This window comes from Actinoplanes rectilineatus (genome assembly GCF_000962825.1).
In the GTDB taxonomy this organism is placed as follows: domain Bacteria; phylum Actinomycetota; class Actinomycetes; order Mycobacteriales; family Micromonosporaceae; genus Actinoplanes; species Actinoplanes rectilineatus.
Genome location: NZ_JZKF01000031.1, coordinates 1 through 100,182, shown reverse-complemented (window position 1 = coordinate 100,182; position 100,182 = coordinate 1). Strand labels below are relative to the sequence as shown.

At 70.3% G+C, this 100,182-nt stretch carries 87 protein-coding genes, 1 tRNA gene and 1 pseudogene; 51 read left to right on the top strand and 38 right to left on the bottom strand.

Going from position 1 to position 100,182, the window contains the following annotated elements:
- Window positions 1-1,001: 1,001 nt before the first annotated feature.
- The 7 genes from WH85_RS23510 to WH85_RS23480 all read left to right on the top strand — a co-directional run bounded on the left by WH85_RS23510 (window position 1,002) and on the right by WH85_RS23480 (window position 8,312).
- Window positions 1,002-1,301 carry a YbaB/EbfC family nucleoid-associated protein gene (locus WH85_RS23510; RefSeq protein WP_045744141.1) on the top strand — a complete coding sequence of 100 codons (300 nt, stop codon included), beginning with the start codon at window positions 1,002-1,004 and terminating at the stop codon, window positions 1,299-1,301.
- A 4-nt stretch (window positions 1,302-1,305) separates the two neighbouring features.
- Window positions 1,306-1,899 carry a recombination mediator RecR gene (recR, locus tag WH85_RS23505; RefSeq protein WP_045744118.1) on the top strand — a complete coding sequence of 198 codons (594 nt, stop codon included), beginning with the start codon at window positions 1,306-1,308 and terminating at the stop codon, window positions 1,897-1,899.
- Between the two features lie 401 nt (window positions 1,900-2,300).
- A complete protein-coding gene (locus WH85_RS23500) occupies window positions 2,301-3,296 on the top strand; it encodes an ABC transporter permease (protein ID WP_083449212.1) in 996 nt (331 codons plus the stop codon).
- A 75-nt stretch (window positions 3,297-3,371) separates the two neighbouring features.
- Window positions 3,372-5,126, top strand: coding sequence for an ABC transporter substrate-binding protein (locus WH85_RS23495; RefSeq protein ID WP_045744117.1), 1,755 nt, complete (start codon window positions 3,372-3,374; stop codon window positions 5,124-5,126).
- Window positions 5,127-5,221: 95 nt separating this feature from the next.
- The gene (locus WH85_RS23490) at window positions 5,222-6,235 is read left to right on the top strand and encodes an ABC transporter permease (protein ID WP_045744116.1); all 1,014 of its coding nucleotides are present in this window, start codon (window positions 5,222-5,224) and stop codon (window positions 6,233-6,235) included.
- On the top strand, window positions 6,235-7,275 hold the full coding sequence (locus WH85_RS23485) for an ABC transporter ATP-binding protein (protein WP_045744115.1): 1,041 nt from the start codon (window positions 6,235-6,237) through the stop codon (window positions 7,273-7,275). The genes WH85_RS23490 and WH85_RS23485 overlap by 1 nt, the downstream gene beginning before the upstream one ends.
- Complete coding sequence (locus WH85_RS23480; RefSeq protein ID WP_045744114.1) at window positions 7,272-8,312, top strand: ABC transporter ATP-binding protein; 1,041 nt, start codon at window positions 7,272-7,274, stop codon at window positions 8,310-8,312. Before WH85_RS23485 ends, WH85_RS23480 begins: the two co-directional genes overlap by 4 nt.
- A 192-nt stretch (window positions 8,313-8,504) precedes the next feature.
- Here WH85_RS23480 and WH85_RS47330 read toward each other — a convergent pair whose 3' ends face one another.
- The 13 genes and pseudogenes from WH85_RS47330 to WH85_RS23415 form a co-directional block, all read right to left on the bottom strand.
- The gene (locus WH85_RS47330) at window positions 8,505-9,269 is read right to left on the bottom strand and encodes a calcium-binding protein (RefSeq protein ID WP_052720739.1); all 765 of its coding nucleotides are present in this window, start codon (window positions 9,267-9,269) and stop codon (window positions 8,505-8,507) included.
- 84 nt (window positions 9,270-9,353) lie between these two features.
- Complete coding sequence (locus WH85_RS23470) at window positions 9,354-10,904, bottom strand: beta-N-acetylhexosaminidase (protein ID WP_045744138.1); 1,551 nt, start codon at window positions 10,902-10,904, stop codon at window positions 9,354-9,356.
- 23 nt (window positions 10,905-10,927) lie between these two features.
- Entirely contained in the window at window positions 10,928-11,995 is a 1,068-nt protein-coding gene (locus WH85_RS47325) for a calcium-binding protein (RefSeq protein ID WP_052720738.1), read from the bottom strand.
- Between the two features lie 32 nt (window positions 11,996-12,027).
- A complete protein-coding gene (locus WH85_RS23460; protein WP_052720736.1) occupies window positions 12,028-13,062 on the bottom strand; it encodes a calcium-binding protein in 1,035 nt (344 codons plus the stop codon).
- A 148-nt stretch (window positions 13,063-13,210) separates the two neighbouring features.
- Window positions 13,211-14,251: a calcium-binding protein gene (locus WH85_RS47320; RefSeq protein ID WP_052720735.1), complete on the bottom strand. Its 1,041-nt coding sequence runs from the start codon at window positions 14,249-14,251 to the stop codon at window positions 13,211-13,213.
- Window positions 14,252-14,271: 20 nt separating this feature from the next.
- The gene (locus tag WH85_RS47315; RefSeq protein WP_052720733.1) at window positions 14,272-15,315 is read right to left on the bottom strand and encodes a calcium-binding protein; all 1,044 of its coding nucleotides are present in this window, start codon (window positions 15,313-15,315) and stop codon (window positions 14,272-14,274) included.
- Window positions 15,316-15,322: 7 nt separating this feature from the next.
- Window positions 15,323-16,120, bottom strand: coding sequence for a calcium-binding protein (locus WH85_RS23445; protein ID WP_052720731.1), 798 nt, complete (start codon window positions 16,118-16,120; stop codon window positions 15,323-15,325).
- Entirely contained in the window at window positions 16,120-17,250 is a 1,131-nt protein-coding gene (locus WH85_RS47310) for a calcium-binding protein (RefSeq protein ID WP_052720728.1), read from the bottom strand. The genes WH85_RS23445 and WH85_RS47310 overlap by 1 nt, the downstream gene beginning before the upstream one ends.
- A 162-nt stretch (window positions 17,251-17,412) precedes the next feature.
- Window positions 17,413-18,090 (bottom strand): calcium-binding protein, encoded by a 678-nt coding sequence (locus WH85_RS47305; RefSeq protein WP_052720726.1) that lies wholly within the window; start codon window positions 18,088-18,090, stop codon window positions 17,413-17,415.
- Between the two features lie 70 nt (window positions 18,091-18,160).
- Window positions 18,161-18,460 (bottom strand): annotated as a pseudogene (locus tag WH85_RS23430) (hypothetical protein); the annotation flags it as partial.
- 43 nt (window positions 18,461-18,503) lie between these two features.
- Window positions 18,504-19,157, bottom strand: a complete 654-nt coding sequence (locus WH85_RS23425; protein WP_045744112.1) for an HNH endonuclease family protein — start codon at window positions 19,155-19,157, stop codon at window positions 18,504-18,506.
- Window positions 19,158-19,218: 61 nt separating this feature from the next.
- Window positions 19,219-20,949, bottom strand: a complete 1,731-nt coding sequence (leuA, locus tag WH85_RS23420; RefSeq protein ID WP_045744111.1) for a 2-isopropylmalate synthase — start codon at window positions 20,947-20,949, stop codon at window positions 19,219-19,221.
- Window positions 20,950-21,129: 180 nt separating this feature from the next.
- Window positions 21,130-21,891, bottom strand: a complete 762-nt coding sequence (locus tag WH85_RS23415) for a hypothetical protein (RefSeq protein WP_157411186.1) — start codon at window positions 21,889-21,891, stop codon at window positions 21,130-21,132.
- A gap of 195 nt (window positions 21,892-22,086) precedes the next feature.
- Between WH85_RS23415 and WH85_RS23410 the strand changes: the two genes are divergently transcribed.
- The 3 genes from WH85_RS23410 to cutA are packed head-to-tail and all read left to right on the top strand — an operon-like array spanning window position 22,087 to window position 24,745.
- Window positions 22,087-23,352 (top strand): aspartate kinase, encoded by a 1,266-nt coding sequence (locus WH85_RS23410; RefSeq protein WP_045744109.1) that lies wholly within the window; start codon window positions 22,087-22,089, stop codon window positions 23,350-23,352.
- Between the two features lie 8 nt (window positions 23,353-23,360).
- On the top strand, window positions 23,361-24,416 hold the full coding sequence (locus WH85_RS23405) for an aspartate-semialdehyde dehydrogenase (protein ID WP_045744108.1): 1,056 nt from the start codon (window positions 23,361-23,363) through the stop codon (window positions 24,414-24,416).
- A complete protein-coding gene (cutA, locus tag WH85_RS23400) occupies window positions 24,413-24,745 on the top strand; it encodes a divalent-cation tolerance protein CutA (protein ID WP_045744107.1) in 333 nt (110 codons plus the stop codon). Before WH85_RS23405 ends, cutA begins: the two co-directional genes overlap by 4 nt.
- A gap of 334 nt (window positions 24,746-25,079) precedes the next feature.
- Here cutA and pyrE read toward each other — a convergent pair whose 3' ends face one another.
- Window positions 25,080-25,610, bottom strand: coding sequence for an orotate phosphoribosyltransferase (pyrE, locus tag WH85_RS23395; protein ID WP_045744106.1), 531 nt, complete (start codon window positions 25,608-25,610; stop codon window positions 25,080-25,082).
- A 150-nt stretch (window positions 25,611-25,760) separates the two neighbouring features.
- Between pyrE and WH85_RS23390 the strand changes: the two genes are divergently transcribed.
- Window positions 25,761-26,057: a hypothetical protein gene (locus WH85_RS23390; protein ID WP_045744105.1), complete on the top strand. Its 297-nt coding sequence runs from the start codon at window positions 25,761-25,763 to the stop codon at window positions 26,055-26,057.
- Between the two features lie 483 nt (window positions 26,058-26,540).
- On the opposite strand, the gene WH85_RS23385 is transcribed toward WH85_RS23390, so the two are convergent.
- Together WH85_RS23385 and WH85_RS23380 are read right to left on the bottom strand one after the other, a co-directional pair.
- Window positions 26,541-26,617 (bottom strand) — tRNA-Pro (locus WH85_RS23385).
- Between the two features lie 73 nt (window positions 26,618-26,690).
- A complete protein-coding gene (locus tag WH85_RS23380) occupies window positions 26,691-27,584 on the bottom strand; it encodes a metallophosphoesterase (protein WP_045744104.1) in 894 nt (297 codons plus the stop codon).
- Between the two features lie 25 nt (window positions 27,585-27,609).
- Between WH85_RS23380 and WH85_RS23375 the strand changes: the two genes are divergently transcribed.
- The gene (locus WH85_RS23375; RefSeq protein WP_045744103.1) at window positions 27,610-28,062 is read left to right on the top strand and encodes a GatB/YqeY domain-containing protein; all 453 of its coding nucleotides are present in this window, start codon (window positions 27,610-27,612) and stop codon (window positions 28,060-28,062) included.
- A 102-nt stretch (window positions 28,063-28,164) separates the two neighbouring features.
- On the opposite strand, the gene WH85_RS23370 is transcribed toward WH85_RS23375, so the two are convergent.
- Complete coding sequence (locus WH85_RS23370; RefSeq protein WP_045744102.1) at window positions 28,165-30,588, bottom strand: transglycosylase domain-containing protein; 2,424 nt, start codon at window positions 30,586-30,588, stop codon at window positions 28,165-28,167.
- Window positions 30,589-30,903: 315 nt separating this feature from the next.
- Here WH85_RS23370 and WH85_RS23365 point away from each other — a divergent pair, with 315 nt between their 5' ends.
- The gene (locus WH85_RS23365; RefSeq protein ID WP_041832981.1) at window positions 30,904-31,206 is read left to right on the top strand and encodes a WhiB family transcriptional regulator; all 303 of its coding nucleotides are present in this window, start codon (window positions 30,904-30,906) and stop codon (window positions 31,204-31,206) included.
- Window positions 31,207-31,224: 18 nt separating this feature from the next.
- On the opposite strand, the gene bagB is transcribed toward WH85_RS23365, so the two are convergent.
- The 3 genes from bagB to WH85_RS23350 are packed head-to-tail and all read right to left on the bottom strand — an operon-like array spanning window position 31,225 to window position 34,155.
- Window positions 31,225-32,370 carry an ArsA family ATPase gene (gene bagB, locus WH85_RS23360; RefSeq protein WP_045744101.1) on the bottom strand — a complete coding sequence of 382 codons (1,146 nt, stop codon included), beginning with the start codon at window positions 32,368-32,370 and terminating at the stop codon, window positions 31,225-31,227.
- Window positions 32,371-32,414: 44 nt separating this feature from the next.
- On the bottom strand, window positions 32,415-33,365 hold the full coding sequence (bagA, locus tag WH85_RS23355; RefSeq protein ID WP_045744100.1) for an ATPase BagA: 951 nt from the start codon (window positions 33,363-33,365) through the stop codon (window positions 32,415-32,417).
- A 22-nt stretch (window positions 33,366-33,387) separates the two neighbouring features.
- Window positions 33,388-34,155, bottom strand: coding sequence for an Rv0361 family membrane protein (locus WH85_RS23350; RefSeq protein WP_157411185.1), 768 nt, complete (start codon window positions 34,153-34,155; stop codon window positions 33,388-33,390).
- Window positions 34,156-34,274: 119 nt separating this feature from the next.
- Between WH85_RS23350 and sp36 the strand changes: the two genes are divergently transcribed.
- The 5 genes from sp36 to WH85_RS23330 all read left to right on the top strand — a co-directional run bounded on the left by sp36 (window position 34,275) and on the right by WH85_RS23330 (window position 40,452).
- Window positions 34,275-34,430: a Sp36 family protein gene (sp36, locus tag WH85_RS50675; RefSeq protein ID WP_157411184.1), complete on the top strand. Its 156-nt coding sequence runs from the start codon at window positions 34,275-34,277 to the stop codon at window positions 34,428-34,430.
- Window positions 34,427-34,918, top strand: coding sequence for a RidA family protein (locus WH85_RS23345; protein WP_245674060.1), 492 nt, complete (start codon window positions 34,427-34,429; stop codon window positions 34,916-34,918). The genes sp36 and WH85_RS23345 overlap by 4 nt, the downstream gene beginning before the upstream one ends.
- 95 nt (window positions 34,919-35,013) lie before the next feature.
- The gene (locus tag WH85_RS23340) at window positions 35,014-35,817 is read left to right on the top strand and encodes an MBL fold metallo-hydrolase (RefSeq protein WP_045744099.1); all 804 of its coding nucleotides are present in this window, start codon (window positions 35,014-35,016) and stop codon (window positions 35,815-35,817) included.
- Window positions 35,814-39,428, top strand: coding sequence for an adenylate/guanylate cyclase domain-containing protein (locus WH85_RS23335; RefSeq protein ID WP_045744098.1), 3,615 nt, complete (start codon window positions 35,814-35,816; stop codon window positions 39,426-39,428). Before WH85_RS23340 ends, WH85_RS23335 begins: the two co-directional genes overlap by 4 nt.
- Window positions 39,429-39,459: 31 nt before the next feature.
- Window positions 39,460-40,452: a protein kinase domain-containing protein gene (locus tag WH85_RS23330; protein WP_045744097.1), complete on the top strand. Its 993-nt coding sequence runs from the start codon at window positions 39,460-39,462 to the stop codon at window positions 40,450-40,452.
- Between the two features lie 135 nt (window positions 40,453-40,587).
- On the opposite strand, the gene WH85_RS23325 is transcribed toward WH85_RS23330, so the two are convergent.
- The 3 genes from WH85_RS23325 to WH85_RS23315 all read right to left on the bottom strand — a co-directional run bounded on the left by WH85_RS23325 (window position 40,588) and on the right by WH85_RS23315 (window position 44,875).
- The gene (locus tag WH85_RS23325) at window positions 40,588-42,591 is read right to left on the bottom strand and encodes an ATP-binding protein (protein ID WP_045744096.1); all 2,004 of its coding nucleotides are present in this window, start codon (window positions 42,589-42,591) and stop codon (window positions 40,588-40,590) included.
- A gap of 11 nt (window positions 42,592-42,602) precedes the next feature.
- Window positions 42,603-43,982, bottom strand: a complete 1,380-nt coding sequence (locus tag WH85_RS23320) for a carboxyl transferase domain-containing protein (protein WP_045744095.1) — start codon at window positions 43,980-43,982, stop codon at window positions 42,603-42,605.
- 215 nt (window positions 43,983-44,197) lie between these two features.
- On the bottom strand, window positions 44,198-44,875 hold the full coding sequence (locus WH85_RS23315; RefSeq protein WP_045744094.1) for a Crp/Fnr family transcriptional regulator: 678 nt from the start codon (window positions 44,873-44,875) through the stop codon (window positions 44,198-44,200).
- A 205-nt stretch (window positions 44,876-45,080) separates the two neighbouring features.
- On the opposite strand from WH85_RS23315, the gene WH85_RS23310 reads away from it, so the two are divergent.
- The 5 genes from WH85_RS23310 to WH85_RS23290 all read left to right on the top strand — a co-directional run bounded on the left by WH85_RS23310 (window position 45,081) and on the right by WH85_RS23290 (window position 49,559).
- Window positions 45,081-46,253 (top strand): CapA family protein, encoded by a 1,173-nt coding sequence (locus WH85_RS23310; protein WP_045744093.1) that lies wholly within the window; start codon window positions 45,081-45,083, stop codon window positions 46,251-46,253.
- 110 nt (window positions 46,254-46,363) lie between these two features.
- Window positions 46,364-47,092 (top strand): endonuclease III, encoded by a 729-nt coding sequence (nth, locus tag WH85_RS23305; protein ID WP_245674061.1) that lies wholly within the window; start codon window positions 46,364-46,366, stop codon window positions 47,090-47,092.
- Window positions 47,089-47,628 (top strand): TlpA family protein disulfide reductase, encoded by a 540-nt coding sequence (locus WH85_RS23300; protein ID WP_052720720.1) that lies wholly within the window; start codon window positions 47,089-47,091, stop codon window positions 47,626-47,628. The genes nth and WH85_RS23300 overlap by 4 nt, the downstream gene beginning before the upstream one ends.
- A complete protein-coding gene (locus WH85_RS23295; protein WP_045744092.1) occupies window positions 47,625-48,353 on the top strand; it encodes an NUDIX hydrolase in 729 nt (242 codons plus the stop codon). The genes WH85_RS23300 and WH85_RS23295 overlap by 4 nt, the downstream gene beginning before the upstream one ends.
- 27 nt (window positions 48,354-48,380) lie before the next feature.
- Window positions 48,381-49,559, top strand: a complete 1,179-nt coding sequence (locus WH85_RS23290; RefSeq protein WP_083449207.1) for a MarP family serine protease — start codon at window positions 48,381-48,383, stop codon at window positions 49,557-49,559.
- A 19-nt stretch (window positions 49,560-49,578) separates the two neighbouring features.
- On the opposite strand, the gene mycP is transcribed toward WH85_RS23290, so the two are convergent.
- Both mycP and WH85_RS23280 read right to left on the bottom strand, forming a co-directional pair.
- Window positions 49,579-50,856: a type VII secretion-associated serine protease mycosin gene (gene mycP, locus WH85_RS23285; RefSeq protein ID WP_045744091.1), complete on the bottom strand. Its 1,278-nt coding sequence runs from the start codon at window positions 50,854-50,856 to the stop codon at window positions 49,579-49,581.
- Between the two features lie 140 nt (window positions 50,857-50,996).
- Window positions 50,997-54,842, bottom strand: coding sequence for a type VII secretion protein EccC (locus WH85_RS23280; protein ID WP_045744090.1), 3,846 nt, complete (start codon window positions 54,840-54,842; stop codon window positions 50,997-50,999).
- 59 nt (window positions 54,843-54,901) lie between these two features.
- Between WH85_RS23280 and eccD the strand changes: the two genes are divergently transcribed.
- On the top strand, window positions 54,902-56,356 hold the full coding sequence (gene eccD / locus WH85_RS23275) for a type VII secretion integral membrane protein EccD (protein WP_045744089.1): 1,455 nt from the start codon (window positions 54,902-54,904) through the stop codon (window positions 56,354-56,356).
- 227 nt (window positions 56,357-56,583) lie between these two features.
- Here the strand turns inward: eccD and WH85_RS23270 are convergent, their stop codons facing one another.
- Window positions 56,584-57,084 carry an inorganic diphosphatase gene (locus tag WH85_RS23270; protein ID WP_045744088.1) on the bottom strand — a complete coding sequence of 167 codons (501 nt, stop codon included), beginning with the start codon at window positions 57,082-57,084 and terminating at the stop codon, window positions 56,584-56,586.
- A gap of 2,916 nt (window positions 57,085-60,000) precedes the next feature.
- On the opposite strand from WH85_RS23270, the gene dacB reads away from it, so the two are divergent.
- The 6 genes from dacB to folE all read left to right on the top strand — a co-directional run bounded on the left by dacB (window position 60,001) and on the right by folE (window position 67,139).
- Window positions 60,001-61,446 carry a D-alanyl-D-alanine carboxypeptidase/D-alanyl-D-alanine endopeptidase gene (dacB, locus tag WH85_RS53100; protein WP_052720718.1) on the top strand — a complete coding sequence of 482 codons (1,446 nt, stop codon included), beginning with the start codon at window positions 60,001-60,003 and terminating at the stop codon, window positions 61,444-61,446.
- Between the two features lie 59 nt (window positions 61,447-61,505).
- The gene (locus tag WH85_RS23260; RefSeq protein WP_045744126.1) at window positions 61,506-62,564 is read left to right on the top strand and encodes a zinc-dependent metalloprotease; all 1,059 of its coding nucleotides are present in this window, start codon (window positions 61,506-61,508) and stop codon (window positions 62,562-62,564) included.
- Window positions 62,565-62,566: 2 nt separating this feature from the next.
- Entirely contained in the window at window positions 62,567-63,541 is a 975-nt protein-coding gene (gene tilS, locus WH85_RS23255) for a tRNA lysidine(34) synthetase TilS (protein WP_045744086.1), read from the top strand.
- A gap of 64 nt (window positions 63,542-63,605) precedes the next feature.
- Complete coding sequence (gene hpt / locus WH85_RS23250; RefSeq protein ID WP_045744125.1) at window positions 63,606-64,181, top strand: hypoxanthine phosphoribosyltransferase; 576 nt, start codon at window positions 63,606-63,608, stop codon at window positions 64,179-64,181.
- A 298-nt stretch (window positions 64,182-64,479) separates the two neighbouring features.
- Window positions 64,480-66,495, top strand: a complete 2,016-nt coding sequence (ftsH, locus tag WH85_RS23245) for an ATP-dependent zinc metalloprotease FtsH (protein WP_045744085.1) — start codon at window positions 64,480-64,482, stop codon at window positions 66,493-66,495.
- Window positions 66,492-67,139 carry a GTP cyclohydrolase I FolE gene (folE, locus tag WH85_RS23240; RefSeq protein WP_045744084.1) on the top strand — a complete coding sequence of 216 codons (648 nt, stop codon included), beginning with the start codon at window positions 66,492-66,494 and terminating at the stop codon, window positions 67,137-67,139. The genes ftsH and folE overlap by 4 nt, the downstream gene beginning before the upstream one ends.
- 7 nt (window positions 67,140-67,146) lie before the next feature.
- Here the strand turns inward: folE and WH85_RS23235 are convergent, their stop codons facing one another.
- The 3 genes from WH85_RS23235 to WH85_RS23225 are packed head-to-tail and all read right to left on the bottom strand — an operon-like array spanning window position 67,147 to window position 70,752.
- Window positions 67,147-67,407, bottom strand: a complete 261-nt coding sequence (locus WH85_RS23235) for a hypothetical protein (RefSeq protein ID WP_045744083.1) — start codon at window positions 67,405-67,407, stop codon at window positions 67,147-67,149.
- An 11-nt stretch (window positions 67,408-67,418) separates the two neighbouring features.
- Window positions 67,419-68,114, bottom strand: a complete 696-nt coding sequence (locus WH85_RS23230) for a hypothetical protein (RefSeq protein WP_045744082.1) — start codon at window positions 68,112-68,114, stop codon at window positions 67,419-67,421.
- Window positions 68,115-68,151: 37 nt separating this feature from the next.
- Complete coding sequence (locus WH85_RS23225) at window positions 68,152-70,752, bottom strand: FtsK/SpoIIIE domain-containing protein (RefSeq protein WP_045744124.1); 2,601 nt, start codon at window positions 70,750-70,752, stop codon at window positions 68,152-68,154.
- Window positions 70,753-71,074: 322 nt separating this feature from the next.
- Here WH85_RS23225 and WH85_RS23220 point away from each other — a divergent pair, with 322 nt between their 5' ends.
- From WH85_RS23220 to WH85_RS48955, 3 genes are all read left to right on the top strand, one after another.
- Window positions 71,075-72,070, top strand: a complete 996-nt coding sequence (locus WH85_RS23220; RefSeq protein ID WP_045744081.1) for a WXG100-like domain-containing protein — start codon at window positions 71,075-71,077, stop codon at window positions 72,068-72,070.
- A 269-nt stretch (window positions 72,071-72,339) separates the two neighbouring features.
- A complete protein-coding gene (locus tag WH85_RS23215; RefSeq protein WP_045744080.1) occupies window positions 72,340-72,621 on the top strand; it encodes a hypothetical protein in 282 nt (93 codons plus the stop codon).
- A 51-nt stretch (window positions 72,622-72,672) separates the two neighbouring features.
- On the top strand, window positions 72,673-73,182 hold the full coding sequence (locus WH85_RS48955) for a hypothetical protein (protein WP_245674058.1): 510 nt from the start codon (window positions 72,673-72,675) through the stop codon (window positions 73,180-73,182).
- Between the two features lie 2 nt (window positions 73,183-73,184).
- On the opposite strand, the gene WH85_RS23210 is transcribed toward WH85_RS48955, so the two are convergent.
- From WH85_RS23210 to WH85_RS23180, 7 genes are all read right to left on the bottom strand, one after another.
- On the bottom strand, window positions 73,185-73,787 hold the full coding sequence (locus WH85_RS23210; RefSeq protein WP_045744123.1) for a hypothetical protein: 603 nt from the start codon (window positions 73,785-73,787) through the stop codon (window positions 73,185-73,187).
- Complete coding sequence (locus WH85_RS23205) at window positions 73,787-74,902, bottom strand: M23 family metallopeptidase (protein WP_083449205.1); 1,116 nt, start codon at window positions 74,900-74,902, stop codon at window positions 73,787-73,789. The genes WH85_RS23210 and WH85_RS23205 overlap by 1 nt, the downstream gene beginning before the upstream one ends.
- Window positions 74,899-75,441: a hypothetical protein gene (locus tag WH85_RS23200; protein ID WP_045744121.1), complete on the bottom strand. Its 543-nt coding sequence runs from the start codon at window positions 75,439-75,441 to the stop codon at window positions 74,899-74,901. Before WH85_RS23200 ends, WH85_RS23205 begins: the two co-directional genes overlap by 4 nt.
- A gap of 5 nt (window positions 75,442-75,446) precedes the next feature.
- Complete coding sequence (locus WH85_RS23195) at window positions 75,447-77,381, bottom strand: DMT family transporter (RefSeq protein WP_045744079.1); 1,935 nt, start codon at window positions 77,379-77,381, stop codon at window positions 75,447-75,449.
- Window position 77,382: 1 nt separating this feature from the next.
- Window positions 77,383-80,283, bottom strand: a complete 2,901-nt coding sequence (locus WH85_RS23190) for an ATP-binding protein (protein ID WP_425394661.1) — start codon at window positions 80,281-80,283, stop codon at window positions 77,383-77,385.
- A 367-nt stretch (window positions 80,284-80,650) separates the two neighbouring features.
- Entirely contained in the window at window positions 80,651-81,013 is a 363-nt protein-coding gene (locus WH85_RS23185) for a hypothetical protein (RefSeq protein WP_045744077.1), read from the bottom strand.
- Window position 81,014: 1 nt separating this feature from the next.
- Window positions 81,015-81,287, bottom strand: coding sequence for a hypothetical protein (locus tag WH85_RS23180; RefSeq protein ID WP_045744076.1), 273 nt, complete (start codon window positions 81,285-81,287; stop codon window positions 81,015-81,017).
- Window positions 81,288-81,650: 363 nt separating this feature from the next.
- Here WH85_RS23180 and folP point away from each other — a divergent pair, with 363 nt between their 5' ends.
- From folP to WH85_RS53770, 8 genes are all read left to right on the top strand, one after another.
- Window positions 81,651-82,463 carry a dihydropteroate synthase gene (gene folP / locus WH85_RS23175; RefSeq protein ID WP_063775537.1) on the top strand — a complete coding sequence of 271 codons (813 nt, stop codon included), beginning with the start codon at window positions 81,651-81,653 and terminating at the stop codon, window positions 82,461-82,463.
- Window positions 82,464-82,572: 109 nt separating this feature from the next.
- Window positions 82,573-82,935: a dihydroneopterin aldolase gene (gene folB / locus WH85_RS23170; protein ID WP_045744074.1), complete on the top strand. Its 363-nt coding sequence runs from the start codon at window positions 82,573-82,575 to the stop codon at window positions 82,933-82,935.
- A complete protein-coding gene (gene folK / locus WH85_RS23165) occupies window positions 82,932-83,459 on the top strand; it encodes a 2-amino-4-hydroxy-6-hydroxymethyldihydropteridine diphosphokinase (protein ID WP_045744073.1) in 528 nt (175 codons plus the stop codon). Before folB ends, folK begins: the two co-directional genes overlap by 4 nt.
- On the top strand, window positions 83,456-83,977 hold the full coding sequence (locus WH85_RS23160) for a DUF3180 domain-containing protein (RefSeq protein WP_045744072.1): 522 nt from the start codon (window positions 83,456-83,458) through the stop codon (window positions 83,975-83,977). The genes folK and WH85_RS23160 overlap by 4 nt, the downstream gene beginning before the upstream one ends.
- Before the next feature lie 126 nt (window positions 83,978-84,103).
- On the top strand, window positions 84,104-85,336 hold the full coding sequence (locus tag WH85_RS23155) for a hypothetical protein (RefSeq protein WP_052720716.1): 1,233 nt from the start codon (window positions 84,104-84,106) through the stop codon (window positions 85,334-85,336).
- A gap of 4 nt (window positions 85,337-85,340) precedes the next feature.
- A complete protein-coding gene (locus WH85_RS23150) occupies window positions 85,341-85,637 on the top strand; it encodes a hypothetical protein (protein ID WP_045744071.1) in 297 nt (98 codons plus the stop codon).
- 69 nt (window positions 85,638-85,706) lie between these two features.
- A complete protein-coding gene (locus tag WH85_RS23145) occupies window positions 85,707-86,198 on the top strand; it encodes a hypothetical protein (protein WP_045744070.1) in 492 nt (163 codons plus the stop codon).
- 421 nt (window positions 86,199-86,619) lie between these two features.
- Entirely contained in the window at window positions 86,620-88,470 is a 1,851-nt protein-coding gene (locus WH85_RS53770; RefSeq protein ID WP_045744069.1) for a hypothetical protein, read from the top strand.
- A 19-nt stretch (window positions 88,471-88,489) separates the two neighbouring features.
- On the opposite strand, the gene WH85_RS23135 is transcribed toward WH85_RS53770, so the two are convergent.
- Together WH85_RS23135 and WH85_RS23130 are read right to left on the bottom strand one after the other, a co-directional pair.
- On the bottom strand, window positions 88,490-89,614 hold the full coding sequence (locus tag WH85_RS23135) for an NADH-quinone oxidoreductase subunit D (RefSeq protein ID WP_045744119.1): 1,125 nt from the start codon (window positions 89,612-89,614) through the stop codon (window positions 88,490-88,492).
- Window positions 89,615-89,631: 17 nt separating this feature from the next.
- The gene (locus tag WH85_RS23130) at window positions 89,632-90,627 is read right to left on the bottom strand and encodes an SAM-dependent methyltransferase (RefSeq protein ID WP_045744068.1); all 996 of its coding nucleotides are present in this window, start codon (window positions 90,625-90,627) and stop codon (window positions 89,632-89,634) included.
- Window positions 90,628-90,735: 108 nt separating this feature from the next.
- On the opposite strand from WH85_RS23130, the gene WH85_RS23125 reads away from it, so the two are divergent.
- From WH85_RS23125 to WH85_RS23080, 10 genes are all read left to right on the top strand, one after another.
- Window positions 90,736-91,593 (top strand): Rossmann-like and DUF2520 domain-containing protein, encoded by an 858-nt coding sequence (locus tag WH85_RS23125; protein WP_045744067.1) that lies wholly within the window; start codon window positions 90,736-90,738, stop codon window positions 91,591-91,593.
- Entirely contained in the window at window positions 91,590-92,423 is an 834-nt protein-coding gene (panC, locus tag WH85_RS23120; protein ID WP_045744066.1) for a pantoate--beta-alanine ligase, read from the top strand. The genes WH85_RS23125 and panC overlap by 4 nt, the downstream gene beginning before the upstream one ends.
- A complete protein-coding gene (gene panD / locus WH85_RS23115) occupies window positions 92,423-92,851 on the top strand; it encodes an aspartate 1-decarboxylase (RefSeq protein ID WP_045744065.1) in 429 nt (142 codons plus the stop codon). The genes panC and panD overlap by 1 nt, the downstream gene beginning before the upstream one ends.
- Before the next feature lie 207 nt (window positions 92,852-93,058).
- Window positions 93,059-93,982 carry a septum formation family protein gene (locus tag WH85_RS23110; RefSeq protein ID WP_045744064.1) on the top strand — a complete coding sequence of 308 codons (924 nt, stop codon included), beginning with the start codon at window positions 93,059-93,061 and terminating at the stop codon, window positions 93,980-93,982.
- A gap of 62 nt (window positions 93,983-94,044) precedes the next feature.
- Window positions 94,045-95,724, top strand: a complete 1,680-nt coding sequence (locus WH85_RS23105) for an L-aspartate oxidase (protein ID WP_045744063.1) — start codon at window positions 94,045-94,047, stop codon at window positions 95,722-95,724.
- Entirely contained in the window at window positions 95,721-96,578 is an 858-nt protein-coding gene (gene nadC / locus WH85_RS23100) for a carboxylating nicotinate-nucleotide diphosphorylase (RefSeq protein ID WP_045744062.1), read from the top strand. The genes WH85_RS23105 and nadC overlap by 4 nt, the downstream gene beginning before the upstream one ends.
- Window positions 96,579-96,672: 94 nt before the next feature.
- Window positions 96,673-97,431 (top strand): type III pantothenate kinase, encoded by a 759-nt coding sequence (locus tag WH85_RS23095; protein WP_045744061.1) that lies wholly within the window; start codon window positions 96,673-96,675, stop codon window positions 97,429-97,431.
- A gap of 55 nt (window positions 97,432-97,486) precedes the next feature.
- Window positions 97,487-98,995, top strand: a complete 1,509-nt coding sequence (gene lysS / locus WH85_RS23090; RefSeq protein WP_045744060.1) for a lysine--tRNA ligase — start codon at window positions 97,487-97,489, stop codon at window positions 98,993-98,995.
- 104 nt (window positions 98,996-99,099) lie between these two features.
- The gene (locus WH85_RS23085) at window positions 99,100-99,456 is read left to right on the top strand and encodes a histone-like nucleoid-structuring protein Lsr2 (RefSeq protein ID WP_045744059.1); all 357 of its coding nucleotides are present in this window, start codon (window positions 99,100-99,102) and stop codon (window positions 99,454-99,456) included.
- A gap of 453 nt (window positions 99,457-99,909) precedes the next feature.
- Window positions 99,910-100,182 (top strand): Clp protease N-terminal domain-containing protein (locus tag WH85_RS23080; RefSeq protein WP_281179075.1); only part of this gene is annotated, 273 nt, incomplete at its 3' end.

Genomic DNA, 100,182 nt, shown 5'->3' with positions numbered 1-100,182 from the left:
TCCCGTCCCGTGCGGTTCGGTTCGGTGCGCCGATCTTGGTGCGTCGACCGCCGCCCGCGATGGTTGGCGCACCAAGGTCCACGTGACGTGGCGTGGCGGCCCTCGCCGACTGAGCGGACTTCGTCAGGGTGGGCCCGTCCCATCCCATCTCGTCCCGTCCCGTACCGTTCGGTTCGGTTCGGTTCGGTTCGGTTCGGTTCGCCGATCTTGGTGCGCCGACCGCTGCCCCTTGGAGTCAAGAGGCGGTTGCATCACTGCTCTTCAGGAGCTCATCGAGTTTCTCGGCGGGTGTGCAGGGTCTGTCGGGGGCGGACGGCTGCTCCGGCCGCGGGACGCCGACGGCGGTCGGCGCGGCCGGTGCGTAGTGCCACCTGACGGGACACGCGTAGTGCCACCTGACGGGACACGCGTAATGCCACCTGACGGGACAGTAGTGATGCGACCAGGTATCGACTTCACCCACCGGGAGTTGGCGCACCAGGAGCTGCCGCTGCCGCTAGACACGTTCGTGGTCAGGGTGCGAGGCCCGTCCGCGTGGTGATTTCGGGCGCGCTGGACGCCCCTGTTCACCACACCCCGGGTGGCGTGGTGAATAGGCGCGCTGGACGCCCGAGATCACCACGCAGAACCTGACTGCGAAAGGTGTCGAGGTGAGAGGGAGCCGGACGTCAGCGCGCGGAGTGGGGGCTCGGCGTCTCCGCTTGTGCGGGTAGGGACTACCGCAAAGAAGGGAGAGCGGTCGAATCCTATGAACCAGGTGGTGACTCCGGGTCTCGTACAACAGGAAGAAGAGTGCGCGGAACGCTCAGGTCTCCCCGGGCCGCGTAGCGGGTAAGACGGGTGAGAGGGAACGGCGCTGGCGGGTCGTGGCAGTGGGCGGCGGCTACGCTGGCGGCGGTCGGGGATGGACGGCGATTGACGCCGGTCGTGTCCGGCCGTGTGACGTTGACGAGATGACGAGTTTGAGGAGCGGTGCCATGCGCCCCGGTGCACAGCCGAACATGCAGCAGATCATGAAGCAGGCGCAGAAGATGCAGCAGCAGGTCGCTCAGGCGCAGGCCGAGCTGGCCGAGGAGGAGCTGACCGGCACGGCCGGCGGTGGCCTGGTGACCGTCGTGATCACCGGGCTGGGTGAGTACAAGTCGGTGAAGATCGACCCGAAGGTGGTCGACGCGGACGACGTCGAGACGCTTGAGGATCTGGTGCTGGCGGCGATCCACAACGCCGCTGAGGCGCAGCGTGAGCTCGCCGACCGCAAGATGGGCCCGGCGACCGGCGGCTTCAACCTGCCGGGGTTCTGATCCCGTGTATGAAGGCGCCATTCAGGATCTGATCGACGAGCTGGGCCGGCTTCCGGGTGTGGGCCCGAAGTCGGCTCAGCGGATCGCGTTCCACGTCCTGTCCGCCGACCCGGTGGATGTGAAGAGGCTGGCCGACGCGCTGCGCAAGGTCAAGGAACTGGTCCGTTTCTGCACCACCTGTTTCAACGTGGCGGAGTCGGAGTTGTGCCGGGTCTGCCGGGATCCGCGCCGCACCAACGAGGTGTTGTGTGTGGTCGAGGAGGCGAAGGACGTCGTCGCGATCGAGCGGACCGGTGAGTTCCGTGGTCGCTACCACGTGCTCGGTGGGGCGATCAATCCGCTGGAGGGTGTCGGGCCGGACAACCTGCGGGTCCGTGAGTTGCTGATGCGTCTCGGGACCGGTGAGGTGAAGGAGCTGATCCTGGCCACCGATCCGAACACGGAGGGTGAGGCTACCGCCACCTATCTCGGTCTGCTGGTGAAGCCGATGGGGATCGCGGTGACCCGGCTGGCGAGTGGGCTGCCGGTCGGCGGGGATCTGGAATACGCGGACGAGATCACTCTCGGTCGGGCATTCGAGGGACGACGGGCTATATGAATTTACAAGCTGTAACACATAGGTAACACAGTGCGAGTGTTTTGGGCCCAATTGATGCCTTCTGGGCCCCCTATGTCGTGTTTTCCCTTTACGTAGTGCGTAGGTCACGGTCACATCACGGGCGAGACACGGAAGTATCCGTGTACGGTCCGCAAGCTTGACCCGGAGCACGAGCTAGGTGAATGTTCCTCTCGATGACGGCACACCCGTCGTCGCGTGCCCTCGCAGAGTGACCTGATCTCGGTCCCGATGCGAGGGCCGGCACTCGAGGCATAGCGACAACCGATCGGTTGCCGTTCGCTGCGGGGGCCATCGCCATTGCTCGGGGACTCCGGTGTGACCCCTGCGCGCTGGTTGTGGACTCTCGGAGCGCGGCGGCCCGGGAGAGGGACGGCAACTCCATGGTCGTTGGACCCGGCACGGTCTCGGACCAGGTTCCGGTGGCACCGGACCCAGCAGCGGGGCCTGTTCCCGGCAAGGCGATCGAGGGTCGCTCCCTGGGGCGCATCGCGTGGACCCGTCTGAAACGGGATCGCGTGGCGATGACCGGTGGCTACGTCGTCATCTTCCTGATCCTGGTCGCGATCTTCGCGCCCCTGATCGTGAAGCTCTTCGGCTCGCCGCCGAACGACTTCCACCAGGATCTGATCGACGTCAACACGCTGGCCCCCAAGGGCGGCACCGGCATCAGTGGCGACCACCTGTTCGGCGTCGAGCCGCAGAACGGTCGTGACATCTTCAGCCGGATCGTCTACGGCGCCCGGATCTCGCTGCTGATCGCCTTCCTGGCGACGCTGCTGTCCGTCGTGATCGGGGCGACGCTCGGCGTGGTCGCCGGCTACTTCGGTGGCTGGGTCGACTCGCTGATCAGCCGCGCCATGGACGTCTTCCTGGCGTTCCCGCTGCTCGTCTTCTCGATCGCGCTGGCCGGCGTCATCCCGGACTCGGCCTTCGGCCTCTCCGGCGACGCGCTGCGGATCGCACTGCTGATCTTCATCATCGGCTTCTTCTCCTGGCCGTACATCGGCCGTATCGTGCGGGGCCAGACCCTGTCGCTGCGGGAGCGGGAATTCATCGACGCGGCGCGCAGCCTCGGCGCCCGCGGGCCGTACGTGATCTTCAAGGAGATGCTGCCGAACCTGGTGGCCCCGATCCTGGTCTACGCGACGCTGCTGATCCCGACGAACATCCTCTTCGAGGCGGCCCTCTCCTTCCTCGGCGTCGGCATCCGCCCGCCGACGGCGAGCTGGGGCGGCATGCTCTCCGAGGCCGCCCGCTTCTACACGATCTGGCACTTCATGTTCTTCCCGGGCATGGCCATCTTCATCACCGTGCTCGCTTTCAACCTCTTCGGCGACGGCCTGCGTGACGCGCTCGATCCCAAGGGGCGGCGCTGACGTGACGCCGAAAGCTTTTCCGTCCAGCCGTGCGGTTCGTAGTGAACCGTTCCACCAGGGAGGTTGCTTCAAGTGATGCGCAAGACGAGGGCGCTGGTGGCCGGTACGGCCGCACTCGCGCTCACGCTCTCCGCCGCCGCGTGCGGTGGGAGCGATTCTGATTCGAGCAGCGGCTCGGGCGCCAAGGCCGAGTTCAACGCCGCTCTGACCAAGGTGTTCAACGCCTCGGAGAAGAAGGGCGGCACCATCAAGCTGGCGAACGCCGGCGACTGGGACAGCCTCGACCCGGGCGAGACCTACTACGGCTACTCGTGGAACTTCCTCCGCCTGTACGCCCGTGGCCTGCTCACCTTCAACCCGGTTCCGGGTCCCGAGGGCAACGAGCTGACCCCCGACCTGGCCGAGGGCATGGGTACGCCGAGCGACGGCGGCAAGACCTGGACGTACAAGATCCGCAAGGGCGTCAAGTTCGAGGACGGCACCGAGGTCACGTCGAAGGACGTGAAGTACGCGGTGCTCCGCTCCACGGACAAGGAGACGTTCCCGAGCGGACCGGCGTACTTCGAGGGCTTCCTCAACCTGCCGGAGGGCTACAAGGGCCCGTACAAGTCCAAGGGCGTCAACACCGATTCGGCGATCACCACGCCGGACGACCAGACGATCGTCTTCCACCTGAAGTCGGCGTTCGGTGGTTTCGACTACATCGCGGCGCTCCCGCAGACGGCCCCGGTTCCGGAGGCCAAGGACACCGGCGCGAAGTACAAGGAGCACGTGATCTCCACGGGCCCCTACAAGTTCGAGACGAACAACCTCGGCAAGGACTTCAAGCTGGTCCGTAACGACCAGTGGGACCAGGCGACCGACCCGTTCCGCAAGGCGCTGCCGGACGCGTACGAGGTCCAGCTGAACGTCAACGCCGACGACATCGACAACCGGCTGCTCTCGGGCGACCTGGACATCGACATCACCGGTACCGGTGTGCAGCCGGCCGCCCTCGGCCGCGTGGTCGGCGACCCGGCCCTGAAGGCTCAGACGGACAACCCGACGCTGGCCCGCCTCTGGTACACGTCGATCAACCCGACCGTGGCGCCGTTCGACAACATCGACTGCCGCAAGGCCGTCGAGTACGCCGCGGACCGCGTCGGCTACCAGACCGCTTACGGCGGCCCGCTGGCCGGCGGCGAGATCGCCACCTCGGTTCTGCCCCCGCAGATCCCGGGTGCCGCGAAGGTCGACCTGTACTCGGCCGGCGCCGACAACACCGGTGACGCGGCCAAGGCCAAGGAGGCGCTGACCGCCTGTGGCCAGCCGAACGGCTTCGCCACCAACATCTCCTACCGGGCCGAGCGCCCGAAGGAGAAGGCGGCCGCCGAGTCGCTGCAGCAGTCGCTGGGCAAGGTCGGCATCCAGCTCACGCTGAAGCCGTTCCCGCAGGGTGACTACTTCTCCCAGTACGCCGGCAACCCGGGCTACGTGAAGAGCAACAACCTCGGCCTGGTCGTCAACGGCTGGGGCGCGGACTGGAACGACGGTTTCGGCTTCCTCTCGCAGATCGTGGACAGCCGGGTCATCCGGGAGACCGGTGGCTCGTCCAACACCAGCGTGCGGATCCCCGAGGTCGACACCATGCTCGACGCCGCGATCGCCGAGACCGACGCCGCCAAGCGTGAGGCCGCCTGGGCCGCGATCGACAAGCGGGTCATGGAGGAAGCGGTGATCTTCCCGGGCATCGTGGCGAAGAGCCTGATCATCCGCCCGAAGCGCCTCTCCAACGTGTTCGTCAGCGAGGCGTTCAGCATGTACGACTACCTCTCGCTCGGTGTCGCGTAGTTTTTCCACCCTTTCACGACCACCTTCGATAGGTAGGTGAAGGCAGCAGGCGGCCGGTCCGGGGCGACCCGGGCCGGCCGTCCCAGCCGGACTCTGTGATCACGTACATCATCAGGCGTCTTTTTGCGGCAGTCGTGCTGCTCTTCATCATCAGCGCCGCTACATTCTCGATCTTCTACATGGTTCCGCGCCTGTTGGGCGGTACACCGGAGACCCTGGCGACCCGCTACGTGGGCCGTGCCGCCACGCCGGAGACGGTCCACCTCATCGCCGAGAAGCTGGGTTTCTACGACCCGATCTGGGTGCAGTACGGCAGCTGGGTCAAGGCGATCTTCGTGGGCGCCGACTACGACCTGGGCGCCTCCGTCGAGCACTGCGCCGCGCCGTGCTTCGGATACTCGTTCATCACACACAACGCCGTCTGGCCCGAGCTGATCGACCGGCTGCCGGTGACCCTGTCGCTGGCGATCGGCGCCGCCATCCTCTGGATGCTGCTCGGCCTCTCCATCGGCACGCTGTCCGCGCTGCGCCGGGGCTCGTTCCTGGACCGCGCCGCGATGACCTTCTCGCTGGCCGGCGTCTCGCTGCCGATCTTCTTCACCGGCATGATCGGCCTGCTGCTGTTCAGCTACACGCTCGGCTGGACCGCCCCCGGCGGCACGTACACGCCGTTCCTGGAGAATCCCGGCGAGTGGTTCTACGCCCTGCTGCTGCCGTGGATCGTGCTCGCCCTGCAGTTCTCCGCCCAGTACGCGCGACTGACCCGTGCCGGCATGCTGGAGACGATGGGTGAGGACTACATCCGTACCGCCCGGGCCAAGGGCCTGCGGGAGAGGGACGTCACCGTCAAGCACGGTCTGCGCGCCGCACTCACGCCGATCCTGACCATCTTCGGTCTGGACTTCGGTCTGCTGCTCGGCGGCGCGGTCCTCACCGAGCAGGTGTTCTCGCTGCCCGGCCTCGGCAAGTACGCGGTCGACGCGATCACCAACAACGACCTGCCGAAAGTGCTCGGCGTGACCCTGATGGCGGCGTTCTTCGTCGTCGTCGCCAACCTGATCGTGGACCTGTTCTACGCGGTCGTCGACCCGAGAGTGAGGCTGGGCTGATGCCGGAAGGGCAGGCTTTCCTCGAGGTCAAGGACCTCAAGATTCACTTCCCGACCGACGACGGCGTGGTGCGCAGCGTCGACGGGCTGAACTTCAAGCTCGAGCGCGGCAAGACCCTCGGCATCGTCGGCGAGTCCGGCTCCGGCAAGTCGGTGACCAGCCTCGGCATCATGGGCATCTACAACCACCGGAACTCGCAGATCTCCGGCGAGATCTGGCTGGACGGCGACGAGATCGTCTCGGCCGACCGGGAGACGGTCCGGAAGCTGCGCGGCAACAAGCTGGCGATGATCTTCCAGGACCCGCTCTCCGCGATGCACCCGTACTACACGGTCGGTGCCCAGATCGTCGAGGCGTACCGGGTGCACCACAACGTCTCGAAGAAGGTCGCCCGCAAGCACGCGGTCGACATGTTGGGACGCGTCGGCATCCCGCAGCCGGATCGCCGGGTCGACGACTACCCGCACCAGTTCTCCGGCGGCATGCGGCAGCGCGCCATGATCGCGATGGCTCTGGTCAACGACCCGCAGCTGCTGATCGCGGACGAACCGACCACCGCACTGGACGTCACCGTGCAGGCCCAGATCATGGACCTGATGCACGACCTGCAGGCCGAGTTCAACTCCGCGCTGATCGTGATCACCCACGACCTCGGTGTGGTGGCGGAACTCGCCGACGAGGTGCTGGTCATGTACGGCGGGCGGTGCATCGAGTACGCGTCCGCCACCACGATCTTCGATCAGCCGGAGCACCCGTACACCTGGGGTCTGCTCGGATCGATGCCCCGGATGGACCGCGCCACCCAGGAGCGGCTCGTGCCGATCCCCGGCTCCCCGCCCTCGCTGATCAACCTGCCGCAGGGCTGCTCGTTCAGCCCGCGCTGCGCCTTCGAGGACCGCACCGGCGGCCTCGGCGCCACCGTCGTGCCCGAGCTGGCCCGCGCCGGCGGCAGTAACCACCTGGTCCGATGCCACCTGCCCACCGAGGAGCGGCAGCGCATCTGGGCGGAAGAGGTCAAACCGAAGTTGGAGGCCCCATGAGTAAGGAAGCGTTGCTCTCCGTCAAAGGTCTGGAGAAGCACTTCCCGATCACCAAGGGCCTGCTGCGCCGCAAGGTCGGAGCGGTGCGCGCGGTCGACGGCGTCGACTTCAGCGTCTACAAGGGGGAGACCCTCGGCCTGGTCGGCGAGTCCGGTTGTGGCAAGTCCACCACCGGCCGTCTGCTGACCCGTCTGCTGGAACCGACCGGCGGGTCGATCGAGTTCGAGGGTCGCGACATCGCGCACCTGAGCCAGGGGAAGCTGCGCCCGCTCCGCCGGGACATGCAGATGATCTTCCAGGACCCGTTCTCGTCGCTGAACCCGCGGCACACCGTCGGCACGATCGTCGGTGCGCCGCTCCGGATCCAGAACGTCAAGACTGAGCACGGCATCAAGCGGGCCGTCCAGGACCTGCTGAAGCTGGTGGGCCTGAACCCGGAGCACTACAACCGGTACCCGCACGAGTTCTCCGGCGGTCAGCGTCAGCGCATCGGCATCGCGCGGACCCTCGCCCTGCGCCCGAAGATGATCGTCGCCGACGAGCCGGTCTCGGCCCTCGACGTGTCGATCCAGGCGCAGGTCGTCAACCTGCTGGAAGACCTGCAGAACGAGTTCGACCTGACGTACGTGTTCATCGCGCACGACCTGTCGGTGGTCAAGCACATCTCCGACCGGGTCGCCGTGATGTACCTGGGCAAGGTCGTGGAGATCGCCGACCGGGACGACCTGTACAACAACCCGCGGCACCCGTACACCGTCGCCCTGATGTCGGCGGTGCCGGTGCCCGACCCGCGCCGGCGGGACAAGGCGCAGCGGGAGCGGGTGCTGCTCACCGGCGACGTGCCGAGCCCGATCAACCCGCCGTCCGGTTGCCGGTTCCGGACCCGCTGCTGGAAGGCGCAGGACATCTGCGCGACCGAGGAGCCGCCGCTGACGCAGCGCCTTGACGACCCGTCCTCGCACCTGACCGCCTGCCACTTCCCGGTGGTCGACGACGAGGCGGTGGCCGGCCGGCGGCCGGTGGCAACGAAGGCATGACGAAACGGGGGCCGCATCAGCGGCCCCCGTTTTCCATTACTGATCAGCGCTCGCAGTTCCGCTCGACGTCGTTGCGGACATTTCCTCTGCCCCGTGGGAATTGATTTCCGTGGTTCCGGGTCCGCATGGGAGGACGCGGGGTGAATTTCGCGTCAGCTCGCTGTTCCCGGTCGGATTGTTCCCTGTCGGATCTCAGCTCTCGCAGCTGCGCTTGACGTCCTTGGCGTCGGCGTGACACCAGTCGCTGCCGGCGTCACCGGCGAGCAGGTCCCTGGTCTTGGCGCCCTTCCAGTCCTCACCGGTCAGGTAGTCGTTGCCGGCGCCGCCGTAGAGCTTGTCCTTGCCCTGGTCGCCGCTCAGCGCGTCGGTGCCGGCGCCGCCGTGGAGCGTGTCGCTGCCCGTGTCGCCGTACAGTTCGTCGTTGCCGGCGTCACCGTAGAGCTTGTCGTCACCGGAGTCGCCGACCACGTAGTCGGCGCCGCCCCGGCCGTGGATCGTGTCCTTGCCGGCCCCGCCGTACAGGGAGTCCGCGCTGCTCCCGCCGGTGATCGTGTCGTTTCCGGCGCCGCCGTGGGCGACCAGCGCCAGGCGGGTGTTGTTGGTGATCCTGTCGTTGCGGTCGTAGGTGTGGACCTGGACCTTCTGGAGGTACTCGCCGGCGCCGCACGTGACCTTGGTCTTGTCGCCCTTGACCGCCGTGCAGCCCTTGCCCGCCTTGATCGGGTGCTTGTCGTCGACGACGATGTTCCGGCCGCTCAAGCTGATCACGACGGTGTTGGCCTTGCCCTTGGCGGCCTTGTACTGGACGACCGCGACGTCCTGAACGTTCGGGTCCCAGCCGATCTGGACGACTCCGGCCGACGCGGCCTGGGCCGGAACCGCGAACATCCCGAGCGCCGCGGTGGCGAGAACGGTCAGGCCGATGCGGGACGTCCAGCGCGCACTTGTCTCAGACATTTCTTGTTTCCCCCGTGTTCGATTCCCCGTGGTCGTTCGTCCAAATTAGAACGCGATCCGTGAAGTCGGTGTGAAGCCGAATCGTCACGACCAATGAAGCTGGGGAGATTCGTAGAAGCGCACGTTCTGCTGTTTCCAGCGCGGTCCGTAGGCGCCGAGACGGGCCCGGAACGACTCCCAGTCGTGCGTCGCCCGCGGTGACCAACCCAGCTCGGCGATCGCCGGCAGCCGCGGGAACGCCTGGAACTCGATGTCGGCCAGATCGGTCAGGGTCTCCGACCACAGCGGGGCCTCAACCCCCAAGACCCGGTCCTCGGGTACGCCGTGAAGCAGTCCCGCCGGATCCCAGTCGTACGCCTCGTCGACCTCGATCGTGCCGGCCCAGTGCAGTCCACCCGGGGTGAGCAGGTCGTACTGCATGTCGAGGTAGGTCTTGTCGGCGGGGGAGAGCACCACCTGCGCCCCGGACGCGACGGTCGGCCCGGGATCACCCTCGTGGTTCCAGTACTGGACGACCGCGTCACGTGCCGCCGGGGTCTGGGCGATCTCCTGCCAGCCGAACGGGATCTTGCCGTACTCGGCGACCAGCGGCAGCAGCCACTCCTCGAAGGCCAGGTAGTCGGCGTGCGCGGTGGAGTGTGCCTCGTCGCCGCCGATGTGCAGGTAGGGCCCCGGTGTCATCGCGGCCAGTTCGCGGACCACGTCGGTGACGAACCGGCGGGTGGCGTCGGTGCCGATGCAGAGTGAGCTGTAGCCGACCCGGATGTCGGTGCGGGGGCGGGGCGCCACCCCGTCGCAGGTCAGTTCGGGGTACGCCACCTGCGCCGCGTTGACGTGCCCCGGCATGTCGATCTCCGGGACGATGGTCACGTGGCGGTCGGCGGCGTACGCGACCAGGGTCCGGTAGTCGTCCTTGGTCAGGTAGCCGCCGCCGATCCCGCGGACGCCGGTACCCGGTGCGCCGCCGACCGCCGTGAGCCGGGGCCGGCTGTCGATCTGAATCCGCCAGCCCTGGTCGTCGGCCAGGTGCAGGTGCAGGTGGTTGACCTTGAAGTGGCTGATCTGGTCGATGTACCGGCGGATCTCGTCCGGCGTGTGGAAGTGCCGGGCCAGGTCGAGCATCGCGCCCCGATACGCGAACCGCGGGGCGTCGACGATGTGGCCGCCCGGGATCACCCAGTCCCGGTCCTGGGGCGTCGCCGCGTCGATCTCCGGCGGGAGCAGTTGCCGCAGTGTCTGGACCCCGTAGAACAGCCCGGCTGCTCGATCGGCGCTCAGCTCGACACCGTCGTCACCGATGTCCAGCCGGTAGCCCTCGGCGCTGTCACCCCCGGTGAGCCGCACCGTGATCGCTCCCGGCTGAGCGTCCGGGACCACCGGCAGGGCGAACCCGGTGGCCGGGCGGAACGCCGTGGCGAGCTGCCCGGCCACCGTGGCGGCCGGACCGGACGCGACGATCACGGTGTCGGGTACCAGCGGGAACGCCTCCCGTGGATCCGGCAGCGCCAGAGCCGGAGCGGGAAGCACCGTGGTCACCGAGATCGGCAGCGGGTCCGGCCCCGGGCCCGCGGACGCGGTGGTGACGCCCAGCGGGACGGTCAGGACGGCGGCTACGGCCAGACGGGTCAGACGCACCCGGCCGACCGTAGCCACCGGCATCAACGCTCGCAGTTCCCCTGGGTGTCCTCGGGCCGGACGACGCAGGTGTCCTGGCCGGCGCCACCGTCCAGGGTGTCCGGAACATCCGCGCCGTGGACCGTGGTGCCGTCGAGCTGGTCGTCGCCGGCGTCGCCGTAGATCCGGTCCCGGCCGTTCTCGCCCAGCAGGACGTCGTTGCCGCCACCGCCGCGGATCACGTCGTCGCCGTACCAGCCCTGGATGCGGTTGTTCGCGGCGTTGCCGGTGAGACGGTCCGCGCCGCTGCCGCCGAGGATGTCCTCCACGTCGGCGCCGACAGTGTCCTTCTCGCCGGCCTCGCCGTCGTCCCCGGTCTGCCCGTCCAGGTCGACGGTGACCGGCTTGGTGCGTCCCAGGTAGTTCACCGTGTCCCGGCCGGCACCACCGTTGATCAGGTCGGCTCCGGTGTCCCCGTCCAGGTTGTCGTCACCGGCACCGCCCCACAGCCTGTCCTTGCCGGTGCCACCCTGGACCGAGTCGTTGCCGGCCTCGCCGTACAGCCTGTCCGCGCCGGAGTCGCCGTCCAGGGAGTCGTTGCCGGCACCCCCGTGGATCTCGTCGTCGCCGGTGTTCCCGGCAAGGTTGTCGGAGCCGCCGCGGCCGTCGAGGTAGTCGCGGCCGGAGTCGCCGAGGAACCAGTCGGCGTTCGAGCCGCCGATCAGCCGGTCCTTGCCGGTGCCGCCGAGGGCGGTCATCGGGATGGCGGTGTCGTTGACCACCGAGTCGTCGCGGTCCCCGAGCTTGACCATCAGACGGTTGAACTCGGACACCTTGATCTTGCACTTGACCTTGGTGCTATCGCCCTTGACCGCCTTGCAGTCCTTGCCCGGCTTGATCTTCACGCGGTCGTCGATGGTGACCGTGCTGCCGGACCGCGTGATGACCACCTTGTTGGCCTTACCGGCACCGGCGGTGAAAGAGACGGTGACGCCGTTGCTCTTGGCCGTGCCGGTCGACGCCGCCTGTGCGGGTGCGACCGACAGGGCGCCGACCGACGCGGTGGCGAGCAGGGTGATTCCGGTCCGTGCGAACCAGGGTGACAACGACATGGTTCTCCTCTCCCCGATGAGAAATGACCTGATCAGTACTCGTACAGCCACTCGCAGTCCACCAGGGTGTCGAGCTTGGGCTGGTACAGGCAGTTGTCGTTGTCGGCGCCGCCGTTCAGCAGGTCCGGCTCACCCTCGACCGTCGAGTCGGTGGCGAGCAGTTCGTCGATGCCGGCATCGCCGTACATCTTGTCCTCGCCGCCCCCGCCGAACAGGTGGTCGTTGCCGGCGCCGCCACGGAGGACGTCGTCGCCGCCGTTGCCGTCGAGATAGTCGTTCCCGGGACCGCCGGTCAGCCGGTCGGGGCCCGCTCCGCCGATGATGCGCTCGACATCGGTGAAGATGGTGTCGTGCTCGCCGGCCTCGCCGTCGTCACGCTTCCGGCCGTCGTTGTCGGCGTAGACCGCCTTGGTCCGCTCGCTGTAGGAGACGCCGTCGTAGGTGCCGGTCCCGCCGTGGAACTCGTCCGCGCCTGGCCCACCGTTCATCGTGTCCCAGCTGCCGCCGCCCCACAGCTGGTCGTTGCCGGTGCCGCCGTGCAGGAAGTCGGTGTGTCCCCCGCCGTACAGCAGGTCGTTGCCCGACCCGCCGTACAGCTGGTCCTCGTCGCCCCGGCCGTAGAGCTGGTCCGCGCCGGAGTCGCCGTACAGCTTGTCCTCGTTGGTGCCGCCGTACAGCTTGTCCTTGCCGGTGCCGCCGTGGGCGGTCATCTCGGTGTGGGTCTTGTTGTTCACGGAGTCGTTGCCGTCGCCGAGGTCGACGACGAGGGACGCCTCGTCCGCGTACCCGGTGATCTTGCATTTGACCTTGGTGCTGTCGCCCTTGACGGCCTTGCACCCCTTGCCGGCCTTGATCTTCACCCGGTCGTCGATGGTGAAGGTCTTGCCGGAGAGGGTGATGACCACCTTGTCGGTCTTGCCCTTGCCGGCCGTGAAGGTGACGACCGTGCCGTTGGACTTCGCGGACCCGGTGGAGGCGGCCTCGGCGGGCGTGGCCAGCAGCACCCCGGCCGCAGCCGTGGTGAGCAGGACCGCCCCGGTCCGCCGGAACCATGGTGAGAGTGTCATATTTCCTATCCGATTCGTGCGGACTGCTCGACCAGCTCGCAGTTCACCGCGCTGTCGTCGCCCACCGCATAGCAGGTGTCGCCAGCTCCGCCGCGGACCACATCATCGCCCCCGTTACCTGCGATGATGTTGTCCGCGGCGTTGCCGGTCAGTAGTGATACTCGATCTCGCAGCTCACCACGGTGTCCACGGTGGGCTTGAAGTAGCAGTCGTCGCGCCCGGTGCCGCCGTCGACCAGGTCGGGCTTCCCCTTGAGGTCGCCGTCCGCGGCGTAGAGACTGTCGTCACCGGCCTCGCCGTACATCCGGTCCTCGCCGTCACCGCCGTTGATGTAGTCGTCGCCCGCCCCGGCGTGGATGACGTCGTCACCGGCCCCGGACTGGATGTGGTTGTTCCCGCTGTCGCCGGTGATCCGGTCGTCGCCGTCACCGCCGACGACGTTCTCGACGTCGCGGTGCACGGTGTCGTGCTCGCCGGCCTGGCCGTCGTCACGCTTCCTGCCGTCGAGGGAGACGGAGACCGCGGCCGTCCGGCCCCAGTACCGGACGGTGTCGGCACCGGTACCGCCGTGGATCTCGTCCGCGCCGGTCCCGCCGTCCAACATGTCCTTGTGGCCGTCGCCCCACAACGTGTCGTTGCCCGGCCCGGCCATCAGGATGTCCTCCATGCTGCCGCCATGCAGTTCGTCGTTGCCGGTGCCGCCGTACAGCCAGTCGTCGCCGCTCTTGCCGAACAGCCGGTCCGCGCCGCCCTGCCCGTGCAGCCGGTCGGTGGTGGACCCGCCGGTCAGCTTGTCCTTGCCGGAACCGCCGTACGCGGTCATGGAGATGTCGGTCTTGTTGACCAGGGTGTCGCTGCGGTCGCCCAGGTGGACGATCAGGTCCGGGTCGCGGCCCGACTTGGTGATCTTGCACTTGGCCTTCGTGCTGTCGCCCTTGACCGCCGTGCAGCCCTTACCGGCCTTGACCTTCACCCGGTCGTCGACGGTGAAGGTCGTGCCGGAGCGGGTGATGGTGACCTTGTTGGTCTTGCCCTTGCCCGCGGTGAAGGTGACGACGTTGCCGACGGACTTCACGGACCCGGTGGAGGCGGCCTCCGCGGGCGTGCCGGTCAGCAGCCCGGCCGCGGTCGTGGCCAGCAGGATCGCTCCGGCCCGGACGAGCCAGGAGGTGCGTACGCGCGGTGTCATGTGTCGTTCTTTCCGAATGCTCAGTGGGGATCTGCGTATTCGCAGTTCACGACCGTGTCGACCGTCTCCTGGAACGCGCAGTAGTCGCCCCCGACGCCTCCGTCCAGCAGGTCCGGATCCCTCGAGCTCCCGGCATCGAAGCCCAGGAGCTGGTCGTTGCCGGCCTCGCCGTAGATCCTGTCCCGGCCGGGGCCACCGATCAGGCCGTCGTCGTTGTCACCACCGCGGATGATGTCGTCGCCGTCCCCGCCGTAAAGGTGGTCGGACGCGGTGCCGCCGGTCAGCCGGTCGTCGCCCGTGCCGCCGCGGATGTCCTCCACGTCGGTGTGGACGGTGTCGTGCTCGCCCTTCGCGCCGTCGTCGCCCTTACGGCCACCGATCGAGACGATGACGGGTACGGTCCGGTCGTCGTAGCGGACCGTGTCGAAGCGGCCGGATTCGCCGTGGAACTCGTCCGCGCCGGTGCCGCCGAACATCTGGTCGTCGTCGCGGCCACCCCACAGCACGTCGTCGCCGGACTCGCCGTACAGCAGGTCCATGTGCGTACCACCGTGCAGCTGGTCGGCGCCGGTGCCGCCGTGCAGCTCGTCGGCGGCGCCCTGGCCGTACAGCACGTCGTTGCCGGACTCGCCGTACAGCCAGTCCCGGGAGGAACCGCCGGTCAGCTTGTCCCGGCCGGTCCCGCCGTACGCCCTCAGGTACTGGCCGGACTTGTTGACCAGCGTGTCGTTGCCGTCGCCGAGCTTCACCACGTGCGGCTCGCCGAGGTTCAGCGCGTTGACCTTGCACTTGACCCTGGTGCTGTCGCCCTTGACCGCCTTGCAGCCCTTACCGGCCTTGACCTTCACCCGGTCGTCGATGGTGAAGGTCGTGCCGGAGCGGGTGATGGTGACCTTGTTGGTCTTGCCCTTGCCCGCGGTGAAGGTGACGACGTTGCCGTCGGTCTTCGCGGACCCGGTGGAGGCGGCCTCGGCGGGCGTGCCGGTCAGCAGCCCGGCCGCGGCGGTGGTCAGCAGGACCGCTCCGGCCCGGACGAGCCAGGACGTGTGTACGCGTGGTGTCATGTCCCCGTTACTTCTCACGTGTGATCTGTTCGCAGCCGGTCGTGCGGTCCTTCGCCTCGACGAAGCAGGAGTCCCGTCCGGCGCCGCCGCGGACGACGTCGATCGCGGTACCGGCGTGGATCGTGTCGTCACCGGCGTCGCCCCACAGCTCGTCCCGGCCGGAGCGGCCGTAGAGCACGTCGGCGCCCGCGCCGCCGTGCAGCCGGTCCCGGTCGCCGGTGCCGCGCAGCAGGTCGTTGCCGGCGCCACCCCAGGCGGTGTCGTTGCCGTGGCCGCCGTCGATGAAGTCGTCACCGGCCCGCCCGTAGATCAGGTCGTCGCCGTTGCCGCCGTACAGCCGGTCGGCACCGCCGCCACCGTCGATCCGGTCCGCGCCGGTGTCGCCGTTGAGGTAGTCGTCGCCGGGCCCGCCGGTCAGCCGATCCCGGCCCGCCCCGCCGATCCCGTCGATGCCGATGTCGGTCTTGTTGACCAGCGTGTCGTCCCGGTCACGCAGCAGCGCGGTCAGCGCCGCACCGGTCAGCGTGGGAAGCGTGCACCGGACCTTGGTGCTGTCGCCCTTGACCGCCGTGCAGCCGGCGCCCGGCGTGATCCGCACCCGGTCGTCGATGGTGACGGTCCGGCCGGAACGGGTGAAGGTGACCTTGTTGGTCTGGCCCTGTGCCGCGATGAACCGGACGACAGCGCCGTCGACCCGGGCCTTCCCGGCCGACGCCGCCTGGGCGGGCGTGGCGGCCAGGAGACCGGCCGAGGAGGCGGCCAGCAGGACCGCTCCGGCCCGGACGAGCAGAGTTGAACGTGCCATCAGCCTTGGACCACCTGTTCGCAGTCGGCCTGCCGGTCGTTGTCCTGCAGGTGGCAGTAATCGGTGTCGGCGCCGCCGTCCAGCAGGTCCGGCTGGCCCCAGGCCTCGCCGTCGGTGCCGGCGAGCCGGTCGTCGCCGGCCTGGCCGTAGAGCAGGTCCGCGCCCACGTCACCGTCGATGTCGTCGTTGCCGGCGCCGCCGCGGATGACGTCGTCGCCCCACCAGCCGACGATCCGGTTGGCCCGGCCGTCGCCGGTGAGGTGGTCGTCGCCCTCACCGCCGTAGATGTTCTCCACATCGGTGGCGACGGTGTCGCCCTCGCCCTTGGCGCCGTCGTTCTTCCTGCCGTCCAGGTTGACGGTCACCGGCTTCGTGTGGCCGCTGTAGGAGACCATGTCGGTGCCCGAGCCGCCGCGGATGACGTCCGCACCGGTGCCCGGGCTCAGGTAGTCGTTGCCGGAGTCGCCCCGGAGAGTGTCCGCGCCGGAGCCGCCGGACATGTCGTCGTTCCCGATGTCGCCGTGCATCCTGTCGTCGCCGGTGGACCCGGCCATCTGGTCGTCGTCGGCGCCGCCCCACAGGGTGTCGTCGCCGCTGCCGCCCCACAGGATGTCCCAGCCGCCGTCGCCGTACAGCACGTCGTTGCCGGTGCCGCCGTCCAGGTAGTCGTGCTCGCCGTCGCCGTGGATCCGGTCCGCGCCGGACTCGCCGTAGAGCTCGTCACCGCCGGTGCCGCCGGTCAGGGTGTCCTTGCCGGAGCCGCCGTACGCGAACATGCCGGCACCGGACTTGTTGATGACCGTGTCGTCCCGGTCGCCGAGGTGGACCCGGATCGGCTGGTAGGCGGTGCTCAGGAGCGTACAGGTGACTCGGGTTTTGTCGCCCTTGACTTGTTTGCAGCCTTTTCCGGCTTTGAGGGCGACGCGGTCATCGATGGTGACCGTCTTTCCGGAGATGCTGAGGGTGACCTTGTTGACCTTGCCGGAGGCGGCCTTGAAGGTGACACCCGTGCTGGTCGACGTCGCAGTGCCGGTGGAAGCGGCCTGCGCCGGGGCGGCCGTCAGAACACCGGCCGATGCGGTGACGAGCAGGGTGATCCCGGCTCGCCCGAGCCATGGTGACCGTGCCATTGATTCCCCCGAAGGCGGATAGCCGGACACCGATGCCCGACCTCGATGGGCCGGACGCTATGCGTACGGGTGTCAAATCAGTGTTAGGGATCTGAACTTCACGCGAATGATGAGGCTGCCGACCGGACGAACCGGTCGGCGGCCCTGGTGGCTCTCGATGAATCAGGCCTCGCAGAGGGCGGCGGTGTCCGCCTTGGACGGTGCGCAGTCGTCCTTGCCCTCGCCGCCGTCCAGGCTGTCCCGCCCGGCGTTGCCACGGATCTTGTCGTTGCCGCCGTCACCGTGGATCTGGTCGTCGCCCGCCCCGCCGTTGAGGACGTCGTTGCCGGGCTTGCCGCCCCGGTTCTCGCCGGCGTTGAAGCCGTCGCCGTAGATCGTGTCGTTCCCGCCGCCGGCGTAGACGGTGTCCGAACCGTGCCCGGCCCAGACGGCGTCGTCGCCCCCGCCCAGGGTGATGTGGTCGTTGCCGTTGCCGGCGTCGATCCGGCTGCCGACGTCGGTCTTGTTGACCAGCTTGTCGTTCTTGTCGCGCAGGTGCACCCGGATCTTCGTGGGCTCACCCTTGGACTTGCACTTGACCTTGGTCTTGTCGCCCTTGACCGCGACGCAGCCCTTACCGGCCCGGATCTTCACCACGTCGTCGATGATGATCGTGTTGCCGGACCGGGTGACGACGACGTTGTTCTTCTGGCCCCAGGCGGCGATGTAGTTGACCCAGCCGTCCTGAGGCATGTGGGCCTTACCGGTGGTGGCGGCCTGTGCGGGCGCCGCGAACGCCGCGAGGGCGAGCGTGCCGGCGGCAGCCGCTCCGAGCGCGGGCAGCCAGTTGATGCGCTTCATGGTGGTCCTCCCCGTGAATGCCGCGTGTCCGCGGCAGGGGGATCCTATGGACGCCGGTGTAAAGGGAGGGTTAGCCTTCCGGCCGGTTCAGCAGGCCGACCGCCAGTCCGTGCACGGCGTCCAGATCGGCCGGGTCGGACAGGGTGGCCTTGCCGCCGGTCACGACGTACCACTCCTCGGCCTCCTTGTACTGCACCCGCAGGGTGTAGTCGGCGCCGGCGAGCTCACTGCGCAACGTCAACTCGCCGGTCACCACGCCGACCTCGTCCGTCATCACCCCACCCGGTCCGGGGACGATGTCGGTGGTCCGGCTCTGCGTGTCCTCGGTCATCGGACTCCTTAGTGACGGTAGGCCTCCGCCGATGGTGGACCCCATCGGCGGTTACCCCGAGGACAACGAGGAAAATCCCCGCTCAGTCGCAGTTTTCCAGCATGTCGGTGAGAGTGGCCTTCTCCGCCGTCGTGACCGTCAGCTCCCAGTGGGACTTCACGGTGATCCAGTCCTTGGCGTAGACGCACCACGACGACTCCGCCGGCGGCTTCCACGTCGACGGGTCCTGGTCACCCTTGGACCGGTTGGAAGTGGCCGACACCGCGAACAACTGCGGCCGCTCCAGGTCGTTGGCGAAGTCGCCGCGCTTGTCGTTGTCCCACTTGTCGGCGCCGGAGCGCCAGGCGTTGGCCAGCGGCACCATGTGGTCGATGTCGGCCTTGAGCGGCTCGTCGAGCACCTTGTCGTCGTAGAAGCTCTTCCACGTGCCGCCGACGACGTTGCAACCGTCGAGCTTGACGTTCTCACCGTCGCGTTCCAGCACGGTGTCACGGACGTCGCAGTTCTTGCCGGCGCTCCGCCAGTGCGGGAACTTCTCCCGGCTGTAGCCCTTCATCGAGCCGGCCGCGGCCACGGTCAGCTTCTCCAACTGGGCGGCGGACTCGGAGGCGGAGACGGAGCCGGTGGAACCGGAACCGGGCGAGGCGGCCGGGTCGTCGGCGACGACCACGTCGCAGCCGGTCAGCAGAACGGCGGTGGTGGCGAACAGGAACCAGGGAGTTGCGCGAGGGGACACGTACCCCAGAGTAAGTGCGACCCTCGCGCGCCGCAGATCGCGGCACGCGAGGGGGTGAAGCTCAGCTCGCGCGGTTGACCGCGCTGGTCACCGCTTTGATGGACGCACTGACGATGTTGGAGTCGATGCCGACACCCCAGACGGTGCGGTCGCCGACCTCCACCTCGACGTACGCCGCGGCCTGCGCGTCGCCGCCCGAGGTCATCGCGTGCTCGTTGTAGTCGAGCACCCGCGCCTTGATCCCCAGCGGCTCGACGGCCTGCACGAACGCGGCGATCGGACCGTTGCCGACACCGACCAGCGGACGGCGTACCCCGCGATGGAACACCTCGACGTCGATCTCGACCTTGCCGTCCACCGTGGCCGTGCTGTAGTTCTCGACGGTGAAGGCGGTCCGGGTCTGGTGCTCGACCAGGTATTCGCCGGCGAAGATGTCCCACATCTGCTGCGGGCCGACCTCGCCGCCCTCCTCGTCGGTGTGGTGCTGCACGACGCCGGAGAACTCGATCTGCAGCCGGCGCGGCATCTCCAGCTTGTGCTCCTCCTTCATGATGTACGCCACGCCGCCCTTGCCGGACTGCGAGTTGACCCGGATGACCGCCTCGTAGGTGCGGCCCACGTCCTTGGGGTCGATCGGCAGGTAAGGCACGCCCCAGGTGAACGCCTCGATCGGGGTGCCGGCGGCGTCCGCGTCGGCCTGCAGCGCCGCGAAACCCTTCTTGATCGCGTCCTGGTGCGAGCCGGAGAACGCGGTGTAGACCAGGTCACCGGCGTACGGGTGCCGCTCGTGCACCGGCAGCTGGTTGCAGTACTCCACGGTGCGCTTGATCTCGTCGATGTCGGAGAAGTCCACCTGCGGGTCGATGCCCTGGGAGAACAGGTTGAGGCCCAGGGTCACCAGGTCGACGTTGCCGGTGCGCTCGCCGTTGCCGAACAGGCAGCCCTCGATGCGGTCGGCGCCGGCCAGCAGACCCAGCTCGGCGGCGGCCACCGCGGTGCCGCGGTCGTTGTGCGGGTGCAGGCTGAGGATGACGCTGTCCCGGCGCGGCAGGTGGCGGTGCATCCACTCGATGGAGTCGGCGTAGACGTTCGGCGTGGCCATCTCGACCGTGGCCGGCAGGTTGATGATCAGCGGACGGGCCGGGGTCGGGTCGATCACGTCGATGACCGCGGAGCAGATCTCCAGCGCGTACTCCAGCTCGGTGCCGGTGTACGACTCGGGCGAGTACTCGTAGAAGATCTCGGTGTCCGGGGTGTGGATCTCGGCGTACTTCTGGCAGAGCCGGGCGCCGGTGGTGGCGATGTCGGTGATGCCGTCCTTGTCCAGGCCGAACACCACGCGCCGCTGCAGCGTCGAGGTCGAGTTGTAGAAGTGCACGATCGCGCGCTTGGCCCCGCGGATCGACTCGAACGTCCGGTCGATCAGGTGCTCGCGGCACTGCACCAGGACCTGGATGGTGACGTCGTCCGGGATCAGGTCCTGCTCGATGAGCTGGCGGACGAAGTCGTAGTCGGTCTGGCTGGCGGCCGGGAACCCGACCTCGATCTCCTTGTAACCCATCTTCACCAGCAGCATGAACATGCGCCGCTTGCGTTCCGGGGACATCGGGTCGATCAGCGCCTGGTTGCCGTCACGCAGGTCGACCGCACACCAGCGGGGGGCCGTCTCGACGACCTTCGCCGGCCACTGCCGGTCGGTCAGCGGCACCGCGAACTGCTTGTTGTACGCCTCGTAGCGCTGGAACGGCATGGCGCTGGCGCGCTGAGTCGCGAAGGGGTTGTCGGTGGACATGTGACTGCTCCTGTCGAAGAAAAGACGAGCAGGCGGCGTGCATCAACTCCGCGACGAGGTGCCGGCCTGGGATGAGGCCTCGTCGCGGCAGCGAAGGAGAAGGAACGCGCGCCACATGTCGCCCCACACGTTACGTGATCCACTTCCGGGTGGCGAACCATTCGCCCGGATCGTGGGAAGTCAGGCCGGCGGCGCCAGACTGTACGACGGCTGCGGCGCCGGCGACGGGCTGGTCGTGCCCAGCGGCTCACCGCTCACCTCCACACCCGGCAGCTGCACCGTGGCCGGCCCGGCGACCTGACTGACCAGAGTGAGCACTCCGTACTCCACCCGGGCCGCGGTGAGCAGCCCGTCCGCCGAGTAGCAGTAGACGCCGACGTCGACCGGCGCGTCCAGCGACGCCGAGACCGAGTCGACCGAGAAGCAGGAGCCCTGGGCGCCCTCCAGCGGCTGCACCGCGGTGACGGCGAGTGCGGACTGCCGGTCGGTGAAGACGGTCAGCCACTGGCGGAACAGGCGCTGCACCTTCGGGTCGTACCGGCGGGGCACCTTCTCGCCCTTCTCGGCGACCCGGACACAGCTGGAGGTCACCGGGTTGGTCACCGACGGCAGCGAACACACGTAGACGCCGGCGGCGGTGCGGACCACCGACACGTCCGCGGTGCCGGCCTGCGCGCCCCGCGGGATGTCGACCCGCCAGCTGCCGTCGGTCGCCACGGTCGCGACCACGTCACGCGGGGCGCCGTCGCCGACGTCGAGGCGGTAGAGGGCGGCGTACCGGCGGTCCAGGCCCAGGGCGGCCAGCCCGGCCAGCGCGCTGCGGGCGTCGGAACTCGGTGGCGCGGTGGAGGTGGCCGGGATGGCCGAGGCAGGCGCGGCCTCCGGCGCGTCCCCGCCGCACCCGGCCGGGCCCAGGGCGAGGAACGTGACGACGGTCAACACGGACAAACCGCGTCGGGTCTCGGAAGCAAGGCGCATCGCGACATTCTCGTCCCGCGGCCCGGGAAGCCGCGCGGCACCACTCCGTCGGACCCGGCGTGTCGCGCGTGGCAGGCCGGATTCTGGGATCGCATGTCGAGGCGGCGCGGATGCGCGGCTAGGGTGGTGGCGACGTGTAGCCGGAGGATTGGTTTCGCCGTGGCTCTTGTGGTGCAGAAATACGGTGGCTCGTCGGTGGCTACCGCCGAGCGCATCAAGCGCGTCGCGGAGCGCATCGTGGCCGCCCGTAAGGCCGGTGACGACGTGGTCGTCGTGGTCTCGGCGATGGGTGACACCACCGACGAGTTGATGGACCTGGCCAACCAGGTCAGCCCGCTGCCGCCCGGCCGCGAGCTGGACATGCTGCTCACCTCGGGCGAGCGGATCTCGATGGCGCTGCTCGCCATGGCGATCCACAACCTGGGTTACGAGGCGCGGTCCTACACCGGGTCGCAGGCCGGCGTGCTGACCACCTCGGCGCACGGCAAGGCCCGGATCATCGACGTGACGCCCGGCCGCCTGCGCACCGCGCTGGACGAGGGCGCGATCGCGATCGTCGCCGGGTTCCAGGGCGTCTCCCAGGACACCAAGGACATCACCACGCTGGGCCGCGGAGGTTCGGACACCACGGCTGTCGCGCTGGCGGCGGCCCTGCACGCCGACGTCTGCGAGATCTACACCGACGTGGACGGCGTGTTCACCGCCGACCCGCGGATCGTCCCCAACGCCAAGCACATCAAGCAGATCACCTACGAGGAGATGCTCGAGCTGGCGGCCGGTGGGGCGAAGGTGCTGATGTTGCGATGCGTGGAGTACGCGCGGCGCTTCAAGGTGCCGATCCACGTACGCTCGTCGTACTCGAACAAAGAAGGCACGCTCGTCACCGGCTCGATGGAGGACCTCGACGTGGAGCAAGCACTGATCACCGGGGTCGCCCACGACCGCAGCGAAGCGAAGATCACGATCGTCGGTGTGCCCGACGAGCCCGGCTCGGCCGGCCGGATCTTCGAGACGGTCGCCCAGGCCGAGATCAACATCGACATGATCGTGCAGAACATCTCGACCGAGGGCACCGGCCGCACCGACATCTCGTTCACGCTGCCCAAGGCCGACGGGCCGAACGCGATGGCCGCGCTGGACAAGATCAAGGACCAGATCAAGTTCAAGAGCCTGCTCTTCGACGACCACGTCGGCAAGGTCTCGCTGATCGGCGCCGGCATGCGGTCGCACCCGGGGGTCGCCGCGGGCTTCTTCGCCTGCATCGGCGCGGCCGGCGTCAACATCGAGATGATCTCCACCTCGGAGATCCGGGTCTCGGTGGTCTGCCGCGACACCGACCTCGACACCGCGGTCCGAGCCGTGCACGACCACTTCGAGCTCGGCAGCGACGAGGAGGCCGTGGTCTACGGCGGCACCGGCCGGTAAAGCGGCCGATGGCGAAGCCCACGCTCGCCGTCGTCGGAGCCAGCGGCTCCGTCGGTTCCGTCATGCTGGAATTGCTCTCGTCCCGGCGCAACGTCTGGGGCGAGATCCGGCTCCTCGCATCCGCCCGCTCGGCCGGCCGGATGCTGACCTGTCGCAGCGAGCAGCTGACCGTGGGCGAGCTGACCCCGGAGGCCTTCGACGGCGTCGACGTGGCGATGTTCGACCTGCCCGACGAGGTGTCCGCCCGGTGGGCGCCGATCGCCGTCGAGCGGGGCGTCGTCGTGGTGGACAACTCCGCCGCCTTCCGGATGGAACCGGACGTGCCCCTGGTGGTGCCCGAGGCCAACCGTGAGGTGGCCCGGCACCGCCCGCGCGGCATCGTGTCCAGCGCCAACTGCACCACCGCCACGATGATCATGGCGGTGGCCCCGCTGCACTACGAGTACGGTCTGCGCGAACTCGTCCTGGCCTCCTACCAGTCCGCCTCCGGCGCCGGCCAGGTCGGCGTGGACACCCTGCACGACCAGCTCACCAAGGTCGCCGGCGACCGGATGCTCGGCTCCCGCCCCGGCAACGTCCGGCAGGCCGTCGGCGACGACCTCGGGCCGTTCCCGGCGCCGCTCGCCCTCAACGTGGTCCCCTGGTCCGGGCAGCTGTCCGCCCTCGGCTGGTCCTCCGAGGAGCTGAAACTCCGCAACGAATCCCGCAAGATCCTCGGCCTGCCCGCGTTGAAGGTATCCGCCACCTGCGTCCGGGTCCCCGTGGTGACCGGCCACTCCATCGCCGTGCACGCCGTCTTCGCCGCCGAGGTGACCGCCGACGGCGCCCGTCAGGTGCTGCGCAACGCCCCCGGCGTGATCGTCGTCGACGACCCGGAGTCCGACGAGTTCCCGATGCCGATCGACGCGGTCGGCACCGACCCGTCGTGGGTGGGCCGCATCCGCCGGGCGATGGACGATCCGCGCGCCCTGTCCTTCTTCGTCACCGGTGACAACATGCGCAAGGGCGCGGCCCTGAACACGGTCCAGGTGGCCGAGTTGATCGCCGCCGAGTTCGGGAAATGAGCGAGATGCCGGACGTCTGCGAGGTGGTGATCACGGCCGCCGACCCGGAGTGGCTGGCCGCCTTCACCCGTTCCCTGGTCACCGACCGCCTGGCCGCCTGCGGGCAGCAGATCACGGCGATCCGTTCCCTCTACCGCTGGGACGGCGCCGTCCAGGACGATCCGGAGTCCCGGGTCGCCCTGCACACCCGCCTCGACCTGGTCCCGGCGATCGTGGCCCGTGCCGAGGCCGAACACCCCTACGACGTGCCCTGCGTCTTCGCCCTGCCCATCCTGGCCGGCAATCCGGCGTACCTGGATTGGGTCCGTGCGGAGACCCGCGATTCCTGAGCTCAGCTTCTTTCTCTTGCACTTCTTCTTGTACGCGCCGAACCGCCCGAACCGAACCACACCTCTCGTGGCTGCGGCGTGGCGCGGCCGTCTGCCCGCTCCAGGCCGTGGCGCGCCCGTCGGCTCCCCGCCGGGGTACAGCCTCGACTGATTCCCGCTCGTCGCGGTGACCGCCGTTCGGACAGCGCTCGTTCTCGGACAAGGCCCGTTCTTCAGGTGATGCTCGCTCTCCGGGCGCCGGTCACCGTCACCGTCGCCTGGAAGCCGCCTGGAAAGCGTCGAGCGCCGACCGCAGAATGCCCGGCCGGCGCTCGCCATCGTTTGCGGCGGTCGGTTACTCCGCGGCCGCGTCCAGGTCGGCGCGGGTCAGCAGCGGGCGCAGGGTGATGCCCTCGGCGGCCAGCGCCTGCGCACCACCCTCCTGGCGGTCGATCACGCAGACCGCGTGGTCCACGTGTGCACCAAGCTTGCGCAGGTCGTTGGTGGACAGGACGACCTGGCCACCGGAGGTCACCACGTCCTCGACGACCAGCACGCGGCGGCCGGCCACCTCGGCACCCTCGGCCAGGCGGGCCGTGCCGTACTGCTTCGCCTGCTTGCGGACGAAGGCGGTGGGAAGCTTGGCGTGCCGGGCGAGAGCGGTGACGACCGCGATGCCGCCCATCTCGAGTCCGGCGAGGACCTCGGTGCCCTCGGGGATGAGGATGGCGAGTCGCTCTGCCAGTTCGTCGAGGAGGACCGGGTCGGCCTCGAACTGGTACTTGTCGAAGTATTCGGTGGCGGTCCGGCCGGAGCGGAGGGTGAACTCGCCGGTCAGACGGCTCACGCTGCGGACCCGGCGGGCGAGGTCGATGGAGTCAGTCACAAGGTTCAAGCTTGTCAGGCCGTCCGTGACGGGAACACGCCGCCCCTCGTCGTCACCCGTTGGCGTACTTGATCTCTCCGATACCGCATCCTATGTCTGTTTGGGGTAGTTTTCGCCTAATTAGTGGCTCGCGCCCGGAAGGACAGACCAGTGACACCCTTCGCGATGCTCTTCCTACTCGCCCTGGCCGGCTCCTCGTGTTTTGCTCTTGGTCGCGCTCTCGGCCGCGGCGAGCGGTACGAGCGTGGATACCGGGAAGGTTTCCGCGACGGCGAGACGGGCTCACTCGCCCGTGCCACACGCCTGATGCAGGTGGGTGACCGCCCGCCGGTGGCTCCCGCCGTCGAGTCGATGCTGGGCCCTTACGCGGTCCCTCAGCAGGCCGCACCCCGCACCGTGGGCCCGGTGGTGGCCGGCGTACCGGCCCGGGCGCAGCTCGCGCTCTGATCGCCGCTCGGAACGGTCCGCCGTGTGGCGCGGTTCGCGCTCCGATCGCCGTACGGGCGGTGGCACGGCATCCCTTCGCCGCCGGACGCGCGACAGCGACCGTGCCGGTGAAAGACCGGCAGTGACCGTGTCGGTGGAAAGACCGACAGCGACCGTGTCGGCGGAAAGACCGACAGCGACCGTGCCGGTGAACGACCGACAGTGACCGTCCAGCGTCAAATCGGCCTGGTGAACGGCCGTGTCGACGGGAACCGCCCACAAGGCGCAAACCGCCGGTTTACACGATAAGCCTGACAAGTAGGTATTTACTGGCCGCCGCTTCGACACGAAGCGGCGGCTTTCCTTTGCTCGCCCGTTCGAGTTCGTCCGCCTATCAGGAGACGGCCGACTCGGGCGGAAGCAAGGTCAGGGCCGATCAACCCCGGAAACAAGTCAGGGCCGGTTCTCCGTTTCCGGAGACCGGCCCTCACCTGCACTGCAACCTGGTCGGGGTGGCGGGATTTGAACCCACGGCCTCTTCGTCCCGAACGAAGCGCGCTACCAAGCTGCGCCACACCCCGAGCTGCGAGGTAAATACTAGCCGACCTTCCCGCCCCCATGGAAATCGGTACCCCAAAAACGCAAAACTCCAGGTCAGCGAGGTATCAGAGTCAGGAGTGAGGCCTCCGGCCGGCAGGCGAAGCGGATGGGTGCGGTGGGATGTGTGCCCAATCCCGCAGAGACGTGGAGCCACGAGTCGGTGCCGGGCCACCGGTGCAGGCCTTTGGCCATCGCCTGGGGCAGGTCGCAGTTGGTGGTGAGGGCGCCGTAGCCGGGCACGCACACCTGACCGCCGTGGGTGTGACCGGCGAGGAGGAGGGCGAAGCCGTCGGCCGCCATCGCGTCCAGGACCCGGGAGGCGGGCGTGTGGGTGACGCCGAGGTGCAGGTCGGCGCCGTCGCTGATCGGGCCGGCCACGGTGGCGTAGTCGTCGCGTTCGATGTGCGGGTCGTCGACGCCGGCCAGTTCGATGGAGCGGCCGCCGGCTTTGAGGATGGTCCGGGCGTTGTTGAGGTCGGCCCAGCCGGCCTGGACGAACGCGTCGCGGAGTTCCTCGGCGGGCAGTTCGGCGCCCTGCACGTACTCCCGGTCGGGCAGCAGGTACTGCAGGGGGTTCTTCCAGACCGGCCCGCGGTAGTCGTTGGAGCCGAAGACGAACGCGCCGGGCAGGCCGAGCAGCGGGTCGAGGGCCCGCAACACGCCCGGGACCGCCCAGGGTGAGGCCATGTTGTCGCCGGTCACCACGACCAGGTCCGGGTCGGCGCCGCTGAGCGCGGCCACCCAGTCCTGCTTGCGGCGCTGCTCGGGCATCATGTGCAGGTCCGAGATGTGCAGGATGCGCAACGGTTCGGCGTCCGGTTCGAGCACCGGGACGTCGAAGCGCCGGAGCGTGAACATGTTGCGCTCGATCAATGAGGCGTAGGCGAAGGTCGCGCCGCCGATGGCGGTCAGAGCGGCAGCGGCGGAAATAAGGGAGCGCTTGCGCATGCCCGCAAGGGTAGTTTCTCCGTCCATGGGAACGTTGAAAGACCGCCTGAACGACGAGCTGCACACCGCGATGAAGGCCCGTGACGAGCTGACCACCTCGACGCTGCGGATGGCGCTGTCCGCCGTGCGGACGGCCGAGGTCGCCGGGGACGAGGCCCGGGAGCTCTCCGACGACGAGGTGCTGGCCGTGCTGACCAAGGAGGCGAAGAAGCGCCGGGAGGCGGCGACGGCGTTCGCCGACGCGGGCCGGGCGGAGCAGGCGGCGAAGGAGACGGCCGAGCGCGAGATCCTCGACCGTTATCTGCCGAAGCAGCTCACCGACGACGAGATCGGCGAGATCGTCGCGGAGGCGCTCGCGGCCGGCGGGTTCACCGCCAAGGCGCAGATGGGCCCGGCGATGAAGGCGGCTCAGGCCGCGGTGGCGGGGCGTGCGGAGGGCGGCCGGGTGGCTGCCGAGGTGCGCCGCCGTCTGGCTTGAGAAACCCCGGATCAAGACCTTCCCGGGGTACGCGGTGCCGGCCGCGACGAGAAACGGGCGGGAGATCAGCTCTCCCGCCCGTTCCCGGTGTCCTGGCTGGTGCTACCGGCCGCCCGGCTGTTCGCCGCCGCCCTGCTGATCGTTGTCGTCGGGCTTGTCGGCCTTCTTCGGCTTGCCGCTGCTGACCTCGATCACCACGGCGCCGTTCTTGATCGTCCGGCCGGACGGGTTGGTGCCCGCCGCGGTGCCGGCCGGGCAGTCCGACTCGACCTCGGAACCGGTGGAGACGTCGAAGCCGGCGTCCTTCAGGCGGTTCTTGGCCGAGGAGATCGAGTCGCAGGTGACGTCCGGGATGGACTTCTGCTCACCGTTCGCGATCTTCGAGCTGGGCTTCTTGAACTGCTGCTTGTCCTTGCCCTTCATGTAGTTCGCGACGGTGTACTGCACGGTCGGGTTGATGATCGGGTGGGACATGTGGTCCTTGTGGTCCGGGTAGTCCGGGTTGACCATGTAGCCCGCCACGACGATCTTGGTGGTGCCGACGATCAGCGACGCGGTCTTGTCCCCGTCGGTGGTGCCGGACTTGCCGAACACCGGGTGCCCCACGATGCCGCGGGTCGGGCCGGCCGTCGCGCCGTTGCAGGAGCCGAGCTGGGCCGAGTCGCCGACCGGGCAGCGGGCGGCGTCCAGGGCGGCGCGGGCGACGTCCTTGGTGGTGGCCCGGATGCAGTGCGGCTTGCCGACGGCGAGCTTCTCGTTGTCCTTCGTGGTGATCTGCTCGACCGGGGTGGGCTCGCAGTACATGCCGTCACCGGCGAGGGTCGCGTACGCGTTCGCCATGTCGAGCGGGGTGGACGCCATGACGCCCAGCGAGAACGCGCCCCACTGCTTGACGCCGCCCTCCTCGGTGGCGCGGTACGCGTCCTTCTCCTCACGGAACTGCACGCCGAAGCGCTTGGCGACCGCGACGACCTTGTCGGTGCCGACCCGTTCCTGGAGCGGGATGAAGTACGTGTTGATCGACTTCGCGAACGCGGACCACATGGTGTAGACGCCCGCACCGCCGCCGCCGGAGTTCTGCGGGCAGTAGAAGTGCGTTCCCGGGCAGGCGGCCTTCGAGCCCTGCTGAATGATGTAGCCGGACTTGTAGGTCTTCTGCGCGTTGATCGTGTAGCCGAGTGGCAGACCCGCCTCCAGGCCCGCGATGATCGGGAAGATCTTGAACACCGATCCGGCCTGGTAACCGGTGATGTCGCCGCCACCGCTCAGCAGCGGGTTCGTGGTGTTCGGGTAGGTGCCCCGGACGCCCTTCGCCGCCTTCTTCGGGTCTGACGAGATCTTGTTCTGCGGGTCGTCCGCGTCGTCGAGCTTGTATTTGCGGTTGGTGGCGAGCATCCGGACCTTGCCGCTGCCCGGCTCGACACCGGCGATCAGCAGCGCGTTCTTCTCGGTGTCCTTCTGCCGCTCGGTGATCTCCTTGCGCGCCCCGGCCTGGCCCTTCAGGTCGAGCGTGGTGACCACCTTGTAGCCGCCGCTCTTCAGCCGGCGCTCCCGGTCGTACGACGTCGCGCCGAAGGCGTCCTGGCTGAGCCACCAGCGGTAGAAGTAGTCGCAGAAGAAGCCCCAGTGGTTCTTGGCGACCCAGGCGCAGCCGTTGCCCAAACTCTTCGCCTTGGTCGGGACCTTCTCCTTCTTGGCCTCGTCGGCCTGCGCCTGCGTGATCGCGCCCATGGTGACCATGCCGGGGATGATGTAGTTGTCCCGGCGGGCGGTGATCTGCTCGTGGCCCGACGGAACGGTCGGGTTGAAGCTGCTCGGAGCCTTCACCATGCCGGCGAGCATGGCGGCCTCGGCGATGCTCAGGTCCTTCGGCTTCTTGTTGAAGTAGACCTGGCTGGCGGCGTAGACGCCGTACGCCTGGTTGCCGAAGGGCGCGATGTTCAGGTAACGCTCGAGGATCTGCTCCTTGGAGAGCTGCTTCTCGACCTGGAGGGCGTACTTCATCTCGGTGATCTTGCGCTTCGGGCTGTCCTTCGTCGCCTCGATCACCTCGCGCGGGTTGGTCGCCGAGTAGGCCAGCGACATCCGCACGTACTGCATGGTCAGGGTGGAGGCGCCCTGCTGGGCGCCGCCCTGGTTGTTGCTCACGAAGGCACGGGCGACGCCTTTGAGGTCGACGCCGTTGTGCTCGGAGAACTTGCGGTCCTCGGCCGCGATGATCGCGTTCTGCATGTTCACCGAGATGTCCTTCAGCGGGACATCGCTGCGGAACTCGTCGTAGAACAGCGAGATCTGGGTGCGACCGTCGGACGCGTAGATCCGCGTGATCTGCGGTGAGCTGAAGTCTTTCAGCTCACTGGGCAGGTTGGCGAAGGTCTGTCCACCGGCCTTGGCCGCCAGGCCGGTCATCGCCGCGGCGGGGAAGGCCGCGGCGGCCACGACGACGCCGGCCAGCAGGCCACACACTAATAGCGAGGTCGCGTTCGTGAAGATGTTGTGATCGCGTCTGCGAAGCCAGGAGGTCACCCGAGCAGGGTACGCGAACGAGGCACGCGACCGCCCGGCGAGAAGGTCGTCGTTGCCCGATCCGAGTGTGCCCTGTCACCCCAAGCGGCGGAGGGTTTTCCCCCATCTGCACCAAAGGTACCCCCGTTCAGTCAGACCCGGCCGTCCGCTATGCCCGGAACTACCGGGCCATACGTATTTGAGGGACAACGTTGCGTAATCGCCCAACTACGGAGCATGATGGTCCGGCGAGACATCGCACAGGCGTCAGCGCGGCATGGGGGACACGGAGGCCGCGGGACGTTCGGGGGTGAAAGCTAGGGGGGACGTTTACCAATGGGGATGATCAGCGACTGGCCCAGCATGGCGGCGTGTCAGAGTGGCGACCCTGACGCGTTGTTCGTGCAGGGAGCCGAGCAGAACGTGGCGAAGAGGATCTGCCGCAGTTGCCCGGTCCGCTACGAATGCCTCGCCGACGCCCTGGACAACCGCATCGAGTTCGGCGTCTGGGGAGGCATGACGGAACGGGAACGGCGGGCTCTGCTGCGCCGGCACCCGCACGTGGCGAGCTGGCGGAAGATGTTCGAGGCCGCGCTGCGGGAGAAGGGCGCCGACAAGGTGCTCGTCTCCACCCGCTGAGCGGGCGCCGAGAGCTGATCACGCCAGAAGAGCTCCGATCGTCCGCAGCCCGTCGACGTCGTGCACGTCGGCGGGCTGCGCCGCGACCGAGGTGGCCGGCACCGTGGGGAACGCCTCGGTGAAGCCGGCCGCCACCCGGGTCTCCCGCTGGGCCTGCCGGACCAGCGAGGCATGGATCCGCAGCACGTCGACCGCGGTCTCGTGGCCGCCCTCGGCGGTCAGCCGCTCGATCGCCTCCTCGGCCTCGGCCACCGAGAACCCGTCGAGAGCTGTCTCGTGCATCCGGTTGACCACCAGGCCGGCCAGCGGCATCCGCTCCGACACCAGGCGCTCGGCGAAGTAGGCCGCCTCCCGGACCGCGTCCCGTTCCGGGGCGGCGATCAGCAGGAACGCGGTCTGCGGGTCCTGCAGGATCCGGTACGTCTGATCGGCGCGCTGCCGGAACCCGCCGAACATCGAGTCCAGCGCCGCGACGAAGCCCGACAGGTCGGTCAGCAACTGGGCGCCCAGGATCTTCTGCACGGCTCGGGAGAACAGCCCGAACGACGCGGTGACCAGGCTGAACATGCTCCGCCCGCCGGACCGGGCCGGGGCCAGCAGCATCCGCAGCATGCGCCCGTCGAGGAACCGCGACAGCCGGGCCGGCGCGTCCAGGAAGTCGAGCGCGGACCGCGACGGCGGGGTGTCGACCACGATCAGGTCCCACTCGTCACCGGCCCGCAGCTGGCCCAGCTTCTCCATCGCCATGTACTCCTGCGTGCCGGCGAAGGTCGAGCTCATGGCCTGGTAGAACGGGTTCGCGAAGATCTCCTGCGCGCGTTTCGGGGTGGTGTGCTGCTCGACCACCTCGTCGAAGGTGCGCTTCATGTCGAGCATCATGGCGTGCAGCTCACCGCCGGTCTGCCCGGCGTCGATGCCCTTGACCTGGCGCGGGGTGTTGTCCAGCTCGGTGAGCCCCATCGACTGCGCCAGCCGGCGGGCCGGGTCGATGGTGAGCACCACGGTCCGGCGGCCGTGCACCTCGGCCGCGCGCAGGCCGAGCGCCGCGGCGGTGGTGGTCTTGCCGACCCCGCCGGCCCCGCAGCAGACCACGATGCGGATCGCCGGATCGGCGAGGAGCCCGTCGACGTTCAAGCTCGGAACGGTGAGGCGGGGAGCGCTCATAGCCACCAATCCAGGGTAGTTCGCTAGATCCGGGATCCGCCTGATCAAGCCCGCATCAAGTGGGTGGCGAGCTGTTCCAGCCCGGCACGGTCCACACCGTCCGGAAGAAGCGGCAGCTCGACGACCGGACGGCCCATCTCGGTGAGCTCCATCCGCAGCGACTGCTCCAGCTCCCGGCGTGTCAGATGGGCCTGCGCCTCGGCGGCGAGCTGGGACACCGTGGCCGCCGCGGCGGGCAGGCCGGCCGCCACCAGGCCCCGCTTGATCTCCGCCTTGGTGACCCGGCCGGCCGGCAGCAGGGGCGGGCGGGCGCTGTTGACCAGCACCCGGCCGACCGGGATCTGCAGTGCGGTCAGCTCGCCGATCGCGTCCAGGCTCTCCTGGACCGGCATCTCCTCGAGCAGCGTGACCACGTGCACCGCGGTCATCGGCGAGCGCAGCAGGGCGGCGACGCTCTCGCTCTGCGTCTTGATCGGACCGACCTTGACCAGCCGGGCGGTCTCCTCGGTGACGTTGAGGAACCGGCCCACCCGCCCGGTCGGCGGGGCGTCGAGCACCACCGCGTCGTACACCCGGCGGCCGTCGTGCGACCGGGTGGTCGCCTCCTTGACCTTGCCGGTGAGCAGGACGTCGCGCAGACCGGGCGCGATCGTGGTGGCGAAGTCGATGGCGCCGACCTTGCGCAGCGCCCGCCCGGCCGCGCCGAGCTTGTAGAACATGTCGAGGTATTCGAGGAGGGCCTCCTCGGGGTCGACGGCCAGTGCCCGGACCTCACCGCCGCCGCTGGTGGTGGCCACCCGCTTCTCCGCGTACGGCAACGGGTCGAGGCCGAACAGCTGGGCGATGCCCTGCCGCCCCTCCACCTCGACGAGCAGGGTGCGCCGGCCGCCGGCGGCCAGGCCCAGGGCCAGGGCGGCGGCGACGCTTGTCTTGCCGGTGCCGCCCTTGCCGGTCACCACGTGCAGCCGCTCCGGCCAGTTCCGGTGTTCGCCCATGTACCCACGGTACGGCCCGTGGTCAGCCGGACACCTCGCACACCAGCCAGCCGGTCTTCCGGATGACCGTGACCTCGAGGCTCTGTGCGGCCGTGCGCTCGTCCGCCGTCGACATCACCACCCGGACCGTGAGCTCGGCCTTCTCCTCGTTGCCGCGGGCCAGTACCGGCTCGTCCCAGCGGAACACCGCGCCGTCGTGCGCGTGCGCGTACGCGCTGATCTGCTGCACCCGGGTGGCGAGTTTCGACTCGTCCCGGGACTTGCCGCAGACCAGATCCCGCGCGGCGGTCGGGTCCTGTTGCGTGTAGACGGCGGTGAGGAACCGGTTGACCGCGGTCGCCGGATCCGGTGCGCCGCCGGTCTCCGAGTCGCGGACCAGCAGGTACGCCGAGACCGCGCCACCCCCGCAGAGCAGCAGCGTGGCGGCGAACGCCAGCGTCAGGTACACGGTCGAGCGCCGGTTGGAGTCGCGCCGTTCGGCCGGTGGCCCGGCCCAGATCGGATCCGGCTGGCCGGGTGTGCCGTGGTGCACGGGCCAGGCCGGCGGGGTGTGCGAGATCACTTCGGTGGGATCGACCACCGGGTACGCCGGGAATCCGCCGCCGACCGTGGGCTGGACGACCGTGTCGGCGGTGAGGACCGGATGCTCGACCGTGGTGGTGAGCAGGGTGTGCGGTGGCTCGGGCGCCGGGATCGGCTCGCCGGGCGGGAACGGCATCGGCGGCTCGGGTTCAGGCGACGGCAGCGGTTCCGGGTGGCCCCGCTCCCGATGTCGCGCAATATGCGTCAAGTCGCCCTCCGTTATGACATGTGCACTTTGCATACATTCTCTCGCTCAGCCTAACCAAACGCCCGGTCTCCCGAGCCCTAAGCTGTGCCGATAACCGAACGGATAAGGAGAGCTCAGGCATGCAGAAGTGGGAGTACGTGACCGTGCCCCTGCTGGTCCACGCGACCAAGCAGATCCTCGACAACTGGGGCGAGGACGGCTGGGAGCTCGTCCAGGTCGTTCCCGGACCCAACCCCGAGCAGCTCGTGGCCTACCTGAAGCGGCCCAAGCCGTGACCGCCCCGACGCCGGTCGCCGGCGAGGGTGGCGTGGACGCGTTCGCCAAGCTCGCCGAGCTGGGCCTGACGCTGCCGACGGTCGTTCCGCCGCTGGCGTCCTACGTGCCGGCCGTCCAGTCCGGCAACCATGTCTACGTCTCCGGCCAGCTGCCGATGGTCGACGGCAAGCTGCAGCTGACCGGCAAGGTCGGCGCCGAGGTCACCGCCGAGCAGGGCACCGACCTGGCCCGGATCTGCGCGCTGAACGCGCTCGCCGCGATCGACGCGCTCGTCGGCCTGGGCCGGGTCGTCAAGATCGTCAAGGTGACCGGGTTCGTCGCGTCGGCACCGGGCTTCACCGGTCAGCCGGCCGTGATCAACGGAGCGTCGAACCTGTTCGGTGAGGTCCTCGGCGAGCAGGGCCGGCACGCGCGCAGCGCGGTCGGCGTGGCCGAGCTGCCGCTGGGTGCCCCGGTGGAGGTCGAGGTCATCGCCGAAGTGGCGTGATCTTGCGGTGATTCGGCCGCTTTTGGTGACCGAAGGTGACGGGAACGGACATCGTGTCTCGGCCATCGCCCACGGACCGACGTACGATTCGGGTCATGGGGGGTGCTGAGCCTGAGTCGGTGGACGTCGACAGGCTGCCGGGTTGGGTGACGCTGCTGCGTGCGCCCAATCCGGGTCCGATGACACTGGACGGCACCAACACCTGGATTCTGCGGGTGCCGGGAGAGCCGGTCGCCGCCGTGATCGATCCCGGACCGCTTGACGAGGGCCATCTGCGCCGGATCGCCGAGCACGGCCCGGTCGGCCACATCCTGATCACGCACGGTCATCACGATCATGTGGAGGGCGCGGCCCGGCTGGCCGAACTCCTCGGCGGGATTCCGGTCCTCGCCGGTGACGCCCTGGACGCCGGCCGGCCGCTCACCGGGAACGGTTTGGAAATACAGGTCCTGAAGACTCCGGGACACACGAGTGATTCGGTGTGTTTTCTCGTCGAGCATGAGGACGACCGCGTGATGTTCACCGGCGACACCATCCTGGGCCGGGGCACGACAGTGGTGGCCCGTCCCGATGGCGACCTGCGGGACTATCTGGGCAGTCTGGAACTGCTCACGGCGTACCCGGGAGTGCTGATGCTGCCCGGCCACGGACCGGCCCGCGACGACACCGCGGAGCGCGCCCACTTCTATCTCGGGCATCGCCGGGAACGGCTGGCCCAGGTCGAGGCCGCGATGGCGGCCGGTGCGGACACCCCGGCCGCGGTCGTCGACCTGGTCTATCCGGACATCGATCCGGGCGTGCGGTTCGCGGCCGAGTGGTCGGCCGCCGCCCAACTCGACTACCTGCGCGCCCGTGATCGGGAATCAGCGACCGGTCCCGGCCGGTTGGACCGGCCGTGACCTGCCCTGTGTGCGGGACCGTCGCGGTTCCCGGCGCCCGCTTCTGCCACCACTGCGGTGCGGCCCTCCCGGCTGCGGCGTCGCTGCCCGCCGCGGAGCGCCGGATCGTCACCGTGCTCTTCGGCGACCTCTCCGACTTCACCTCCTGGTCGGAGGACCTCGACCCGGAACGGGTCGGTGCGGTCACCGACCGGGTCCTGGCCGCCCTGGCCGGCGCGGTGAAGACCTTCGGCGGGCACGTCGACAAGCTCACCGGCGACGGGATCATGGCGGTCTTCGGCGCCCCGGTGGCCCACGAGGACGACGCCGAACGGGCCGTCCGCGCGGCGCTGAGCATGCAGCGTGCGGTCCGCCGGGTGCTCGACGACGAGCGCGGCGGCGGCGCCCCGCTGGGCCTGCGCGTCGGCCTCAACACCGGCGAGGTGGTCGCCGGCATGCAGGCCGGCATCGAATACACGGTCATCGGCGACACGGTGAACACCGCCGCCCGGCTGGCCGACGCCTCCGCGGTCGGCGCGGTCTACGCCGGCGAGCGGACCAGCGCCGGCACCCGGCACGTGGCGTCCTGGCGGCAGCTGCGGCCGCTGCGGCTCAAGGGCAAGCGCGAGCCGGTGCCCACCTACGAGCTGCTCGGCCTGCACGACGCCCCCGGCACCCGGTCCGGTCTGGGCGACGAGGCGCCGTTCGTGGGCCGCGAGACCGAGCTGGGCCGGGTCTCCGGCCGGCTCGCCGAGGTGATCGACTCGGGCAACCCCCGAGTGATGGTGATGACCGCCGAGGCCGGCATCGGCAAGTCCCGGTTCGCCGGCGAGGTCAAGCGACTGGCCGCCGGGTTCGAACCCGGCACCGGGCCGTATGCCGGGCACGGCGCCCGCGTCCTGCGGGTGCGCTGCCGCGCCTTCGGCGAACGGCGCCGGTACGCACCCCTGGCCGACCTGGTCCGCAAGGCGGCCGGCCTGCCCAAGGACCTGACCGCCACGGTCGGCCGACCGGTCGTCGAGGAACGCCTGCGCAAACTGGCCGGCCGGCTCGGCGCCCAGATCGACCTGGACCGGCTGCTCGCCCTGCTCGGCTACGGCGACGCCCCGGCCAACCCGGTCGGCCCGGCCGCCCCCGCCGACTGGCCGCCGAGCGCCAAACGGGTCGACGCGGAGGCCATCTCGATCGCCGTCGCCGACCTGCTCAACGCGCTCGCCGTCGAGGCGCCGATGCTGCTGATCGTGGACGACCTGCACGACGCCACGGCCACCACCGTCGACGCGCTCGGCAGCACCCTGTCCCGGCTCGAGGGCGCGGTCATGGTGCTGCTGCTCGGCCGCCCCGAGCTGGTGCGCACCGCGGGCGCGCTGACCCGGGTCGCCGACGCCGAGGTGCACACCCTGCCGCCGCTGCGGGGGGCCGACGCGTCCCGGCTGCTCACGTCCTACCTCAACGGCGGGAAACTGCCGCAGCAGGACGTCGACCGGCTGCTCGCCACCGCCCAGGGCAACCCGTTCTACCTGGTCGAGATGGTCACCCTGCTGATGGAGCGGGGCGCGCTGACCCCGGCGGTCGGCGCCGACGCGGCCGGCCGCTGGCAGCTCGCCGCCGGATCACTCGGCAGCCAGCTGCTCTCCCGTGACCTCGCCGCCGTCCTGGCGGCCCGCATCGACGCGCTCCCGGCGGAACCCCGGTCGGTGCTGCGCGACGCCTCGGTGGCCGGCACGACGGTGCCCAGCGGGGTGCTGGAGGCGCTGCACGAGCGGCGGGCCAGCAACGAGGGCGTCACCGAGCCGCTCGAACGGGCGGTCGACGAACTGCTGCAACGGCGCATGCTGCACCGGGCCCGGGGCGGGTTCCAGTTCAGCACGCCGCTGATGCGCGAGGCGGCGTACGCGAACCTCGGCAAGGCGGACCTGGCGGAGCGGCACGCGTACCTCGCCTCCTGGGCCGCGCCGGAGACGGTCCGGAACGGTCATGACGGCGCGGTCCGGCTCAACCTGACCGACAACGAGCGGGACGCGTTCATCGCCACCCACGCCGAGTGCGCGGTGGAACTGGCCGACGCGGTGCGGCTGCGCCCGGACGCGACGGCCCGTGAGGTCGCGCCGCTGGCCGTGGCGGCACTGGGCCGGATGGCGCGCCGGGCGCTGGCCAACATCGAACCGGCCGCCGCCATCGAGTACGCGGAACGCGCCACCACCCTGGCCCGCGACGGCCTGCCGCTGCCCGATCAGCTGGTGCACGCCCGTGCGCTGCTGCGCCTGGGCCGGGCCGAGGAGGCGCTGGCGTACGGCGAGAAGATCACCGTGAGCGCCCAGGACGACCCGGTGTGCCGCGCCGAGTCGATGATCGTGGTCGGCCGGGCCTACGAGGCTCTCGGCGACCAGGGACGCGCGGTCAGCGCCTGGCAGGAGGCGCTCGAGGTGGCCACCGAGGCGCAGCTGCTGCCGGAGCGGGCCAACGCGATGCGCCGCCTCGGCATGGCCGACTTCCTGGCCGGCAAACTCAGCCAGGCGAGCAGCCGGTTCGCCGCGGCGTACCAGGTGACGCTGGCCGCCGGGGACCGGCACGGGCAGGCCTGGGCGCTGCAGAACCTGGCCTGGGTGACCACCACCCGGGGTGACTTCGCCGGCACCGACGCGGTGCTGGGCCGGGCCGCCCGTCTCTTCGCCGAGCTGGGTGATCCGGTCGGCCGGGCCTGGCTGCGCGGCACCACGGCGTTCGCCCGGCTGCTGGCCGGCCGTCTGCAGGAGGCCCGCCGGCTGGCCCGGATCTTCCTGCCGTTCGGGGACCGGGTCGGTGAGGGCTGGGCGGTCGGCACCCTGCGGGTGGTCGAGGCGTACGCCGCCGCCGAGCTGGGCGATCTGGGGGCGGCGGACGGGCAGGCGCGCCGGGCGTACCGGGAGTTCAACGAGGTCGCCGACGACTGGGGGCGTGGTCTCGCCCTGGTGGTCCGGGGTGCGATCGCCCGCGGTCTCGGTGAGTTGGATCACGCTTTCGACCTGCTCACCGATGCTCTCGAGTACGCCGATCGCACCGGCCACCCGCTGTTGCTCGGGATGGCCGGCACGCTCCGCGGGTTCGTGGCGATGCAGCTCGGCGACCTGGAGACCGCGGAGGCCGACGCACGGCGGGTGATGACCGCGGTCGAGCCGCACAATCCGCTGGCTCCGGCACAGGTCGGGCCGCGGGTGCTGCTGGCCGAGGCGCGGACCCGGGCCGGCGATGCGGCGACCGCGATCGGCCTGCTGGCACCGATCGCGAGTGACACGTCGACGCCGTCGCTGCTCTTCTCGCGGCGGCACGCTCTTGCGGTGTACGCGTCCGCGCTGCTCGCCGAGGGGCGGGTGGAGTCGGCGCTGACCTGGATCGAACGTGCTGGTGAGGCCTCCGCGGAGGACGTCCGCAGCAGTGTGGTCGCGGCGATGGTCCGGGCCCGGGTGCTGGCCGCGGCGGACCGGTGCGACGAGGCGCGGGCGGCGGCGGAGGAGGCGGTCCGGCTCGCCCACTCGACGGAGCAGTCGAGTGAGCGTGCGGCGGCCGAGGAACTGCAGGACACCCTGCTCCTGGCCGGGTTCGGGCCGACTCCGGAGGAAACTGTCGCCTACGCGTCTGACGTGCCAGGATGATCGTGAATCCGGCTGGCGTATTTTCTTTGATGTGACGGAGACTCCGCCTGGCGCCTTGCCGGTACCTTACGTGCCAGGCATGTCCGGTTTGTCGGTTATGGCGCGTGGTGGTTACGCCACCGTCTATCGAGCCACCCAGGACTCCGTCGGGCGAGAAGTCGCCATCAAGGTGGAGAACCGGACCCTGGACAGCCCCCGGGACCAGGCCCGCTTCCTGCGTGAGGCGCGCGCCGCCGGGCGCATGTCGTCCCACCCGCACGTCGTCGACCTCTTCGACGTCGGCGTCACGGTCGACCAGCACCCCTACCTGATCATGGAGCTGTGCGACGGGTCCTACCTCGACCGCATGCGCGTCTCCCCGCTCGGCCCGGTCGAGGCCCGCGACGTCGGCATCAAGATCGCCGACGCGCTGGTGCACTCGCACGCCAACGGGGTGCTGCACCGCGACGTGAAACCGGCGAACATCCTCTACTCCGAGTTCAACTCCGCGGTGCTCGCCGACTTCGGTCTCGCGGTGCTCGGCGAGATGCGCGACTCCTCGGTCACCCTCGAGGTCCTCACCCCGGCGTACGCCCCGCCCGAGACGTTTCGCCACGACGCGCCGTCCGGGGCCGCCGACATCTATGCGCTGTGCGCCAGCCTCTATGCGGTCATGCACGGCCGACCACCCCGGTGGGCGACCGACCGCAGCCCCAGCCTGATCACCCTGATGGACCTCTTCAACCACCCGATCCCGGACCTGCCCGGCGTCCCGGAGGGCCTGACCGCGATCCTGCGCTACGGCATGGACAACGACCCGAACGGCCGCCCGTCCGCCGAGGAACTCCGCGACCTGCTCAACAACCTCCAGCTCGACCCGGAGACGCCACAGCAGCCCGCGGTCTACCGCTCGACGACCCCGTCGACGTTCGTGCCGCCGCGGCCCCGCCCGATCGTGCCGAGCACCCCGACCCGCGAGGACGACACCCCGACGGTGCACAACCCGACGAGCCGGAAGGGCTTCTTCAGCCGCTGGTTCAGCTGAACCGGGGCACATGAGCCGGCGGCCGGGGACGGCCGGAAGTGGGCAGAGGCGGCCCGCCGCGGGCCAGGGTGCCGTGGATGACGCGTACCCGAGAGGCAGAGTGACCCACCACTACCGGAACCGGCCGGCGGTGGGCTACTCGGGTTCCAGGACGGCCAGCAGCTCGCCGGTGTCCACCTCGGTGCCGGGATGGACCGGCAGGGACGCCACCACGCCGGCGGACGGCGCGTGCACCGGATGCTCCAGCTTCATCGCCTCCAGGGTGAGCAGCAGCTCCCCGGCCCGGACCCGCTGGCCGGGCACGACCAGGACCCGGCGGACGGCACCCGGCAGCGGCGCGATCAGGGAGCTCTCGGAGGCCTCCGGTGCGGGCAGCGGGAAGCGGGAGATCTCCCGGAGGGCGACCGACCCCTCCGGGCTGTCCACGTAGGAGACGTCACCCACCCGGTGTACGAGAACGGTCAGACGGATGCCCTGCACGTTGAGCACCACCCGCTCGCCGCTCGCCTGGACGACCACGATCGGCGGGTGTTCGTCGACCGGCGCCTGACCGAGACCGGCCAGGTCGAGTTCCTCCGGGTCGACGGCCCGGACCCACCATCCGGCGAGTCCGCCGTGGCGGTTCATCCGGTAACCGACCTCGACCGGTCCGGTCGGGCCGTCGTAGACGGCGGTCTGCGAGCCGGAGGGGACGTTGCGCCAGCCGGACGGGAGCGAGGCCAGGACCGGGGCCGAGGCGCGGCGTGCGGCGGCACCGGCCAGGGCGGCGGCCAGGCAGGAGAGGCGGACCGCGTCGACCGACGAGAGCAGCGGCGCGAACACCTCGGGATGCTGATCGAGGAAACCGGTGTCCACGTCGCCCGCCCGGAACGAGTGGTGCCGCAGCACCCGGACCAGCAGGTCCCGGTTCGAGACCACGCCGTGCAGCTGGGCCCGGGCCAGCGCGGACGCCAGCATCCGGGCGGCCTCCTGGCGGCTGGGCGCCCAGGCGATCAGCTTGGCCAGCATCGGGTCGTGGTGCATGCCGACGACCGAGCCGTCGGTCACCCCGGCGTCCAGCCGCAGACCGGGCTGGGGTAGCGGGCGGAACGATCCGGCCACGTCCGGCACGGCGAACCGGTGCAGGGTGCCGGCGGCCGGCAGCCAGGCGTAGGCCGGGTCCTCGGCACAGACCCGCACCTCGATGGCGTGCCCGCGGATCGGCGGCGGACCGGGCATCGGCAGGCTGCCGCCCTCGGCCACCAGCAGCTGCAGCCGAACCAGGTCGTATCCGGACACGCACTCGGTGACCGCGTGGTCGGCCTGCAGCGTCGGGGTGAGCTCGAGGAACCAGAAGCCGCCGTTCGCGTCGAGGAGGAACTCGACCGCGCCGGCGCCGACGTAGCCGAGGGCGCGGACCGCGACGATCGCCGCCCGGCACAGCTCCTCGCGCAGCCCCGGGTCGACGGCCGGTGACGGGGTCTCCTCGACGATCTTCTGGTAGCGGCGCTGCACCGAGCACTCCCGCTCGCCGAACGGCACCACCGCGCCCTGGACGTCGGCCAGGACCGGGACCTCGATGTGCCGGACATTGCTCACGTAGGGCTCGCAGAAGACCTCGCCGCCGATCTCGCGGCGGGTCGAGGCGATGGCCTCGACCAGAGCGGCGGCGTCCCGCACCACCCGCATCCCGGCCCCACCGGTGCCGCTCGACGGTTTGATCAGGACCGGAAACCCAGGCACCTCCTCCGGGCTGGTGAAGGTCGGCAGCACCGGCACGTCGGCCTCGGCGACCAGCTTCTTCGCCTCGGTCTTGCAGGTGAGCGTGCGCAGCGTGGCGGCCGGCGGACCGACCCAGATCAGTCCGGCCTCGACCACCGCGGCGGCGAAGTCCGGGTCTTCGGCGAGCATGCCGGTGCCCGGGTGCAGCGCGTTGGCCCCGGAGCGCTGAGCGGCCCCGATCAGGGCCGCGGTCTGCAGGTACGTCGCCGCCGGCGTGTTCCCGGGCAGGTGGACCGCGTAGTCGGCCTCGGTGACGTGCGGAGCGTGGGAATCGACGTCGGAGTAGACGGCTACCGTCTCGATGCCGACCAGCCGGCAGGTGGCGAACACCCGGCGGGCGACTTCTCCCCGGTCGGCCACCAGAAGTCGTCGGATCACTGCTCTCCCTTTCAGGGTCGGAACACGCCGACGTGCCCGGCGCCCTCCACGGCCGCGCTGTGCACCGCGGAGAGACAGAGGCCGAGGACAGTTCGGGTGTCGCGGGGGTCGATGACGCCGTCGTCAGCCGGGGTGTGGCCCGGGGCGGGCCAGCTGAAGGTGAAGCGGGGCTCGTCGGTACGGTCCACCCGGTTCTCCGCGTTCCCGACGGTGAGGACCAGGTGCGGCACGGCGGACTTGGCGACCGCGTGCACCAGTGGCGCGGTGGTACGCGCGTCCGCCTCCTCGTCCCGTGGTGCGCCGGCATGCTGCAGGAAGAGCACCGGGGTGGCGGTCGCGTTGGCGAGATGCAGGAAATGCACCGCCTTCTGGGCGTCGGACGCCGACCCCGAGGGTCCGGGGGTGGCCAGCACGCCGAGCGGATAGCCGTGCAGTTCACCCCAGCCGGCCACCAGCGCGCCGCCCTGACCGGGTTTGAACTCGTCGAAGTCGCTGTCGTCGAGGATCCGGGCGAGCACCTCCCGGGGCTCGAATGCGGCCGGGTCGACGGCGGCCAGGGTGAGCAGGCCCTCGACGTCGAAGCGGGGCGGCACCGGGCGCTGGTCGCGCGGCGGCGGCCCCTGCTTGCGCCAGTTGAGCCGGCGGACGCACTGCCGCGCCAACCGCAGGCCGTCGCGTTCGTCCTCGGCGAGCTGGTCGGCCGGACCGGAGAGCCCGGCCGGGACCACCGGGGTGCCGCGGACCTCGACGCCCGGGTGCCCGTTGGCGGCCCCGCGGATCGGCTGCGGGTGGATGGTGAGCACCTTGGCGTGCCCGCGCACCATGATCGTGTAGTCGGAGAGGGCCGGCAGGTAGGCCGCGTCCCCGGTGGTGATGCCGAAGACCACGCAGATCGTCGGCACCCGGTCGGCGGTGAGCCGGCTCAGCTCCCCGGCGATCCCGGCGCTGATCGCGGCGCCCTCGGACTCGACCAGGTCGACCAGCGGCAGCCGGTTGACGGTGGCGATCCGCGCCGCCCGCCGGATCTTGCGAGCGGTGTAGGGGTTGACCGCCCCGCCGTCGACCGTCGGATCGTTCGCGATCACCACGCACTCGACGCCCTCGATCACGCCGATGCCGGTGACCACGCTGGCGCCGACCGGGAACTCCGAGCCGCGGGCCGCGACCGGCGACAGCTCGAGGAACGGGCTGTCCTGGTCGAGCAGCATCTCGATACGCTCTCGGGGTAACAGTTTCCCCCGGGCGTGATGCCGGGTCACCCACTTCTCGCCGCCGCCGGCCCGTGCCTCGTCGAGCACCGCCTCCAGCTCGGAGAGCCGTTGCAGGGTGGTGCTGCGCCCCTCCAGATACGCGGGATCGCGCGGGTCCAGCGCGGTGTCGAGCACGGTCATGGCCGAACCGCCTCTGCCGTGCCCGCTACGCCCCTGCCTGCGTTCAAAGCCGCGCCCTTCCCTGTCACGCCGGTGCCTCTCGGCCACCTCCGTAACGAGCGGCTGTGCGGGTGCGACACGGACCCGTCTACCGGGTGCGGTCGCACAGAAGAGTGGATCAAGCACATTTAAGGGGCTGTCCGAATGGACAGCCCCTATGCGCGCGGTGGCGGAGGTCAGACGCGGGCGCGCCGCGCCAGCCGCTCCGGATCCAGGATGATGACGCTCTTGCCGTCGAGGCGCAGCCAGGCCCGCGAGGCGAAGTCGGCGAGTGCCTTGTTCACCGTCTCGCGGGAGGCCCCGACGAGCTGGGCGAGCTCCTCCTGGGTCAGGTCGTGGGTGACCCGCAGGACACCGCCGTCCCGGGTGCCGAACCGGCCGGCCATCTGCAGCAGGTTCTTCGCCACCCGGCCGGGCACGTCCGTGAAGATCAGGTCAGCGAGCGCGTCGTTGGTCCGGCGCAGCCTGCGGGCGAGCACCCGCAGCAGCTGCTCGGCGATCTCCGGCCGGTTGTTCAGCCAGGGCCGCAACGACGACTTCTTCAACCGGGCCAGCCGGGTGTCGGTCACCGCGGTGGCGGTGGCCGTCCGCGGGCCGGGGTCGAAGAGCGACAGCTCGCCGAGCATGTCCGACGGGCCCATGATGGAGACGAGGTTCTGCCGTCCATCAGCCGCCCGCCGCCCGAGCTTGATCTTGCCGGAGAGCACGATGTACAGGCTGTCCCCGGCCTCGCCCTCGTTGAAGACCACGTCGCCCTTGCGGACTTCGATCGTGTCCATCTCCTTGGCGAGTGCCTCCGCAGCTTCCGGGTCTACTCCCTGGAAGATTCCGCTGCGAGCCAGTACCTCATCCATCGCCGCACCTCCGAAACGCGCAACGTCTGCGCTCGATCAGTCTAGGCGCACGCGGGCGGGAAACGGGCGGCCACCCCTTGATCCAGATACCGGACGGTAACCAGATTTGCCGTGACCGCTGGTGACAATTCAGCGGTACGGGCATATCAGGACAGGCCTTTCGTCGGTCGATCCCGCTTGCTCGCCGACGGTATCGTCCCGGTCGATGAATTCGCACCCCCCTTCCCATCGCCGGAGCAATTTCAAGCGGCCCATCCTTTCCATCACGATTGTCCTTTCTGTGCTGGTCGGTGCCGGTTTGGCGGGAATGGTCCTGCTGAAGCGGAACACCAAGACCGACGCGCAATGGGCGGCACCGGAGAAAACGGCCGCGACGGCCAGTGGAAAACCGATCGCCGAATCCGCGGCTGTCGAGTCGATCACGCTGTCGGCGACCGGCGACATCATCATGGGCAGTGCGCCGAACCGGCTTCCGGCCGATGACGGCGACGGATTCTTCGACTCCGTTCGCGACTCCCTCGCCGCCGACCTGGTGATGGGCAACCTCGAGCAGCCGATCACCGAGGACACCGGCACCTCCAAGTGCGGCACGCCGGCCCGGGCCAACTGCTTCGCCTTCCGGGCGCCGCCGGCCTACGCGGCGCACCTCAAGGACGCCGGTTTCCAGCTGCTCAACACGGCGAACAACCACTCCAAGGACTTCGGCCCGAAGGGTTACGCCAACACCATCGAGGCGCTCGAGGGCCAGGGTCTCGAGCACACCGGGGCCGAGGACGAGATCACCGTCGTGGACGTCAAGGGGATCAAGGTCGCGGTGATCGGCTTCTCCCCGTACGCGGGAGCGAACAACGTCAACGATCTTCCCGCTGCGGCGGCCGTCGTGAAACGTGCCGCAGGTGAGGCGGATCTGGTCGTCGTCCAGGTGCACATGGGCGCCGAAGGGGCGGACCGGACCCACGTGAAACCGGGGAGCGAACTCTTCTTCGGGGAGAACCGGGGCGACCCGATCGAGTTCAGCCACACGGTCGTCGACGCCGGTGCCGACCTGGTCGTCGGCCACGGGCCGCACGTGCTCCGGGGCATGGAGTTCTACCAGGGGAAACTCATCGCGTACAGCCTGGGGAACTTCGCCGGCGGCGGCCGGACGCTGTCCCGCAACGGCGACCTGAAGTACGCCGGGGTGCTGCAGGTCTCGCTGACCCGCGAGGGCGCGTTCGCCGGGGGTTCGTTCGTGTCCACCTATCTGAACGACGCCGGAGTGCCCACTCGCGACAAGAAGGAGCAGGGCCGCAAGATGGTCGCCCGGCTCTCGGCCGACGACTTCGGTGACACCGCTGCGACGATCGGTGACGACGGGGTCATCAAGCGCTCCGCGTGACCGATGATGTCGACCGGTCGTCGTACTCTTTACCGGTGACCCGACCCCGTACAGCGTCTCCGCGTGGAAAGACCGAGACACTGATCGGACGCAAACGCCGGGCCCGCCGGATGGCGCGGGTGCTCGCCGAGACCCATCCGGACGCGCACTGCGAGCTCGACTTCACCACTCCGCTGGAGCTGGCCGTCGCCACGGTCCTGTCCGCGCAGACCACCGACGTGCGGGTCAATCAGGTCACCCCCGAGCTGTTCCGCCGATACCGGTCGGCCGCCGACTACGCCGCGGCCGACCGCTCCGAGATGGAGACGCTGCTCCGGCCGACCGGTTTCTTCCGGGCCAAGACCGACTCACTGATCAAGCTGGGTCAGGCGCTGCTGGACCGGCACGACGGTCAACTGCCGCGACGACTCGAGGAACTGGTCGCGCTGCCCGGGATCGGGCGCAAGACGGCCAACGTGATCCTGGGCAACGCCTTCGACGTTCCGGGCATCACCGTCGACACCCACTTCCGGCGGCTGACCAACCGGTTCGGCTGGGTCGACGAGAAAGACCCGGTGAAGATCGAGTTCCTGGTCGCCGAGCTGATCGAGAAATGCGACTGGACGATGCTGTCGCACCGGGTGATCTTCCACGGCCGGCGGGTCTGTCACGCGCTGAAACCGGCCTGCGGGGCCTGCACGCTCGCGTCGGCCTGCCCGTCGTACGGGACCGGTCCGACCGAGGCGGCCGCGGCGGCGAAACTGTTGAAGGGTCCGCGGGCCCGGGAGCTGGCGGTGGCCGCCGGGGTGGATCCCGAGTTGGTGCCGGTGGCGGCGGTCCTGGCCCCGGAGGAAGCGTGAGGAGGCTCGCCGCCGTCGTCGTGAGCACCATGGTGCTGGCCGGGTGCACGGCCACGGCCGAGGAGCCGGAGACGCCGTCACCGTTTGCGGCATGTCCGGCGGCGGTCTCCGAGAAATCGGATCTACCGGATCTGTCCCTCCCGTGCTTCACCGGCGGTCAAGAGATCGACCTGAGCGGCCTGCCCGCCCCTGCCGTGATCAACCTCTGGGCCTCCTGGTGCGGGCCCTGCCGTGAGGAACTCCCGGTCATCCAGGGCCTGGCCGACCGGACCGCGGGGGAGTTGACGGTCGTCGGCGTCGACGTGGGGGATCGCCGCGACGCTGCCGCATCGTTTGCAACCGATTTCAACGTAAATTTCCCGACCTTCTATGACTCGGGGCAGAAACTCCTCGCCGCTCTCGGGCAGTCCACTCTCCCGGTGACCGTCTTCGTGTCACCCGAGGGCAAGACCCACGTCCACCGCGGCACCGCCCTCGACGTGCCCACGCTGATCGGCCTCGTCCAGGAGCACACCGGCGTGACGGTGCGCCAATGACCCGCGGCCACGTCCTGCCCCGGCCGGACGGCCTGCCGGACCTCTTCGAACCGCTGCTCACCCGGGTCGGCCAGTGCCGGACCGAGGACTTCACCAGCTTGCGCCGCCCGAACGGCACCGGCGGCCGGGCCAGCGCCGTGCTCGTGCTGATCGGTGAGAGCGAGCCGGCCGCGGACACCCCCGGCGGCCCCGACCTGCTGGTCCTGCAGCGTGCCGCGACGATGCGCAACCACGCCGGACAGCCGGCCTTCCCGGGCGGCGCCACCGACCCGGACGACATCGACGCCACCGACACCGCGCTGCGCGAGGCGGAGGAGGAGGTCGGCCTCGACCGGTCCAGCGCCGAGGTGCTCGCCCTGCTGCCGGAGTTGTGGATCCCGGTCAGCGGCTTCGTCGTCCGGCCCGTGCTGGCCTGGTGGCGGGCGCCGCACCCGGTGCACCCGCGGCAGGCCACCGAGGTCGCCCACGTCGCCCGTCTGCCGGTCAGTGAACTGGCCGACCCCGCGAACCGTATCCGGGTGCGACACCCCAGCGGCTGGATCGGTCCCGCCTTCCAGGTGCGGGGACTACTCGTCTGGGGCTTCACCGCGGGGGTGATCGCGACGCTGCTCGACATGGCCGGATGGTCGCGTCCGTGGGAGCCCGCCCGCATCGTCGAACTGCCCGACGCCGCGGCACCCGTGCCGGCGGCCCGTGGCGGAGCACCCGACGAGGTGGTGCCGTGACGTGCTTCTGACTTCTACGCTAAGTGAGTGCCCGTGGTCGATGTCTTCCTGATCGTGCTGATGCTGCTCTTCGCGATCAGCGGATACCGCCAGGGTTTCGTCATCGGGGCCCTCTCGCTCGGCGGTTTCTTCAGCGGCGTGCTGATCGGCCTGCAACTGGGACCCCTGCTCGCCCAGCAGTTCGCCGAGGGTTCGATCCGCCTGGTGGTGGCCCTCGCGGTCATCCTGGTGCTGGCGATCCTCGGGCAGACCCTGGCCGGCTGGCTCGGCACCAACCTGCGCCGCAGCATCTTCAGCCGGCCGCTGCAGCACATGGACGACGCCGGCGGGGCGCTCGTCTCGGTGGTCGCCGTGATGCTCGCCGCCTGGCTGGTCGCGGTGCCGCTGGGATCCAGCCCGTTCCTCTGGCTCAACCGGGAGGTCCGCAGCAGCGCGATCCTCGGCGGGATCAACGAGCTGATGCCGGCCCAGGCGCAGGCGCTCTCCTCCGAGCTGCGCGACACCCTGGACACCAACGGGTTCCCGGACGTGTTCGGCGGCCTGGCCCGCACCGAGGCCAAGGAGGTGCCCGAGCCGGACCCGGCGTTGAAGAACTCCAAGGTGGTGCAGGAGTCGAAGAAGTCGGTGCTGAAGATCCTGGGCGCCGCCCCGAGCTGCTCACGCCGGATCGAGGGCACCGGTTTCGTGTACGCCTCCGAACGCGTGATGACCAACGCGCACGTCGTCGCCGGCACCCGTGAGGTGGTCGTCGAGACCTCCAACGGCCAGCTGGAGGCGACCGTGGTGGTGTACGACCCGAAGCGTGACCTGGCCGTCCTCTACGTCCCCGGACTGCGCGCCCCGGTGATGCCGTTCGTGGCGAAGGAGGCGGTGTCCGGGGCCAACGCGATCGTGCTGGGCTATCCGCAGGACGGCCCGTACAACGCGCAGTCCGCCCGGGTCCGCGACGTCAGCGAGATCACCGGGCCGGACATCTACGAGTCGGGTGACGTGACCCGGGAGATCTACACGATCAAGTCGCTGGTCCGCAGCGGCAACTCGGGCGGTCCGCTGATCGATCCGGGTGGCGACGTGCTGGGTGTCATCTTCGCGGCGGCGGCGGACGACAAGAACGTCGGGTTCGCACTGACCGCGGACGAGGCGGCGCCGGTGGCCGCGGCCGGCAAGCAGAACACCAAGGGTGTGCGCACCGGCGAGTGCGCCTGACCGGGACCGGCCGAGTGATTCAGCCGGTCGCCGCGGCGAAACGGCGGATCGTCACCGCGGCGGCGACCGCCGACACGACGAACAGCAGGATCGCGATCCACCGGCTGTGATGCCCGCCGGTGGACGTCGCGGACAACGCCGGCGCGGCCTGCCCACCACTGATCGCCTGCTCCCGCACCGGTGAGCCCGGGACGCCGCTCTGCTCCGGCGCCGACTGGGCCTGTCCGGAGGCCGGCGCGCTGCCGAACTTGGCGACGCCCACCGGCGGGGTGTTGTCCAGCGGGTTGTTCAGCACGGCCGGCACGTCGGCGGTGAGCGCCGCGACCGGATCGACCATGCCGAACCCGAAGTCGGCGTCCCGGCCGGGGGCGCCCTTGTCATCGGCGGTCCGGATCAGCCGGTTGATCACCTCGCCGGCCGGCATGTCCGGCCACCGGGACCGGATCAGCGCCGCGGTGGCGGTGACCATCGGGGCGGCGAAACTGGTGCCCTGCACCCGCCAGTACCCACCGGGGCGGGCGCCGACGAGCTGGGTGGCCGGCGCCGAGATGACGGTCTCCTGCCCGGTGATCGAACCGGACCAGAGGGTCTCGCCGTCGCGTTCCATCCCGGAGACGGCGACCACGCCGGGTTCCCGGGCCGGGTACCACACCCCGGCGTTGGACTCGGTCGACGAGGCGCTGGCGTTGCCGGTGCAGGCGACCACCACGACGTCCTTGGCGAACGCGTAGTCGATGGCGGCGGCCAGGGTGGGGCTGGACCCGCTGCCGCCGAGCGACAGGTTGACCACCCGCGCGCCGTGGTCGACCGCCCAGCGCAGGCCGCGCGCCACGATCAGCGCGTCGTCGTAGCGGTTCTCCTCGTCGAGCACCCGGACCGGCAGGATCCTGGCCTTGGGCGCGATGCCGACCACACCCGAGTCGTCGTCGCCCCGCCCGGCGATGATGGCCGAGACCGTGGTGCCGTGGCCGACCGGGTCGGTGACGGTCGCGGCGTCCTCGTCGACGAGGTCGACGCCGGTCAGGACCTGGCCCTCCAGGTCGGGATGGTGGGCGTCCACACCGGAGTCGATGACGGCGACGGTCACGCCGGTGCCGTCGGCGTAGAGCCAGGCGTCCTCGAGGTCGAGGGTCCGCAGTTGCCACTGGTCGCCGCGGACCGAACTGTCATTGGTGAAGCCGGGCTCGGCGGTGGCGGGGGCGGCCGCGGGAACGAGGGCGACCAGGCCGGCCAGGGTCGCGGCGGTCAGCCGCCGGGCGGAGGTCAGCAACCGGCACCGTCGCGGGGTGCGCGACATCGCGGCCGCGGGGACCGGATGGTTTCGTCAGCACAGCACACGGTCAGGTCGCCATTCTCGGACGTCGGGCGTCAGTCGATCGTCAGTCGATGGAGGGAGGGTACTCCCCAGAGATGGCGTGCTGCTGCGTGTGATTGTGGCTAATCGCACTCAGCGTCTGTTGATTTTTCGGATTCCGGTACGGGCGGCGGGCAGGCGAGTTGGATCAGCCGCGTTCCATCACGGCGGGTGACCAGGCGGCCACGTCCTGGTGGGAGGGTGCCGGGCCGGACTGTGCCGAGCAGCGCACCCTCCTCGGGTGAGCCGGACATCACCAGGCCCGGTGTGGAGAGTTCGCGCAGCCGCTGGACGACCGGGTCGTACAGGGCGCGGGCGGCGCCACCGGCCCGATGGGTGAGCACCAGGTGCAGGCCGACGTCGCGGGCGTGCGGCAGATGCTCGAGCAGCGGGATCAGCGGGTTCACCGGGCCGGCCGCCACCAGGTCGTAGTCGTCGACGAGCACGAACAACTCGGGCCCGGTCCACCAGGAACGGTCCCGCAACTGCCGCGCGGTCAGGTCCGGTCCGGGACGGCGGCGCTGCATGTACCCGGCCACCGACACCATCAGTTCCTCGGCGGCGGAGGCCTGTGCGGCGTACCCGATGCGATGTTCGGTCTCCGGAAGATCGATCAGGGAACGCCGGTAGTCGATCACGATCAGCCGGGCCCGCTCGGGCGGGAAACGGCGGGTCACGGTGGCCGCCAGGGTGCGCAGGAAGGAGGACTTGCCGCACTCGGCGTCACCGAAGAGCAGGAAATGCGGGTCGGCGGCGAAATCGATCGTCACCGGCCGGAGGTCGGTCTCCGCGAGACCCAGCGGAAGGCGCAGGCCGTCGGGCCGGTCCGGGTCGATGTCGGGGTACGCGACCACCGCCGGCAACAACCGCACCCGCGGGGCCACCGGGCCGGCCCAGGCCTTCGCGACCGCCCCGACCAGACCATCGGTCCCCGCCTCCGACGTCACCTCGGGCAGCGCCGTGAGAAGGTGCAGCCCCTTGTCCCGGTCGACCGGATGCTCCACCACCCCGCGGCCCGGCCGCTGTTCCGGCACGCTCTGCGCGGCCCGCCGGCCGACCACCGAGTCCGCCGGGTCACCGAGACGCAGCTCCAGACGGGAGCCGAACAGGTCCCGCACGGCCGGCCGGAAGTCCGTCCAGCGGGCGGCCGTGGCCACCAGGTGCAGCCCATACGCGAGCCCGCGGGTGGCCAGGTCGACGACCGCCGTCTCGCACTCGTCGAAGTCGTTGCGCAGCGTCGACCACCCGTCCACCACCAGGAACACGTCGGCCCGCGGCTGCCCGCCCCCGGCTTCGCGCCCGGTGATCAGGGTGGTCATCTCGCCGATCGTCCGGCGTACGCCCTCCGCCTCCAGCCGCCCGAACACCCCGCCCACGTGCGGCAGGTCGCGCAGCGCCGCGAGTCCGCCACCGCCGAAGTCGAGGCAGTAGACGTGCGCCTCGGCCGGGGTGTGGGTGAGCGCCAGCCCGCAGATCAGCGTCCGGATCGCGGTGGACTTGCCGCTGCGCGGGCCGCCGACCACGGCGATGTGCCCACCGGCCCCGCCGAGACGCAGCCACAGCGGATCCCGCCGCTGGTCACGGGGTTTGTCGACGAGGGCGGCCGGCACCCGCAGAGCGCCGTGCAGCGACGCGTCCACGGTGGTCAGTCCGCGCCCGGGTGCCGGCGCGACCGGCCCGAGCAGGTCGTCCAGTGTGGGCGGACGGTCCAGCGGTGGCAGCCAGATCCGGTGGGCCGGCGGCCCCTGTCCGGCCAGCCGGGCGATCAGCACGTCGGCCAGGGTCTCGTCGGTCTCCTCGGTGAGCGGCCGGGCCGGCAGTGCCAGGACCGGAACCTGCCGGGTCGTCCAGTGCAGCACCGTCCGGCTGTCGGCGGTGGCCGGTTCCGGGGTGCGGCGCAGCGGGGCGGAGACGTACGCGGCCCGGAACCGGGTGGGCTCCTCGGTGCCGGACTTCAGGTAGCCGTGGCCGGGGGAGCGGGGCAGCTCGTACGCGTCCGGCACCCCGAGCACCACCCGCGACTCCAGGGCGGAGAACGTCCGCAGCCCGATCCGGTACGACAGGTGCGTGTCCAGTCCGCGCAGCCGCCCGTCCTCCAGCCGTTGACTGGCCAGCAGCAGGTGTACGCCGAGCGACCGCCCGAGCCGCCCGATCTGCAGGAACAGCTCGATGAACTCGGGTTTGCGCTGCAGCAGTTCGGAGAACTCGTCGCAGACGATCAGCAGGGACGGCAGCGGTGGCAGTTCCGTCCCGGCGGCCCGGGCCCGTTCGTAGTCCCGCAGCCCCGCATGGTTCCCGGTCCGCCGCAGCAGTTCCTGCCGCCGGGTCAGTTCGCCCTCGATCGCGTCGGCCATCCGGTCGACCAGGGGCAGCGCGTCCTCGAGGTTGGTGATCAGCGCGGCGGTGTGCGGCAGCCGGTCCATCCCGGCGAAGGTGGGCCCGCCCTTGAAGTCGACCAGCACCAGGTTGAGCGTCGCCGGGGAGTGTGTGGTGGCGAGCGCCAGCACGAGGGTGCGCAGCAGTTCCGACTTGCCCGAGCCGGTGGCGCCGACGATCAGGCCGTGCGGTCCCATCCCGTCCTCGGCGGATTCCTTCAGGTCCAGCTCGACGGGTGTCCCGTCGACGGTGGCGCCGATCGGCACCCGCAGCCGGTCCCGTTCCGGGCGCGACGCCGGGTCGGTGGTCCCGAGCAGCTCGATCAGGCCGGTGTCGGTGGTCGCGGGCCGGCCGCCCGCATCGGCCGAGCCGACCGGGCGCCGTGGTGCGAGCCTGCGAGCGACGGCTTCGGCCTGCGCCACCGACAGGGCGTCCGCCCGCCCGTCCTCGGTCACCGTCCCGGCCGTCGCGGTGGTCAGCGCGCCGTCCGTACCCACGGTGAGCAGCAGCGTCCCGGGTTCCGGCGTCCGGGGCGGGGCCGTTCGCAGGTCCAGTACGGTCACCCCGTCCGGACCGTCGGTGGCCGGTTCCGCCGGCATGCCGTCCCGGACGATCACCACGTGCGGCAGTGCGGTGCCGGTCCCGTCGGCCCGGAACCGGGACCGGCCGGTGAGCACCTCGCCGAGCAGCGTCCCGAGTTCCGGATCGCTGTCGGCGACCAGCCGGAGCGGCCCGAGGGCGTCGGTCCGGGACGGGTGCAGCGCGTGCGGCAGCCACTTCACCCACTCCCACCGGTCCCGGTCGTCGGGCGCCGCGCAGACGGCGACGACCAGTTCGTCCGGCGCGTGGAACACGGCCAGCTGGAGCAGCACCGCCCGGACCAGGTCGGCCGCTTTCGGGCCGTGGAGCAGCACCCGGGTGAACGCCCGCAACGACACCGCCACCGGCAGGTCCGGCACCACCGCGGAGGCGTCCAGCAGCCGCCGCAGCGCGCTCGTGGTGACCGGTTCCCGTTCCGCGGCCGGCCGGTCCGGCGGGGCGATCAGCAAAGTGGCGAGCATCTGCGGACCGGTTCCGATCCGGATCACCGCGAAGTCCGGATCGGAGGGGCGGCGTTCCCAGAGACGGTGGCTCGCCACGGTGGACCAGAGCTGCTCCGGGTCCGGGTGGCGGTATCGCAGCCCGGCCCGCTGCCGCCGTGCGGTCTCCCGGATCCGGCGGCGAAGTCCGGCGAGATAGCGCAGGTATCCGCGCCGGGCGGCGGCGGCCTCGGCCCGGCGCGGGCCACCACCGGCGCTGAACGAGGTGGCGAGCACGGCGATCGACGAGATCCCGAACAGGCCGCCGATCAGATAGGACCACGGTCCGGCGCGGCCCTGGCCCATCATCATCGCCATCGCCACGGTGCCACCCAGCATCGGCAGCGCCATCAGCCACTGCTGCAGTCCCGCCGGATGCCGGGCGAGGGCCGGCGGTGGATCGACGACGATCTCCCCGGCCGGCATCGTCGGCGCGGGCCGTCGCGCGGACCGTTTCACGGGCACCGTTCCCACGGGATCCATGCTAAATAGAAGGAAGTCGATTCCCTAGGCGTGCGGGGAGGAATGTCCTGGTGAATGCCGGTCTGGCCCGTGTCACCGTCCGGGCCGCGCAGCACCGCGCCGACGTCGCGCTGCCCGACCATGCGCCCCTGGCCGAACTCCTGCCGGACCTTCTCCACGAACTCGGCGCGGACCTCGCCGACGAGGGCGAGAAACACGGCGGGTGGGTGCTCCGGCGCGCCGACGGGGTCGCGCTCGCCACCGGTCACCCTTTACAGGCTCAGGGGGTACGCGACGGCGACGTGCTCCACCTCGTCCCCGCGGACGCCGACTGGCCGGAACCCGACCACGACGACCCGGCCGAAGCGGTCGCCGACGGTGCCCGGCGCCTCGGCGGGATCTGGACGCCGTCCGCCACCCGCACGACCACGATCATCGCCGCGGCCCTGCCCCTTGCCCTCGGACTGGGCACGCTGACCACCGCCGGTCCGCGGGAGAGCGCCGGCGCGGTGGGCCTGGGCCTGGCCACGCTTCTCGCGCTGATCGCGACGATCACATCCCGGGTGTACGCGCAGAGCACCGTGGCCGTGGCCCTCGGCGGATCCGCGCTGCCCTACGCGTTCGCCGGAGCCGCCCTGCTGGTCTCCGCGTCCGATCCGCCCGGGGCTCCGGTCGCCTTCCCCTGGCTGGGCGGTGCGGAGTTGCTCGCCGGGGCGGTCGCGACCGTGTTCGCCGCGGCGGCCGCCGGCCTCGGGGTGGGTGCCGGGATCCGGCTCTTCACCGCGGGAGCCACCGCCGGGCTGCTCGGTGTCGTGGGTGCCCTGACCGATCCGGTGACCACGGTGTCCGGCGGTGCGGCCGTCCTGCTCGCCGTCCTGACCTGCGGAATCGTCGCGTCGCCGCGTCTCGCCGTGCAGTCCGCCCGGTTGGGTCCACTCCTGGACCCGTCACCCGGGCCGGACTTCTCCGACTTCCCGGATCTGCCGGACCCTCCGGCTGGCATCGCGGACGAACGTCTTGCGGAGGTCCGTGCGGCCCGTGCCGCCCGCAGCCGGCTCGACCATGCGGCGGTCCTGGCCGCCGTCGCCCGTGCCGACGACCTGCTCGCGGGCATGCTGGCCGGACACGCCCTGGTCGCCGCGGCGGCGTTCACCGTGCTGGCCGCGGCCGCGACCCCGGCCACCCGGGTCATGATCGGTCTCGGCGCGGCCGGGCTGCTGCTCCGCGCCCGGTTGTTCGCCGCCGTCCGGCACCGGGTGCCCCTGCTCGCCGGCGGCCTGGCCGGACTGGCCGCCCTCACCGCCGGCCTGGCCGAGCTGCTCACCGCACTGCCGGTCCTGCCGGCGGCCGGCGCGCTGACCACGGTGGCCCTGGGGATCGTCGCGATCGGCGTGACCCGGGCCGGCCGCCCGGCCCCCGCCCACCTGTCCCGGACCGCCGACGTCCTGGACGCGCTCGTCATGATCACGATCATTCCGGCGGCGTGCGCGGTCACCGGTGTCTACGCGGCGGTCTCCGGCCTCTGAAACGCCCGGTCCCGTACGCCGTCATGAGTGATATCCGTCACTGGGTGACGTCGTTCGAGTGCGGGGCGCCACCATCAGGCGATGTCCCGGGCGCCGTTTCGTTGCGCCAGGTGTGATCCGGGCCGCCGATCCTGAATCCCGGGACGGCCCGCACCGCAAACGACCGCACCTGCGAGGCGTGGAAGCCCCGCAGGTGCGGTCGTCAGCGGTGCGGTGGGAGCGGTCCGTCAGTGCTCTCCCTCGGCCTCAGCGGCCTCGGCGCGCTTGAAGGAAGCGCGGATCTCAGCCTCGGCCTCGATGCGGCCGGTCCAGGTGGCGCCCTCGACGGACTTGCCCGGCTCCAGGTCCTTGTAGACCGTGAAGAAGTGCTGGATCTCCATCCGGTCGAACTCGCCCAGGTGGTGGATGTCGCGCAGGTGCTCCTGACGCGGGTCCTCGAACGGCACGCAGAGGACCTTGTCGTCGCGGCCCTTCTCGTCGGTCATCCGGTACATGCCGATGGCGCGGGCCCGGACCAGGCAACCCGGGAACGTCGGCTCCTGGATGAGCACCAGCGCGTCCAGCGGGTCGCCGTCCTGGCCGAGGGTGCCCTCGATGTAGCCGTAGTCCGCGGGATACTGTGTCGCTGTGAAGAGGGTCCGGTCCAGCCGGATGCGACCGGTCTTGTGGTCCACCTCGTACTTGTTGCGCTGCCCCTTGGGGATCTCAACCAGAACGTCGAAATCCATATTTCGCTCCCCTTTTGCTTGCCCGCTTGAATAGTCCGGTCCGTCGGCGGGGGGAACGGGCATGGAGCAGGCCCGCAGGATCCGCGCGCGACGGTGTGCCGGATGTCGCTAGTCTCCCCTAAGTCTGACGCCACGGGCGAGGAGGGGCGTATGACGAGGGAAGATTCACACGACAACTCGGACCGACCGGGCGTGTCGAGTTCGCAAACCGGGCCCGAAGAGAGTATTCGGCCGTCCGGCCAGTCCAGTCTGCCGTCATCCATCCCCGGCGTCCCAGGCCACACCACCCCCGCACCCGGCGCCGCCCCAGGCTCCGCACCGGGGCAGGCTTCAGGCTCCGCGTCGACGCAGAGCTCCACTCCGGCGCCGCCCCCCGGCTTCACGCCTACGCAGAGCCCCGCACCCGCGCAGAGCCCCGCACCCGCGCCGCCCCCCGGCTTCACGCCTACGCAGAGCCCCGCACCCGCGCAGAGCCCCGCACCCGCGCAGAGCCCCGCACCCGCGCAGACCCCCGGCTTCACGCCGGCGCAAGCCCAAGGTGTCGCGACCGGCAGCGCCGACGCCCCCGAGGCACCGTCTCCGGTTCCGGGTCCGGCCACGAGTCCCGCTCCGGCGGCACCCGCGAACCCACCTCCGGCCCCGAATGCCGCGCAGGCTCCGAATGTCGTGCAGGCTCCGGGCCCGGCCCCTGCTGCGGCCCCGACTCCCGCCCCTGTGGTGAGTTCCGCTGCGGCCTCGAGTCCCGCTCCTACCGTGAGTCCCGCGCCGACCGTGAGTCCCGCTGCGGCCTCACCCGTAGCCCCGACTCCAACGCCAGCCCCTGCTTCACCTGCGTTCCCACCGGGAGCGCCTACCCCGGCCCCCACGTCGGCTCCAGCCGCGACTCCGACCTCCGGATCGGCGCAGCCCCCCGTCACTTCTCCGCCGCCGGCTCGGTCGTCAGATCCGTCCCCCGCACAGACGTCAGCCGGGTCGCAGGCCGGTCGGTCTCAGCCGCCGGTGACTCAACCGATCCAGGTCACACCCAGGACCGCCGAGTCCACGACCCGACCCATCTCCGTCCCATCCGCGCCCGCGCAGCCCGTGCCCACGCAACCGCCGGTCACGCCGCCTGCCCCTGAGCAGCCCTCGGCCACGCAACCACCGTCTGCGCAGTCCCCGACCGCTCAGCCCTCAGTCACGCAGCCGCAGTCCGCGCCCGCTCGGCCGCCGGTCACGCAGCCGCCGGTCACGCAGCCGCCGGTTACGCAGCCTCCGGTCACGCAGCCTCCGGTCACGCCAGCACCCGGAGCCCAGCCCTCCGCGGGCCGGCCTCCGGTGACTCAGCCCCTGACCGCCCAGCCCTCGACCGCTCCGCAGGCGGCGCCCGAGACCTCATCGGCCCGGCCTTCGGTCACATGGTCGCCTGCTGGACAGCCTTCCCCTGCTCAGCCTCAGCCGGCCCAGCCTCCTCAGCCGACTCAGGGTTCTCAGTCGGCACAGGCTCAGCCTCTGGTCGCAACTCCGCCGGTAACCCAGCCTCCCGGCTCACCGTCACCGCAGTCCCAGGTCACCCAGACTCCGCAGTCGCAGGCCCCGCAGGCCCCGCAGGCCCCATCCGCGTGGTCCTCAGCCGCGCAGTCTCCGGCTGCCCAAAGCCCGCAGTCCCCGGGTACGCAACCGCAAACCCCGCAGCCTCCGGTGACGACTCCGCCGCCCGTGGCTCGGCCCTCCGCGCCGGGCCGGGCGAGCATTCCGTTCGTGCCGCCGCCTGCGAGTGCACCGCCTGCGCCGACATCTCCTGCAGTGCCTGAGCAGAGTGCTCCTCAGCAGTCCTTCCCGGGCCGGGCGAGTGTGCCCATGCCCGTGCGGCCTACGTCGCCCACGCCGGGTACCCCGCCCACTCAGCCTGCCCAACCTGGTCAGCCTGGTCAGCCCGCTCAGCCCGGCCAATACGGTCAGCCCGCTCAGCCTGCCCAGTCTGGTCAGCCCGGCCAATACGGTCAGCCCGGTCAGCCCGGTCAGGCTGCTCGGCCGGGCCAGTACGGTTCGCCGACCACGCCGGGGCGTGCCACCGTGCCGCCCGCGGGCCGGCCTGGCCAGTTCGGTTCGTCGCCGACCACACCCGGCCGTGCCACCGTGCCGCCCGCGGGCCAGCCGAGTCAGTTCGGCCAGCCGACCACGCCGGGGCGTGCCACGGTTGCGCCTCCGGGCCAGCCGACTCAGCCGAGCCACCTCGGTCAGCCGGGTCAGCCGAACCAGCCGGGTCAGCCGAACCAGCCGGGTCAGCCAAACCAGCTAAGTCAGGCAGGTCAGGCTCCGAGTACGCCCGGTCGCGCCACGATTCCTCCGTCCGGTGCGTCCGGTGCGTCCGCGGCATTCGGGGCATCTGCGGCTTCCGGGGCGTCGCCTACCGCGCCGGGACGGGCTACCGTGCCGCCTGCCGGGCCGTCCGAGTTTCCCCAGGCGGGTTCCGGGCGGGCGAGCTTGCCGTTCGCCGGTCAGGAAAACACGCAAAACGCGCCCAACAGGCCAGGCGAGGACGCGTCCCACAAACCAGGGGCGTATTCGCCCGACGGACCGGGGGAGTATCCGCCCAGCGGGCCGGGCGCCGGCGGACCGTGGAACGCGACGTCGGTCGTGGATCCCGGGCCGTTCGCGGGGGAACCGGCCAAGCCGGCCGGTAACCCCTGGGAGCGCCCGCCGTTCGCCGCCTCAGGTGAGGGCGACGGCAGGGGCGGGACCGGCACTGCTCAGGAGACGCCGGGGACTGCGCAGGGCGGGAACACCTACGGGCGGGCCTCGGCCCCGGTAGGGGGAGCCCGGTCGTCGGCGCCCGGGACCTACTCGTCGGCGGGGGCCGGTGGGAACGCTGCCGGACCGGGAACCGGCGACGGGCCGGTGGCTGCGGGCGGGCGCGGTCCGCGTACGAAGCTGATGTTGGTCTCTGCGGTCGTGGTCCTCCTGGCCGCGGTGGCGGCAGTGGGCTTCGTGGTGCGGCCCGGGCCGGTCGCCGGATGGCTCGGCGCCGAGGCGACCACCTCGCCCAGCCCGTCGCTCACGCCCGACCCCACGCCCACGCCGGTGCTGGCCGCGGCCACCGCCGACGGCGCGGCCCCGGACGGTGCGGCGATCAAGGCGGCGCTGGATCCGCTGGTCAGTGCGGGTGCGCTCGGTTCCGAGGTGAACGTCTCGGTGATGGATGTGGCGACCGAGTCGGTGATCTACGCGAAGAACGCGGAAACCATGATCACGCCGGCGTCGACGACGAAGCTGCTGACCGCGCTGACGGCGCTGTCCGCGCGGGGCCCGGCCTACCGGCTGGAGACCCGGGTGGTGGCCGGGGCGAACCCGGGCGAAGTGGTGATCATCGGTGGGGGTGACGCCTCGTTGTCGGTGGGCGCCAAGTCGCTGTTCCCCGGCGCGGCGCGGCTGGACGAGCTCGCCGAGCAGGTGAAGGAGGCGCTGGGTGGTACCGCGCCGACGAAGGTGCTCGTGGACATCTCGCTGTTCACCGGCACCGAGACCGCGACCGGCTGGGGTTCCGGGGACATCGGCGACGGCCAGGTGGCCCGGATCCAGTCGCTGATGACCAACGCGGGCCGGGTCAGTCCGGTGCACAACGAGTACGGCGGTGATCCGCGGTACTCGGATCCGGCGCTCTCCGCGGGCCGGGAGTTCGCGAAGCTGCTCGGTGTGCCGACGTCGCAGGTCAGCGAGGGTGTCGCACCGCAGGCGGCCGGGGATCCGGCGGCGTCGGCGGCGGCACCGACCGTCTCGGCGGGGCCGGAGAGCGCCTCCACGGTGACTCCCGGCACCGAGCTGGGCAAGGTCGAGTCGCCGCCGCTGGTGCAGGTCATCGAGTGGATGCTGCAGATGAGCGACAACGTGTTGGCCGAGGCGATCGGCCGGCAGGTGGCGCTGGCCGCGGGCAAGCCGGCGAGTTTCGAGGGCACCGCGGACGCGATGAACGACAAGCTGGTCGAGTTGGGCCTGCCCGCGAACGAGGTCTACCTGTACGACGCCAGCGGCCTCTCCGCGAAGAACACGATCAGCCCGAACGCGCTGGTGCAGGCGTTGGGGCTGGCGGCCGGCGGGCAGAACGCCGCGCTCACCAACCTGTTCAACGGTCTGCCGGTGGCGGGCTGGTCCGGCACGTTGCGGTCCCGGTTCGTGACGCCGGCCCCGAACCAGAGCGCGCAGGGTGTCGTACGGGCCAAGACCGGCACACTGAGCGGCGTGAACACCCTGGCCGGGGTGCTGGTCACCAAGGACGGGCGGGTGCTCGCCTTCGCGATAATGGCCAAGGGCGGGCCGGACGCGCAGACCGCCAAGTCGGCGCTGGACAGGGTGGCGGCCCGGTTGGTGGCCTGCGGTTGCTGACCTGATCCGGGGGTTTCACCGGAGTACGGCGGGTGCGTCACGCGGGTACGGTGGGCTGCATGGCGCAGTTCGTTGACTGGGATCTGGCCGCCGCGACCGCGGGCGCGCTGTCGAAATCCGGACCGGCGGTCTCTCTCGACGAGGCCACCCGGGTGGTGGCCGACCTGCGGGCATTGACCGACGAGGCCGCCGGGCACGTGGCGAGTTACACCGGCCTGGCCTCGCAGACCGAGGTCCCGCCGGTGCGGGTGGTCGACCGCCGCGACTGGGCGAAGGTGAACATCGCCGGCCTGCGGCAGGTGATCAGCCCGCTGGTCAGCCGCCTGACCGGGGACAACACGCCGGGTGCGCTCGCCGACGCGATCGGCTCCCGGGTGACCGGGGTGCAGGCGGGCACCATTCTGGCGTACATGTCGGGCCGGGTCCTCGGGCAGTACGAGGTGTTCTCCGGCGAGCCGGGTCAGCTGTTGCTGAACGCGCCGAACATCGTCGAGGTGGAGCGCCGGATCAACGCCGACCCGCGGGATTTCCGGCTGTGGGTCTGCCTGCACGAGGTGACGCACCGGACCCAGTTCACCGCGGTGCCGTGGATGCGCGGTTACTTCCTCGGCGAGGTGCAGGCGTTCGTGGACGCCTCGCAGGGCAGCGAGCACATTCTGGAGCGTCTGCGCCGCAGCGTGTCGACGATCTCCGACGCGGTCCGCGACCCGGAGAGCCGGGTCTCCGTTCTCGACATCGTGCAGACTCCCGGCCAGCGTGCCGTGCTCGACCGGCTGACCGCGCTGATGACCCTGCTCGAGGGGCACGCCGAGTTCGTGATGGACGGCGTGGGGCCTGCGGTCATCCCGTCGGTGGACGAGATCCGGGCCAAGTTCAACCGGCGCCGTGAGAGCGGCAGCCCGGTGGAGAAGGCGATCCGGCGTCTCCTCGGCGTCGAGGTCAAGATGCGGCAGTACGCGGAGGGCCGCAAGTTCGTGCACGGCGTGGTGGAGCGGGCCGGGATGGCCGGCTTCAACAAGATCTTCGACTCGCCGTTGACGCTGCCCCGGCTGGAGGAGATCGGCGACCCGGACGCGTGGGTGACGCGAGTGCACGGTCCCCGCCCCGGGATCGCCTGACAGTGGCCCGGATTCCTCCTCCGGTCGCCGCCGTGCGCACCGCCGTGCGCCGTGGCCTGGCCGACCTTCCGGCTGACGCGCTGGTGCTGGTGGCGTGTTCGGGTGGCGCGGATTCGCTGGCGCTCGCCTCGGCGACTCGTTTCCTGCGTGGCCGGGCCGGTCTGGTGACGGTCGATCACGGCTTGCAGGAGGGTTCCGATCGGCGGGCCCGGTCGGTGGCCGCGTGGGCCCGCGGTGCCGGGTTCGATCCGGTGCGGATCGAGACGGTGTCGGTGGCCGGCCTGCCCGGTGGCCCGGAGGCGGCGGCCCGCACCGCGCGGTACACGGCGCTGGGGTCGGCCGCATCCGAGCTGGGTGCGGCTGCGGTCCTGCTCGGGCACACCCGCGACGACCAGGCGGAGACGGTGCTGCTGGCGCTGGCGCGCGGTGCCGGCCCGCGGGGGCTGGCCGGGATGCCGGCGCGGCGGGGCCTGCTGCGGCGGCCGATGCTCGACGTGGCCCGGGCCGACACCCGTAAGGCGTGTGCCGCTCTGGGCCTGGCGCCCTGGGAGGACCCGCACAACACCGATCCGGCGTACGCGCGGTCGCGGGTCCGTGCTTCGGCGCTGCCGGCGCTGGTCGCCGCCCTGGGACCGGCGGTGCTGGCCAACCTGGCCCGGACGGCGGCCCTGGTGGCCGCGGACACCACGGCCCTCGACGAGCTGGCTGTGACGGCCCTGGAGGCGTCGCGATCGGCGGCCGGGCTGTCGATCCCGTCACTCACCGCGTTGTCACCCGCTGTACGCGGCCGGGTACTGCACAGCTGGGCCCGGGAGCTCGGTGCCCCCGGTGGCGCGCTGGCCTACAAACATGTGGTGGCGATGACCGCCCTGGTGTCCGAATGGCATGGTCAGGGCCCTGTTCACCTGCCGGCCGGGATCGTCGTGGCGCGCCGTTGCGATGACCTCGTACGGGTGGTTCCGGCCCATATCAAGTGAGGTTTCCTGATCGGAAACCGGCCCCGTTCGACGATCGGTAACCTCCATGCGGCAGGCTTACCTCATGGCTGCTGGCTCTTGGTACGACGCCGACATCGACCACGTGATCATCTCGGAGCAACAGATCCGGGAGAAGACCGACGAGCTGGCGAAGCAGGTTTCGGCGGACCACGCCGATGCTGCCGACAGCATCCTTCTGGTCTGTGTGCTGAAGGGCGCGGTCATGTTCATGGCCGATTTCGCCCGTTCGCTGGGCCGGCATGGACCCTCCACCGAGATGGAGTTCATGGCGGTCTCCTCCTACGGGCAGGGGACGACGTCCTCCGGCGTGGTGCGCATCCTCAAGGATCTGGACCGGGACATCGCCGGTCGCCACGTCCTGGTCGTCGAGGACATCGTGGATTCCGGTCTGACCCTCTCCTGGCTGATGAAGTACCTGGAGTCGCGGCAGCCGGCGAGCCTCGAGGTGGTCGCGCTCTTCCGTAAGCCGGACGCGGTGAAGGTCCAGGTCCCGGTCAAGTACGTGGGTTTCGACATCCCCAGCGAGTTCGTGGTCGGTTACGGCCTGGACTTCGCCGAGCGTTACCGGGAGTTGCCGTACGTCGGGGTTCTCAAGCCCGAGGTGTACGCCCGTAGCTGAACCGCTTTCCCAGCGTGTTCACAGTAAAGGTGGTTATGGGCGGTTTTGCACCTGAACCGCCCTGCTTTCCATGGGGGTACGGGGAGTTCGCCCTACGGGCTCACGGGTTCGCAAACGGCACCTACGGTGTACGGTCGAGTGACCGATGGCGTGGTGTCACGAGCGCCGGAGGGGCCGGAAAATGATTCACCGCCACGACGCGGGGTATCCGAACCCGGCAGCCGCCGGTGGGGCGGCGACGTTGAGGTGACCAGGACGCCGATCAGGAGGGTCCGGGCGCTTGGCGCCCGACAACAGTATGGAACGTACGCGTTTCTTCCGCCGCCCGGTGGTCTGGATCATTCTGGTGATCATCGGCGTAGTCGCGCTGAGCTCATTCTTCACCAGTGGTCCCAGCTACCAGAGGGTAGATACCTCGGTCGCTCTTGAGCGTCTGAACCAGCCCGGGATCAAGCAGGTCGTCCAGAAGGACAAGGAGCAGACGCTCCAGATCGACCTCGAGACCTCGGAACGGTTCGACGGCAAGACGACTGACAAGATCGAGACCCAGTATCCGTATGAGGTGACCTCCTCCATCTGGGAGGACGTCGTCCAGGCCAAGAGTGCGGGCCGGGTCACCGGCACGATCGACGCTCAGGTCTCCGGCGACAACATCCTCCTCAGCCTGCTGATCAACCTGCTTCCGATCGCGATCCTCGTGGTCCTGCTGCTGCTGTTCATGTCGCAGATGCAGGGCGGCGGCTCGCGGGTGCTCAACTTCGGCAAGTCCAAAGCGAAGATGATCACCAAGGACACGCCGAAGACGACGTTCGCCGACGTGGCGGGCGCCGACGAGGCGGTCCAGGAGCTGCACGAGATCAAGGACTTCCTGCAGAACCCGGCCAAGTACCAGGCTCTCGGCGCCAAGATCCCGAAGGGCGTGCTGCTCTTCGGCTCTCCGGGTACCGGTAAGACGCTGCTGGCCCGGGCGGTCGCCGGTGAGGCCGGTGTGCCGTTCTACTCCATCTCGGGTTCGGACTTCGTCGAGATGTTCGTGGGTGTCGGCGCGAGCCGGGTCCGCGACCTCTTCGAACAGGCCAAGTCGAACGCGCCGGCGATCGTCTTCGTCGACGAGATCGACGCGGTCGGCCGGCACCGCGGCGCCGGCATGGGCGGCGGTCACGACGAGCGCGAGCAGACGCTCAACCAGCTGCTCGTCGAGATGGACGGCTTCGACACCAAGGGCGGCGTGATCCTGATCGCGGCCACCAACCGGCCGGACATCCTCGACCCGGCGCTGCTGCGCCCGGGCCGGTTCGACCGGCAGATCCCGGTGGACAACCCGGACATGGAGGGTCGCAAGGCCATCCTGCGGGTGCACGCCAAGGGCAAGCCGTTCACGCCCGACGTCGACCTCGACTCGGTGGCCCGCCGGACGCCCGGTTTCTCCGGCGCCGACCTGGCCAACGTGATCAACGAGGCTGCGCTGCTGACCGCCCGGAACGAGAAGCGGGCGATCTCCAACGAGTTCCTCGAGGAGGCGATCGACCGGGTCATCGCCGGTCCCGAGCGCCGCACCCGGGCGATGTCCGACAAGGAAAAGAAGATCACGGCGTACCACGAGGGTGGACACGCGCTGGTGGCGTACGCGCTGCCGCACTCCGCCCCGGTGCACAAGGTGACGATCCTTCCGCGTGGACGTTCGCTCGGCCACACGCTGGTCCTGCCGACCGAGGACAAGTACACCCAGACCCGCGCCGAGATGATCGACACCTTGGCGTACGCGCTGGGTGGCCGGGCCGCCGAGGAGCTCGTCTTCCACGAGCCCACCACCGGTGCCGGCAACGACATCGAGAAGGCGACCGGACTGGCCAAGGCCATGGTCACCCAGTACGGCATGAGCTCGAAGCTGGGCGCCGTCAAATACGGCACCACCGGCGACGAGCCGTTCATGGGACGCAGCATGGGGCACGACAAGGCGTACTCCGATTCGGTCGCGGCCGACATCGACGCCGAGGTCCGCGCCCTGATCGAGCTGGCCCACGACGAGGCCTGGGAGATCCTGGTGGAATACCGGGACGTCCTCGACACGATGGTCCTCGAGCTGATCGAGAAGGAGACCATCACGCAGGAGGACATGAACCGGATCTGCGCCCGGGTGCAGAAGCGCCCGCCGATGTCGCCCTTCAACGGCTTCGGCAAGCGCCTGCCGTCCGAGGCGCCGCCGGTGCTCACCCCCGCCGAGCGGGAGAAGCTGAAGGCGCAGGCCGAGGCGGACGGTCAGATCGCGGTCGGCCAGAACCCCAGCGCCAACGGTGCGGAAGGCAGTAACTGATCAGCACGCACGACGAACTCGACTACCTCGCCGCCCGGCTGGTCGACGGCAAGCTCACCGGTACGCCGGTCGAGCAGGCCGTCGACCTCGGGCGGATCGAGAAGGCGGTCCGGGAGATCCTCCTCGCCATCGGCGAGGACCCGGACCGCGACGGCCTGCAGCGCACCCCCTCCCGGGTGGCCCGCGCCTACGCCGAACTCTTCGCCGGCCTGCGGGTCGACCCGGCCACCGTGCTCACCACCACCTTCGAGGCGGACCACGAGGAACTCGTCCTGGTCCGCGACATCGAGGTGCAGAGCATGTGCGAACACCACCTGCTGCCGTTCAAGGGCGTGGCCCACATCGGCTACATCCCGGGCGTCGACGGCCGGATCACCGGACTGTCCAAGCTCGCCCGGCTCGTCGAGGTCTTCGCTCGCCGGCCACAGGTGCAGGAACGCCTCACCTCGCAGATCGCCGACCTGCTGATGGCGAAACTCGGCGCCCGCGGCGCCATCGTCGTCCTCGAATGCGAGCACCTCTGCATGGAGATGCGCGGCATCCGCAAGGTCGGCGCCCGCACCGTCACCTCCGCGGTCCGCGGTGCCTTCCAGAGCGACGGCAAGGTCCGCGCCGAGGCGATGGCGCTCATCAACGCCCGCTGACCGATACCTAGATCATGCTCCGGAACTGGTTCGCCGAGTCCATCGCGGCCCGGGCCAGCTGCGTCGCCTCGTCCAGCCTGGTCCGTGCCTGCTCCAGGTGGGCGATGGCGGCCGCGGCCGCCGGGTGGAACGACCCCACCGCGGTCATCCGCAGCAACGCCAGCGACTGATCCAGCTGCTCGGCGACGCCCTGGATGCCGGTCACCGCGCGCCCGGCACCGTCCACCGACGCGGCGACACTCGCCTTGACCTCTTCGACGTTCGCCATCGGGTGTCCTCTCAGCTGAACAGGCTCTGCAGGCCCTGGCCCATACACGTCAGCAGCACCGGGACCAGGCACACCACGGCGCCCATCACCGGCGTGCGATCCACCGGCACACCCTCACCGCCGGGCACGGTCTCGTCCCCGTACACGAAACCGATCGTCGCCCACCCCAGCCCGAACGCCAGCAGCGGCAGGCTCAGGCCGCACACCAGCGCGTAATCCGGCGGCGAACCGACGAGCAGGAACAGCACCACCTGCACCAGCAGCACCACCGCCGCGAACGGCCCGTAGATCACCAGGTTGCGCATCCACGGCCGGGACGCACCGGACGGCAGCGGACCGATGAAGGCGTGATCCGCGGCGTCCGCGGTGAGCCGGGCCTGCTGCAGCGCGGCCAGCACGGCAGCCGGTCCACCGGCCACCGCCGCGTCAGCCGAGACCTGATCGACAGCCTGCGGAAAAAGATCATGTTCGGGTACGCCTACGTCACGCACGAATCTGGCCCGCTGGGGAGCGAGCCGTGCGCGTACCGCGGAAAGCTCCTGCCGTGCGGCCGCGACGGTGGCGGCATGCTCGCCCGCCGCCGAACTCGCCGCCCGGCGCACCGCGTCCAGCTCCCGGGCGGCGGCGAGGTACTCCGCCCACGGGCCGTCGGCCGGTGGCGCCGCCTGCGCCGGCACGACGCCCCGCTGTTCGGCCTGTTCGGTCACGGGACGTCACTTCCGGGGGTCATCCTGCCCTGTCTGGTCACGGGACGTCACTCTCCGGCTGGACGAACGGAACCACGGTCACCGTGCGGTCGGCATGCCGGTCGTGCAGCAGCGCCCGGTTCTCCCGCGGGTGCCAGTCCACCGGGCGCCCCAACATCAACGTCAACTCCGACTGCGGCACGTTCAGGAACAGCAGGCCGGCGACGTCCTCCCGGCCCATGCTGCCGCCGGTCTCCTCGCCGAAGCGGCGCACACCCCGCCACCACGACAACAGGTGCGAGCCGCGGGCCGGACCCTCCCGGAGCAGCTGACGCAGCCCGGTCAGCGACCCGGCCGGCGCGGCGTCCATCCCGAACACCACCCGGTAGCCGGGACGTTCCGGGTCCAGCTCGGCGGCCAGGCCGGCGGCGTCCACCACGACCACCTCCTGCCGGTGGCGGATCTCGGCGGCCAGCGCCTCGGCCAGCGCGTCACTCTCGGCGACCAGCGAGGCGATCACGAACCGGGTGCTGCGCGGCGCGTGACACGCGGCCACACTGCGGGCCGCCGCGTCCAGCACGTCCGCCCCGGCCCTCTGCGAGCCCAGGACGGCCAGATGCCGCCCGGGTGAGGAGTCCAGGGGGAAGGAGGCGGTGGAGAGCCCCACGTCGATCACACGGCCCACCAGAGCCGTCGGGCGCGACGACCGGCCGGCCAGCGCCGCACGGAACGTCGGATCGTCGGCCAGATGCTGATGCGCGTAACCCGCGAAGATCCGGGGCGGCTGTGCCTCCGGCTGGCGGGCGCCCCACAACCGGTGCCGCAGATCGCTCAACAACCGCTGATCGGCGTGCGGATCGGGGAACCGCACCACCCGCTCGTGACCACGGGTCGCACCCCGCGGACCGCCCAGACCACCGGCGGTGTTCACCACCGCACTGCCCATCGGCAGCCCCGCCGCCGAGTCGTTGGTCGGCTCCAGCACGTCACCGCCGCCCGGAAGCGCGATCCGCACCGGGAACTGTCCGAAGATCGAGTCACGTTTCGCGTAGAGCGCCTCGACACCGAGCACCGTCTGGCTGGCCAGCACCAGATGTATCCCGTAGGAGCGGCCCTTGCGGGCCAGCGACTCGAGCAGTGCCACCGCCTCCGCGGCCATCGGGTCGTTCCCGGCCAGCAGCACCTGGAACTCGTCGATGACGCAGAGGATCCGGGGCAACGGGCCACCGCGCCCCTCCTCGGCCGCCACCGCGCGCAGATCCGCGAACCGGGAGACACCCGCCCTCTTGTACGCCATCGAGCGGCGGCCCATCTCGGCGTCCAGCTCGCGCAGGACGGCCAGGCCGTACTCCCGGTCCGACTCGACACCGACCGCCCGCGCGTGCGGCAACCAGGTGCGGTCGCGCTGCGTCGGCACGAACTCGGCGAACGAGACGCCCTCCTTGAAGTCGAGCAGGTAGAGGGCGAGCTGATCCGGCCCGTACCGGGCACCGAGCCCATAGAGCACGTTGATCAGGAACGCGGTCTTGCCGGCACCGGACCGGCCGCCCACCATCCAGTGCGGCGTCAAGTCGTTGAACCGCAACACCAGCGGCACGTCACCGTGATGCCCGACCACCGTCTCCACCCCGGCCGCCGCGTCCCCGGACCACAACTCCTCGGCGGCGTCCGGCAGCAGATCGGTGAACGTCACCCGGGACGCCTCGGCGGAATCCGCGGCCAGCTCCTGGCAGACCGCGGCGATCAGATGCGGCGGCGGCTCGTCGTCGAGGAACACCGGCGCGTTCAGCCACGTCGCCGCAGGCTCCGACCCGAACGTGCCACCCGGCGGATCGCCGACGATCGCATACGGATTACGGACCGAGACCGACGTGGTCCGCGGCAGCGGCGCCTGCGTGGTCTCCGCGGTCAACGGCGGAGGCGGCCAGCCGGCCACGATCAGATGCAGGCCGGAATCCGGTCCCTGCTGGGCCAGCGCCGCGATCCGGCGCAACTCCTCACCCTCGGTCAGCTCCGGCAGGCTGGCGATCACCACCAGCATCGTCCGGTCCCGCTGAGCCCGCCGGGCGGGCGTCCCGGCGCGCACCGGGCGCAGCCATTTCTCCGCCTCGGACAGCACGTCACGCAGACCCTGCCGGTCGACCGCCGGCGGCGACATCAGACCGGCGTCGGACAACTCCTCGAACGGGGCGAACACCGCGCCGCCGCCGATCCCGTCCACCGTGCGCATCAACAACGAACCCGCCGGGGCGGCCGCGAACAACCGCAGCAGCAGAGCCCGCAACAGGCCGAACACCCGAGGATCGGTGGCCGTCGCGTCGATCGTCAGATGACCGGTGCCGAGCAGCGGGACGATCGCCGGGAACCGGACGTCGTCGAGCGGCTGCGCCACCCCGAGCCGCACGAACCCCGGCATGGTCATGTTGTTGAGCGGCGTCGCCGGCGACAACGCCTCCAGCGGCGCGCCGAGCCACCCGGGCGCCAACTGGGCAGCCGCCACCCGCAACCGTTCGGCGAGCCGATGCTGTCCGCGCGGGTCGGCAACGGTCGGAGCGAACGCCTCCAGCGCGACAGAGGCCGCATCCGCCGTCGCCACCGCCTGCCGGTGCAGAGCAGCGGCCTGCCGGACCCGCAGAGCTGAATCCGCCACTGCTACCACCACCTCCTGTCCGCGGATAAAACCTATCCCAGACCCGACCACGCGCCGCGTTGCGTACCCGGTGCCACTTTCGTGCCAGCGGTGACACCGAACGTGTCGGGGTGAACTCGAAGCGTGTTTCGGCGGTATCCACCCTCACAGGCAGTCCGTTCACCCGTCGTTGACCCCGTGCCCTTACCCGCCGTCGACCCCGCGCCCTTCACCTGTCGTCGACCCCGCGCCCCTCACCCGTCGTCGACCCCATGCCCTTCACCTGTCGTCAACCCCGTGCTCCTCACCCGTCGTCGACCCCATGCGCCGAGCCCCGGAAAGGAGGGTGGGCATGACCATCACGTTGCCGCCGGAACTCGTCGAACCGCTGAGCTGGATCGGCCTCAGCTGGCCGGAGGCCGACGAGGACCGCCTCTACGCCGACGGACGCGCCTGGATCGAGCACGCCGCCCGCCTGCGCGCCCACGCCACCCAGGCCGACAGCGCGGCCCGGCGGGTGTGGACGGAGAACGAAGGCGCCTCCGTCGAAGCCTTCGAACGCTGGTGGAACGGCGCGGACGGGCCCGGCCGGCACCTGGCCGACTCGGCCCTCGCCGCCGAGATGATCGGCGCCGGGCTGATCGCCATGGCCGGCGTGACCGTGGCCGCCAAGACCGCGTTCATCGCCCAGTTGACCGTCCTGGCGTTCCAGGTGGGCCAGGCGACGGCGACCGCGTTCGCAACGGCCGGCGTCACCCTCGCCGAGATCCCGGTCTTCGTCGCCGGCACCAGGCTCGCCTGCCGCGAGATCGTCCACCGGTCCCTGCAGACGGTGGAAGGCGAGATCGCCCAGACGTTCACCCGCGCCGCCGGCCTGCTGCAGACCGCGGGCGGCCGGGCCGCCGCCGAGGGCGCCGAGAACCTGGCCCGGCACTTCGGCCAGAACTCGGCATTCCACCGGCTGATGCGCGAGGTGGAACAGGCGGACGTCCGCAGCCCGGCGGACGGCGCGACGTTCTACTCCGGACGCACCGCAGACGGCATCCGCATGCGTCTCTATGCTGAGGCGAACACGGACGGCATCCGGTCGGTAACGTTGGAGCAGACGCCGGGCGGGCGCGTCTTCGACGACATGCGGCTCTTCAAGGAGGACTCACCGGTCCGCACCACCCACGCCCGCGACATCTGGGGACGGCTCTCCGAACGGTATGCCGAATCCGCCAGCGGCCAGGTCACCGCCTGGACGCACAACCCACGAACAGACAGCATCTGGAACGAGATCGAACGCAAGGCGCTGGACCGTAACCAGGAGGTCACGGCGATGACGGTGATCGACCCGGCGGCCTGATGCCCGGCGCCCTGATGCCCGGAGCCCTGATGTCCGGCGGTCCAATGGCCGGCGGTCCAACGGCCGGTGCGCTGATGTCCGGCGGTCGCGGGGTCTCGGTCTCGGCCGTGCCGGGCTTTCGCGGTTCAGGCAGTCGGCACGCCGGTGATCCACTTGTCGGGTGGTTCGCGGTCCGCGGTCCGCGGTCTGTGGTCCGCGGTCTGTGGTCCGCGTGGCGGGTGGTTCGCGTATCGCGTGGTCCGATTCTCGTGAGTCCGGACGGAGGTGGCATGGGCGTCCACGACATCCGCAGCCAAGCGGCCCGCACCGACACCGGTGTGACCCTGCGCAGCGTCGACCGCGAGACGATGCGCGTGGAATACGCGGGACACGGCATGACCCTGCCGGTGGACCGGGGGATGGAGAGCTGCGGCTTCTACCTGACGGCGACGCCACACTGGGACGACGGCTCGGCGGTCCCGTCGGAGGACCTGGCCGTGGTCAAAGAGGCCATAGTGGAGATTCAGCGGCACTGGGGGTTCCGGGCGGACTTCCTGACACTCGAGATCTGACCGGGACGAACTAGTGTCGTGAGTGGGGAGAGTCGGGAAGGGGCTGAGTCGGTGGTGACGTCCGAGCCGGGAATGGCGGGCCTGCGGCGGGGCCGGTTGAAGAGCCGCCGAGCGCGCTTGCTGCTGGCCCTGACCGGCGGCATCACCGCGTTGCTCTGCCTGGGCGGAGCAGGAGCCATCTTCCTGATCTACGACCAGTCCACCGAGATCAAGCGAACCGCCCCCGACGCCGTAGTAGATAACTTCCTACGCGCCTATTTGGTCAATCGTAGTGACGATGAGACATCACTTTATGCGTGTAATGACGACGCAAAATTCGCCCCGTTATTGGATTTGAGAAACGAAATCATTGATCGCGAAGCTAAGTTTAAAGTAAACGTTTCGGTAAGTTGGAGCACCTTGATCGTGTCAAGTGAGGCTGGAAACCAAAAATCGGTTTCGGTGGATCTTGTGATTGCGGGATTCTCTAAAGGGGTCGCGACAAGTAGGCGTACTGAGGGCTGGTCGTTTGCGGTCGTAGATGAAGATGGATGGCGAGTATGTGGAGCGAATAAGCTGTGAGCTTATTCAGCCCATAGGGTGTTGGCGGGGATTTCTAGGGTTCGGGGGGTTTTGCCTGCCCAGGCCCAGCGGTACCACTCCAGCTCGGTCGTGACGCGTACGCAGATGCTGCCGTCATCGCTGGTATGAAGTTCAGTTACCGCCCGTAGGTCGCGGCGCTCATCTGCGCCGCTGGTCATTTCGACTACGCGACGACCGGTCAAGGATTTAGCGTCCAGGGCCGCTATCGGATTGCGCCGTGGCGGCTCGTCCAGGGAGACGAGAAGTGACGCCTCGTCGCCCATTCCGGAGGGCCCCAGGGAAACGCCGTAGTCCTCGACCCAGACCCTCTCCAGCGGAACCAAGGGGGCGAACACCTCGGTCTGCTCGGCTTCCGCGCGATACCATTCCGCCTCCGGAATGACCGGCACATAGGTGCGGCTGCCCTGGACTACCTTCTCGTCAGCGCGCAGATCGGCTCGCCAACCGTGACCGGGCAGACCGATGAGAACCCGCCGCCCCCGCATCGACCCGCTCATCGAGGCGGGCACCGGCACGATGGGGCGCGGCGACTCCGTAGCCCACGCCTCGTGCCCCGCGAACGGGTCCGGCACCGATCCGCGCATCATCCTTCGTTCCCCAACGCCGCGCCCTGCTCACGCATGAACTGCACCGGGTTGATCGCGCCCGTGCTGGACCGGTCGTTGTTCAGGTGGACCTCGAAATGCAGGTGCGGGCCGGACGAGTTGCCACTCGTCCCGACCCGGCCGATGATCTCGCCGGCGGCGACCTGCTGGTTCTCGCGGACGAAAGGCCGTTGCACCATGTGACAGTAACGGGTCATCACATTGCCGGCGTGCAGGATCTCCACCATCCACCCGCAGCCGCCCTTACCAGGGTATCCGTCCGAGTTGCAGGTCTTCCGGCCGCGGAAGTCCTCGTCGCATTTGACCACCGAGACGACACCGCTGGCCACCGCGGCGATCGGTGTGTACCTGCCGACGCTCAGGTCGACACCCTGGTGGTTGGGGCGTTCCGGGCTGCGGAACGCGGAGCCGACGGGCGCCTTCAGCGGGATCGTCCATCCGGACGCGGCGACCTGACTGCCGGCCGCGCAGACCATGGCCACCGAATCACCTGCCGCGTTCGCCGCGCCGTCCGCCAGCGTGTTGACGATCTGGGTGGCGATCGGCTCATGCTTGGCGTACGCGTCCGGGTAGGCGCTGATCTGCACGGCCTGCGCCGCCCGGGTCAGCGACATCGTCTGCCAGCCGTCGACGGTCTTCAGTTTCTTGTAGAACTTCGTGCTCGCGTACACCGGATCCTGGACCTGGTCCGGGGTGCCCCATCCGGAACTCGGACGCTGTTGGAAAAGGCCGAGCGAGTCGTGGTCGTTCTTCGCACCGAGATGCCCGAGGTTGGACAGCCGGGACTCCTGCATGGCTGTCGCCACCGCGATCACCCACGCCCGGGGCGGCATCTGCAGTTCCGCGCCGACGTTGATGATGACCGCGGCGTTGCGCATCTGCGCCGCGCCGTAGGAACTCAACTCGGGAAGCTTCGCATCGGGGTCGACCGGGCCGTTCTCCCCGCAGCCCGTCGCGGAGGTCAGCATCGCGGGGTTCTCGTCGGAGATGCTGCCGAGGACGATGAGGGTGACACTGCCCCCGCAGCAGAGCAGGGTCAGGGTCACCACCAGCGAGACCAGCAGAACGATCTTGCGCGGCCGGGGGACTCTCACGCCGTTTCCCAGTCGATGCCATCGACCAGCCAGAGCCCGTCGGGCGCGACCAGCCGCAGGGTGAGCTTGCCGGAGTTCATCGTGACGACAGCGTTGACCATCGAATTGTTGACCGCCGCGAGGCTCGGACGGCCGATCACCCGTTCGGCCGGCACACCCGCCGGATCGACGCCGCTCAACTGCCCGGCCAGGTTCTTCGTGGCATTGGGCAGCAGCCGGTCCAGCCACTTCTCGGCACTGACGTCCTGGTGGTTCACCCAGGCCGACGCGAACGCGTACGCGACCTGCTCCGGCTGTGCCCCACCCGGGCTGGTCTTCGGGGTCGGCGGGGTCACGCTGGAGACGACACTGTCGTCCTCGGCCGGGTCGGCGCTGATCGCCGGCGCGGGACTACCCGCGCCGAGCGACGGGCTGGTGCTCCCGTCCGAGAACAGCCGTCCGATGCCGACCACCAGGAAGACCAGGACGATCAGCACGAGACCGATGCCCCACCGGGACCGGAACAGTCCGGTCAGGCCGCGTTCGAGGAGTTTTGGCACGTCCCTCACCTGGCCTCGGAGCGCACCCGGGGGCTAGCCGGCTCCTGTGTCGTGGAACCCGTCTCGGGCCGGTAGATCGCATATGACGTCGGGCGTTCACCGGCGTCCGGTTCGGACCATTCAGACCGGCCTCTTGTACGAGTCGGAGCCGCCTGCTCCTTGCGGGCCGGGGCGTCGTCCCGCACCGATTCGTTGCCGTCCGGACGGCTCGACGCCGTGGGGGCGGCGACGGTCTCGATCTCACGGCGGGACGAGTGGGCCGGGTCCTCGAGCCGGGCCTCGGGCCGGAGCGAACGCTGCTCGACGTAAACGGTCCGCCCGTCCTTGCCGAAGGTCGGCTCCCGCGTGCCGCCGCCCTCGGCGACTTCGAGCTTGGCCGCTTCCCGCATGTCCCGGAAGAACCGGCGATGCCAGGACCCGCCGGAAGCGATCGCCGCCGCACCGTCCTTGCCGCCGAGCTGCGTGATCCGCCGGTAGGGCCGGAGGAGCAGCCACCCGACCACGCCGGTGAGCCACACCAGCACCACCTGCAACCAGCCCGCCAGACTGGCCGTATTCATGATCAGATCCACGGCGAACAGGTAGATCGCGGCGCCGGTGCCAAAGATCGCAATATTGAACACCGCGGCCACCACCGCGTTCCCCAGCCGCCGAATCCCAGCACTGGCCGGCCGAAGCAACCCAATCGTGCCAAGAATAGGCGCAGCGATAACGGCCCATCGAAAAATCAAGAACCCAAGCAGAACGAGAATCGAAGCAGTCAGATCAAACATGGCAAAGAGAACGGCTGCCAGAACTGCAATGAAGCCAGCGCCGATGCGTTCCATGCCATTAACGCCTTTTAGGTATTCGTATGCCTCGGGATCTTCTTGCCTAATTTGCTCGGCAACCCTTTTCCACTGCTCGTTTTTGGCGGTTAGTGTTGCGTCGCGTGTGTCTGGATTGTCGCGAACTTTTTGAATTTCATCCCACGTCAATGACCGGGCGTCGTAGAGGGCTTTTCCATACTTTTTTGCTGTCTCGCTGTCTGCAGAACCTAGAATTCCCCGCAGCCAGTTCCTGTAGAGCATCGTCTCTGTGGCGGTATCGCTGGCTCGAACTGCAGGAGCCCTGTTGTCAGTGCAAGCGCCGGGAGTTGGATCGTCACATTGATCGCTCGGGGTGTCGACGGCTCGTGGGCCAACCGCGTCATGAACCACGCTTAGGGTGGTGATAAGGCTCTGGTCGGCGATACTCGCAGATTTAACGGGCCATGCCGCGATGGCTGTGACAGCCACCATGATCAGGATTGCCCATCCCGCGGTTGTTGTTGCGGCGCCCATGTCGGCCTGACGGGATCGCCAAAGTAGATAAATGCCGACCACAGCTAGTGTGATTACACCAAATACGCTGAAAACCTTCTCGTATACGGCTTTGGTTGCTTGGTCAACTAGCGGGTCTGCCCAGCCCCAAAGGGTTCGAGGGTCCCACGCGCGCTCTCGTAGAGCGTTTGATGCTCCGATTACAGCGGTTGCAACCATGAACTCACCGTTGGCGATGGTTGTTTCAACCTTGTATTCGGGGTCTATGACGGTCGAAGCGCAACCGTTCTCTAAATCGTAGGTTGTGTAACTGTATCCGGCATATCCGTATTGGCTATAGATTCCCTGAGGGCCAGGCTTAGTGGAAGACTCTGGCCGTTCAGCGAACCACCCCGCCAACCCTGAGTCGGGAGAACTGGGTTTGGGGGGAGTCAAGCATTCAGCGCGGGTGCCGGTTACTTCGGCTAGGCGTTTTACGCAGCCTGGGATGTCCTGGGACCACTCCTCGGTGCTGCATAGGCCGCCGGGGGCGCGCGCCGGCGCCGCGAACGCGCCCTGCGGTGCCGCCACCGCCCAGACGATCGACCCCACGACCACCACGAACATCGTCGTGATCAGTGCCAGCCCCCGCCTCACCATCTCAAACCTCCAGGTCGGACGGGAGCGGTACGACCGCCGGCGGCGGCACCCCCGGTGTCGTGTCCAGATGTTCAAGGAGCCCGTCGACGTACGACACGTCGACTCTTACCTTCTGGACCCGCCCGTCCACGTCCCGCATCACGAATTCCCGGAAGCCCAGACGGTTCTGGGACGAGGTGTCGACCTGGGAGAGGGACGCCAGGGTCGCCTCGTACCCGTCGTGCACCGGGACTCGCAGGAGCCGGAGTGCCTCGGAGGCGATCTCCTGGTCTTCGGCGATACGGCCGACGAAGACGGTGGAGACGAGGTTCTGCACGTCGAGGCCGAGGATGTCGCGCGGGTTCTGCGAGGCGACCAGCGCCGCGAGGTTCCACTTCCGGGAGTCGCGGGCGAGGCGTACCAGGAATGAACGCCCGGAACGCCAGCCCTCCATGAAGTGGGCCTCGTCGAGGCCGACCATTTTGCGGGACGACATGGAGCCGCCGTAGCAGCGGCGGACGGCGAGCCGGTGTGCGGTGTGCAGCATCGGCAGCGCCAGTGATTCTTCGGCCGACCAGTATTCCCGCTCGATTTTGAGGTCGGGGAGGCGCAGGCCGGCCATGGTGATGACGGTGAGCGCCGAGTCGGCGCCGAGCAGGTGGGGCGGCGGGTGCCCGAAGAACAGCAGTGCGAGCGGCATCTCGGCGGTGTCGAGGAGCAGGTTGGCGAGTTCTTTGCCCTCGTCGTTGTCGAGGTTCTGGAGGGTACGCACGACGTCGTCCAGCGTGGACGTCTCCTCCGCCGGGACCTGTCGGACCGCGTGCCGGAGCAGGGTGGCCGTGGAGGCCTCCTTGGCGACCTGCGGCGGCACCAGCATCGAGCAGATGTCCTGGACGAGCATGCGGCGTTCGGCCCGCGCGTTGGAGACTGCGATCTCGTATTCCCGGTCGCCGGCGGGGCCGGTCGTGAACTCGGACCGGACCGGGGTGGGGATCAGCGCGTACGGCGCCAGCGTCCCCTGTTCGGAGCCGGTCAGGTTCAGTACCCGCGAGTACGGCCGGAGTTCCGGCATCTGGCACAGCCGGGCGAGGGGCCCGGACGGGTCGAGCAGGGTCACCTGGACGCCGCGGCGGGCGTTGAGGTAGCCGAGTGCACCCATCAGGGTCGACTTGCCGCCTCCGGGTTCGGCGACGAACACGCCGAGTCCGGAGCGTTCCCGCACCTCCATCGGGAAGTGCAGGTCGAGGAAGACGGGGCGCCGGCAGGTGCCCGCGGTCCGCCCGATCAGGTCGCCGCGCCGGTCGCCGACCGTGGACGCCGCCTGGGGGACGGCCGCCGCGAGCAGCTTGACCGGCATCCGGCGTACGTATCCGGTGTTGGCGATCGGCTCGCCGGGGATGAATTCCCGGGCCAGTTGGTCCTGGTTCTTCGGGTGTTGCAGGGAGATGCGGAGTTCCCGGGAGTACAGCTGGATGAGCCGCCGGGCCCGTTCCAGGCATTCCTCGCGGGTGGCGCCGCCGACCGCGATCCGGTGCCAGCCGTGGGCGCGGGCCGAGTCGGTGGGCAGGCCGGTGGTCATCTCGTCGCCGATCACCAGGGCCCGCTTGGCGAGGCGCTCCAACTCGGGGGGCGCGTCGATGCCGTGTTCGGCGTAGTCGAGCTGCTGGGACCGGATCATGCGGAGCCGGTGTTCGAGGTTGTTGAAGGAACTGTTCGAGCCGAGGATGTCGATCCGGGACGAGAGTTCCATCGGCCAGGGCAGGCGCTCGTGGAAGTGCATCCACGGCTCGTGCTTCTCCGGGATCTCCAGCGGTTCCATCCGGCCGACGGACAGGACGGCGACGTGTCGTTCCTCGCCGGACATCCGGTTGACGAGTTTCACCGTCGAGCCGTACGGCGTGCGGTAGCGCTCCACCTGTTCGGTGAGGGCGAGCAGGTCACCGGTCTCCCAGTGCCCGTTGGAGACGGGGGAGAGCAGGCCGGGCGGGGCCATGCAGAGCGCCACCGAGCGGTAGAGCAGCCACTCGAGTTCCTGCGGGGTGACCCGGCGGCCCCGCATGCCGAACGCGTTGAGCACTTCGTCGAACTGTTCGACGGTACGCCCGAGCTTGCGCCGTTCGCCGTCGGACGTGCCCCGGCCGAAGACGCGCAGGATCCGTTCGGAGAAGGTGTCGCCGAGGGACCGCCGCGCGAACGTCACGCCGAGGTACGTCTGGCCTTCGGCGTGGTTCACCGACAGCAGGTGCCGTTGCGCCGCGACCAGGTGGTCGGACCAGGAGGTGCCGCCGTGCACGTCGGGCAGCGGTTTGGGCGTGAACGAGTCGACCGTGCGGGCCCATTCGTCGGCCGGGAACGGCCGGGTGGTGCGGCGCAGGTGCAGGCGGAAACCGGCGAGTCCGGCGTACTGCTCGGAGATCGCGCTGAGCAGCGCCTCGCGTTCGGCGTCGGGTCGGAACGCCCAGCGCACCTCGGGCAGGTGGTACCACGCGGTGACGGTGCTCTGGGTGAACGTCAGGTGCCCGGCGATCTCGCTGATCGCCAGTTCCATCGCCGGGTCGCGGTCGCTGAACTTGAGTTTCTGACGGCGTACCGAAACGGCTTTGGGCTCTTTGGCGTCTTTCGCCTTGACCGGTTTGGGGTCGGGGCGGCGGGGCGCGGGCGCCTTCTCGGTGCGCCGGGCAGGAGCCTTCTCCGGTACCGGGACGGGCAGCGAGGTGTCGGTCCGCTTCTGCCAGAGGGGCTCGTCGGGGACCGGGGGGAGCGGCGCCGCGGCCGGCGGCCACGAGTCGTACTCGGCCTCCTCGGCGGCGAGCACGCGCTCCTCGGTGGTCGGTTCCGGGAAGTAGTCGGCTTTGGGGCCGATCGGCGCGCGGGTGAACGGGGCCCCGTTCCATCCGGGGGAGGGCTCCGGAGCCGGCGCCACGGGGGCCGGTTCCGCAACGGGCGGAGCAGGTGGAGCAGGCGGAGCCGCGGGTGCGGGCTTGGTGTTCCGGTTACCGGGCGCGCCCCCGAAGAGATCGAGGAACGGGGAGTCGATGTCCAAGGTGGTGTCGGTCCCCGCCGCCGGTGTCGTCCGTACGTTCTGTGGGGACTGGAAGACGCCCACCCCACCGTGTGCCGGCGCGGTGACGTACTCCTCGACGGCGTCAAGCGAATCAGGCGAAGAGTAGGCGTTCGGGTGCACACCGTTACTCTGCCTGCTCTGGCGAGATGCGTCCGCGCGGGGATGCCCGTGCGGAGGGGTTCCGGTCATCCTTGGACCCCACCGAGACGCACGACAGCCCAACTGGTCATACCAACTCCTCCCGAACACGGATGCGAGTGGCGACAAGTCTTGGATCGCGTTGCTCCACGGCGGGCTCGCGGGTGCGGCGCCAGTCGGTGAGCGCGGTGCGGATGACGACACGGGCCGGCCGGTCCGGGTCGACGTGCCGGAACACGTACGACGTGGTGACCATGGCGAGGGCGATCTCCCACGCCGGGAACGGGTCGAACTCGAGCGTCAGCAGGTAGTGGCCGACCATGAAGAGCGGCACCAGCACGACGAACATCCCGTACTGCGCGTACGGCAGATGCACGGGCAGGGTGTATCCGGGCGGGCCCAGGTAGACCAGGCGGGCCCGGTAGATGTCGTCGTCGGTCCTGAGCCGCATCTCAGTTGAAGATCATTTTGATCAGGAACTCGCCGACGAAGAAGAGTGTCGCGGCACCGGCGATGAACGCCAGGCCCACGATGGCGATGGCGGAGCTGGTGACGACCTTGGAGATCTCGCCACGACTGGCCCGGCCGATGAAGATCACGCCGAGGACCGCGAGCAGGATCGGTGCGATGTTGCTCGCGAAGAAAGTGACGATGCCTTCGGTGTTGATGCCCTTGGGGTCTGCCGCCAGGATGGCGACCTGTCCGGCGAGCTCGGTGGCGATCATCGGTAAACCTCCCCGTGTCCGGTATGGGGGGTGCGGACACGCTGCAGTTGTGAAGCCCTCAGGCAACGCCCATATCGTGCTACCTCTGACTCACCGCGTCGAGTGAGCCCTTCGGGCACTGCCATGCTCGTCTGCTCTCTTCGGTTCCTTCATGATGCCCAGATCCGAAGAGTACGGCTCGTACTTGCGAGCAACAAGCGCCCGTTTCGTTACCCAAGGTGAAGGAGTGGATGAATACGAGTCACGTGGGATCGTACACCTGTTCGAATCACCGCTGACCCGTACCCTTCTCTGGTGCCGACCTCGCCAACAGACGCGCAGCTCACGGGTGCTGAGCTACTCCACCGGGATCACCCGGTCGTGATGGGTGTCCTCAACGTGACGCCGGACTCCTTCTCTGACGGGGGGAGATACACCGATCTCGAAGCCGCGGTTCACCACGGCGTCACTCTTTTTCGCGAAGGTGCGCACGTCATCGACGTGGGCGGCGAGTCGACCCGCCCCGGAGCGGACCGTGTGGACGCCCCCACGGAGATCGCCCGGGTGGTTCCGGTGATCGAGCGCTTGTTCGCCGAGGGCGTACCGGTGAGCATCGATACGTCCCGCGCCGCGGTCGCCGAGGCGGCCGTCGCGGCCGGCGCAGTGGCGATCAACGACGTCTCCGGCGGGCTCGCCGACCCGAGGATGGCGCAGGTGGCGGCGGCCGCCGGCTGCCCGTGGATCCTGATGCACTGGCGTGGACACTCCCGGGACATGCAGAAGCTCGCGGTCTACTCCGACGTGGTCGCCGAGGTGCGCGACGAGCTGCGGGCCCGGGCCGACGACGCGATGGCGGCCGGAGTGGACCCGAGCCGGATCGTGCTCGATCCGGGTCTCGGGTTCGCGAAGACCGCGGAACACAACTGGAACCTGAGTGCCAACCTCGGCGCACTCGTCGACCTCGGCTTCCCGGTGCTCTTCGCGGCCAGCCGCAAGACCTATCTGGGCCGGCTGCTCGCCGACGAGGACGGCACGCCCCGCGAGGTCGGCGGCCGCGAGGCGGCCACGCTCGCCACGTCGGTCCTGGCGGTCGCCTCCGGCGCGTGGGGGGTCCGGGTGCATGAGGTGCGCGCGACCGCCGACGCCATCGCCGTCTGGCGCGCCACCGGCTCACCGCGATTCCGGGGTACGCCGTGAGCAGTCCGCAGAAGCAGGTGAGCCGTCCCTCGAAGTGGGCGGCCCGCCCCTGGAAGCAGCAGCCCGGTCCCCGCATCGGCCGGGCCGGCACCACCGACGGAGGGGACCGATGACCGGACGGATCACGCTGACCGGCCTGCGCGCCCGCGGCAACCACGGCGTCTACGACTTCGAACGCGAGCAGGGCCAGGACTTCGTCGTCGACGTGAGTCTCGACCTGGACCTGTCCCGGGCGGCGGCCACCGACGACGTCACCGACACCGTCCACTACGGCGAGCTGGCCGGCCGTCTCGTCGAGGTGCTCACCGGCGAACCGGTCAACCTCCTCGAACGCCTCGCCGATCGGCTGCTCGACGTGTGCCTGGCCGACCCGCGGGTCGAGGCCGCCGAGGTGACCGTGCACAAACCGCAGGCGCCGATCCCGCACGAGTTCGCGGACGTCGCCGTCACGCTGCGCCGGAGCCGCTCGTGACCCGGGCGATCCTCTCCCTGGGCGGCAACCTCGGCGACCGGTACGCCCATCTGCGGGCCGCCGTCGACCGGCTCGGCGCGCACGTCGTCCTGGTGTCCGGCGTGTACGAGACGCCGCCGTGGGGGGACGCCGCTCAGCCCCCGTACCTCAATGCCGTGGTGCTCGTGGACGACGCGGGCGCGACCGCGCGCGACTGGCTGGACCGGGCACAGGCCTGCGAATCGGCCGAAGGCCGGGTCCGTGACCCGCAGCGCCGTTTCGGGCCGCGCACGCTCGACGTCGACGTGATCGCCGTCTGGGAGCCGGACGGCACGCCGGTGCTCGCCGACGACCCCGAGTTGACCCTCCCGCACCCGCGCGCGCACCTGCGCGCGTTCGTTCTGCGCCCGTGGATCGACATCCATCCGCACGGCGAGCTGCCCGGACACGGTTGGCTCACCGATCTGCTCAACGCGCCGGGGCTCGCCGACGACATCGCCGCGATGACGCCCCGCCCCGATCTGTCGCTAGAGTCGATGCGGTGAGCACCGATCCCACCGGACCCGGCCACCGCAACGACCCGTCGCTCCGTCCGACCAGTGTGTCCGCGCTGGTGGTGGCCGCGCTGGCGGCCGCGGCCGGCGGCTGGCTGCTGATCGGCTACTCCTTCTACCAGCTCACCCCGCTGCCGTGGACCGGCGCGGCGGTGCTCTTCGTGCTGGCACTCGTCGAGGCCTATCTGGCGCAGAACACCACTGCCCGGATCCAGCGCAAGCGGGGCGCCCCACCGGTGCAGCCGCTCGCGGTGGTCCGGTTCGTCGCCCTGGCCAAGGCGTCCGCGCTGGTCGGTGCGCTCTCCGCAGGGTTCGCCGCCGGCCTGCTCGCGTGGCTGCTGGTCGAGCCGACCACCGCGGCGCGCGACGACGTGCCGGCCGCGGCGGCCACCCTGATCGGGGCGATCGTCCTGATCGGTGCGGCACTGTGGCTGGAGCGGGCCTGCCGGGTGCCGGAACGCGACGACCGGGAGGACGACGACACCGGGCGGCGGAGCGGACGACTTTGACGGTCGTCGACAGACATCCGCCTCTGAACTGAGGCCGTGCTGTGTCCGTATGCTAGCGGGGGCGGCACTCAGCCGGAGTAGCGTGCGCCTCCGGACCGCCCGTTGGAGGCGTAAGGAGGCGCGACCATGGCGTACGACGAGGCGACCTACCGCCGGCCGGGTGGCGAGCCCGCCGACAACGATCCGGCCGCCTACCGCCGGCGGGTGCAGTTCGAGGACACCACCGGCAACACGCTCGACCAGTCGCCGCGGTCGCCGTCGTCCACCGGCGCGATCCCGCTGCCCGACACGGACGGCCGGGACCGCCTGGGCATCCATCTGGGCTGGGAGGTCATCCTCCTGGTCGTCACCGGGGTGCTCGGCTTCTTCCTGTTCCGCGAGGACGCGGCCGCCCTGCAACGTCCCGCGCTCGACACCCTGCTGGTCACCGGCGCCTCGATCGGTCTGCTCACCCTCGGTGCCGGTCTGAGCCTGCGGGCCGGCGTGCCCAACCTGGCGCTCGGCCCGGTCGCCCTGGCCGCCGCCTTCCAGTACGCGGAGAACGGTGACAAGGGCCTGGCCGAGTCGGTCGTCCCGGCCCTGATCCTGGGTGCCGCGGGCGCGCTGGCGGTGGCCCTGCTGGTCCTGGTCCTGCACGTGCCCGGCTGGGCGGCCACCCTGGTCGCCGGGCTCGCCGCGATCGTCTTCGTGCAGTTGCGTCCCGAGCCGGTCGTGGTGCAGGGCGACTGGGACCCGACGGGTCAGGCGTTCATCCTGTTCGGCGCGTTCGCCGGGCTGGCGCTGCTGGGCGGCATGCTCGGCGCGATCTCACCGATCCGCCGGTTCCTCGGCCGGATGCGCCCGGTCGGCGACCCGGCCCTGCGCCGTGGCGCCGCGGCCGCCCTGCCGGTGCTGCTGGCCCTGGTGCTGTCCACCCTGTTCGCGGTCGGCGCCGGTGTGCTGATCGCCGCGTCGGCGGACGGGCCGATCGTCCCGGACACCGGCATGGAGTGGAGCGGCATCGCCCTGGGCCTGGCCATGCTGGCCGGCACGAGTGCGTACGGCCGCCGCGGCGGGATCTTCGGCACCCTGTTCGCGGTCACCGCGCTGACGCTGTTCCTGGACTTCGCCAACCGGACCGACCTCAACATCGCACTCTTCGCCATCGCGGCGTCGGTGCTGCTCGGCGGCCTGGTCGTGACCCGGATCGTGGAGTCGTACGCGAGTCCGGCCTCGTCCGTCGCCGGACCGGACTGGAACGCCGCGCCGTCCAGCGGCACCGTCTGGTCGCCCGACCTGCCGGAGACCTGGAACTCCCCGTCCGAGCCGGCCAAGCGGAGTGACCGTTGGGACGACGGCCCGTGGGGCGCCGGCCGCTGACCGTATGCTGTTGGTCATGACCAGGCCCAGCTTCGCCGAACTGGACGCTCTGCCCACCGAGGACCTCCGGGAACGTGCCTTCACCAGGGCGCGGGAACGCCGTGATGTCGGCTTCTTCTGGTCGGTGCTGCGTCACCTGCCCGACGCCGACGAGGCCGCTGCTCTGGACGGTGCTCCGAACTCGATCGGGCCGGCCATCGACGAGGCGGTCGCGCTCTGGCGTGAGCTCGAGGGCCGCGATCTCGGTGAGCAGGAGCCGCTGCTGCGGGCGGCGTTCATCGACTACCTCAGCAAGGACTGATTCTTGTCGTAGGGCAAGGAGTGACGCTCGTCGTTTGAGCCGGGCGCCCCGCAGGGAATAGCGGGGCGCATGGCTCTCGGTAACCGTTACAAGACCGCACCGGGTGCGGGCACGCTTGCCGCACTGATACTCGTCCTGGTCTTCGGCAGCCCCTGGTACTCCGACTGGGCGCAGAAGAACACCGACCCGGAGACGGCGGGCGGCTGGTGGCTGCAGCTGCTGGCCTGGCCGCACTGGAGTTTCGACACCGACGACGCGCTGCGGGACGTGATCGTCGGCGACCTCAAGGCGATCCTGGTCGTGGTGCTGACCGCTCTCTTCCTCGTTCTGCTGCCCGGTTCCCAGCTGGCCCGGGCGCGCGGCACGATCAGCCAGTTCTTCGCCGGCTGGGCCGCGTACATCTTCGCGGGCGGTCTCGCCGCCCTGCTCGCCACCCTCTTCTTCACCGACCCCTCGCTGCTCGGCGCCTTCCGGTCGGCCGGCTCCGGGGCGCAGTACGGCCTCTTCGTCGGCTGGATCGTCGGTCTGGCCTCGTTGGGCGGCTGGCGCGGCACCCGGTGACGAGTGCACCACCCCCGTAGTGAGGCGTCCGTCGATCCCGGCGGGCGCTTTGCTGCCTTTTGCGTACGAGGTGTGGCGTGGTTCACGTTCCCGCGGCCGGGGTTCGGGGTGCCCTCGCGGTGCCGGAACCCCGGGGCACCGGCATCGACCAGGGTCGTCGCATGTTTTGCGGTCCCTGGCGCACAAAATCCGAAATAGTCGTCCGGAAGGGTGCTCCCGAACCGGAGGGTGCTGTGCCGGGCCTGTGTGAGCCTCATAAGTGGTCGCTACCACCTGCGGTGATTTCGGACCGCGTTCGCGAGGTTTCACTCCGTTCGGCAATGATCGACACCGACCCGGCGGGGCCGTCACCGGGTAGGCCGGGGATGTGTCGCCGCTCGCCCGTTTTGTTGTGGACCCACCCTCGGTAACATCTGCGCCCATGCCGGAACGGGACCCCCAAGCGGGACACAGCGCGAAGCTGCTCCGTGGCCTCGTCTGGGCGAGTGTGGTGCTCGCCCCGCTCGCGGCCGCCGTGGTGTTGATCGGTTCGACCCGCTTCGGCGTGGTGCTGATCGCCGCCAGCGTGGTGCTCCTCGGAGCTTCGGTGCTGATCCGCGCCGATCCGGTGCTGCAGCGGATGGACGTCGAGGACCAGTTCGCCGAGGAGGCGAAATCGCTGCGCGCCGAGATGCGCGCGGAGCTCGGCGCCGCGATCGCCGCCCTGCCGGTGCCCGAGGCGCCCCGTCCGCCGTTGACACCCCGCAAACCGGCCGGTGGCCCGGGTGGCCGGGCACAGGTGGCGCCCCCGCCGCAGCAGGATCCCGGATTCGCCCCGCAGAACGACTTCGCCGCCCCGAACGAGTTCCCGCAGAACGAGTTCGGCGGGCAGACCGATTTCGTGCACCAGCCCGGATACGAGCCCGACTTCGACTCCGGTCCGGTGACGCCGGCCGTCTACGGCGGCGGCAACGGCCCGAACCCGGGTCCCCACGGTCCGGGACAGCAGGGCCAGCCGGCCCAGCAGGGTCCCGGCGGATTCGCCCCGGCGAACGGCCGTGCGGTCCCCGGCCGACCAGGACCGGGCGGTCAGGGGCAGGCGCCGGCCCAGCAGAGCGGTGGTCCGCAGGGCCCGCAGCAGAACGGCTACGGACCGGACGGCGGGTACCACGACGCCACCGTCGGCTACGAGGACGGCCAGAACTACGCCGGCCAGCAGCAGACCGGCTACCACGCCGAGCCCGGGTACGACGACCACAACGGTTACGACGCCCCGAACGGCTACGAGGCCCCGAACGGCTACGACGACCAGGGCGGCTACCCGGCCCCGAACACGTACGGGCCGGACGGTTACGACGCCGCCGGTCATCAGCAGGACGGGTACCAGCAGGACGGTTACGACCAGCAGGGCTACGCCGGCGGCGGTTACGAGAACCAGCCCGGCTACGGCGACCAGGGCTACGAGAACCAGAGCTACCCCGACCAGAGCGGCTACCCGGCCCAGCCCGGCTACGACGAGGAGTACCACCAGCCCGCCCCGCCGCAGCAGCGCCCATCCCAGCCGGGCCGGCCCACCGGCGGCCGCGCCTCGGTTCCGGTCGGCACCGCCCGCCCGGTCTCGCCGTCCGCGTCACCGCAGACCGGCGCCTCCGGCCCGGTGCCCCGCCCGCGTGCCGCGGCGGCCCCGTCCGGCCGCGCGACCGCCTCGGTGAACGGCCCGTCCGGTCCGGGCGGCCCCGGCGGCTCGACCGGTTCGGTGTCGGGGGCCCGCTCCGGCCCGGTCGGATCCGCCTCCGTGGGCGCCGCCCCGATGGGCCCGGGTCAGATGGGTCCGGGTCCGGCCGCTGCCCCGATGGGTGGCGCCGCACCGGTTCCGCCGATGCCGAACGGGGCGCCCCGGCCGCGTGCCGCCGCGGCCGTGCCACCACCCCCGGCACCGGGCGGCGGCGGCCGCGCCCAGGTCCGCCCCGGACCCACGTACGGCCGCCCGGACGTCCCCAACGGCGACTTCGGCGCGGCGGACGGGTACAACGGCGCCAACGACTACGGGACGCCGGCCGACAACGGTTACGGCACCAACACCGAGTACGGGACCGCCGCTGGCAACGAGTACGGCGGCAGCGGCTACGACCAGGGTTACGGCGGCTACGACAGCTACGAGGACTCGCAGGACCTGTCCGCCGACAGCCCGCAGTACAAGGCCCGCCGGCACCGCCCGTCGGCGAACGACACCAACGTCGGCTCGTTGGAGGACTTCGCCACGTACGGCGGTTACCAGGACGGGCGCCGGTGACGAGGACGAGTGCCGGACCCTACTTGTCGATGTCGCCGACGACGAAGAACATCGACCCGAGGATCGCGATCAGGTCGGGCACCAGACAGCCCGGGATCAGCGTCGCCAGCGCCTGCACGTTGGCGTACGACGCGGTCCGCAGCTTGAGCCGCCACGGCGTCTTCTCGCCGCGGGACACCAGGTAGTACCCGTTCACCCCGAGCGGGTTCTCGGTCCACGCGTACGTGTGTCCCTCGGGGGCCTTGACCACCTTGGGCAGTCGCACGTTGACCGGCCCACCGATCCGTTCCACCCGGTCGAGGCAGGCGTCCACCAGGTCCAGGGATACGTAGGTCTGCTCGAGCAGCACTGAGAACCGGGCGTGGCAGTCACCGGACTCCCGCGTCACCACGGGCAGGTCGAGCTGGTCGTAGAACAGGTACGGCTCGTCACGGCGTACATCGAAATCGAGGCCACTCGCCCGGGCGACCGGACCGGAGGCCCCGTAACCGGCGGCCTGTTCCGCCGTGAGCACGCCCACCCCGACCGTGCGGGCCATGAAGATGTCGTTGCGGTGGATGATCCGGTCGAGGTCGGGCATCCGCCGGCGGACCGCGGCCACCGCCTGCCGGGCCCGGGTGGTCCAGCCGGCCGGTATCTCCTCCTTCAGCCCGCCGACCCGGTTGAACATGTAGTGGATCCGGCCGCCGGAGACCTCCTCCATCACCGCCTGCAGGGTCTCCCGCTCGCGGAAGGCGTAGAACATCGGCGTGATCGCGCCGATCTCCAGCGGGTAGGAGCCGAGGAACATCAGGTGGTTGAGCACCCGGTTCAGCTCGGCCAGCGCCATCCGCAGCCAGGTTGCGCGTTCCGGCACCTCGATGCCCATCAGGCGTTCGACGGCGAGGACCACGCCCAGCTCGTTGGAGAACGCGGACAGCCAGTCGTGCCGGTTGGCCAGCATGATGATCTGCCGGTAGTCGCGGACCTCGAAGAGTTTCTCCGCGCCGCGGTGCATGTATCCGACGATCGGTTCGCAGGTGACCACCCGCTCGCCGTCCAGGGTGAGTTTGAGCCGGAGCACCCCGTGGGTGGACGGGTGTTGCGGCCCGATGTTGAGGACCATGTCGGCCGTGTCCAGCCCGGCCCCGGTGCCTACTGTCATCTCCCGCAGAGCGTCGGTCACGGCTGCATCGTCCCACGGGGCACGAGCGGGACGTCCACGCCGATGCCGTGCCAGAGCCACCAGTGGCCGCCCAGCCCGGCGGGGTCGGTCAGTTCCCCGGCCGCGCCGGCGGTGGCGAGCGCCCGCAGATAGCCGCCCGGGTCGGTCCGGGCCAGATCCAACGGTGGCCGGGCGCCGTCGACACCGAGCGCTCGCAGGGCCTCCCGCTGGCGGATCATCCGGTACGCCACGCCACTGGCGACCGCCACCGCGTCCATGGCGACGTGTGCCGTCACGTCGCAGGTCCCGTCCGGCACCGGTGGCACCTGCCGGCCGTCCCGGTATCCGGTGAGGCTGCCGAGGGCGGGCCGATCGCCGCGCCGGTGTCCGTAGTCGACGCAGAGGGCGGCGCCCCGGCGGACCGCGGCCACCGCGTCCGCCCAGGCAGTGTCCCGCGGCCAGCCGATCTCGATCCGTCCCGGGCCGGGCCACCAGCGCCGCAGCCAGAACTCGTCGGCCGGATCGGCGGGCGGGCCCAGGGTCTCGGCGCCGGTGTGCCGGTCGACCAGGACCTTGCGCGCTCGTCCGTCCTGGTCGGTCTCGACCACGTCGAGCGGCACGTTGTCCAGCCATTCGGTGGCGATCAGCAGTCCGGTGACGGTGTCCGGCACGTCGGCGCGCCAGTGGACGGCCGGGTCCAGCCCGTCCGGCCGGGGCGCGAGTTCCACCGCGACCGGTCGCAGCCGGCCGGTGAGGTCGGCGGGCAGCAGCCTCAGCAGGGCGGTGAGCAGTTCGCCGCGGCCGGCGCCCACGTCGACCAGGTCGAAGGTCCGCGGCCGGCCCAGCGCCTCGTCCAGGCGCCGCACGAGGCCCGCGACGGCGGTGGCGAAGAGCGGGGAGGCGTTGACGCTCGTCCGGAAGTGATCAGCGGGGCCGCTGTGCCGGCGGACGAAGAAGCCGTCCGGGCCGTACAGGGCCGCCCTCGTCGCCGTCCGCCATCCGATCGCCGTCATGGCGTCAGGGTAGGCGGTGCGCTTGTTCACACGTGGTTGCTACGACCGTGTAAACCCGGCGCATACTGGCGCTCGACCGGTACCTGCCAACGAGGACTGGATCCACAGATGAACGCATTGACCGTCGGCGTCGTCGGCGCCGGTCGGGTCGGCGCCGTACTGGGCGCGGCCCTGACCGCGGCGGGCCACCACGTGGTCGCCGCCGCCGCGGTGTCCGCCGCCTCCCGCGACCGTGCCGCCCGCCTGCTGCCGGACGCCGCGATCCGGCCCGCCGACGAGGTGGCCCGGGCCGCCTCCGATCTCCTGCTGCTCGCCGTGCCGGACGACACCCTGGCGGCCGTGGTCGCCGGCCTGGCCCGGACCGGCGCGCTGCGCCCCGGGCAGGTGGTCGCACATACCTCCGGCGCGCACGGGCTGGCCGTCCTGGGCGACGTGCGCGGCGTGGCACTGCACCCCGCGATGACCTTCACCGGTACCGACGCCGACCTGGCCCGGCTGCCCGGCATCGCCTGGGGTGTCACCGCCCGGGACCGGTCGTTCGCCACCCGGCTGGTCGCCGATCTGGGCGGGGTGCCCGAGTGGGTGGCCGAGGACGCCCGGCCGCTCTACCACGCGTCCCTCGCCCACGGCGCGAACCACCTGGTGACCCTGGTCAACGAGGCCGCCGACCTGCTGCGTGCGGCGGGCGTCGGCGAGCCCGGCCGGGTACTCACCCCGCTGCTCACCGCGGCCCTGGAGAACGCGCTGACCATGGGCGACGCGGCGCTGACCGGCCCGGTCTCGCGGGGCGACGCCGGCACGGTCGCGAAACATCTGGACCGGATGCCCTCCGAGGCCGCACCCGCCTATCTCGCGATGGCCCGCCGCACCGCGGACCGGGCCATCGCCTCCGGCCGTCTGCGCCCGCAGGATGCGACGGCCCTGCTCGACGTCCTCGCCCGTGCCTCTGTCGGGAGCCGTTCATGACCGCCCTCGTGCACACCCGTGACGAACTGTCCACGCTGCTCGGATCGCTCGACGGCGAGGTGGCCGTGGTGATGACCATGGGCGCGCTGCACGAGGGGCACCGCGAGCTGATGCGGGTGGCCCGGGCGCGCGCCGAGCACGTGCTCGTCACGATCTTCGTCAATCCGCTGCAGTTCGGCCCGAGCGAGGACTTCGAGAAGTACCCGCGGACCCTCGACGCCGACCTGGCGGCCTGCCGGGCGGAGGGTGTCCGCGCGGTCTTCGCGCCGTCCCGCGACGACGTCTACCCGGACGGGCCGCCGTCGATCACGATGAACCCGGGGCCGCTCGGCGACATCCTGGAGGGCGCGAGCCGTCCCGGGCACTTCTCCGGGATGCTGACCGTCGTCCAGAAGCTGCTGATGCTGACCGCCGCCGACGTCGCGTACTTCGGTGAGAAGGACTTCCAGCAGCTCGCCCTGGTCCGCCGGATGGCTCGCGACCTGGAGATGGGCGTCGAGATCGTGGGCGTGCCGACGGTCCGGGAACCGGACGGCCTGGCGCTGTCCAGCCGCAACCGTTACCTCTCGGCGGACCAGCGCCGCGCCGCGCTGGCGCTCTCCCGTGCGCTGCGTGCGGGCGCCGGACAGCGTGACCCCGACCGGGTCCGGGCCGTCGCCCACCGGATCCTGGCGGAGGAGCCGGGGGTACGCCTGGACTACCTGGAACTCACCGGGCCCGACCTCGGGGCCGTCCCCGCCGAGGGACCGGCCCGCCTGCTGGTGGCCGCCCGGGTGGGCGCCACCCGACTGATCGACAATGTGCCTCTCGAGATCGCCAAGGACGCCTGATGCTGCGGACCATGCTCACCTCCAAGATCCACCGCGCCACGGTGACGCAGGCCGACCTGCACTACGTGGGTTCGGTGACCGTCGACGTGGACCTGCTGGAGGCGGCCGATCTGCTGCCCGGCGAGCGGGTCGCGATCGTCGACGTGACCAACGGGGCCCGCCTGGAGACGTACGTGATCCCGGGCGAGCGGGGCAGCGGCGTGATCGGCATCAACGGTGCCGCCGCCCACCTGGTGCACCCCGGTGACCTGGTCATCCTGATCGCCTACGGGCAGATGGACGACGCCGAGGCTCGTACCTTCGCGCCGCGGGTCGTGCACGTCGACGCCGCCAACCGGATCATCGAGCTGGGTGCCGACCCGGCGGCCGCGGTGCCCGGCATGCCCGGCGACCTGACCCGTGGCGACCTGACCCTTCCGGTCGCCTGACTCCCCTCCCGCCGTGTTGAGTTGTGGTGTCGTGGGCGCCTGAAGTCACCACGCCCGTTCTGGTGTGTTGAGTTGTGGCGTCGTAGGCGCCCGAAGTCACCACGCCCGTTCCGGCCAGGGAATCGGGTATTTCGGGAATAGGACCTGGGAAGGCATCAAAAAACTTATAGTTGGCGAATCGGATAGCGGCCTGTGGAGGCGCGAGCCATGCGATTTCGCCGGCGTCATCGGCGCGGGTTCGTCGCCGCGGCCGTTCTCTCGTTGCTCGTCACCGCGGGCTGTGGCAGCGCCGCGGACCTCGACGGCGACCTGACCGACGACTGGGGCCTGATGGCGGCCGCGATCGGCTTCCAGCCGGTCTCGCTGACCTGCCACTCCTCGGGGTTCGCCGGCGCCGGGCCGCGGGCCTCCTACGAGGAGGTCGACTGCAACACCCGGCACCGGACCGAGACCGTGCACGTCGGCGAGTACACCGCGCCCGCCGCGCAGGCGCCGGCCCCGCCGACCGGGGACTCCGCCGGGGCGCGGGCGGCGTACCGGACCTGCGACGCCGAGACCACCGAGTACGTGGGCGGCCCGTGGCGTACCGCGCGGTTGTGGATCGGGGTCACCAACCCGTCGCCGGAGGCCTGGCGCGGCGGAGCCCGCTGGTTCCGGTGCGAAGTGGTGGAGCTGGACTCGGTCGAGGACGACGGCGGCCAGGTCCAGCGGGCCGGCAGCCTGCGGCACAGCCTGGTCGGCGGCAGTTCGGAGCTCCTGCTGACCTGCTACGCGGTGGCGCTGAACAACGCCGGGGCGATCGCCGCGATGCCGCCGGCGTCCTGCGCCCAGCCGCACAACGGCGAGTTCGTCGGCCTCTGGGACGCGTCGGTGAACGCGGTCTACCCGCGGACCGACACCACCTGGGCCGAGTTCCACGACGGCTGCCGCGGCATGGTGGCCGCGTACGTGGGCGTACCGAACGACGGTGACCTGCAATATCGCACCGGCGTGGTGTCGCTGCCCGGCAGCGCCGAGGTGTGGACGCAGGGCGACCACTCGGTGCGCTGCTACCTCTGGCTGGCCGGCGCCGAACTGACCGGTTCCCTCAAGGGCAAGGGGACGAAGGCTCTCCCGGTCCAGTACGAGTAACGGTTACCACTGATGACGCCCCCGGCGCGACGCATCAGCGACGGCAGAGTGTACTGAGACACATGTCAGCAACACCGGATCTCCCGGCTCTGCCCCGCCGGCTCGCCGCCGCCGAGCCGGGCTGGACCGAGACCACCGACGTCGTGGTGGTCGGTTCCGGCATCGCCGGCCTGACCGCGGCCCTGCACCTGCGGGAACAGGGTCTGCACGTGACCGTCGTGACCAAGGTGAACATCGACGACGGTTCGACGCGGTGGGCGCAGGGCGGGATCGCCGCGGTGCTGGATCCGCTGGACACCCCGCAGGCGCACGCGTACGACACCGAGATCGCCGGAGTCGGGCTGTGCGACCCGGAGGCGGTCCGCGTCCTCGTCGAGGAGGGCCCGGCCCGGATCCGTGAGCTGATCCGCCGGGGCGCCGAGTTCGACCGCCACCCGGACGGCTCGCTGATGCTGACCCGCGAGGGCGGGCACCGCGCGGACCGGATCGTGCACGCCGGCGGCGACGCGACCGGCGCCGAGGTGCAGCGTGCCCTGCACGAGGCGGTCCGCCGCGACCCGTGGATCCGCCTGGTCGAGCACGCGCTGGTGCTGGACCTGCTGCGGGCCGCCGACGGCCGGGCCTGCGGGCTGACCCTGCACGTGCTCGGCGAGGGCAGCGAGGACGGCGTCGGCGCGATCCTGGCCCGGGCCGTGGTGCTGGCCACCGGTGGGATGGGCCAGATCTACTCGTCGACGACGAACCCGCCCGTCTCCACCGGCGACGGCGTGGCGCTCGCGCTGCGGGCCGGCGCCGAGGTGACCGACGTCGAGTTCGTCCAGTTCCACCCCACGTCGTTCGTCGGCACCGGGACCGCATCGGCCGGCACCGCCGCGGCGCCACGGCTGAGCCCGGCCCAGCGTCCGCTGATCTCCGAGGCGCTGCGGGGCGAGGGGGCGTACCTCGTCGACGAGGCCGGCAAGCGCTTCATGGTCGGGCAGCACGAGCAGGCCGAGCTGGCGCCGCGCGACGTGGTCGCCAAGGGCATCTACCGGGTGTTGCGGGCCACCGGCGCGGACCACGTCTACCTGGATGCCCGGCACCTGGGCGGGGAGTTCCTGGAGGGCCGGTTCCCGACCATCATGGCGTCCACCCGGGCCGCCGGCATCGACCCGGCCACCGACCTGATCCCGGTCGCCCCGGCCGCGCACTACGCCTCCGGGGGCGTCCGCACCGACCTGCACGGCCGCACCACCATCCCCGGCCTGTACGCCTGCGGCGAGGTGGCCTGCACCGGCGTGCACGGCGCCAACCGCCTGGCCAGCAACAGCCTGCTGGAGGGCCTGGTCTTCGCCAAGCGGATCGCCGACGACGTGGGCCGGGACCTGCCGCCGCAGGCCGAACCGGCGCCCGCGCCCGCCGGACCGTCCTGGGTCGTCGACCCGGCGATCCGTGCCGACCTGCAGCGCACGATGACCCGCGGCGCCGGGGTGCTCCGCTCGGCCGACTCGCTCGCCGGCGCGGCCAAGGAACTGGCCCGCCTGGCCGAGCAGCGGTCCCGCCCGAACAACGCGGCGTGGGAGGTCACCAACCTGCTCACCGTCGCGGCCGCCCTGGTGGCCTCGGCGACCAGCCGCCGGGAGACCCGCGGCTGCCACTGGCGGGAGGACCACCCGACCGCCGCCGACGAGTGGCGCGGTCACCTGCTGGACGCCGTACAGTCCGACGGGATCCTGACGCAGACCTTCCAGGAGATGGCGTGAACGAGCCGGAACTCAACCTTGCCGACGTCGAGCGGATCGTGTTCACCGCGCTCGCCGAGGACCTCGGTGACCCGCCGCGGGACGTGACCAGCGAGGCGACCATCCCGGCCGGGCAGGTGGACACCGCCGAGCTGGTGGCCCGCGCCGCCGGCGTGGTGGCCGGGCTGCCGGTCGCGGCCGAGGTCTTCGCGGTCACCTCCGCCGGGACGGCCACGTTCCAGCAGGTGGCGACCGAGGGCGACCGGGTACGCCGCGGCGACGTGCTCGCCGTGATCACCGGTCCGACGCGGGCCCTGCTGACCGCCGAGCGCACCGCGCTGAACCTGATCAGCCGGATGTCCGGGGTGGCCACGCACACCCGCCGGTGGGCCGATCAGCTGGCCGGCACCAAGGCGACCGTGCTGGACACCCGCAAGACCACGCCCGGCCTGCGGGTGCTGGAGAAGTACGCGGTCCGGGTCGGTGGCGGCACCAACAAGCGCATGGGTCTCTACGACGTCGCCATGATCAAGGACAACCACAAGCTGGCGGCCGGCAGCATCACGGCGGCGTACCGGCTGGTCCGCGAACGCTTCCCGGACGTGACGGTGCAGGTGGAGGTGACCACGCTCGCCGAGGCGCGGGAGGCGGTGGCGGCCGGGGCGACCTTCCTGCTCTGCGACAACATGACGCCGGAACGGCTCGCCGAGGTGGTCGCGGCGATCGGCGGCCGGGTCGAGCTGGAGGCCACCGGCAACCTGACACTGGAGACCGCGGCGGCGTACGCGGCGACCGGCGTCGACTATCTCTCGGTGGGCGGGCTGACGCACTCCTCGCCGATCCTGGACATCGCCCTGGACCTCAGGGCGCGCTGACACCGTGGGGCCATCCGGGGAGGGTCCCGGTGCGGTCGTGTGAGGTGTGGCGCGTACAAGATAAGGGTCTTGATCGTGATTCTGAGGGGCGCCCGTGCTGCTCTGCATTGACATCGGCAACACCAACACCGTGCTGGCGACGTTCGACGGCGACAAGCTGGTGCACAACTGGCGGATCAAGACCGATGCGCGGTCCACCGCGGACGAGCTCGGTCTGGTGATCCGCGGGTTGCTGGCCGGCGACGCGGTCGAGATCACCGGCGTGGCGGCCTGTTCCACCGTGCCGGCGGCGTTGCGCAACCTGCGCACCATGCTGCAGCGGTACTACGGCGGGCTGCCCAACGTGATCGTCGAGCCGGGTGTACGGACCGGGGTGCAGCTGGCCATCGACAACCCGAAGGAGGTGGGCGCGGACCGGGTGGTCAACACACTCGCCGCGCACACCCTCTACGGCGGTCCGTCGATCGTGGTCGACTTCGGCACCACCACGAACTTCGACGTGATCAGTGCGAAGGGCGAGTTCCTCGGTGGCGCCTTCGCGCCGGGCATCGAGATCTCCTTCGACGCGCTCGCGGCCCGCGCCGCGCAGCTGCGCAAGGTGGAGCCGACCAAGCCGCGCTCGGTGATCGGCAAGAACACCGTGGAGTGTCTGCAGTCCGGTCTCTACTTCGGGTTCGCCGGTCAGGTGGACCGGATCGTCGAGCGGATGGTCGAGGAGATCGGCCCGGTCAGTGCGGTGATCGCCACCGGCGGCCTGGCCTGGCTGGTCAAGGAGGAGTGCCGGACCATCACCGCGCACGAGCCCATGATCACGCTGATCGGCCTGCGGATGGTATATGAGCGGAACGTCTGAGAAGGCCTGAGTAGGCTTTCTCAGGCCCTGACCAGTACCTACAGGAAGTCGAGCCGTGACCGAGCAGAACACGCCAGCAACCGACCCCGCCGAGGACCTTCCGGAGCAGATGCGGGTCCGCCGGGCGAAGCGCGACCGGATGCTGGCCGACGGTGTGTCGCCGTACCCGGTCAACGTCCCGCGGACCGCCGAACTCGCCGAGATCCGGGAGAAGTACGCCGAGCTGCCCACCGACACCGCCAGCGGTGACACGGTGTCGGTCACCGGGCGGGTGATCTTCGTGCGGAACGGCGGCAAGCTCTGCTTCGCCACCCTGCGCGCGGGTGACGGCACCGAGCTGCAGGCGATGCTGTCCCTGGACAAGGTCGGCGCCGACGCGCTCGACGCGTGGAAGCGTCTGGTCGACCTGGGTGACCTGGTCGCGATCACCGGTGAGGTGATCACCAGCCGCCGTGGTGAGCTGTCCGTCCTCGCCGATCAGTGGGTGATGAGCGCCAAGTCGCTGCGCCCGCTGCCGGTCGCGCACAAGCCGCTTTCCGAGGAGACCCGGGTCCGGCAGCGTTATGTGGATCTCATCGTCCGGCCGCAGGCGCGTGAGGTCGTCCGCACTCGGGCAACCGTGGTCCGCAGCCTCCGCGAGTCGCTGTTCCGCCGCAATTATCTCGAGGTGGAAACGCCGATGTTGCAGTTGCTGCACGGTGGCGCGACGGCCCGGCCGTTTGTGACTCACAGCAACGCTTTGGACACCGATCTTTATCTCCGGATCGCCCCCGAACTGTTTTTGAAGCGGGCCGCGGTCGGTGGCATCGAGCGGGTCTTCGAGATCAACAGGAACTTCCGTAATGAGGGCATGGACTCCACGCACTCTCCGGAGTTCGCCATGCTCGAGGCGTATCAGGCGTATGCCGACTACAACGTCATGCAGCAGCAGGTCCGGGAGTGGATTCAGGAGGCCGCGACCGCGGTGTCCGGTTCGCACGTGGTCACCCACGCCGACGGCACCGAGGTCGACCTGGGCGGCGAGTGGGCGCAGATCACCCTGTTCGGTGCGATCTCCGAGGCGCTCGGCGAGGAGGTGACCATCGACACCGAACTGGCCCGGCTCCAGCAGTACGCGGAGAAGGTCCAGCTCTCCGTCGACCCGAAGTGGAGCGCCGGCAAGCTCGCCGAGGAGCTGTTCGAGCATCTCGTCCAGCACACCCTGCAGCAGCCGACGTTCGTCCGGGACTACCCGGAGGAGACCGCTCCGCTGACCGCGGCGCACCGCGAGACGCGTGGCCTCACCGAGAAGTGGGACCTCTACGTCGCCGGGTTCGAGCTGGCCACCGCCTATTCGGAGCTGGTCGACCCGGTCGTGCAGCGGGACCGCCTGGTCGCGCAGTCCCTGCTCGCGGCCGGTGGCGACGCCGAGGCGATGCAGCTCGACGAGGATTTCCTGCGTGCCATGGAATACGGGATGCCGCCGAGCGGGGGCATGGGAATGGGAATCGACCGGCTGTTGATGGCGCTCACCGGCCTCGGCATTCGGGAAACGATCCTCTTCCCCTTGGTCCGTGCGGAGTAGTCCTCGTCATTATCTGCCCCGCCATTGACGGGCGATGCGCCCCTGGCGTTATTGTCTTCCCATTGCTGGGGAGAGAGAACCTGTGTTCGGGAGGATAACGGCGCGTGGCCAAGCAGATCATTCACAAGCTTGTCGATGACATCGACGGTGGCGACGCCGACGAGACCGTGAAGTTTGCGCTCGACGGCATTCAGTATGAGATCGATCTCTCGGAGAAGAACGCCGCGAAATTGCGGGAGGTCTTCGAGGAGTTCGTCAGTGCCGGCACCAAGGTCGCCCGCGGCGGCGTCGTGGTCGGTGGCCGGGCTGCTCGTGGCCGTGGCGGGGCGACCGCCGACCGCGAGCAGAACAAGGCGATCCGGGAGTGGGCCAAGAAGTCGGGCAAGGAGATCTCCGACCGCGGCCGGATCCCGCAGGAGATCGTGGACGAGTTCCACCAGAAGGGGCCCGGACGGGCCTGAACGGCGTCCGGGCCGGACCGTCGCCTTCGGCGTCGGTCGTGGTCGCGCTTCGAAACAGGCTCCAGGAGCCTCGGCGGAGAGGGCGTGCTGATCGTGACGGCCGCGTGAGCGGCTGCTGCGATCGGCACGCCCTCTCGGCGTCTCACGCTTGCGCACGCCCTGTCCACGGTGTTGTCCCCAAGTTATCCACAGGCCCGGGGCAAGTTGTCCACAGCCTGTGGACTGAGGCGATTTCGCTGAGCGCGTACACGTTCGGGTGGGGGAACAGCCGTTGAGCGTGCGAAGTTGGCTAAATCAACGTTGCGGATCGTTTCGAGGGGCAGTGAGAGCCCGGCGGAGCCCCTCAGCGGCGATAGAGTTACTGCACGGGCATCACCGATGCCCGTGCGCTGGCCCCGCCAGCTGTTGAGACAGGCTCAGCATTGGCGCACGGCACGTGAGGAGCACGAGGGCATGTTCGAGCGGTTCACCGACCGAGCGCGACGGGTTGTCGTCCTGGCCCAAGAAGAGGCCCGGATGCTCAACCACAACTACATCGGGACAGAACACATCCTCCTGGGTCTGATCCACGAGGGTGAGGGCGTCGCTGCGAAGGCTCTCGAGAGCCTCGGCATCTCCCTCGAGGGAGTCCGGCAGCAGGTCGAGGAGATCATCGGTCAGGGGCAGCAGGCGCCGAGCGGGCACATCCCGTTCACGCCGCGCGCCAAGAAGGTGCTGGAGCTCTCC

Bases quoted from the DNA above. Each gene is read 5' to 3' on its own strand.
- WH85_RS23510 (WP_045744141.1), top strand. From the start codon at position 1,002: ATGCAGCAGATCATGAAGCAGGCGCAGAAGATGCAGCAGCAGGTCGCT.
- WH85_RS23500 (WP_083449212.1), top strand. From the start codon at position 2,301: ATGGTCGTTGGACCCGGCACGGTCTCGGACCAGGTTCCGGTGGCACCG.
- WH85_RS23495 (WP_045744117.1), top strand. From the start codon at position 3,372: ATGCGCAAGACGAGGGCGCTGGTGGCCGGTACGGCCGCACTCGCGCTC.
- WH85_RS23485 (WP_045744115.1), top strand. From the start codon at position 6,235: ATGCCGGAAGGGCAGGCTTTCCTCGAGGTCAAGGACCTCAAGATTCAC.
- WH85_RS23480 (WP_045744114.1), top strand. From the start codon at position 7,272: ATGAGTAAGGAAGCGTTGCTCTCCGTCAAAGGTCTGGAGAAGCACTTC.
- WH85_RS47330 (WP_052720739.1), bottom strand. From the start codon at position 9,269: ATGTCTGAGACAAGTGCGCGCTGGACGTCCCGCATCGGCCTGACCGTT.
- WH85_RS47325 (WP_052720738.1), bottom strand. From the start codon at position 11,995: ATGTCGTTGTCACCCTGGTTCGCACGGACCGGAATCACCCTGCTCGCC.
- WH85_RS23460 (WP_052720736.1), bottom strand. From the start codon at position 13,062: ATGACACTCTCACCATGGTTCCGGCGGACCGGGGCGGTCCTGCTCACC.
- WH85_RS47320 (WP_052720735.1), bottom strand. From the start codon at position 14,251: ATGACACCGCGCGTACGCACCTCCTGGCTCGTCCGGGCCGGAGCGATC.
- WH85_RS47315 (WP_052720733.1), bottom strand. From the start codon at position 15,315: ATGACACCACGCGTACACACGTCCTGGCTCGTCCGGGCCGGAGCGGTC.
- WH85_RS23445 (WP_052720731.1), bottom strand. From the start codon at position 16,120: ATGGCACGTTCAACTCTGCTCGTCCGGGCCGGAGCGGTCCTGCTGGCC.
- WH85_RS47310 (WP_052720728.1), bottom strand. From the start codon at position 17,250: ATGGCACGGTCACCATGGCTCGGGCGAGCCGGGATCACCCTGCTCGTC.
- WH85_RS47305 (WP_052720726.1), bottom strand. From the start codon at position 18,090: ATGAAGCGCATCAACTGGCTGCCCGCGCTCGGAGCGGCTGCCGCCGGC.
- leuA (WP_045744111.1), bottom strand. From the start codon at position 20,949: ATGTCCACCGACAACCCCTTCGCGACTCAGCGCGCCAGCGCCATGCCG.
- WH85_RS23405 (WP_045744108.1), top strand. From the start codon at position 23,361: ATGGCGAAGCCCACGCTCGCCGTCGTCGGAGCCAGCGGCTCCGTCGGT.
- cutA (WP_045744107.1), top strand. From the start codon at position 24,413: ATGAGCGAGATGCCGGACGTCTGCGAGGTGGTGATCACGGCCGCCGAC.
- WH85_RS23380 (WP_045744104.1), bottom strand. From the start codon at position 27,584: ATGCGCAAGCGCTCCCTTATTTCCGCCGCTGCCGCTCTGACCGCCATC.
- WH85_RS23375 (WP_045744103.1), top strand. From the start codon at position 27,610: ATGGGAACGTTGAAAGACCGCCTGAACGACGAGCTGCACACCGCGATG.
- WH85_RS23365 (WP_041832981.1), top strand. From the start codon at position 30,904: ATGGGGATGATCAGCGACTGGCCCAGCATGGCGGCGTGTCAGAGTGGC.
- bagB (WP_045744101.1), bottom strand. From the start codon at position 32,370: ATGAGCGCTCCCCGCCTCACCGTTCCGAGCTTGAACGTCGACGGGCTC.
- bagA (WP_045744100.1), bottom strand. From the start codon at position 33,365: ATGGGCGAACACCGGAACTGGCCGGAGCGGCTGCACGTGGTGACCGGC.
- sp36 (WP_157411184.1), top strand. From the start codon at position 34,275: ATGCAGAAGTGGGAGTACGTGACCGTGCCCCTGCTGGTCCACGCGACC.
- WH85_RS23340 (WP_045744099.1), top strand. From the start codon at position 35,014: ATGGGGGGTGCTGAGCCTGAGTCGGTGGACGTCGACAGGCTGCCGGGT.
- WH85_RS23320 (WP_045744095.1), bottom strand. From the start codon at position 43,982: ATGACCGTGCTCGACACCGCGCTGGACCCGCGCGATCCCGCGTATCTG.
- WH85_RS23315 (WP_045744094.1), bottom strand. From the start codon at position 44,875: ATGGATGAGGTACTGGCTCGCAGCGGAATCTTCCAGGGAGTAGACCCG.
- WH85_RS23310 (WP_045744093.1), top strand. From the start codon at position 45,081: ATGAATTCGCACCCCCCTTCCCATCGCCGGAGCAATTTCAAGCGGCCC.
- nth (WP_245674061.1), top strand. From the start codon at position 46,364: ATGGCGCGGGTGCTCGCCGAGACCCATCCGGACGCGCACTGCGAGCTC.
- WH85_RS23295 (WP_045744092.1), top strand. From the start codon at position 47,625: ATGACCCGCGGCCACGTCCTGCCCCGGCCGGACGGCCTGCCGGACCTC.
- mycP (WP_045744091.1), bottom strand. From the start codon at position 50,856: ATGTCGCGCACCCCGCGACGGTGCCGGTTGCTGACCTCCGCCCGGCGG.
- WH85_RS23270 (WP_045744088.1), bottom strand. From the start codon at position 57,084: ATGGATTTCGACGTTCTGGTTGAGATCCCCAAGGGGCAGCGCAACAAG.
- dacB (WP_052720718.1), top strand. From the start codon at position 60,001: ATGTTGGTCTCTGCGGTCGTGGTCCTCCTGGCCGCGGTGGCGGCAGTG.
- WH85_RS23260 (WP_045744126.1), top strand. From the start codon at position 61,506: ATGGCGCAGTTCGTTGACTGGGATCTGGCCGCCGCGACCGCGGGCGCG.
- hpt (WP_045744125.1), top strand. From the start codon at position 63,606: ATGGCTGCTGGCTCTTGGTACGACGCCGACATCGACCACGTGATCATC.
- ftsH (WP_045744085.1), top strand. From the start codon at position 64,480: ATGGAACGTACGCGTTTCTTCCGCCGCCCGGTGGTCTGGATCATTCTG.
- WH85_RS23235 (WP_045744083.1), bottom strand. From the start codon at position 67,407: ATGGCGAACGTCGAAGAGGTCAAGGCGAGTGTCGCCGCGTCGGTGGAC.
- WH85_RS23220 (WP_045744081.1), top strand. From the start codon at position 71,075: ATGACCATCACGTTGCCGCCGGAACTCGTCGAACCGCTGAGCTGGATC.
- WH85_RS23215 (WP_045744080.1), top strand. From the start codon at position 72,340: ATGGGCGTCCACGACATCCGCAGCCAAGCGGCCCGCACCGACACCGGT.
- WH85_RS23210 (WP_045744123.1), bottom strand. From the start codon at position 73,787: ATGCGCGGATCGGTGCCGGACCCGTTCGCGGGGCACGAGGCGTGGGCT.
- WH85_RS23195 (WP_045744079.1), bottom strand. From the start codon at position 77,381: ATGGTGAGGCGGGGGCTGGCACTGATCACGACGATGTTCGTGGTGGTC.
- WH85_RS23185 (WP_045744077.1), bottom strand. From the start codon at position 81,013: ATGCGGCTCAGGACCGACGACGACATCTACCGGGCCCGCCTGGTCTAC.
- WH85_RS23180 (WP_045744076.1), bottom strand. From the start codon at position 81,287: ATGATCGCCACCGAGCTCGCCGGACAGGTCGCCATCCTGGCGGCAGAC.
- folP (WP_063775537.1), top strand. From the start codon at position 81,651: ATGGGTGTCCTCAACGTGACGCCGGACTCCTTCTCTGACGGGGGGAGA.
- folB (WP_045744074.1), top strand. From the start codon at position 82,573: ATGACCGGACGGATCACGCTGACCGGCCTGCGCGCCCGCGGCAACCAC.
- WH85_RS23155 (WP_052720716.1), top strand. From the start codon at position 84,104: ATGGCGTACGACGAGGCGACCTACCGCCGGCCGGGTGGCGAGCCCGCC.
- WH85_RS23150 (WP_045744071.1), top strand. From the start codon at position 85,341: ATGCTGTTGGTCATGACCAGGCCCAGCTTCGCCGAACTGGACGCTCTG.
- WH85_RS23145 (WP_045744070.1), top strand. From the start codon at position 85,707: ATGGCTCTCGGTAACCGTTACAAGACCGCACCGGGTGCGGGCACGCTT.
- WH85_RS53770 (WP_045744069.1), top strand. From the start codon at position 86,620: ATGCCGGAACGGGACCCCCAAGCGGGACACAGCGCGAAGCTGCTCCGT.
- WH85_RS23135 (WP_045744119.1), bottom strand. From the start codon at position 89,614: ATGACAGTAGGCACCGGGGCCGGGCTGGACACGGCCGACATGGTCCTC.
- WH85_RS23130 (WP_045744068.1), bottom strand. From the start codon at position 90,627: ATGACGGCGATCGGATGGCGGACGGCGACGAGGGCGGCCCTGTACGGC.
- WH85_RS23125 (WP_045744067.1), top strand. From the start codon at position 90,736: ATGAACGCATTGACCGTCGGCGTCGTCGGCGCCGGTCGGGTCGGCGCC.
- panC (WP_045744066.1), top strand. From the start codon at position 91,590: ATGACCGCCCTCGTGCACACCCGTGACGAACTGTCCACGCTGCTCGGA.
- panD (WP_045744065.1), top strand. From the start codon at position 92,423: ATGCTGCGGACCATGCTCACCTCCAAGATCCACCGCGCCACGGTGACG.
- WH85_RS23110 (WP_045744064.1), top strand. From the start codon at position 93,059: ATGCGATTTCGCCGGCGTCATCGGCGCGGGTTCGTCGCCGCGGCCGTT.
- WH85_RS23105 (WP_045744063.1), top strand. From the start codon at position 94,045: ATGTCAGCAACACCGGATCTCCCGGCTCTGCCCCGCCGGCTCGCCGCC.